This is a genomic window from Vibrio sp. RC2502 (genome assembly GCF_054850435.1).
Genome location: NZ_CM141453.1, coordinates 692059 through 807401, shown reverse-complemented (window position 1 = coordinate 807401; position 115343 = coordinate 692059). Strand labels below are relative to the sequence as shown.

The 115343-nt window shown below is 45.7% G+C and carries 103 protein-coding genes and 23 tRNA genes (2 of these 126 only partly in view); 75 read left to right on the top strand and 51 right to left on the bottom strand.

Annotated features, from left to right (window positions below; genetic code table 11):
* Window positions 1-576, bottom strand: partial view of a chemotaxis protein CheV gene (locus tag ACYJZR_RS03820; protein WP_005462297.1) — the 5' portion only. 351 nt of this gene lie to the left of the window's left edge; 576 of the gene's 927 nt are visible here — the first part of the coding sequence; its start codon is at window positions 574-576; its stop codon lies beyond the left edge, outside the window.
* Between the two features lie 76 nt (window positions 577-652).
* Here ACYJZR_RS03820 and flgA point away from each other — a divergent pair, with 76 nt between their 5' ends.
* The 3 genes from flgA to ACYJZR_RS03805 all read left to right on the top strand — a co-directional run bounded on the left by flgA (window position 653) and on the right by ACYJZR_RS03805 (window position 2296).
* Window positions 653-1399, top strand: a complete 747-nt coding sequence (gene flgA, locus ACYJZR_RS03815) for a flagellar basal body P-ring formation chaperone FlgA (RefSeq protein WP_005486752.1) — start codon at window positions 653-655, stop codon at window positions 1397-1399.
* Between the two features lie 127 nt (window positions 1400-1526).
* Window positions 1527-1844: a flagellar biosynthesis anti-sigma factor FlgM gene (gene flgM, locus ACYJZR_RS03810; protein WP_005453996.1), complete on the top strand. Its 318-nt coding sequence runs from the start codon at window positions 1527-1529 to the stop codon at window positions 1842-1844.
* Between the two features lie 26 nt (window positions 1845-1870).
* A complete protein-coding gene (locus ACYJZR_RS03805; RefSeq protein WP_406966312.1) occupies window positions 1871-2296 on the top strand; it encodes a flagella synthesis protein FlgN in 426 nt (141 codons plus the stop codon).
* 112 nt (window positions 2297-2408) lie between these two features.
* Here ACYJZR_RS03805 and flgP read toward each other — a convergent pair whose 3' ends face one another.
* Window positions 2409-2840 carry a flagellar assembly lipoprotein FlgP gene (gene flgP / locus ACYJZR_RS03800; protein WP_005453982.1) on the bottom strand — a complete coding sequence of 144 codons (432 nt, stop codon included), beginning with the start codon at window positions 2838-2840 and terminating at the stop codon, window positions 2409-2411.
* 9 nt (window positions 2841-2849) lie between these two features.
* Window positions 2850-3488, bottom strand: a complete 639-nt coding sequence (locus tag ACYJZR_RS03795) for a FlgO family outer membrane protein (protein WP_005382013.1) — start codon at window positions 3486-3488, stop codon at window positions 2850-2852.
* Window positions 3489-3658: 170 nt separating this feature from the next.
* Here ACYJZR_RS03795 and ACYJZR_RS03790 point away from each other — a divergent pair, with 170 nt between their 5' ends.
* The 3 genes from ACYJZR_RS03790 (at window position 3659) to ACYJZR_RS03780 (ending at window position 5824) form a co-directional block, all read left to right on the top strand.
* Window positions 3659-4792, top strand: a complete 1134-nt coding sequence (locus ACYJZR_RS03790) for a flagellar assembly protein FlgT (RefSeq protein ID WP_005496141.1) — start codon at window positions 3659-3661, stop codon at window positions 4790-4792.
* A 179-nt stretch (window positions 4793-4971) separates the two neighbouring features.
* Window positions 4972-5048 (top strand) — tRNA-Arg (locus ACYJZR_RS03785).
* Between the two features lie 269 nt (window positions 5049-5317).
* Window positions 5318-5824 (top strand): hypothetical protein, encoded by a 507-nt coding sequence (locus ACYJZR_RS03780; RefSeq protein ID WP_005482262.1) that lies wholly within the window; start codon window positions 5318-5320, stop codon window positions 5822-5824.
* A gap of 244 nt (window positions 5825-6068) precedes the next feature.
* Here ACYJZR_RS03780 and ACYJZR_RS03775 read toward each other — a convergent pair whose 3' ends face one another.
* From ACYJZR_RS03775 to chiP, 4 genes are all read right to left on the bottom strand, one after another.
* Window positions 6069-7028 carry an OmpA family protein gene (locus ACYJZR_RS03775; RefSeq protein ID WP_005453991.1) on the bottom strand — a complete coding sequence of 320 codons (960 nt, stop codon included), beginning with the start codon at window positions 7026-7028 and terminating at the stop codon, window positions 6069-6071.
* Window positions 7029-7664: 636 nt separating this feature from the next.
* Entirely contained in the window at window positions 7665-9089 is a 1425-nt protein-coding gene (gltX, locus tag ACYJZR_RS03770; RefSeq protein ID WP_005482241.1) for a glutamate--tRNA ligase, read from the bottom strand.
* Window positions 9090-9267: 178 nt separating this feature from the next.
* Window positions 9268-9864, bottom strand: a complete 597-nt coding sequence (locus tag ACYJZR_RS03765) for a YccT family protein (RefSeq protein ID WP_005453993.1) — start codon at window positions 9862-9864, stop codon at window positions 9268-9270.
* Window positions 9865-9986: 122 nt separating this feature from the next.
* Window positions 9987-11108, bottom strand: a complete 1122-nt coding sequence (gene chiP / locus ACYJZR_RS03760) for a chitoporin (protein WP_005454008.1) — start codon at window positions 11106-11108, stop codon at window positions 9987-9989.
* A gap of 475 nt (window positions 11109-11583) precedes the next feature.
* Between chiP and ACYJZR_RS03755 the strand changes: the two genes are divergently transcribed.
* On the top strand, window positions 11584-14319 hold the full coding sequence (locus ACYJZR_RS03755) for a heavy metal translocating P-type ATPase (RefSeq protein WP_406966311.1): 2736 nt from the start codon (window positions 11584-11586) through the stop codon (window positions 14317-14319).
* A 21-nt stretch (window positions 14320-14340) separates the two neighbouring features.
* Entirely contained in the window at window positions 14341-14790 is a 450-nt protein-coding gene (locus ACYJZR_RS03750) for a DUF411 domain-containing protein (protein WP_005454003.1), read from the top strand.
* A gap of 64 nt (window positions 14791-14854) precedes the next feature.
* Here ACYJZR_RS03750 and ACYJZR_RS03745 read toward each other — a convergent pair whose 3' ends face one another.
* Window positions 14855-15547, bottom strand: a complete 693-nt coding sequence (locus ACYJZR_RS03745; RefSeq protein WP_005453980.1) for an oligogalacturonate-specific porin KdgM family protein — start codon at window positions 15545-15547, stop codon at window positions 14855-14857.
* Between the two features lie 436 nt (window positions 15548-15983).
* On the bottom strand, window positions 15984-18635 hold the full coding sequence (locus ACYJZR_RS03740; RefSeq protein ID WP_406966310.1) for a beta-N-acetylhexosaminidase: 2652 nt from the start codon (window positions 18633-18635) through the stop codon (window positions 15984-15986).
* A 560-nt stretch (window positions 18636-19195) separates the two neighbouring features.
* On the opposite strand from ACYJZR_RS03740, the gene ACYJZR_RS03735 reads away from it, so the two are divergent.
* Window positions 19196-20068 (top strand): TraB/GumN family protein, encoded by an 873-nt coding sequence (locus tag ACYJZR_RS03735; RefSeq protein WP_015296362.1) that lies wholly within the window; start codon window positions 19196-19198, stop codon window positions 20066-20068.
* Window positions 20069-20358: 290 nt separating this feature from the next.
* Here the strand turns inward: ACYJZR_RS03735 and ACYJZR_RS03730 are convergent.
* Window positions 20359-20435: transfer RNA gene (locus tag ACYJZR_RS03730), tRNA-Pro, on the bottom strand.
* 259 nt (window positions 20436-20694) lie between these two features.
* Between ACYJZR_RS03730 and ACYJZR_RS03725 the strand changes: the two genes are divergently transcribed.
* The 3 genes from ACYJZR_RS03725 to rluF all read left to right on the top strand — a co-directional run bounded on the left by ACYJZR_RS03725 (window position 20695) and on the right by rluF (window position 22763).
* On the top strand, window positions 20695-20835 hold the full coding sequence (locus ACYJZR_RS03725) for a DUF3149 domain-containing protein (protein ID WP_005489851.1): 141 nt from the start codon (window positions 20695-20697) through the stop codon (window positions 20833-20835).
* A gap of 131 nt (window positions 20836-20966) precedes the next feature.
* Window positions 20967-21548: a DNA endonuclease SmrA gene (gene smrA / locus ACYJZR_RS03720; protein ID WP_005481355.1), complete on the top strand. Its 582-nt coding sequence runs from the start codon at window positions 20967-20969 to the stop codon at window positions 21546-21548.
* 99 nt (window positions 21549-21647) lie between these two features.
* On the top strand, window positions 21648-22763 hold the full coding sequence (gene rluF / locus ACYJZR_RS03715) for a 23S rRNA pseudouridine(2604) synthase RluF (RefSeq protein WP_021822595.1): 1116 nt from the start codon (window positions 21648-21650) through the stop codon (window positions 22761-22763).
* A 56-nt stretch (window positions 22764-22819) separates the two neighbouring features.
* Here rluF and ybaK read toward each other — a convergent pair whose 3' ends face one another.
* The 8 genes from ybaK to hemA form a co-directional block, all read right to left on the bottom strand.
* Window positions 22820-23293, bottom strand: coding sequence for a Cys-tRNA(Pro) deacylase (ybaK, locus tag ACYJZR_RS03710; protein ID WP_005481362.1), 474 nt, complete (start codon window positions 23291-23293; stop codon window positions 22820-22822).
* A 108-nt stretch (window positions 23294-23401) separates the two neighbouring features.
* Window positions 23402-25084 carry a bifunctional UDP-sugar hydrolase/5'-nucleotidase UshA gene (ushA, locus tag ACYJZR_RS03705; protein WP_005457348.1) on the bottom strand — a complete coding sequence of 561 codons (1683 nt, stop codon included), beginning with the start codon at window positions 25082-25084 and terminating at the stop codon, window positions 23402-23404.
* A gap of 223 nt (window positions 25085-25307) precedes the next feature.
* Entirely contained in the window at window positions 25308-26159 is an 852-nt protein-coding gene (gene kdsA / locus ACYJZR_RS03700) for a 3-deoxy-8-phosphooctulonate synthase (protein WP_005457350.1), read from the bottom strand.
* Window positions 26160-26213: 54 nt separating this feature from the next.
* Window positions 26214-27023, bottom strand: coding sequence for a SirB1 family protein (locus ACYJZR_RS03695; protein ID WP_005481357.1), 810 nt, complete (start codon window positions 27021-27023; stop codon window positions 26214-26216).
* 5 nt (window positions 27024-27028) lie between these two features.
* Window positions 27029-27412, bottom strand: a complete 384-nt coding sequence (locus ACYJZR_RS03690; RefSeq protein WP_025633376.1) for a SirB2 family protein — start codon at window positions 27410-27412, stop codon at window positions 27029-27031.
* 41 nt (window positions 27413-27453) lie between these two features.
* Window positions 27454-28311, bottom strand: coding sequence for a peptide chain release factor N(5)-glutamine methyltransferase (gene prmC / locus ACYJZR_RS03685; protein WP_020904133.1), 858 nt, complete (start codon window positions 28309-28311; stop codon window positions 27454-27456).
* Window positions 28312-28314: 3 nt separating this feature from the next.
* Window positions 28315-29403, bottom strand: a complete 1089-nt coding sequence (gene prfA, locus ACYJZR_RS03680) for a peptide chain release factor 1 (RefSeq protein WP_005456867.1) — start codon at window positions 29401-29403, stop codon at window positions 28315-28317.
* 29 nt (window positions 29404-29432) lie between these two features.
* Window positions 29433-30689 carry a glutamyl-tRNA reductase gene (gene hemA / locus ACYJZR_RS03675; RefSeq protein WP_005496164.1) on the bottom strand — a complete coding sequence of 419 codons (1257 nt, stop codon included), beginning with the start codon at window positions 30687-30689 and terminating at the stop codon, window positions 29433-29435.
* 134 nt (window positions 30690-30823) lie between these two features.
* Between hemA and lolB the strand changes: the two genes are divergently transcribed.
* The 27 genes from lolB to ACYJZR_RS03540 all read left to right on the top strand — a co-directional run bounded on the left by lolB (window position 30824) and on the right by ACYJZR_RS03540 (window position 37982).
* Window positions 30824-31462 carry a lipoprotein insertase outer membrane protein LolB gene (gene lolB / locus ACYJZR_RS03670; RefSeq protein WP_025547518.1) on the top strand — a complete coding sequence of 213 codons (639 nt, stop codon included), beginning with the start codon at window positions 30824-30826 and terminating at the stop codon, window positions 31460-31462.
* Entirely contained in the window at window positions 31459-32331 is an 873-nt protein-coding gene (ispE, locus tag ACYJZR_RS03665; RefSeq protein ID WP_023585833.1) for a 4-(cytidine 5'-diphospho)-2-C-methyl-D-erythritol kinase, read from the top strand. Before lolB ends, ispE begins: the two co-directional genes overlap by 4 nt.
* 28 nt (window positions 32332-32359) lie before the next feature.
* Window positions 32360-33304, top strand: a complete 945-nt coding sequence (locus ACYJZR_RS03660) for a ribose-phosphate pyrophosphokinase (RefSeq protein ID WP_005496171.1) — start codon at window positions 32360-32362, stop codon at window positions 33302-33304.
* A 151-nt stretch (window positions 33305-33455) separates the two neighbouring features.
* On the top strand, window positions 33456-34046 hold the full coding sequence (pth, locus tag ACYJZR_RS03655) for an aminoacyl-tRNA hydrolase (protein ID WP_005496173.1): 591 nt from the start codon (window positions 33456-33458) through the stop codon (window positions 34044-34046).
* A gap of 10 nt (window positions 34047-34056) precedes the next feature.
* On the top strand, window positions 34057-35148 hold the full coding sequence (gene ychF / locus ACYJZR_RS03650) for a redox-regulated ATPase YchF (protein WP_005496175.1): 1092 nt from the start codon (window positions 34057-34059) through the stop codon (window positions 35146-35148).
* A 4-nt stretch (window positions 35149-35152) separates the two neighbouring features.
* Window positions 35153-35413 (top strand): hypothetical protein, encoded by a 261-nt coding sequence (locus tag ACYJZR_RS03645; protein ID WP_011105709.1) that lies wholly within the window; start codon window positions 35153-35155, stop codon window positions 35411-35413.
* 18 nt (window positions 35414-35431) lie between these two features.
* Window positions 35432-35508 (top strand) — tRNA-Met (locus tag ACYJZR_RS03640).
* 40 nt (window positions 35509-35548) lie between these two features.
* A tRNA-Leu gene (locus tag ACYJZR_RS03635) sits at window positions 35549-35633 on the top strand.
* A 31-nt stretch (window positions 35634-35664) separates the two neighbouring features.
* Window positions 35665-35739, top strand: a tRNA-Gln gene (locus ACYJZR_RS03630).
* Between the two features lie 77 nt (window positions 35740-35816).
* Window positions 35817-35893 (top strand) — tRNA-Met (locus ACYJZR_RS03625).
* Window positions 35894-35969: 76 nt separating this feature from the next.
* Window positions 35970-36054, top strand: a tRNA-Leu gene (locus ACYJZR_RS03620).
* A gap of 30 nt (window positions 36055-36084) precedes the next feature.
* Window positions 36085-36169: transfer RNA gene (locus tag ACYJZR_RS03615), tRNA-Leu, on the top strand.
* Window positions 36170-36217: 48 nt separating this feature from the next.
* Window positions 36218-36292, top strand: a tRNA-Gln gene (locus tag ACYJZR_RS03610).
* Window positions 36293-36327: 35 nt separating this feature from the next.
* A tRNA-Leu gene (locus ACYJZR_RS03605) sits at window positions 36328-36412 on the top strand.
* Between the two features lie 29 nt (window positions 36413-36441).
* Window positions 36442-36516: transfer RNA gene (locus tag ACYJZR_RS03600), tRNA-Gln, on the top strand.
* Between the two features lie 52 nt (window positions 36517-36568).
* A tRNA-Leu gene (locus ACYJZR_RS03595) sits at window positions 36569-36653 on the top strand.
* A gap of 29 nt (window positions 36654-36682) precedes the next feature.
* A tRNA-Gln gene (locus ACYJZR_RS03590) sits at window positions 36683-36757 on the top strand.
* 52 nt (window positions 36758-36809) lie between these two features.
* Window positions 36810-36894, top strand: a tRNA-Leu gene (locus ACYJZR_RS03585).
* 24 nt (window positions 36895-36918) lie between these two features.
* Window positions 36919-36995, top strand: a tRNA-Met gene (locus tag ACYJZR_RS03580).
* A gap of 53 nt (window positions 36996-37048) precedes the next feature.
* A tRNA-Leu gene (locus ACYJZR_RS03575) sits at window positions 37049-37133 on the top strand.
* Between the two features lie 29 nt (window positions 37134-37162).
* Window positions 37163-37237, top strand: a tRNA-Gln gene (locus ACYJZR_RS03570).
* A gap of 52 nt (window positions 37238-37289) precedes the next feature.
* Window positions 37290-37374 (top strand) — tRNA-Leu (locus ACYJZR_RS03565).
* Between the two features lie 24 nt (window positions 37375-37398).
* Window positions 37399-37475 (top strand) — tRNA-Met (locus ACYJZR_RS03560).
* 47 nt (window positions 37476-37522) lie between these two features.
* Window positions 37523-37607 (top strand) — tRNA-Leu (locus ACYJZR_RS03555).
* A gap of 29 nt (window positions 37608-37636) precedes the next feature.
* Window positions 37637-37721 (top strand) — tRNA-Leu (locus ACYJZR_RS03550).
* Window positions 37722-37768: 47 nt separating this feature from the next.
* Window positions 37769-37843 (top strand) — tRNA-Gln (locus ACYJZR_RS03545).
* A gap of 54 nt (window positions 37844-37897) precedes the next feature.
* A tRNA-Leu gene (locus ACYJZR_RS03540) sits at window positions 37898-37982 on the top strand.
* Between the two features lie 139 nt (window positions 37983-38121).
* On the opposite strand, the gene ACYJZR_RS03535 is transcribed toward ACYJZR_RS03540, so the two are convergent.
* A complete protein-coding gene (locus ACYJZR_RS03535) occupies window positions 38122-39297 on the bottom strand; it encodes a 2-octaprenyl-3-methyl-6-methoxy-1,4-benzoquinol hydroxylase (RefSeq protein WP_140267831.1) in 1176 nt (391 codons plus the stop codon).
* Between the two features lie 258 nt (window positions 39298-39555).
* On the opposite strand from ACYJZR_RS03535, the gene miaB reads away from it, so the two are divergent.
* The 5 genes from miaB (at window position 39556) to lnt (ending at window position 45182) form a co-directional block, all read left to right on the top strand.
* A complete protein-coding gene (gene miaB / locus ACYJZR_RS03530; RefSeq protein WP_005496209.1) occupies window positions 39556-40980 on the top strand; it encodes a tRNA (N6-isopentenyl adenosine(37)-C2)-methylthiotransferase MiaB in 1425 nt (474 codons plus the stop codon).
* A gap of 73 nt (window positions 40981-41053) precedes the next feature.
* Window positions 41054-42151, top strand: coding sequence for a PhoH family protein (locus ACYJZR_RS03525; protein WP_005483495.1), 1098 nt, complete (start codon window positions 41054-41056; stop codon window positions 42149-42151).
* Between the two features lie 2 nt (window positions 42152-42153).
* The gene (gene ybeY / locus ACYJZR_RS03520) at window positions 42154-42618 is read left to right on the top strand and encodes an rRNA maturation RNase YbeY (protein WP_017448782.1); all 465 of its coding nucleotides are present in this window, start codon (window positions 42154-42156) and stop codon (window positions 42616-42618) included.
* 106 nt (window positions 42619-42724) lie between these two features.
* Complete coding sequence (corC, locus tag ACYJZR_RS03515; RefSeq protein WP_005483493.1) at window positions 42725-43624, top strand: CNNM family magnesium/cobalt transport protein CorC; 900 nt, start codon at window positions 42725-42727, stop codon at window positions 43622-43624.
* A gap of 40 nt (window positions 43625-43664) precedes the next feature.
* Entirely contained in the window at window positions 43665-45182 is a 1518-nt protein-coding gene (lnt, locus tag ACYJZR_RS03510; RefSeq protein WP_029841656.1) for an apolipoprotein N-acyltransferase, read from the top strand.
* A 95-nt stretch (window positions 45183-45277) separates the two neighbouring features.
* Here the strand turns inward: lnt and ACYJZR_RS03505 are convergent, their stop codons facing one another.
* Window positions 45278-45748, bottom strand: a complete 471-nt coding sequence (locus tag ACYJZR_RS03505) for a zinc ribbon-containing protein (protein ID WP_005454505.1) — start codon at window positions 45746-45748, stop codon at window positions 45278-45280.
* 155 nt (window positions 45749-45903) lie between these two features.
* Between ACYJZR_RS03505 and leuS the strand changes: the two genes are divergently transcribed.
* The 12 genes from leuS (at window position 45904) to lipA (ending at window position 58465) form a co-directional block, all read left to right on the top strand.
* Complete coding sequence (gene leuS, locus ACYJZR_RS03500; RefSeq protein WP_024703725.1) at window positions 45904-48477, top strand: leucine--tRNA ligase; 2574 nt, start codon at window positions 45904-45906, stop codon at window positions 48475-48477.
* A gap of 166 nt (window positions 48478-48643) precedes the next feature.
* Window positions 48644-49186, top strand: coding sequence for an LPS-assembly lipoprotein LptE (locus ACYJZR_RS03495; protein ID WP_005454508.1), 543 nt, complete (start codon window positions 48644-48646; stop codon window positions 49184-49186).
* A gap of 5 nt (window positions 49187-49191) precedes the next feature.
* Window positions 49192-50211: a DNA polymerase III subunit delta gene (gene holA, locus ACYJZR_RS03490; protein WP_005489928.1), complete on the top strand. Its 1020-nt coding sequence runs from the start codon at window positions 49192-49194 to the stop codon at window positions 50209-50211.
* Window positions 50212-50301: 90 nt separating this feature from the next.
* Window positions 50302-50619, top strand: a complete 318-nt coding sequence (gene rsfS / locus ACYJZR_RS03485; protein ID WP_005456130.1) for a ribosome silencing factor — start codon at window positions 50302-50304, stop codon at window positions 50617-50619.
* A gap of 4 nt (window positions 50620-50623) precedes the next feature.
* Complete coding sequence (gene rlmH, locus ACYJZR_RS03480) at window positions 50624-51094, top strand: 23S rRNA (pseudouridine(1915)-N(3))-methyltransferase RlmH (RefSeq protein ID WP_005456129.1); 471 nt, start codon at window positions 50624-50626, stop codon at window positions 51092-51094.
* Between the two features lie 29 nt (window positions 51095-51123).
* Window positions 51124-53049 carry a penicillin-binding protein 2 gene (mrdA, locus tag ACYJZR_RS03475; RefSeq protein WP_005493014.1) on the top strand — a complete coding sequence of 642 codons (1926 nt, stop codon included), beginning with the start codon at window positions 51124-51126 and terminating at the stop codon, window positions 53047-53049.
* Window positions 53049-54170 carry a rod shape-determining protein RodA gene (rodA, locus tag ACYJZR_RS03470; protein WP_140266289.1) on the top strand — a complete coding sequence of 374 codons (1122 nt, stop codon included), beginning with the start codon at window positions 53049-53051 and terminating at the stop codon, window positions 54168-54170. Before mrdA ends, rodA begins: the two co-directional genes overlap by 1 nt.
* A 2-nt stretch (window positions 54171-54172) precedes the next feature.
* Entirely contained in the window at window positions 54173-54976 is an 804-nt protein-coding gene (locus ACYJZR_RS03465; protein WP_005483406.1) for a septal ring lytic transglycosylase RlpA family protein, read from the top strand.
* A 92-nt stretch (window positions 54977-55068) separates the two neighbouring features.
* Entirely contained in the window at window positions 55069-56247 is a 1179-nt protein-coding gene (locus tag ACYJZR_RS03460; protein WP_005488796.1) for a serine hydrolase, read from the top strand.
* 138 nt (window positions 56248-56385) lie between these two features.
* Window positions 56386-56664, top strand: coding sequence for a DUF493 family protein YbeD (gene ybeD / locus ACYJZR_RS03455; RefSeq protein WP_005488798.1), 279 nt, complete (start codon window positions 56386-56388; stop codon window positions 56662-56664).
* A 176-nt stretch (window positions 56665-56840) separates the two neighbouring features.
* On the top strand, window positions 56841-57503 hold the full coding sequence (gene lipB, locus ACYJZR_RS03450; RefSeq protein ID WP_005488805.1) for a lipoyl(octanoyl) transferase LipB: 663 nt from the start codon (window positions 56841-56843) through the stop codon (window positions 57501-57503).
* Window positions 57500-58465: a lipoyl synthase gene (gene lipA, locus ACYJZR_RS03445; RefSeq protein WP_005488793.1), complete on the top strand. Its 966-nt coding sequence runs from the start codon at window positions 57500-57502 to the stop codon at window positions 58463-58465. The genes lipB and lipA overlap by 4 nt, the downstream gene beginning before the upstream one ends.
* Before the next feature lie 262 nt (window positions 58466-58727).
* Here the strand turns inward: lipA and glyA are convergent, their stop codons facing one another.
* Window positions 58728-59978 (bottom strand): serine hydroxymethyltransferase, encoded by a 1251-nt coding sequence (gene glyA, locus ACYJZR_RS03440; RefSeq protein ID WP_058966492.1) that lies wholly within the window; start codon window positions 59976-59978, stop codon window positions 58728-58730.
* Window positions 59979-60325: 347 nt separating this feature from the next.
* Here glyA and ACYJZR_RS03435 point away from each other — a divergent pair, with 347 nt between their 5' ends.
* From ACYJZR_RS03435 to ACYJZR_RS03425, 3 genes are all read left to right on the top strand, one after another.
* Entirely contained in the window at window positions 60326-60928 is a 603-nt protein-coding gene (locus ACYJZR_RS03435) for a YitT family protein (protein WP_005496223.1), read from the top strand.
* A 90-nt stretch (window positions 60929-61018) separates the two neighbouring features.
* Window positions 61019-62539 (top strand): winged helix-turn-helix domain-containing protein, encoded by a 1521-nt coding sequence (locus tag ACYJZR_RS03430; RefSeq protein ID WP_406966309.1) that lies wholly within the window; start codon window positions 61019-61021, stop codon window positions 62537-62539.
* A gap of 131 nt (window positions 62540-62670) precedes the next feature.
* Window positions 62671-63570 carry a hypothetical protein gene (locus ACYJZR_RS03425; protein WP_406966308.1) on the top strand — a complete coding sequence of 300 codons (900 nt, stop codon included), beginning with the start codon at window positions 62671-62673 and terminating at the stop codon, window positions 63568-63570.
* Window positions 63571-63674: 104 nt separating this feature from the next.
* Here the strand turns inward: ACYJZR_RS03425 and treC are convergent, their stop codons facing one another.
* From treC to gmhB, 4 genes are all read right to left on the bottom strand, one after another.
* The gene (gene treC, locus ACYJZR_RS03420) at window positions 63675-65360 is read right to left on the bottom strand and encodes an alpha,alpha-phosphotrehalase (RefSeq protein WP_406966307.1); all 1686 of its coding nucleotides are present in this window, start codon (window positions 65358-65360) and stop codon (window positions 63675-63677) included.
* A gap of 87 nt (window positions 65361-65447) precedes the next feature.
* Window positions 65448-66872, bottom strand: coding sequence for a PTS trehalose transporter subunit IIBC (treB, locus tag ACYJZR_RS03415; RefSeq protein ID WP_005486795.1), 1425 nt, complete (start codon window positions 66870-66872; stop codon window positions 65448-65450).
* A gap of 176 nt (window positions 66873-67048) precedes the next feature.
* Window positions 67049-67996, bottom strand: a complete 948-nt coding sequence (gene treR, locus ACYJZR_RS03410) for a trehalose operon repressor TreR (RefSeq protein WP_406966306.1) — start codon at window positions 67994-67996, stop codon at window positions 67049-67051.
* Between the two features lie 102 nt (window positions 67997-68098).
* Window positions 68099-68650, bottom strand: a complete 552-nt coding sequence (gene gmhB / locus ACYJZR_RS03405; protein ID WP_005459163.1) for a D-glycero-beta-D-manno-heptose 1,7-bisphosphate 7-phosphatase — start codon at window positions 68648-68650, stop codon at window positions 68099-68101.
* 341 nt (window positions 68651-68991) lie between these two features.
* Between gmhB and metN the strand changes: the two genes are divergently transcribed.
* From metN to ACYJZR_RS03390, 3 genes are read left to right on the top strand one after another with little or no spacing between them, the layout of a single operon-like run.
* Window positions 68992-70026, top strand: a complete 1035-nt coding sequence (gene metN / locus ACYJZR_RS03400) for a methionine ABC transporter ATP-binding protein MetN (RefSeq protein WP_005459161.1) — start codon at window positions 68992-68994, stop codon at window positions 70024-70026.
* Window positions 70016-70693 carry a methionine ABC transporter permease gene (locus tag ACYJZR_RS03395; protein ID WP_005459160.1) on the top strand — a complete coding sequence of 226 codons (678 nt, stop codon included), beginning with the start codon at window positions 70016-70018 and terminating at the stop codon, window positions 70691-70693. Before metN ends, ACYJZR_RS03395 begins: the two co-directional genes overlap by 11 nt.
* A 32-nt stretch (window positions 70694-70725) precedes the next feature.
* Window positions 70726-71535 carry a MetQ/NlpA family lipoprotein gene (locus ACYJZR_RS03390; protein WP_023623215.1) on the top strand — a complete coding sequence of 270 codons (810 nt, stop codon included), beginning with the start codon at window positions 70726-70728 and terminating at the stop codon, window positions 71533-71535.
* A gap of 103 nt (window positions 71536-71638) precedes the next feature.
* Here the strand turns inward: ACYJZR_RS03390 and ACYJZR_RS03385 are convergent, their stop codons facing one another.
* On the bottom strand, window positions 71639-72415 hold the full coding sequence (locus ACYJZR_RS03385; protein WP_005486775.1) for a Zn-ribbon-containing protein: 777 nt from the start codon (window positions 72413-72415) through the stop codon (window positions 71639-71641).
* Window positions 72416-72417: 2 nt separating this feature from the next.
* Window positions 72418-72963 carry a SecY-interacting protein gene (gene syd / locus ACYJZR_RS03380; protein ID WP_023623216.1) on the bottom strand — a complete coding sequence of 182 codons (546 nt, stop codon included), beginning with the start codon at window positions 72961-72963 and terminating at the stop codon, window positions 72418-72420.
* Between the two features lie 108 nt (window positions 72964-73071).
* Here syd and queF point away from each other — a divergent pair, with 108 nt between their 5' ends.
* The 6 genes from queF to ACYJZR_RS03350 all read left to right on the top strand — a co-directional run bounded on the left by queF (window position 73072) and on the right by ACYJZR_RS03350 (window position 81479).
* Entirely contained in the window at window positions 73072-73917 is an 846-nt protein-coding gene (gene queF / locus ACYJZR_RS03375) for an NADPH-dependent 7-cyano-7-deazaguanine reductase QueF (RefSeq protein ID WP_069501689.1), read from the top strand.
* A gap of 162 nt (window positions 73918-74079) precedes the next feature.
* Window positions 74080-76362: a tetratricopeptide repeat protein gene (locus tag ACYJZR_RS03370; protein ID WP_015296341.1), complete on the top strand. Its 2283-nt coding sequence runs from the start codon at window positions 74080-74082 to the stop codon at window positions 76360-76362.
* A 98-nt stretch (window positions 76363-76460) separates the two neighbouring features.
* Entirely contained in the window at window positions 76461-78026 is a 1566-nt protein-coding gene (locus ACYJZR_RS03365; RefSeq protein WP_017448796.1) for a GGDEF domain-containing protein, read from the top strand.
* A 289-nt stretch (window positions 78027-78315) separates the two neighbouring features.
* Complete coding sequence (ppnN, locus tag ACYJZR_RS03360) at window positions 78316-79677, top strand: nucleotide 5'-monophosphate nucleosidase PpnN (RefSeq protein ID WP_005496242.1); 1362 nt, start codon at window positions 78316-78318, stop codon at window positions 79675-79677.
* A 73-nt stretch (window positions 79678-79750) separates the two neighbouring features.
* Window positions 79751-80533, top strand: coding sequence for a flap endonuclease Xni (gene xni, locus ACYJZR_RS03355; RefSeq protein ID WP_193287573.1), 783 nt, complete (start codon window positions 79751-79753; stop codon window positions 80531-80533).
* Between the two features lie 193 nt (window positions 80534-80726).
* Complete coding sequence (locus tag ACYJZR_RS03350; protein ID WP_193287572.1) at window positions 80727-81479, top strand: DNA/RNA non-specific endonuclease; 753 nt, start codon at window positions 80727-80729, stop codon at window positions 81477-81479.
* 92 nt (window positions 81480-81571) lie between these two features.
* On the opposite strand, the gene rlmM is transcribed toward ACYJZR_RS03350, so the two are convergent.
* The 7 genes from rlmM to pomA form a co-directional block, all read right to left on the bottom strand.
* On the bottom strand, window positions 81572-82663 hold the full coding sequence (gene rlmM, locus ACYJZR_RS03345) for a 23S rRNA (cytidine(2498)-2'-O)-methyltransferase RlmM (RefSeq protein WP_193287571.1): 1092 nt from the start codon (window positions 82661-82663) through the stop codon (window positions 81572-81574).
* Window positions 82660-83058: a DUF423 domain-containing protein gene (locus tag ACYJZR_RS03340; protein WP_005496247.1), complete on the bottom strand. Its 399-nt coding sequence runs from the start codon at window positions 83056-83058 to the stop codon at window positions 82660-82662. The genes rlmM and ACYJZR_RS03340 overlap by 4 nt, the downstream gene beginning before the upstream one ends.
* Window positions 83048-83671, bottom strand: coding sequence for an alpha/beta fold hydrolase (locus tag ACYJZR_RS03335; protein WP_011105706.1), 624 nt, complete (start codon window positions 83669-83671; stop codon window positions 83048-83050). The genes ACYJZR_RS03340 and ACYJZR_RS03335 overlap by 11 nt, the downstream gene beginning before the upstream one ends.
* The gene (locus ACYJZR_RS03330) at window positions 83652-84572 is read right to left on the bottom strand and encodes a transcriptional regulator GcvA (protein WP_011105705.1); all 921 of its coding nucleotides are present in this window, start codon (window positions 84570-84572) and stop codon (window positions 83652-83654) included. The genes ACYJZR_RS03335 and ACYJZR_RS03330 overlap by 20 nt, the downstream gene beginning before the upstream one ends.
* A gap of 547 nt (window positions 84573-85119) precedes the next feature.
* Window positions 85120-86568: a tRNA uracil 4-sulfurtransferase ThiI gene (gene thiI / locus ACYJZR_RS03325; protein WP_017448801.1), complete on the bottom strand. Its 1449-nt coding sequence runs from the start codon at window positions 86566-86568 to the stop codon at window positions 85120-85122.
* A 294-nt stretch (window positions 86569-86862) separates the two neighbouring features.
* A complete protein-coding gene (locus ACYJZR_RS03320) occupies window positions 86863-87810 on the bottom strand; it encodes a flagellar motor protein MotB (RefSeq protein ID WP_005460634.1) in 948 nt (315 codons plus the stop codon).
* Window positions 87811-87825: 15 nt separating this feature from the next.
* Window positions 87826-88587, bottom strand: a complete 762-nt coding sequence (pomA, locus tag ACYJZR_RS03315; RefSeq protein ID WP_005482965.1) for a flagellar motor protein PomA — start codon at window positions 88585-88587, stop codon at window positions 87826-87828.
* Window positions 88588-88848: 261 nt separating this feature from the next.
* Between pomA and xseB the strand changes: the two genes are divergently transcribed.
* The 3 genes from xseB to dxs are packed head-to-tail and all read left to right on the top strand — an operon-like array spanning window position 88849 to window position 91883.
* Window positions 88849-89091 carry an exodeoxyribonuclease VII small subunit gene (xseB, locus tag ACYJZR_RS03310; RefSeq protein ID WP_005381566.1) on the top strand — a complete coding sequence of 81 codons (243 nt, stop codon included), beginning with the start codon at window positions 88849-88851 and terminating at the stop codon, window positions 89089-89091.
* Between the two features lie 21 nt (window positions 89092-89112).
* Window positions 89113-89997, top strand: coding sequence for a (2E,6E)-farnesyl diphosphate synthase (gene ispA, locus ACYJZR_RS03305; RefSeq protein ID WP_005488700.1), 885 nt, complete (start codon window positions 89113-89115; stop codon window positions 89995-89997).
* 20 nt (window positions 89998-90017) lie between these two features.
* Window positions 90018-91883 carry a 1-deoxy-D-xylulose-5-phosphate synthase gene (gene dxs / locus ACYJZR_RS03300; protein ID WP_015296331.1) on the top strand — a complete coding sequence of 622 codons (1866 nt, stop codon included), beginning with the start codon at window positions 90018-90020 and terminating at the stop codon, window positions 91881-91883.
* Window positions 91884-91959: 76 nt separating this feature from the next.
* Here dxs and pgpA read toward each other — a convergent pair whose 3' ends face one another.
* The 14 genes from pgpA to ACYJZR_RS03230 all read right to left on the bottom strand — a co-directional run bounded on the left by pgpA (window position 91960) and on the right by ACYJZR_RS03230 (window position 104710).
* Window positions 91960-92466, bottom strand: coding sequence for a phosphatidylglycerophosphatase A (pgpA, locus tag ACYJZR_RS03295; protein WP_005482983.1), 507 nt, complete (start codon window positions 92464-92466; stop codon window positions 91960-91962).
* A gap of 37 nt (window positions 92467-92503) precedes the next feature.
* Window positions 92504-93469 carry a thiamine-phosphate kinase gene (gene thiL, locus ACYJZR_RS03290; RefSeq protein WP_021822340.1) on the bottom strand — a complete coding sequence of 322 codons (966 nt, stop codon included), beginning with the start codon at window positions 93467-93469 and terminating at the stop codon, window positions 92504-92506.
* Between the two features lie 83 nt (window positions 93470-93552).
* Window positions 93553-94020 carry a transcription antitermination factor NusB gene (gene nusB / locus ACYJZR_RS03285; RefSeq protein ID WP_005456038.1) on the bottom strand — a complete coding sequence of 156 codons (468 nt, stop codon included), beginning with the start codon at window positions 94018-94020 and terminating at the stop codon, window positions 93553-93555.
* Window positions 94020-94490 (bottom strand): 6,7-dimethyl-8-ribityllumazine synthase, encoded by a 471-nt coding sequence (gene ribH, locus ACYJZR_RS03280; RefSeq protein WP_005440184.1) that lies wholly within the window; start codon window positions 94488-94490, stop codon window positions 94020-94022. The genes nusB and ribH overlap by 1 nt, the downstream gene beginning before the upstream one ends.
* Before the next feature lie 169 nt (window positions 94491-94659).
* Window positions 94660-95769 carry a bifunctional 3,4-dihydroxy-2-butanone-4-phosphate synthase/GTP cyclohydrolase II gene (ribBA, locus tag ACYJZR_RS03275; RefSeq protein ID WP_406966305.1) on the bottom strand — a complete coding sequence of 370 codons (1110 nt, stop codon included), beginning with the start codon at window positions 95767-95769 and terminating at the stop codon, window positions 94660-94662.
* Between the two features lie 169 nt (window positions 95770-95938).
* Window positions 95939-96592: a riboflavin synthase gene (locus ACYJZR_RS03270; RefSeq protein WP_005483039.1), complete on the bottom strand. Its 654-nt coding sequence runs from the start codon at window positions 96590-96592 to the stop codon at window positions 95939-95941.
* A 12-nt stretch (window positions 96593-96604) separates the two neighbouring features.
* Window positions 96605-97729 carry a bifunctional diaminohydroxyphosphoribosylaminopyrimidine deaminase/5-amino-6-(5-phosphoribosylamino)uracil reductase RibD gene (ribD, locus tag ACYJZR_RS03265; protein WP_025625922.1) on the bottom strand — a complete coding sequence of 375 codons (1125 nt, stop codon included), beginning with the start codon at window positions 97727-97729 and terminating at the stop codon, window positions 96605-96607.
* 7 nt (window positions 97730-97736) lie between these two features.
* Window positions 97737-98186: a transcriptional regulator NrdR gene (gene nrdR, locus ACYJZR_RS03260; RefSeq protein WP_005482986.1), complete on the bottom strand. Its 450-nt coding sequence runs from the start codon at window positions 98184-98186 to the stop codon at window positions 97737-97739.
* A gap of 127 nt (window positions 98187-98313) precedes the next feature.
* Complete coding sequence (locus ACYJZR_RS03255) at window positions 98314-99564, bottom strand: glutamate-5-semialdehyde dehydrogenase (RefSeq protein WP_017448803.1); 1251 nt, start codon at window positions 99562-99564, stop codon at window positions 98314-98316.
* A gap of 17 nt (window positions 99565-99581) precedes the next feature.
* The gene (proB, locus tag ACYJZR_RS03250) at window positions 99582-100721 is read right to left on the bottom strand and encodes a glutamate 5-kinase (RefSeq protein WP_005483011.1); all 1140 of its coding nucleotides are present in this window, start codon (window positions 100719-100721) and stop codon (window positions 99582-99584) included.
* 121 nt (window positions 100722-100842) lie between these two features.
* Complete coding sequence (crl, locus tag ACYJZR_RS03245) at window positions 100843-101232, bottom strand: sigma factor-binding protein Crl (RefSeq protein WP_005455997.1); 390 nt, start codon at window positions 101230-101232, stop codon at window positions 100843-100845.
* A 116-nt stretch (window positions 101233-101348) separates the two neighbouring features.
* Window positions 101349-102596 carry an esterase FrsA gene (frsA, locus tag ACYJZR_RS03240; RefSeq protein ID WP_005455935.1) on the bottom strand — a complete coding sequence of 416 codons (1248 nt, stop codon included), beginning with the start codon at window positions 102594-102596 and terminating at the stop codon, window positions 101349-101351.
* Window positions 102597-102687: 91 nt separating this feature from the next.
* Entirely contained in the window at window positions 102688-103152 is a 465-nt protein-coding gene (gene gpt / locus ACYJZR_RS03235; RefSeq protein ID WP_005381590.1) for a xanthine phosphoribosyltransferase, read from the bottom strand.
* Between the two features lie 268 nt (window positions 103153-103420).
* Window positions 103421-104710 (bottom strand): NCS2 family permease, encoded by a 1290-nt coding sequence (locus ACYJZR_RS03230; RefSeq protein WP_005456001.1) that lies wholly within the window; start codon window positions 104708-104710, stop codon window positions 103421-103423.
* Between the two features lie 1022 nt (window positions 104711-105732).
* Between ACYJZR_RS03230 and ACYJZR_RS03225 the strand changes: the two genes are divergently transcribed.
* A complete protein-coding gene (locus tag ACYJZR_RS03225) occupies window positions 105733-107205 on the top strand; it encodes an aminoacyl-histidine dipeptidase (protein ID WP_020904158.1) in 1473 nt (490 codons plus the stop codon).
* Between the two features lie 76 nt (window positions 107206-107281).
* On the opposite strand, the gene ACYJZR_RS03220 is transcribed toward ACYJZR_RS03225, so the two are convergent.
* Window positions 107282-107821, bottom strand: a complete 540-nt coding sequence (locus ACYJZR_RS03220; RefSeq protein ID WP_005496261.1) for a DUF3332 domain-containing protein — start codon at window positions 107819-107821, stop codon at window positions 107282-107284.
* 330 nt (window positions 107822-108151) lie between these two features.
* Here ACYJZR_RS03220 and ACYJZR_RS03215 point away from each other — a divergent pair, with 330 nt between their 5' ends.
* On the top strand, window positions 108152-109222 hold the full coding sequence (locus tag ACYJZR_RS03215) for a succinylglutamate desuccinylase/aspartoacylase family protein (protein WP_005455969.1): 1071 nt from the start codon (window positions 108152-108154) through the stop codon (window positions 109220-109222).
* A gap of 210 nt (window positions 109223-109432) precedes the next feature.
* Entirely contained in the window at window positions 109433-109876 is a 444-nt protein-coding gene (locus tag ACYJZR_RS03210; RefSeq protein ID WP_021823167.1) for a hypothetical protein, read from the top strand.
* 87 nt (window positions 109877-109963) lie between these two features.
* On the opposite strand, the gene ACYJZR_RS03205 is transcribed toward ACYJZR_RS03210, so the two are convergent.
* On the bottom strand, window positions 109964-110266 hold the full coding sequence (locus ACYJZR_RS03205) for a DUF3622 domain-containing protein (RefSeq protein WP_406966304.1): 303 nt from the start codon (window positions 110264-110266) through the stop codon (window positions 109964-109966).
* Window positions 110267-110535: 269 nt separating this feature from the next.
* Window positions 110536-114444, bottom strand: a complete 3909-nt coding sequence (gene purL / locus ACYJZR_RS03200) for a phosphoribosylformylglycinamidine synthase (RefSeq protein ID WP_406966303.1) — start codon at window positions 114442-114444, stop codon at window positions 110536-110538.
* A 299-nt stretch (window positions 114445-114743) separates the two neighbouring features.
* Here purL and mltF point away from each other — a divergent pair, with 299 nt between their 5' ends.
* Window positions 114744-115343: the start of a membrane-bound lytic murein transglycosylase MltF gene (mltF, locus tag ACYJZR_RS03195; RefSeq protein ID WP_406966302.1), read on the top strand. The gene runs 978 nt beyond the window's last position; only the first 600 of its 1578 coding nucleotides appear in the window; it begins with the start codon at window positions 114744-114746; the stop codon falls past the right edge of the window.

Here is a 115343-nt window from a genome sequence, read left to right as displayed (position 1 = left end):
AACCGTTGAGTCATCAGCAATCAGAATACGACGTACGATAGGCTTTTCTTGCTCCGCTTGTGCGATTTCTTCACCGATGGTTGAATCCATGGTTTCATCAACTGGCGCGATTTCAGCCAGGATTTTTTCCACGTCTAGGATTTCAACAAGTTCGTTATCGATGTTCGTCACAGCAGTTAGGTAGTGCGCTTTACCTGCGCCATCTGGCGGCGGCAAAATCGCTTCCCAGTGCATGTTGATAATACGCTCAACCGATGATACCAAAAATGCTTGGATCGTACGGTTAAATTCAGCGATAACAACAAAACATTTATCAATATCGGTGGTTGGGCGGCCACCAATTGCCAGGCTCAAATCAATTACTGACACGGTATGGCCACGGATATGAGCAATACCTTTTACCAGAGGGTGTAGATTTGGCATAGAAGTCAGCTTAGGGCACTGAAGTACTTCTTTTACTTTGAATACGTTGATGCCGTAACGCTGTCGCCCCATCAGTCGAAAGGTCAATAATTCCAATCGGTTCTGACCGACGAGTTGCGTACGCTGATTCACCGAGTCAAGAATCCCCGTCATATGCTCATCTCCATCTCAAACTTTTTGTTTTTAAATGATACTCTACCACTGGCAAGCATGATACCAGGGAGACAGTATGGCGTATTTCACTATAACTTCGACAACATTGACTATGACAATATGTAGAGCGCTATTTACAAAGTACGCTAAGTCTATCGGCATTTTGCTCAGTATGTTTAGTTTTTTTGTTCATTCGGCAACAGATAATCAGATAGAACAAATAAAATTGGCAGCAGAACAACATATTCTTGCCACGGTAGAGCAGCCAGCCGGAGGTGAATTGACTGTGAATGCGGCAGACATTGACTCTCGAATCAAGGCAACTGACTGCCCTGAACCCCTCGACACTTCGGCCTCTTCCACCAGCAGCACCCGCAGCAATATCAATGTGTTGGTAGAATGCCCTGCCGATGACTGGAAAGTGTATGTCCCTGTTCGTGTCTCCTCTTCAGTACCGATGATCGTCGCAACTCGACAACTTGGCCGAGGTGAGATCATCAGCGCATCCGATGTCACGACATCCATGATTGAGCTTCAACGCTTTCGCAAAGATGGCTTTTCCAGCTTCGAACAAGTGGTCGGTGCGAAGTTAAAACGTAGCGTTCGTCTTGGTGATGTGGTTGAGCGCAATGATGTTTGCGTGGTTTGCCGTAATGAAAAAGTGACAATAAAGGCCGTAAAATCAGGCATGACGATCACAACACAAGGCACAGCATTGCAAGATGGAGCCACGGGCGATCAAGTAAGAGTGAAAAATGACAAGTCACAACGTATAATAGAGGGCATAGTGACTGACATTGCGGAAATTACCGTCACCTTTTAACCTTTATTTAGGTAGCACAACCGCATTGTGAAAATTGATCAATAAAAATGCAAAAAATGATTAAAGTTATCGTTTAGTTGGTCGATAGTCTGGATACCAGTATTACGATACAAGGCAAAGGTTAAACATGGCAGGTATAGATAATATACGTTCAGGGCAAATGATGTCGACGACCAGTCGCGCGCCTGCACGTAACGATTCAAGTGCGACATCAAGCGCAACTGAATCGAAAAAAGCGCCAGCTCAACAAGACGCTGTATCGCTAAGCCAACAAAGTAAAGCCGTCAGCAAACTCCAAAAGGATATGGCAGCTTCTCCGGCTTACGACAGTGCGAAAGTAGCGGCAATCAAAGAAGCAATCGCAAACGGTTCATACCGCGTTGACCCAGAAAAACTGGCCGACAATATGATCAAGTTTGAAAACGAATTGCAAGGCAAAAGCTAACTGACTTAGGCCCAAGGTAAGTATTTATGGCAGCATTAGTCGATCTCGTAAACTTTCAACTAGAAAATGCTAAGGCACTTTCTACTGTTTTACGTCAGGAAACACAGGCGATTACTGCGCGTGTCTCTTCTGAAATCGAAAGCATCGCCAAACAAAAAATGACACTCATTGATCAGCTAAGAACCACTGATCAGCGAATTGCCTCTCACCCGCATGTCAATCAACTTACCGAAGATGAGCACCTAAGTCAGGTTGTAGCCCAAATCCAATCCATCGTGCTGGCCTGTCAACAGGTCAATCGCGTGAATGGAGAATCCCTCAGCCGTGCTCAATTGAGTTTTAACAAGCTCAATAACATGCTTCAACACACTCACGGCAAGATCGGTATGACCTACAATGCCGGCGGCAAAACCCACACCATTTCAACGCTAGGCACCAATATTAAAGCCTAACGCTCTAGCCTCCCCTCCTCATTAGGCAAAGCCATCAAATCAACCCATAAAAAAAGCGACCAATTGTTGCCAATCAGCCGCTCGAAAAGATTATCTGTTTAGTGAAGTGGTTTTAGAACAAAGTTTGCTGACGCTTCTCAGGCACTTGTTGAACTTCACCGTAATCGCGTAGCTTATCCATCTTACGGATATCCAAACGTAACTCTGTTACGTAACTGTCTTCAACTAAGTAACTGCGCACGACCTCTGCACCGCGAATCACGCCATCGACCGCGCCACTCGTGCTTTCAATGCCAAGACGCTGATCTTCAAGTTCGGCACGACCGCTTACTCGCATGCCGTAAACTTGCTCTGCTAACTCACGATACGCATCAATTTTTGATGCTCGCATCGCGCGCACACGTTTTTCTTCTACCGTGCGGCCAGTTTGTTCGCTTACGCTTGCATAACCTACCGCCACTAAAATTTCATCTTGGCGCATCTGTTGTAATGGCTGACATCCCACAAGCACCAAGGTGGCAATAATAAATAATAACTTCTTCATGGTTCTATCCTATGGGCGGAGAATCACAGTGTATGGCTGGCGAATCGTTGGGTCTGAACGAATCAACACGCCATCTTGGGTACGGATGCTATTTAGCGTATCCAAATCACGGCCGATTCGGTCTGCAGGCAAGAACCCTTGCGCTGTGGCAACCACAACACGGCTTTGCATACCAACAACGCGAGCATTAACCAATACGCCACCTTCTTGACGAAGCATGGTTCCCGTTAACACATACTGAATTTGCTGCTCTTGCGCCAAATCTTGCCAATCGCGGCTTAATGCAAAGTCGCCTTGCTGCGTCACTTGGATAGATCCTGTCGTTTTAAAATCGACGACTTTAAAACCGCGACGTTGGAACTGATGAATAAACCCTTCAGATACAGAGTTGCCCAGCCAGTTGGTCGCATCCATGTTTTGCAGGTCAACAAACGATGTGATAGCAATTGGTGTACGTGCAGAAACGGCAACGTTAGATACCATCAAATCTTCTGTCATGCTCTCAATAAAGAAGTCCATCGTATGACGCGGACTGTCCATCAACATGAACTGGCTGCCTGAATACGGTTCTTTACCATTATAAATCGGTGAGTACGCGCACGATGTCAAAAGCGTCATCATCGATGCGGCGACAAGCCACTTTTTCATGGTTTGATTCTCCAGATAATCTTGGGTGGCACTGTTCTTTCACAATTCCTTACTGAGTAAAGGTAATATTGGAACAGTCTTTGCTTTTCTTTGTTTGTCGAACTAAGAAAACGCCACCAAACTTCACTGAAATTGATATAGCAATATTTATACCCGAACGGTCATACCCAATGAAAAAAATATTATTTAGCCTACTTTCAATCACTTTCGTTATGCTTCTGCCATTTCGTGCAGTGGCGTCTTGGTACGAAGTGACAGGCGTTGCCACGATCGTTTCTTCTGAAGATGCGGCAAGGCTCCATGCGTTGGAAGACGCTCTATTCAAAGCCGTCAACTTTTCGGGCGCAGACATTGGCAGCATCAGTAATTTGATGCCGCTATTGGAAGAAAACCGCAAAGAATATCAGTTTACTAACCATGAGGTACGCTACATTCTCGTGGAATCTGAGCGCAAACGCGGTGGTAAAATGGAAATGAAGATCCGAGTGGACATTTATCCATCGGCAACGGGTTGCCACACGGATCAATACAAAAAGACTATTTTGGTCGGTAACATTGACGTTGCCTCCCCCCAACAAGCAGTCATGGGGCAAATCTACCAAGTGGGTGACGATTTCAGCAAAGTCGTTAATCGCCAATTGGATCAAACATCGCGCAGTTTCGTTTCTGTTGGCACGACGGACTACTCAATCAGCAGCAATTATCCAGCTCGCACTCAAATGATTGCGCAAGACAACGGCGCACAATACATTATTGGCGGCGTGATCACTGACTTAACGGCAACGATTGAATCTCAACTCTTAAAAGACGACATCATTAACCGTCAGTTTGCTTTAGAGATGAAAGTCTTCGATGGCAAGACAGGCCATGAAGTCTTCAACAAAGCGTACCGCGAAGTCGCGCGTTGGCCATTCGCCAAAACCAGCCAAGTTGATACTCGCAGCGCACGTTTCTGGGCATCGACCTATGGCGAAATGATGCTACGCGTCAGCCGCAACATCATGTTAGACCTCGAGTCCGAACTGTCTTGCAAGATTACCCTACCGGAAGTGGTGGCCGTTTTTGGCAACACCGTCACGATGGATCTGGGCCGCATGCACGGCGTAAAAGAAGGTGACAAGCTACAACTGTGGCACACGGCATCATTCATCGATCAAAAGGGTTTACCGCGTAATAAAGTGTCGCAAAGCGAGATCACTTTGACGGTCTCCCGCATCTATGAACAAGAAGCAGAATTGACGATTGATCAGCCGAATTTGGCGTCCAGCGTTCAAATTGGCGATGTAATGAACAAGATCTTATAAAAGGTCACATTAAGCCTTGAGATATGCTTACTTTTGAATATCATAGACAACGCATCTTATTTGATTATGCCTGTCTAAGTAACTAACAAGTTAGCACTAGGGTTAAAGAAATCAGCAGCATGGCTGTGAATTTGTTTAACCTGTAGCAATAACCCAATAGTTACTGTGATTGGTATTACGCCCTCATGGCACAGCTGGATAGCGCAGTCCCCTCCTAAGGGACAGGTCGTAGGTTCGAATCCTACTGGGGGCGCCATATCATAGCCTTAACTCACCGTTGAGCTAAGGCTTTTTTATACGCGTTTATCGGGCTCATTTCCCGCACACAACGTTCTCTTCCCGATAATCCAAACGCCCACCAGCAGCATATTGCCGCTTCTGGTCAAACCTCATGCGGGTTGAAAACGCTCGCCGTCGCCCTTAATTACTTCACAGTTACTATTTACAGTTTTGTATTTTATTACTTTAATTATTTATGAGTTTTGCTTACCCTCTCGACTATTAATAAAAATATTAGTTAGCACTATGTCTAAGAGCAATTTAATTACTAACACTGGACACCGCTTTATTTCGAAAGGCAAGACTGCCTTTAAGATCCACATTCATACTCCTGACGATACTGTTTTGCATCGCTCAGTGGGTTTTGTTCGTATTGGAGAGAAAAAGGGCTTGAAGAAAGCCATCAAACTAAGAAATGAGTTGGGTAGAGAAATGTGGGGCAAGTTTTGGCGACGTCTATTAAAAGACCCGTACTTAATGACGCGTCTGCCGCACAGCGTGGAGCCTAAAATCGTTCATAAGCCTAACCCTACCCTAGAGAACCCAGACAACCGAGACACTTGTTACATTGCGAAATGGCGCGAGTTTAACGATAAGGGCGAATACAAATACAAGACGGTAGTACGTTCGATTAACAAATACGGCAAACTTGCCGCTTACATGCAAACGAAAAAGGCACTACTAGAAGCCCACAAAGAGAACTTAGAAATCCTCACTTTTATGGGCCGACTCAACAGTATAGATCTGAAGTAATCCACTCTCGTACTTACACAACTTAAAAGCGCTTCAGACAAATTTCGCTTCACTGCTAAACATGATTTCGAGAGTTGAACCTCTATCGAACGCAAAAAGAGAACCCGTCATCAACCGGTTCTCTTTTTTTGTGTCCACCATTCACAAATTAAGCGATACAAAATGAACAGATAAAAAAAGCCCCGAAGAGCGAACTCTTCGGGGCATTCAGCTTTAGGCTGCTATTCTACGGTCGGATAGGAGCTTATTGCTGAACTTGGTATTCGAACTCAGGTACAACGATTTCTACGCGACGGTTTTGTTGACGACCTTCACGAGTATCGTTTGATGCGATTGGGTTGTTTTCACCTTCACCGCGAGCTTGGATGCGTGATGCATCGATGCCTTTTTCAACTAGCGCGTTTGCTACAGACTCAGCACGTTTCTCAGAAACTTTTTGGTTGTATGCTGCAGCGCCTGAAGTATCTGTATAACCAACTACTTCAACCTTCGCTTGTGGGTGCTCGTTTAGGAAAGCAACTAGGTTGTCTAGTTTAGAAGCGCTTTCTGGTTTAAGTGTTGTGCTGTTTAGGTCAAAGCTACCAGTGCCGATAGTTTGAGTTTCGAAAGTTTTAGTAACCACTACTGGCTCAACAACTTCTTCTACAACTACTTCTTCAACTACTGGCTCTTCTTCAACTACTACTGGCTCATCGTTGCCGCCGAATTTGAAAGAAACACCTAGAGTTGCAGAGTTACCAGCTGCTTTGCTTACGTTGTTGCTAATGTCAGTAATTGTTTGGTATTCCGCACGTGCTGTAACGTTTTGGCTTAGGTTGAATTCAACACCAGCTGCGCCTAGGTAAGAGTAATCATCTTTACCGTCGAACATTACGTAAGCACCACCAACTTTACCGTAAAGTGCGATGTCTTGAGTGATTGGTAGGCTGAATTTAGGAGCAAGAGTGATTGCTTCTACATGGCCACCGAAAGAAGTTTGATCGAAATCACCAACGTTGTCGAAACCAGCTTCTAGTGCAATGTAGTCATTGAATTCGTAACCAACGAAAGCACCAAGAGTTGAGCCATCTTTGTCACAAGATTGACCTGCTACACAAGCATCTTCCAACCAAGATTTACCCATTTTACCGCCCACGTATACTTCTGCTTGAGCTGCTGAAGCCATAAGTAAAGACGCTGAAATTACCGCTGCTAGTTTTTTCATTATTGATTCCTCTAAAGAAGTACTTTTTTTAATTCGATGACGAAATGCGCCGCCTAATAACACTGACGTTGTATTTCAATTCTTTTTATTCATTCCTTGAGTGGATACCGAAGCAACTTCCGCTTTATGCACATGCAAAAAATTTATGGAAAGTCACTTGGGTATATTTCCAGTGCAGTGATGCATATCGTTATCGAGTTCTCACTGACGGGTTGAACTATAACGCTAAGAAATCACGAGACAAATCCCAAAACTGTCAATTTCGTGTCATCAAAAAGTTCTACATTATGTGATCTTAAGCACTCCAAGACCCACCCCACCAACCACGCAAACGTTTGCGTCACTTTTTAAAACCAGACAGCTAAAGCAAGTTTATTTCTCAATATTGAGACAATAATTAGGGAACTTTAGGATTTATAAATATAAATCAGAGAGATATTTTGAATGCGAACGGTTAATTTTTATTCATATTAGGCATATATGGATTACAAAAACTTATCCATTTTTGAACAACTAAAAAGCAAAACGAGCAGTTTATATCCTTAGCAAGATTAAGCTTTATAGTGCTGTGAACCTTCAGATACAAAAAAGCCGCGACAAATATCGCGGCTTAGAATGACTATTTATTCAGTCTAATTATGCGTTTGCTTCACGTTCAGCAATGAACTCTAGCGCCATTTTGATGCGAGCAACACAACGTTCTTTGCCGATCAACGCCATTACAGCATCAACAGAAGGTGATTGACCGCCGCCTGTCACTGCAACACGAAGTGGCATACCGATTTTACCCATGCCAATTTCAAGCTCTGCACATACGTCAGCGATCATTTGGTGTAGGTTTTCTGTCGTCCACTCTGTGATCGCTTCCACTTTCGCAAGTGCTACTTCTAGAGGTTCTTTCGCTACGCCACGCAGGTGCTTCTTCGCTGCGCCCGCTTCAAACTCAGAGAAATCTTCGTAGAAGTAACGAATTTGCTCAGCAAGCTCAACAAGAGTATGACAACGCTCACCGACTAGCTTGATCACGTCAGTGATCGCAGGGCCGTTTGTTACGTCGAGTTTTTGCTGATCTAGATGCCATTGTAGATGCTCTGCAACATACGCAGGATCTGAGTTCTTGATGTAGTGGTTGTTCAACCATTGCAGTTTATCCGTGTTGAAAGCAGAGGCTGACTTAGATACTGCGTTTAGGCTGAACAAGTTGATCATCTCTTCTTGAGAGAAGATTTCTTGGTCGCCATGAGACCAACCTAGACGCACTAAGTAGTTGTTTAGTGCCGCAGGCAGGTAACCCATATCACGGTATTGCATTACTGATACTGCACCATGACGCTTAGACAGTTTCGCACCGTCATCACCCAAGATCATTGCACAGTGTGCGAATGTCGGTACTGGTGCACCCAATGCTTCGTAGATGTTGATTTGACGAGGCGTGTTGTTGATGTGGTCTTCGCCACGAACAACGTGAGTGATACCCATGTCCCAGTCATCCACTACTACACAGAAGTTGTAAGTAGGTGAACCGTCAGTACGACGAATGATTAGGTCATCCATTTGATCGTTGCGGATTTCGATACGGCCACGAATTTGGTCTTCGAATACTACGCTACCCTCTTTTGGGTTACGGAAACGAATAACACATGGGTCACCGTCTTTTGCCGCTTCGTTTGCCGCTTTGATTTTTGGATGGTTTGCATCGTAACGAGGCATTTCTTTGTTTGCTTCTTGCTCTGCACGGATTTCATCTAGCAGCTCTTTAGACGCGTAACACTTGTACGCTTTGTCTTCAGCAAGAAGCTTATCAACCATTTCGTTGTAACGATCAAAACGTTGAGTTTGGTAGTAAGGACCTTCATCCCACTCCAAGCCTAGCCATTCCATGCCTTCTAGAATCGCATCAACGGCTTCCTGAGAGTTACGTTCAAGGTCTGTATCTTCGATACGTAGAACGAATTCGCCACCTTGGTTTTTAGCGTATAGCCAAGAGTAAAGTGCAGTACGCGCACCACCAACGTGTAGATAGCCAGTTGGGCTAGGAGCAAAACGAGTTTTAACCGTCATTTGAGTTCCTTAGGGGTAATGAGCAACGAGAGGGCTCTCGTTGTGATGTCAAGGATAAAAGTGGCGACATTTTACCACCGTAAGTCAATTCTACAATCGGTTTGACACCAGAAATACAAACAGGGCAGCACCAATATAGGTACTGCCCTCTTATTTATTGTTTAAGCGCGAGACGAAATTACTTCAGGTTACGCATCGCCCATTGCATGAACTCTTGTTGCTCTTCACGGCTGAGTTCATTGAACGACTCTTTCAATGTTTTCGTCACCGCCGGAGATTGCGCGATGCTGCTCTTAGTCGCTTGTTTGTTCATTGCGTTGTTGTAGTCGGCCACTTCTCGCTCGTAATCACGAAAACCTTGCAAACCACCTTTACGGAGCTGAACCATAGAGAAATCCACTTCTTTTCCGTTTTTATCCTTTAGTACCACTTTTGGATCGAGTTCGAAGGCTTTCGCTTCTTCAATGGTGCGGAAGGTTTTGTAAGTCAGAGAAAGTTCAGCATCTTTTTCTGCATCAAACTCTAATAAAAGAGGCTGCGAATCAAACTTACGGCGCTTTCCATCTTCAAACACAATTTGACCAACAGTCACCGCTAACTGGTTTTCACCGTCTTTTAGCTCGATACTGTTGTTGTCAGAGATCCACTCAGGGTAAACGAACTCACCATTAATAACGCGAGGCACTAATTCCTTTTGCAGAGTCAACTGAGCAGCGAAGGCAGGCGCAGAAAGGATTGCGCAAATTCCAAGAAGTGTCGTTGTTTTTTTCATCATGGTTTCTCACTTTATACCAATTTAGATAAGCCACTGAAACTTACAGGCCAGTCATTTCAATGGCTTATATGAATAAGTATCAAGACAAAAAGGGCGTTTCCGCCCTTTAAGCTGCTTCTTTATTAGAAGTAGTATTCAACACCTACAGAGAACTCATCGTAGTCAGCTGACTTCCAACGCGCTTCTGCTGGTTTATCTAGTTGAGATGCACCGTCACCGAAGTCTAGAGTACGAGCACGTACGTAAAGCACTGCAGATGGGTCTACGAAGTACATAACTTGTGCAGATAGTACATCGTCTGCTGTATCGTTAATTGTCTTACCGTCACGTTCTAGGTCGAAGTTCGCTGCGTAACCTAGCTTGTACTGCCAGTCACCTGTTGTGTACATCAGACCTGCAGACATTGCATCTTGCTTCTCGTTCACGCCGTTGCTTGCGTCCGCTTCCATGTATTTGTATTGAGCGAAGAACGAAATACCGTTATCAAACCAACCTTGAACACCAACTAGGTACGTGTTGTTTTCCCAAGTTTGACCTTCAGATTCAATGTTACGGTTACCTTCGTAAGCAGCATCCAATTGTAGTGGACCTAACTTGTAGTGAGCCGCGATGCCGCCCCAGTAATCATCACCAGCACCTAGACCCGCTTTATCACCAGCACCCGCTGCGATATCTAGAGAGAACTTGTCTGCGTACATTGGAGAGTCCCAACGAATGGTGTTTGATTGACGGTCTTGGTACTTAGCACCACCGATTGCACCACCCCAGTCGTAAACATCGCCTAGACCTGGGTTAGATGCTGGCCAGTCAACCAACTCGTACATAGGTGTCAAAACACGACCTAGACGAACTTGACCCCAAGAAGCACTTTCAAAACCGACGAATGTGTCACGCTCACCAAGACCAGCACCCTCGCCACCAAAGCTAGGGTCTACGTAACCACCTTCGATTTGCCAAATAAAGGTAGGACCGAAGTTAGCAAATTGTTTTTTACCACGGAAACCGATACGAGATTCGTTGTTTAGCTGCATGCCACCTAGGTCGTCATCCGTTGCTTTGCTGCCAGAATCGTAATCGCGGTACGCGGCCTGCATCGCGATGATCCCGTAAACTTCATAAGAGAAAGAATCTTTTGTTAGGTACTCTTTCGCAGCATCACTGTTTGCGCCATCAGCAAGAGCTGCACCACTGAACATCATGCCTGTGATTGCCGTAGCAAGTAGGCTTTTCTTTAGGTAAGACATTTTTAACCCCTATATTTTTAGTTTTTTCCATTTTCAAATTCGCTAACTAGGACATTGCAGGAACTTGAAACAATGTTTGGACGGGGCAAATATGACAAACTTTTTTCGCAGTAAAAAACTTTCCCAGCAGCAATCTGAGCAAGTTCAAAATGAGAAGATCAAAAACAATATCAATCCTTATTTTTCAATCACTTATATGGATAAATAAAAACATAAAAACGTCAAAAGTGAGTTTTTACGCTGTTCTGACATAAGAAAAGCTTCAAATTCGTGAGCGACTTCATTCATGTTTTAGGAGTTTTAACGGAACTTTATATTCAGAGAGAAAAAACCTTGAGATCACTCGCAACACAACAGAGGAAGAAACGGAGCTTTACTGACAGTTTTGACGAAATTGTTTCGCCAATGAAATGCTTGACCTTCCCCTTGATGTAAGGTTTAAGCTCTTTACATCGCTATTATTGAGGACAAGTTTATGAACCAGTTCGTTGTACCGTTATCGGGGCTCAACTGCATGGGTTGTGCAAGGAAAGTAGAGAAAGCGTTACACGCTAATCACGATGTTGAAATCATCAATTTGTCTCCGACCTCTGTAGAATTAAAGACGGATGCGTCTTTATCTGACGTGGTCGCCTCAATTGAATTCCTTGGTTACCAAGCTGGCACCCATTATGAGCTCCAACTATCGGGGCTAAGCTGCGGTGGCTGCGTGAAAAAACTCTCTTCTTTATTAGAGTCCAATCAAGATGTTGTCTCTTTCGAAGCTTCGACAACGCACTTACGCATTCATACTCTTCTGACACAAGAGCAAGTCATCGATTTGGTGGCAAGCTTAGGCTATAGCGCAAGTGCCGAAGTGATCACAGAAGCAAATACAGAAACAAATGTATCAGCTCCACAAAAGGCAGACACGCTAACTCAAGTTGAGCAGCAACATCACGGTGAGCCTGAAGTTAAAATTGAAGAGCTACCACCAGCAGGCGCGACACAATTACAAATGCTGATTCAAGGGATGACGTGTGCCAGCTGTGTTGCCTCTGTTGAAAAAGCGCTGACTCAAGTCCAAGGCGTTGAAAAAGCGCAAGTCAACCTGGCTGAGCAAAGTGCGTTGGTCTTTGTCGATAACGATTCTGACGACTTGCACGCCGATATTTTAGAATCGGTTAAACAAGCCGGGTATCAGGGTGAAATTCTACAAGACGCCGCAACCCAGCAAGAAAAGCAAGCGCAGCAACAACGTCAGCAGCAAAAACGCTTCAAACTGGATGCTATTGCTGGCCTTGTCGTCGGTGCTCCTTTAATGATTTGGGGCGTTGCTGGCGGCAATATGATGATTCGCAACACCAACGACCAATTAGCTTGGGGCGCGATCGGTATCGTATGTTTGCTCCTTCTTGCCACGGCGGGTAAACACTTCTTCGGTAACGCTTGGTCAGCGGCCACTCACAAACGCGCCACAATGGATACCTTGGTTGCACTCGGTACGGGTGCAGCATGGTTTTACTCTATGTTGGTAGTGATTTTTCCTGACTGGTTCCCAATGGCTTCTCGTCATGTCTATTTTGAAGCCAGCGCGATGATCATTGGTTTGATTTCACTTGGTCACTATATAGAAGCTAAAGCTAAGGCGAACACAACGCGTTCCTTACAAGCGTTGATTAACTTGCAACCTCAGCAAGCTACGGTAATCACGGAACAAGGCGACCAACAAATAACGGTTGAGCAAATCACGTTGGGCATGAAACTGCGTATCAAACCCGGCGAGAAAGTGCCTGTTGATGGCGTTGTGATTCAAGGTGAATCGTACATTGATGAATCTATGCTCACTGGTGAACCTGTTCCTGTATTAAAAGCGCAAGAGGCTCAAGTCTCCGCAGGTACTTTGAACACAGATGGAGCCTTAATCATTGAGGCAACGGGCATTGGCGCAAATACCATGCTGGCTCGTATCATCCGCATGGTGCGCACAGCGCAAAGCAGTAAGCCTGCCATCGCGAAATTGGCAGACCAGATTTCATCGGTGTTTGTCCCTGTCGTTGTTGGTATAGCAATACTGGCCGCGATCGTTTGGTTTGCCGTTGGCCCAGAGCCAAAAGCGAGTTATATGCTTGTGGTCACCACAACGGTACTGATCATCGCCTGCCCTTGCGCTCTAGGCTTAGCAACCCCACTTTCTGTCACGGTGGGAGTGGGTAAAGCCGCAGAACTCGGCATTTTGATCAAAGACGCCGATGCCCTGCAATTGGCAAGCAAAGTCGACACGGTTGTATTCGACAAAACGGGCACACTTACCCAAGGAAAACCGAGCGTTCAGCAAGTGTTTACTCACGCCACCAGCCAAGAAGAACTATTGGCTTTAGCGTATGCGGCAGAGCGTCAGTCTGAGCACCCACTGGCAAAAGCGGTGTGTGATTATGCCAAACAACACAACGCAAAAGACGTCTCATTAGACAAGTTTGAGAACGTTCGCGGACGCGGCATTTTGGCGACGTATCAAGATAAACCGCTGCTTATTGGTTCGCTGCAGTTCATGCAAGCAGAAAACGTTGAGACCAGCGCACTAAAACCAGACATCGATGAATGCGCAAAAAATGCGTGGACTCCGGTAGCTGTGGCATTGAACGGCGAACTGATCGGTCTGATTGCCATTGCCGACCCAATCAAATCAGATGCGAAACAAGCGCTCTCTGCATTAAAATCGCAACGCATCAAAACGGTAATGCTGACGGGTGATAACCAACACGTTGCCAATGCTATCGGCCAAGAACTTGGCATTGATGAAGTGATCGCCCAAGTAATGCCAGATGAGAAAGCTCAGCACATTGAGCAACTTCAATCTCAAGGACATGTCGTAGCAATGGTGGGGGATGGCATTAACGACGCCCCTGCTCTCGCGTTAGCCAACCTTGGTATTGCCATGGGTAGCGGCAGTGATGTCGCCATTGAAAGTTCGCAAATGACTATCCTGAACACGTCACCAATGGCGGTAGTACATGCGATTGAACTGTCTCGCGCTACACTTAAAAATATGAAGCAAAACCTATTTGGTGCCTTTGTTTACAACTCGTTGGGTATTCCAGTTGCCGCTGGCGTGCTTTACCCAGCATTTGGATTTTTGCTCAGTCCTGTTGTCGCAGGAGCGGCAATGGCACTGTCTTCAATTACTGTCGTTAGTAATGCAAATCGACTACGACTGTTTTCAGTAAAATAACCACTTCTTTTTGAGGGTATTATGAAGTTGAAACTATTGACCTTTGCAATGCTTGCGACCGTGTCCGCCAACGTATTGGCGGCCGATGTCATTAACCACAAATCGCCATACTGTGGCTGTTGTGGAGAATGGACAAAACACATGGAAGAGAACGGCTTTACGGTCGAAGAAAAATTGCACGATGACATGAACGCCATCAAACGCGATCTAGGCATCAAGAACGAGCAGCTTTACTCTTGCCACACGGCAGAGATCAACGGCTATGTGTTCGAAGGTCACATTCCAGCCGAAGACATTAAAGCGTTCTTAGAAAATCCACCACGTAACGCGAAAGGTTTAACTGTACCAGGTATGCCAATGGGCTCTCCGGGTATGGAATATGGCGACAAAAAAGACAGCTACACGGTCTACGCCTTTAACGAAAAAGGCCAAGTTTTCGAATACCGCCGCCACGAAGGTAACGACAAGTAATAAGAAAGCCCAGCAAACCAATTGCTGGGCTTTTTCTTAATGGACAGTTAAGACAAATATAAAATTAGAAGCCGTAAGAAGCACCAAATACAAAAGCGTTATTCACTAGGCTGTCGCCACTCGCGTTTTCTGCGCCATGAGCTTGAGAGCGTAATTCAAAGTACGGCTGAACACCTTTACGCGTCCATGTCGCACGGAACTCGTGATCCATAGTTTCTGCTTCAATCATGTAAACGTTGTTGTAGCTTAGCGTCACATCTTCATTCATCACGTAACCGATGCGGTTATCCATGCGGTAATCTGTATCCGCATCTGCGTCTGTCGCGTCGATGTGAGCACGAGTACGGTTACTTAATGAGATGCCGTTATCGAAGTTGTAGCCGATCTTAACCAGTGGACGATATTGCACGTTCTCACCGGCAGAAAACAGGTGTTGGTAACCCGCCGCAACCCATAGATGATCGGTAATGTTGAATGACTGCTCACCACCCACGGTAATTGCAGGAGTCGTATTGCCTGCACCGCCATTTTCAGTTTCCAACTTACCCAGTTGAATACCATCAAACTCAGTGTAAACCGTAAAGCCACCAAATTGGTTATCAAAAGTATGACCAGCTTCAAGGGTAGACGTCACGTCAGAGCCATGAATTCGACCATCATCGTGGAATTGAACGTTACCCGTTACGTAAGAAGAACCAGCAAAAGCGCTAGAAGCGAAAGCGAGTGAAAGAGCACTCAGTGCAAAGATGTTTTTCATAATTACTGCCTTTAATTATTCACGTTATGCGATGGTTCCATGGGCTTCTTTTCCCGATCATCGCAAGCCTTGGAATGTGCCTCCGTGGCGGTGGCCATACTGAAATAATTAATTCGCAATGGAAAATAAATCCGTTTAAAAAGTGATCTCGTTCAAACCCGACTCTATAACCATAACAAAAACACTGTTAATTACAGACACTTGCGTTGATTTATAAAAATTCGTCAAAAAAATAAAATGTGATCATCAACAACTAACGATTTAATAAATGGCGAAATAACCAGACTCACTTCACATTTAATTTCTATCTTTAACACCAAAACTTATTTATCAATGCAAAATATTAAGACTTCGATCACACTTAATTTCCCTTAGAAATAAAGAAAGCCTCAACATACGTTGAGGCTTTGCCAAAAATTAACTTACAAGAATCGTATTATTTTACGCTAGTCACACGACTTGTTTTCTCACCTGTTGCCGATACAGATCGGATGAACACTTCACCTTTCACATTTGGACGAGCATTGTCTGCGTAATTCAGCCAGTTTTTGCCGTCTAGAGAGTATTGAAGCTTCACGCCAGGAAACTGAACGTTCATTGCTAGCTTGCCATCTTCTACTTTCGCACCTGGTACTGGTAGACGGTAGTCGATACCAGATTTCTCTAACTTAGCTAACTCACGTTGACCAAGTACGTTTGCAAAGCGGTTGTAGTCTTGGTTTAGCGCGGCTTTGTTTACTAGGTTCGAGTTTTGCGAGTATTCAACACCCACTTTGTAGTCGTTTTCCCACTCAGCACGGTGCCATGCACGCTCTGCTGCAGCAAGTACGCGTGGGAATACCATGTACTCGAACTGTTCATCGTTACGTACGGTTTCAGACCAAAGCTGTGCAGATAGACCGTAGAAAGGTTTCGCTGCGATTTCACCTTTACCAGTAAAGCCATTGCCATCGCGGTCAACTGAGGTTTCCGCGTTCTGAGGCATGTTCTCTGGTGCAAAACCGAACATCTTACGAGTATCTGTTGCACGCGTTGCCCAGTAGTAACCACGCTCTTTCGGGTCTACTTCGTATGGCATGTCCATGTACACATAATCTGGGTTAGAAACGATCACGTCATAACCTTTCTTAGACCACTCGTACACTGATGAAGTACCGCCCCAGTACAGAACATCCCAGAAGTTAACGCGTGTGTTTTCGGTTGCAAATGCCTTCTCACCTTCGCTGTACTTCAAGCCATCTTGCCATGCTTGGAAGCTTGGAATGCCCTTCTCTGCTACGATCTTCGACACTTGTTCTGCAAAGTGACTTGGAAGGTGACCAAAATCGCTTACTGTACCGTCTGCGATTAGCGTCTGACATTGTGGAGACTGCGCGAATGGCTTGTCTTGTTTCGACAGATCAATCGTGCCCTTCCAGCTAACTTTGTCTTGTGCGTTAACGTCTTGGAAACCCGCACCTAACTTAATGTTCTTCGCTTCATCACCACCAAAGTGCCATGTTGTTAGCGGCGCGCCTGCTTCCGTGTGCATTGCTGCCACTTCTGAAATCACTTTATCTACGAAGCGAGTGGAAGATTCCATACATGGGTTGATAAAGCTCTGCTTGTTGTAGAACTGAACCGTTGTTACGTTCGATGTATCTTGAGGATCCATCAGACGGTACTCGTTCGCTTCCGCTTCTTTACCTTCTTCGATTAGGCGGTTGTAACGTGCTTCCATTGAGATAACTGCTGCTCGAGCGTGTGCTGGCATATCAATTTCAGGAATTACTTCGATGTTACGTGCTTTCGCATACTTTAGGATTTCCACGTAATCTGCTTTGCTGAAGTAACCTGAACCGAAGTTGTCAGAAGTTGAGCCAGAACCTAGTTGTGGCAACAAGCAACTTTTCTCTTCAAGGTCAAAACAGCGGTTAGAACCTACTTCAGTCAGCTCTGGCAGACCCGGTATTTCAAGACGCCAACCCTCATCATCCGTTAGGTGAAGGTGCAGTTTATTCATCTTGTACGCCGCCATTTGGTCTAGCGTTGCAAGGATGGCATCTTTAGAGTGGAAGTTACGAGCCACATCCACCATCACGCCACGGTAGTCAAAACGAGGAGCGTCTTGGATGGACAGTTGTGGTAGAGAATCAGCATTTTGGCTATCTACCAGGCCAAAGATAGATTGTACCGCGTAGAAAGCACCCACTTTATCAAATGCTTTAATCGCGATACCGTCGCCGTTGATGCTCATTTCGTAAGCACCAGATTTTGCTAATTCACCGGTGAAGTCTGCAGGAACAACAGTGACGCTTACAGGAAGATCACCACGAACATCCACACCTACCACTTCTGCACGATCTTGAATCGCTGCGAACTGAGCCGCATCAAATACGTCTTTAGGCAGCGCAATACCTTCTGTAATATCGACTTTGCCTTTGCCCGCCTCAACGTGCATTGGCGTTGGTAACAACGTCGTGGAGACGTCTTGTTTCACTAAGTCGTCGTTCTTCTCGAAACGCGATACCGCACTGGCAAAGATGTTGTTGTCATCTGGTGTACGTTTTAGGTTATTACCCTCAAGACCAGTGACAAAAGAAGCCACATCTTCAGTATTGAGAGAAGCGATCATTTTAGGTTCAGCGTTTGGCGCTGCAACAAATGCACCCGGCATAAAGTCTGTTTCAAAAAGCTGCCAGTATTCACCGATCAGAGGAAGAATAACCTCTTCACCCGCTGCAAAACCATCAAACTTATCAGTTGGTTCAAGTTTGTGTAGATCACCCGTTACGCGAGAGATTTTAAACTGTTCATTGTCGACATCTAGGATCAAACGAATGCTGTGAAAGTAGATCGCCCAATCTTTTGAGTTAACTGCTTCGCCTTGGTTTACTAGCGTCATGTTGACCTTGTTACAAGATGCCCACTCAGCGCCCAAATCCTGACATGCCAGCCCCTCATTAGCACCATGGTTAGTGAGCACTTGATACTGGATATCAAGGTTATCAGCCAGTGAATTTACAACTTGTTGCTCAGAGCTTTGCAGAGCAGAACAACCTGCTAGTGTTGCGATAACAGAAGCAGCAATCAAACTAGGTTTCAACATCTTACTTTCCCCAAAAAGTCAGTGGTTCAAAACGACAATTACGCAATTTAAAAGCACCCAAATCTGTGGTGCTCAACAATGTCATTCAACATACAAGCAGTTATTTCTAAGCGTAAAATAAATAAAAGTAAGAAGTGATCCAGCTCAAACTCCACTCACCAAGAAAAAATATAAACACATTTATTTCATGCACTTACAACCAACGTCAAAATCGAACAACTTATTTTGACGAGTTTGTTGCGATCTAAATCACCGATTCCGATTGATTTGGTATGACTTTGTAGGATTCGGATCACATCTGATTATTTTGTGAACCATTAATAACAAACTCACCAATTTAGCTTTCGTGAAGTCAATCTCATTTTTAGCGTGTCAAAACTCGTCAATATTGTTTGAAATGACGTTTTTGTCGATTGGTTGGTCTATCCAATCGTTGCAAAAAATAGTTTTAAAGTGAGCTCTGGTGTCTAAGCTTTATTTGGGTATAAAGTAATATCCCCTGTGAGTTGTAGATGCTGAAATCAGAGTCTCACCATAAGATTCAGCCGAGGATAAAAACTATGTTTCGCCTAATGACACTGATGTCATCTCTTATTGTTATCTTTACCTCTTTTTCGTCCTACGCTGAGCCTCAACACTGGCGAGCTAAAAAAGGCGACACGGAATACATGATTATCGGCTCCGTACATGTCGGTGATAAAAGCATGTATCCACTTCCGAAAAACATCACTAAGTTTTTGGAACAAAGCTCAGGCTTAATTATTGAGGCCGATGTAAGAAGCTCTGAAGGTGTGGTGTACCCAGAGAGTTCGATTCTCTCTAAAGACGTACTCGACAAAACTCAACGCCAACTGTTAGTGAACATCGCCAAAGATCTAGGCATGGCGGAAGCGCAACTTCTCAATGCACCACCTTGGACCGCAGCTCTGACCATCCAACTCGCGCTAGTCAATAAGCTTGGCTACGTATCAGACGAAGGTGTAGACATGCACCTAATTGGTTTAGCAGAGAAAAAGCACCTCCCTGTCCTCTCGTTAGAATCGGTGCAGTTTCAAATCGATCTTATTGCTGGTCAGCCAAATGGTGGGCAAGAAATGCTGCTGTCCTCGATAGACGAATACGAAGGTGGTGACAAGCTTGTACAGTGTTTGATAGAAAGCTGGAAAAGTGGTGATGGAAGTATGCTGGAAGAGGCATCTTTAACAGACAAAGCGACGGCAGATTTTAACGAAGCATTCTTATATTCTCGCAACCGTGATTGGGCGAAAAAACTCGATACTGGCAGTGTGCTGCCTAAAAAGTCAGGTCGCTACACCGTTGTGGTTGGAAGTCTGCATCTGGTGGGGAAAGACAACCTTATCGATTTGCTCGCACAACGGGGATTTGAAATTACCTCGCTTGGTAAAACACGCAAAGCAAAGTGCAATATTTAAAACCCAGCCAAAACCATCATTACACATGCGAAAAAGGCTCTACATTTCTGTAGAGCCTTTTTCTTAACATGGTCGATGAAGAGCCATGTTCTAACTTCAGGCAAACCCTATTTAGCTCTATACCATTGACCTCTCAAATTGCTAGCGCTAGAACGACGAAAGCCTGCTCATTGAGCAGGCTTTCTAAAAATGGTCGGTGAAGAGAGATTCGACGCGGCTGGGCTCCCAGACCCCGACCCGATGTTCGAATGCAAAAAGCCGCAGCATTTCTGCTGCGGCTTCTTTGAAAGTGGTCGGTGAAGAGGGATTCGAACCCCCGACCCTCTGGTCCCAAACCAGATGCGCTACCAAGCTGCGCTATTCACCGAGATGTTTAACTGGGGTCTTGTCCCCGTCAACGATGCGTATATTACGGATTCTGATCGGAGACGCAAGTGCTTTTTGCAAAAAAACGTAATGTCTTAATTCGTTTGATGAATAACTGAACACTAGCACGTAAAATGTGATTGATAACCCACAATAAAACACAGTTTATTAACCTTAGCAACATAATTGATCCAGATCAGTGTGCAAAAAAACACCGCCATTTAGTTTTATGCCTGTCGGGAATATCTTGGAGGAAACATATGGACTTTTGGCTTGATCTCCTATTTGGTAATGCAGTGGGTCTATCGTCAATGATAGTAATCTTTGGGGCATTTGGTCTGATGCTGTTTTACGGCGGTTTCTTCATCTATAAGATCATGAACGACAAATCTCCTCACTAGATCTCGCTTAGCTCTAGAAACGCTTTGCACCGGAGCCGGTTACTTGCCTGCTCCGGTTTTTTATTTGATCTTCTGCCACATCTCGTTGATATAATCCTATCTACCTATCCTGTTCTTATGAGATTGCCACTATGTCTCACGATGACGATTTTGAACTGTTTCAACAGATGATGGGCGATGTTAAGCCAATCAACCAAGACACTGCTGAACACAAAAAAGTCCACCAAGTGACTGATGCACATATTGCCAAACGCGAAGCAGCGATTTGGCTCACCGAAGATGACCCAGAATACCTTTCTCTCGATCATGCAGAAATGCTCAAACCCGATGACTTCGTCGAGTTCAAACGAGATGGTGTTCAAGATGGTGTATTTCGCAAACTTCGCCTTGGGAAGTACCCTATCCAAGCCCGTTTAGACTTGCATCGTAAAACGCTGAAAGAAGCACGTGATGAAGTAGTGAAGTTCTTAAAGCAATGTATCTCAATGGATATTCGTACTGTTGTGATTGTGCACGGCCGCGGCGAACGTTCGAATCCACCAGCATTAATGAAAAGCTTCGTCAGCAGTTGGTTACAACAAATAAAAGAAGTGCAATGCGTGCACAGTGCACAACGCTTTCACGGTGGCAGTGGTGCTGTTTATGTATTGCTAAGAAAAAGCGCAGACAAGAAACTAGAAAACCGCGAACGTCATCAAAAACGGTTAGGCTAAGTTCCTCCTCGGTGCTAGAATGCCCGACCTTATTTCCCCTTCCCTCTCGCGGGAAGGGTCATCAAATTCACCGCCGTTGTGAAACGTTAGGAGACCGATATGTCACAAGACAACGCGAAACGCTTAAATAAATTCATCAGCGAAACGGGCTTTTGCTCGCGTCGCGCTGCCGATAAACTGATCGAAGAAGGTCGAGTGACCATTAACGGCAAACAGCCAGAAATGGGCACCAAAGTACTACCTGGTGACGACGTTTGTGTTGATGGCAAGCCTGTCGCTTCAAAAGAAAAACCGATTTATATCGCCCTCAACAAGCCAACAGGCATCACCTGTACGACTGAGCGTGATATCCCCGGCAATATCGTCGATTTCATCGGTCACAAAAAGCGTATTTTCCCAATTGGTCGACTCGATAAACCTTCGGATGGTTTGATCTTCTTGACTAACGATGGCGACATCGTAAATAAGATCCTGCGCGCTGGTAACAACCACGAAAAAGAATACGTGGTGCGTGTCGACAAGCCGATTACGGACGAATTCCTAAAACAGATGTCGAGTGGTGTTCGAATCCTCGATACCGTAACGCTCCCTTGTAAAGTTACGAAAGAAACCAAGTTCTCTTTCCGTATTGTTTTGACGCAAGGCCTAAACCGTCAGATACGCCGTATGTGTGAAGCACTCGGCTACGAAGTATTTAAACTTCGCCGCGTACGCATCATGAACATCTCTCTAGATGGCATTCCAAATGGTAAATGGCGTTACCTAACCGATGACGAAGTCGCAGAAATTTTAGCAATGTGCGATGGCTCAGTTGGTACCGAGGAAGCGTCAAAGACAGATTCTCGAGGTCGTAATATTCGTAAAGCGACTGATGCGAAACTGTTTGATAGCCGTGAAGAGAACCAAGGTTCGACTGCTCGTCGCAATCAAAAAACGCGCACCTTCCGTGGTAATAACGCTGACGAGTTCCGTCATGCACCTAACTCTAAAAAAGGCCAGCAAAAGCGCCGTCAACGTGATGATGAAAGCTCACGCCCTGCGAAAGAGCATTACAAAGCGAAACCTCAAGGTGAACGCGCGAAGCCACAAGGTGAGCATGGCAGACCGCAAAACAAGCCTCAAACACCGAGCAAACCGAAGCAGCATTACGTCAATCCGAATACGACAAGTAAACCGGCAAAACGCACTAGTGGCACATTAAGCCTCAAAAAATAACAATAAAGGACGCTTTCGCGTCCTTTTTCTTTGTTGGTCATTCAACCCAAACTGGCTTACAAGCATAATGGGGCAAACTGCCCTCTGGTCAAAGCAACAAGATCTTGCGGAGCAAGCTCAATTTCTAAGCCTCGTTTACCCGCGCTCACACAAATCGTCTCTTGTTCTTTTGCACTTTCATGTAGAAAGGTTGGCAACGCTTTCTTTTGTCCAAGTGGACTAATACCGCCAACTACATAACCCGTTGTCTTTTGAGCGATGTCTGGGTCTGCCATGTCGGCTTTTTTACCCTTTGCTGCTTTGGCTGCCAATTTTAGATTCAGTTTTTGATCCACAGGAATGATGGCTACTGCCAAGTTTTTGGGCTCGCCATTAAGGCAAAACAACAGGGTTTTGAATACTTTTTTAGGATCTTGCCCCAACACTTCAGCCGCTTCTAACCCATAGCTGTCTGCTCTCGGGTCATGTTCATACTGGTGAATGGTGTGAGGAACTTTTTTCTTTTTCGCAAGATTAATGGCCGGAGTCATCAAGATTCTCCTTATAAAAATAAAAAACGCAGCCCCCATCAATGGGAGCTGCGCTTTTAGTTAATGATATCAGCGAGTTTGAGTCAAACGCTTTTTCGCAATCAAACTCTATTGATTGACCACATTGTTTGTTTGGTACATCACCTCACCAGAAGGTGCGTATTCGTTAACGTCAATTGGGCTATGGCTTTCTAGATAGTCTTTCAAGACTTCTGCATCGGTAAAACCTGTGTTGACGTAGCCAGGGTGCGTATCAATTTTAGGGTAACCATCGCCACCAGAAGCGTTGTAACTTGGTACTGTGAAGCGGTAGCGACCATCTAAACGCAGTTGCTTGTTACCGATAAATACATTGGTGACTTTGTCATTTTCAATACGCATAGAGATACCCGCAAACTGCGCGTAAGCACCTGAATCAACAGGCTTGGTTGCAACAATGTTTAGGTAATCCAAGACTTCTTGACCAGACATATCGACGTAAGAAACCATGTTGCCAAATGGCTGCACGGTCAACACATCTTTGTATGTGATGTCACCGGCTTCAATAGAATCACGCACACCGCCTGAGTTCATCACTGCGAAATCTGCTTTTGCACGTTCCATATGAGCCGTTGCAATTAAACGACCTAGATTCGTCTGTTGGAATCGCACGACATCACGGTCACCTTCTAACTTACCGTTTGATTCCGCAATTTTCACATTCAGCTGGCTTTGGCCTTTTTCTTGGAAAGGACGAAGGAAGTCCAACATCGCTTTGTCTTGAGTAATTTCATCTTGAACAAACACACGTTGTGATTGACCATCCACGTTGATTTTTTTCTTCAAGTTTACCGGAATAAGATCGTAGCTCACCATTGATAGTTCGCCGTTACGGAATTCGTAATCGGCACGGCCAACATATTTACCCCACTCATGCGCCTGAACAATGTAAGTACCGTTTTGTTGGTCTGGCTGACACTCATCACCCGGTTTAAAGTTCTTTTTGATAACGTTAGGACCTTCCATACAAACGGGCTCTTGTGAGTGACCACCCACAATCATGTCCAAATCGCCTTCATTGAGGTAACGCGCCAAAGCTACATCACCCGGCGCATTGATGCCACGGTTGCCATTTTCGTAGTGACCCATGTGCGTAACAGCGAAAATCAGATCCGGATTTTCTGTTTTTTTCAGTTCTGCAATCAGCTCTTTCGCTTCCGCTTTCGGGTCGCGGAAGTCCACTTGACCGATAAACTCAGGATTTCCCAACTTCGCAGTATCTTCTGTTGTCAGACCAATAACCGCAATTTTAATACCTTGCTTATTGAACATCGCGTAAGGTTGGAATAAGCGCTTACCCGTTTTTTTGTCGTAGATGTTGGCTGACAGCATTGGGAAGTTAGCCCAATCTTGCTGTTTGAATAGCACATCTAGCGGATTATCAAATTCGTGATTACCTAACGCCATCGCGTCGTAGCCAATCTTACTCATGCCTTTGAAATCTGGTTCAGCGTCTTGTAAATCAGATTCAGGAACGCCGGTATTAATATCACCACCAGACAGCAACAGCACGCTGCCTCCTTCTGCTTGAATTTCATCACGCAGATCATCGATCAACGTCTTGCGCGCGGCCATGCCGTACTCACCGTGTTTATTCTGCCAAAAACGACCGTGGTGATCGTTGGTGTGTAAGACAGTCAATTTATAAGTGGTATCTGCATTCCATTCATGAGCAGGTTGCGAAGCACATCCAGCCAGCGAGGCCAAAATAGCGGCACTCAAAGCGGTTTTGATAATCAGACGCTGATTCATTTTTTTTCCTTTTTCTTATCGGGATTACTGATGCACATTTTCAAACATTAGAGCTATTTGAAAACCACGCGCACCCTAACACATTGATTTCATAATTATGATGCATTGTTTAGCAATAACAAATTCATCAGTAACAAGTTTGAGAATTTACGGTTTATCAGATAAAAAAATAGCCAACTCTAGGTTGGCTATTTTATTTTTCATCATGAACAGTAACGAATCGCTACTTGATATCGATGTTTTCAAAGCTCTTAATCAAGTCATCTAGTGACTTCATTTGCGCCAAGAATGGCTCTAGCTTGTCTAGAGGCAATGCAGATGGGCCATCACAACGTGCTTGATCTGGGTTCGGGTGCGCTTCGATAAATAGACCCGCAATGCCTGTCGCTAGACCCGCTTTTGCAAGCTCAACTGTCTGCTCACGACGGCCGCCAGATGCTGCGCCTGATGGGTCACGCATTTGTAGTGAGTGCGTTACGTCAAAGATGATTGGGCTACCTTTCGACGCGTTCTTCATTACACCAAAGCCAAGCATGTCTACAACTAGGTTATCGTAACCGTGGCAAGAGCCGCGCTCACATAGGATGATTTTGTCGTTACCGCATTCCGCGAATTTCTCAACGATGTTACCCACTTGACCAGGGCTCATAAATTGAGGTTTCTTCACGTTGATCACTGCGCCTGTTTTCGCCATTGCTTCAACTAGGTCAGTTTGACGAGCTAGAAATGCAGGAAGCTGAATAACGTCTACCACGTCAGCGACAGGTTGAGCTTGCGCTTCTGTATGAACGTCAGTGATGATCTTGACACCAAAAGTGTCTTTTAGCTCTTGGAAGATTTTCATACCTTCTTCAAGGCCTGGGCCACGGTATGAATGAACAGAACTGCGGTTTGCTTTGTCGAACGACGCCTTGAATACGTAAGGAATGCCCAGTTTGTCTGTTACTTTTACGTAATGCTCACAGATCTGCATAGCAAGATCACGAGACTCAAGAACGTTCATGCCTGCAAATAGGGTGAATGGCTTGTCGTTAGCAACCTGGATGTCGCCGATATTAACTATTTTCTGTTCCATTATGATTCTCTTTTTTCTGTCCACGGTATGCCACACTTGGGCACTCCGATAAAATTAGTGAAGTGTGACGTGTTTTTCACTCATCGCATTAACTTGTGATTTTAGTAGCTCAGACGCAGGATCGTCAGGACATTGGTCAATAAAGTACTGAAAGTCAGATACCGCGACCTGATGACACTCAAGCTGTTGGAAGATAAAACCGCGATCACGAATCTCGTATGGGTCATCTGGCACAAAGGTCAACGCCAGATTAGTACAGCGCAGCGCCAGTGTGTAACGCTCTTCTCTCAGCATCGCGCTTTTAATCAACGCCAACCAGCGACCAATCACAGTCGGATTATCCGCTTCGTCAAAATGTTCTGGTTTAAGTTGCGCTAACGGTCCTTCTTGACCGATTAACCAAGCTTGAAGGATTTTCTCACCAACATACTCCCCGTTGAACGGGTTAATGTAGTCTGGTGTTTTGTGCATCCAATCCACTTTAATTAGGAACTGAGTTGGGAATGTCACACCTTTCATAGGGAAGCCAAGGCGATTGCCTAAGTACAATAAAATTGCACCTAAGCTGACCGGTATACCTTTTTTACGCTCTAGCACTTTATCGATAAAGCTGTTGTCAGAGATAAAGTACTCTTGGTCGTCACCTTTGAAGCCCCACTCATGGAAAAACAGACGTAGGAAAGAGTCGAAACGCTGCTCTTCATCTGTTTCATGGATAAGCGTTGCTTCTGCTTCTTGGTACAGACGCTCTAGCTCTTGCTTAGCCCAATGGACGTTGGTTTCTGGATTAACGGATTTATTGAGCTCTAACGCTCCTTCCACCAGCGCCATGTTGTCAAAATCTTCGTCAAAAAACTCAAGCATGACGATTACCCAAATAAAGTTGGACTCTTAGACACGGCGATGTTAGCCGCCATGACCAACCAACCGAGTGCGCCAAAGAAACCGAAAATTTGCAGCAATTTATTTTTAGCTAATTTTAGAGCGAAGAAGCCCAGAGCAATGTACGCCAACACACACGTGATCTTGTTGGTTAGCCAAGGTGCTGAGTCTGTAAATGGAATGAAGCCAGTAACAAAGATCAAAGTAACGCCTGACAACAACAGCGCGGTATCAACAATGTGTGGAAAAACTTTCAGAAAACGATGGTTGCGCTTTGGAGAGTTCATCATCATTAACGCGAATCGAATCGACAACAATGTGGCACTCAGTGCGATGGTGACAAGGTGAATATGTTTTAGAGCTACGTACATTTTTCTTCTCTTTTAATAAATTACTGCTGACTTGCTCGTTCTTATGAAGGCTGGTAGCAACCGAGGGTCACTCGATCATTCCCACCATAATCTTTTTCGGTGACAACTTGCTGATAACCAAAGCCACTCATGATCTCACGAACCGCCTCGCCTTGGTCGTAACCGTGTTCGAAGGCAAGCCAACCGCCCTCTTCAAGATACTGACGAGCCAAATCGGAGATATGGCGAATATCCGCTAAGCCATTTTCATCAGCGACCAGCGCGGATTTTGGCTCAAAACGAACGTCACCTTGGGATAAATGCGGATCTTTCTCGTCAATATACGGCGGATTGGAAACAATTAAAGCAAACTTTGTTCCCTCTGCAATAGGCTCGAACCAGCTACCTTGGTCAAACGTCACATTTTTGATGTTTAGCTGCGCGGCATTGTACTCAGCAAGCTCTTTGGCCTCTTGTTTGAGGTCAACTCCCATTACCTGACGATTCGGTAGCTCAGACGCTAGTGCCAACGCAATTGCTCCTGTCCCCGTGCCTAGATCTAGAATCGAGCCAGTCTGCCCATAGGTTTTATCCAAAGCAACTTCCACCAAACGCTCGGTGTCTGGTCTTGGGATCAAGGTAGTAGGAGAAACTTTGAGAGGTAGAGACCAAAACTCGCGCTCACCAATAATGTAAGCAACGGGTTCGCCTGCTAAGCGCCTTGCGAGTAAAGCATCAAACTGCGCTTGTTGCTCTGGTTCTAATGCTTTTTCTGGCCACGTTAGCAAATAGGTTCGCGGTTTGCCAAGAACATGGCAAAGAAGGACAGCTGCATCGAGAGAAGGCGACTCTTTGCCGCCTTCTGTCAGTTTTGCCGTCGCACTTTTCAGTGCTTGCTCAATGGATTGAACTTGGCTCATCGATTAAGCGTTCTCAGCTAGCGCCGCTAGTTGGTCTGCTTGGTGTTCTTGAACCACTGGGTCAATCAAGCTTTGTAGGTCGCCTTCCATCACTTCGTTCAAACGGTAGATGGTTAGGTTGATTCGGTGGTCAGAAACACGGCCTTGCGGGTAGTTGTAAGTACGGATACGGTCACTGCGGTCACCAGAACCTAGTAGGTTACGACGCGTGTCAGACACTTCTGCCGCACGACGCTCTTGTTCCGCTTGAACGATACGAGCAGCCAGTACTGCCATCGCTTTCGCTTTGTTCTTATGCTGTGAACGCTCGTCTTGACACTCTACCACTGTACCCGTTGGTAAGTGGGTAATACGGATTGCAGAATCCGTGGTGTTAACGTGCTGACCACCCGCGCCAGATGCACGGAACGTATCGATTTTTAGGTCTGCCGCTTTGATTTCTGGCAGATCCGCCTCTGGGATTTCCGCCATAACCGCTACTGTACACGCAGAAGTATGCACACGACCTTGAGATTCTGTCGCTGGTACACGTTGTACACGGTGACCGCCAGATTCAAACTTCAGCACACCGTATGCACCGTCGCCGCTCACTTTCGCAATCATCTCTTTGTAACCACCGTGCTCCGCTTCGTTTGAAGACATCACTTCAATGCGCCAGCCACGCTTTTCTGCGTATTTGCTGTACATACGGAATAGGTCGCCAGCGAAGATACCAGCTTCATCACCGCCTGCACCAGCGCGGATTTCAAGGAAACAGTTACGATCATCGTTTGGATCTTTTGGAAGAAGAAGAATTTGCAACTCATCAGCAAGACGTTCAATCGCTTCTTTCGCGTCTTTGATCTCTTCTTGAGCCATTTCACGCATTTCTTCGTCGTCTTCTTTTGCCATCTCTTCAGCGGCAGCAAGATCGTCTTGAGCTTGTTGGTAAGCTTGGAAGCACTTAGTTACTTCTTCTAGCTGAGAGTACTCTTTTGATAGAGCACGGAATTTGTCCTGATCTCCAATTACATCAGGATCACCAAGAAGATGTTGAACTTCTTCGTAACGTTCTACTAGCGTTTCTAGCTTAGTCAGAATAGAGGCTTTCATAGTGTCGTTTTCTTAATAAAAAGCGTGAGTTACAGATCATCTAAGCCAAGCGTTTGGCGGATAATCGTTAATTTTGCTGGTTCGCCTTGTTCCGCCGCACTTTGTAGTGCGCGTGTTGGGGCGTGAATCAGTTTGTTGGTGAGTTTATTACTAAGTTCGCGCAGTACTTTCTCCGGATCTGCGCCAGCTGCCAATGATTGCAGGCTTTTACTCAGTAACTCTTCACGTATTTCGTTCGCCGACTTGCGATAATCGCGAATACTATCAACCGCTTGCAGTGAGCGTAGCCACGTCATAAACGACGCACTTTCTTCACTAACAATGGCTTCGGCCTGAATCGCTTCAACTTTACGTTGCTCAATATTGCTATCGATGATCGACTGCAAGTCGTCCACCGAATACAGATAAGCATCGTTCAATTCGCCAACTTGCGCTTCCACATCACGTGGTACAGCAATATCGACTAACAGAATAGGTTGATGACGACGTTGTTTCAGCGCCGTTTCGACCATGCCTTTACCAATAATAGGTAACGGACTCGCTGTTGAGCTAATCACGATGTCCGCTCTTGCGAGGTGGTCTGGGATTTCGTTCAGGCTGATTACTTCTGCACCAAACTGCTCAGCTAACCCTTGAGCACGCTCTTTGGTGCGGTTTGCGACTATCATTTTTGTGCAGCCGTTCGACGCTAAGTGCTTCGCGACCAGTTCGATGGTTTCACCTGCCCCGACAAGTAAGACTGTCGAGTCAGATAACGATTCGAAAATGTGTTTTGCTAATGTACATGCGGCGTAAGCCACCGACACAGCATTGCCACCGATATCAGTTTCCGTACGAACTCGTTTTGCAACAGAAAACGTTTTTTGGAACAGCTTATCAATCGACGAGTCTACAGCTTGATGATCACGTGAATCAGAAAATGCCTGTTTCACTTGACCTAAGATCTGCGGCTCACCAAGTACCAGTGAATCAAGGCCACACGAGACGCGCATCAAGTGTTTAATTGCCGCTTGTTCTTCGTGTACATACAAACTTGGCATCAAGTCTTCACGGCTCACTTGGTGAAATTGAGCGAGCCAATCGATCAGCTTGTTTCGCGCTCCTTGCTTAACGTCGCAGTACAACTCAGTACGGTTACAGGTTGAAACAATCACACTGCCGTTAACCGCTTCGTGCTCTCTGAGTTGCTCAAGTGCAGGGCCGAGCTTATCAGGCCCGAACGCCACTTTCTCTCGCAAGTCAACAGACGCTGTATTGTGATTAATTCCAATAGCAAGCAAGGACATCTAACGTGGTATCTCTGAGATCGGTTATAAAATAGGTTCAGAATTTTACTGTAAGCACGCATTTATTGAAAGGGTAAGCCGGATTTGTTTTCCTAAGTCCGTCTTTTCAATGCTATAGTTGTGAGCGATTCCCGATGAAACTGATTAATAAGCCATCAAACATGACCTTACGTTCCTTTCTCATCTTTCTCTTGTCGAGCCTTATTCTCGCTGGGTGTAGTTCCGTTCCTGAAAGCGTCACCAGCGTCGAATGGCAAGCTCATGAACAACGTCTTGAAACCATCCATGATTTTCAAGCGACCGGGAAATTAGGCTACATCGGCCCCGACCAAAGACAAAGTCTGAACTTTTTTTGGAAGCACTCCACCGCTTTAAGCCAACTTCGATTAACCACTGTCTTGGGACAAACCGCATTAAAACTGACGATTACCCCACAAGGGGCAACGGTTGAAACGTATGATGACCAAGTCCTTTCAGCACGCAACGCTAATCAACTGATTTATCGCCTCACAGGCTTGATGATGCCAGTTGACCACATGCCCGACTGGTTACTCGGTTTACCTACTGATGCAGATAGATTCCAGCTTTCTCCAGCCAACACACTGCAAACCTTAGACAAACAGATAGGTCTCAACGACTGGAAAATCGCTTACGAACGTTATGGCGACGTAGAATGGCACGAACAGACGCTTCCATTACCGAATAAACTAAAGCTGACGACATCAGACGTAAAAATCAATCTAGTGATCACAAAATGGAATATCACCCAATGATCGAAACTTCAACCCGCTGGCCGTCTCCGGCGAAATTGAATCTCTTTCTATACATCAATGGCCGCACAGAAAACGGCTATCACGAGTTACAAACCTTATTCCAATTCGTCGATCATGGAGATGAGCTCACCATTCAAGCAAACCATTCTGGTGATGTTACGATTTCTCCAGAGATAGAAGGTGTGCCTCTTCAAGACAATTTAATTTGGAAAGCTGCAACTGCGCTGCAAAATTACGCTCACTGCTCTTTTGGTGCACATATCGAACTGCACAAAGTTTTACCAATGGGTGGTGGAATTGGCGGCGGCTCTTCAAATGCCGCTACGACACTTGTGGCACTCAACTACTTGTGGCAGCTCAATTTAACTGATGATGAATTAGCCGAAATTGGCCTAAAACTGGGCGCTGACGTGCCTGTTTTTGTGCGCGGTTTTTCCGCTTTTGCTGAAGGTGTGGGTGAGAAGCTTTCTCCAGCCACCCCGGAAGAAAAGTGGTATCTCGTCGTGAGACCAAATGTTTCTATTGCGACAGCGGATATATTCCGTCATCCAGATCTGACACGAAACACACCAAAACGAGATCTAGAAACACTTTTGAACGCGCCGAGCGTAAACGATTGCGAAAAAATTGTACGAATGCTCTACCCAGAGGTTGATAAGCAACTTTCATGGCTGCTACAATACGCGCCGTCAAGATTGACGGGGACAGGATCTTGCGTTTTTGCTGAATTTTCGAGCAAATCGGAAGCAGAAACTATCCTTGCACAACTCTCTGATAAAGTCTCGGCATTTGTCGCTCAAGGGCGCAATATTTCGCCACTAAAAGAGACTTTGGCTGAATACCAATCAGCCTCACACCGACCTATTTAAAACTGGACGCAAACCCGAGGTTTCCACCGTGCCTGATATGAAGCTATTTGCTGGTAACGCAACACCTGAACTAGCCCAACGTATTGCTGATCGTCTTTACATCTCTCTTGGTGATGCATCTGTTTCTCGCTTTTCTGATGGCGAAGTTGCAGTTCAAATCAATGAGAATGTTCGTGGTAGCGATGTTTTCATCATTCAATCCACTTGTGCACCGACTAACGACAACCTAATGGAATTGGTTGTTATGATTGATGCAATGCGCCGTGCTTCAGCAGGCCGTATCACTGCAGTTATCCCTTACTTTGGTTACGCCCGTCAAGATCGTCGTGTACGTTCTGCTCGTGTGCCAATTACTGCAAAAGTTGTTGCTGATTTCCTATCTAACGTTGGTGTTGACCGCGTTCTTACTATCGACCTACACGCAGAGCAAATCCAAGGCTTCTTCGATGTTCCTGTAGATAACATCTTCGGTACTCCTGTACTACTTGAAGACATGCAATCTCGCGGTCTAGATAACCCAGTAGTGGTTTCTCCTGACCTAGGTGGTGTGGTTCGAGCTCGTGCAACGGCGAAAGCGCTAGGCGACATCGATATTGCTATCGTTGATAAGCGTCGTCCACGTGCAAACGTTTCTGAAGTGATGAACCTAATCGGTGATGTTGAAGGTCGCGACTGTGTGATCGTTGATGACATGATCGATACAGGTGGCACTCTATGTAAAGCAGCTGAAGCGCTAAAAGAGCGCGGTGCTAAGCGTGTATTCGCTTACGCAACTCACGCTGTATTCTCTGGTAACGCTGCAGACAACATTAAGAACTCTGTTCTTGACCAAGTTATCGTAACTGACTCTATCTCTCTTTCTAAAGAGATGGCGGCGACAGGCAAAGTAACCACATTAAGCCTATCTCGTATGCTAGCTGAAGCAATCCGCCGCATCAGCAACGAAGAGTCAATCTCTGCAATGTTCAACTAATCCGAACATTTCAGTTAGACTGATTTCAAAAGCACCCCTCTATGGGGTGTTTTTTTATTTGTATCGATAGGCAGAAAATCCCTTGGTCGCCCACTGTGAGAATTCTGTGCTATTATACTGCGCTTTTTGAGATTCCAGAGAGATCCTAACCTTGACTCAACCAATCAAACTTCTTGTTGGTCTTGCTAATCCGGGACCAGAATATGCCAAAACTCGCCATAATGCGGGCGCTTGGGTTGTAGAAGAATTAGCACGCGTCCATAACGTTACCCTGAAGAACGAACCAAAGTTCTTTGGCCTAACCGGACGCATCATGGTCAACGGCCAGGATCTCCGTTTGCTTATCCCTACCACTTTCATGAACCTCTCTGGAAAAGCGATCGCTGCTTTGGCGAAGTTTTACCAAATTAAGCCAGAAGAGATCATGGTTGCTCACGACGAGCTAGACTTACCGCCAGGTGTCGCTAAGTTTAAAAAAGGTGGTGGCCACGGGGGCCACAACGGACTACGTGACACAATAAGCAAACTGGGCAATAACAAAGATTTTTATCGTCTTCGAATCGGCATTGGCCATCCGGGACACAAAGATAAAGTGGCAGGTTTTGTATTAGGTAAAGCTCCAGCGAAAGAGCAAGAGCTACTAGATGCCGCAGCAGATGAAGCTGTTCGTTGTCTAGACATCCTGATTAAGGATGGCCTATCCAAAGCACAAAACCGCCTCCACACGTTCAAAGCTGAATAAGGTTACTATCATGGGTTTTAAATGTGGCATCGTTGGTCTACCTAACGTTGGTAAATCAACTCTGTTTAACGCACTAACTAAAGCGGGTATTGAAGCAGCAAACTTCCCGTTCTGTACCATCGAACCAAACACTGGTGTGGTTCCTGTGCCAGATCTACGTCTAGACGCACTAGCAAAGATCGTTAACCCACAGAAAGTTCTACCTACTACAATGGAATTCGTAGACATCGCTGGTTTGGTTGCGGGCGCATCTCGTGGTGAAGGCCTAGGTAACAAATTCCTAGCGAACATCCGTGAAACAGACGCTATCGGTCACGTTGTACGCTGTTTCGAAAACGAAAACATCGTTCACGTTGCAGGTAAAGTATCTCCAATCGAAGATATTGAAGTAATCAACCTTGAACTAGCTATGGCTGACCTTGATTCTTGTGAGCGCGCGATTCAGCGTAACGCGAAGAAAGCAAAAGGCGGCGACAAAGACGCGAAGTTCGAGCTGACAGTTCTAGAAAAGCTGCTTCCTGTACTAACAGAAGGTGGTTCAGCGCGTACCGTTGAGCTTTCTAAAGAAGAATTAGCAGCAGTAGGTTACCTAAACTTCCTAACGCTAAAACCAACCATGTACATTGCAAACGTAAATGAAGATGGTTTTGAAGACAACCCGTACCTAGACGCAGTACGTGAGTTCGCAGCAAAAGAAAACAACGTGGTTGTTCCTGTATGTGCAGCGATCGAATCAGAAATGGCTGAACTAGAAGACGACGAACGCGAAGAGTTTCTAGCGGATCTAGGCATCGAAGAACCTGGTCTAAACCGCGTAATTCGTGCTGGTTACGAACTGCTAAGTCTACAGACGTACTTCACAGCTGGCGTAAAAGAAGTTCGTGCATGGACAATTCCTGTTGGCGCAACAGCACCAAAGGCAGCAGCGAAGATCCACACTGACTTTGAAAAAGGCTTCATCCGTGCAGAAGTCGTTGGTTACGAAGACTTCATCCAATACAACGGTGAAAACGGAGCAAAAGACGCAGGTAAATGGCGTCTAGAAGGTAAAGACTACATCGTAAAAGATGGTGACGTTGTACACTTCCGCTTCAACGTATAATTAAGTGAATGAAATTCAAACACTTCATTTACATAAAAAGCCAGCAGTAATGCTGGCTTTTTTTATGTCTGCAATAAACGCCACAAAGTTAAGTTCCTTGCTTCAAGCTAATTTATTTCCAGTTTTAGATCATAAACACGCCTCTTTGTTTAAAAAGAAAGCGAACGATGTTTTTTGGGGGATTTATTTAAAAAAACTGTTGACGGATCTCACTCAACTTCGCATAATGCGCGCCGTTCCCAACGACAAGGCAACAAAGCGTTGAGAGCAAAAATATGGTTTTGGCTACGTAGCTCAGCTGGTTAGAGCACATCACTCATAATGATGGGGTCACAGGTTCGAATCCCGTCGTAGCCACCATTCCTAAACGTTCTTTAATTAAGAGCACTTAGGAATAGATGCGGAAGTGGCGGAATTGGTAGACGCACCAGATTTAGGTTCTGGCGCCGCAAGGTGTGAGAGTTCAAGTCTCTCCTTCCGCACCATATTTTAAGTAGTTGAAAAACTACTGCCTGCAGGTCTATCGCCAAGCGGTAAGGCAGCGGCTTTTGATGCCGCCATTCCCTGGTTCGAATCCAGGTAGACCTGCCATTATTCAAAGTGAGATTCCTTGATAAAAGGGTTGTCACTGAGAGCGCGAAGGTTTATATTGTCTCGCTCCAAAAGATGGCTACGTAGCTCAGCTGGTTAGAGCACATCACTCATAATGATGGGGTCACAGGTTCGAATCCCGTCGTAGCCACCATTCTTTCTTAATGAAAGAAGCAAAAATATAACTGTTAGTTTTTACCAATTAACTGATGGTTTATAGAGTTCAAGACGCGGAAGTGGCGGAATTGGTAGACGCACCAGATTTAGGTTCTGGCGCCGCAAGGTGTGAGAGTTCAAGTCTCTCCTTCCGCACCATCTTGATTCAACTCTATATAAAGAATATATGCGGAAATGGCGAAATTGGTAGACGCACCAGATTTAGGTTCTGGCGCCGCAAGGTGTGAGAGTTCAAGTCTCTCTTTCCGCACCATTCTTTCTCTAGAAATAGAGATGATATAGTCTCATGACTATTGTCTGCAGGTCTATCGCCAAGCGGTAAGGCAGCGGCTTTTGATGCCGCCATTCCCTGGTTCGAATCCAGGTAGACCTGCCATTATTTAACGTTATTGAGTTTTACTCAGTAACTATGCGGAAGTGGCGGAATTGGTAGACGCACCAGATTTAGGTTCTGGCGCCGTAAGGTGTGAGAGTTCAAGTCTCTCCTTCCGCACCATATTTCAAGTAGTGAAAACTACTGCCTGTAGGGCTATCGCCAAGCGGTAAGGCAGCGGCTTTTGATGCCGCCATTCCCTGGTTCGAATCCAGGTAGCCCTGCCATATACAATGTTATTGAGGATCACCAATTTCCTTGATAACTATAAATCAAGATGCGGAAGTGGCGGAATTGGTAGACGCACCAGATTTAGGTTCTGGCGCCGCAAGGTGTGAGAGTTCAAGTCTCTCCTTCCGCACCATATTTTAAGTAGTGAAAACTACTGCCTGTAGGGCTATCGCCAAGCGGTAAGGCAGCGGCTTTTGATGCCGCCATTCCCTGGTTCGAATCCAGGTAGCCCTGCCATATACAATGTTGTTGAGGATCACCAATTTCCTTGATAACTACAAATCAAGATGCGGAAGTGGCGGAATTGGTAGACGCACCAGATTTAGGTTCTGGCGCCGCAAGGTGTGAGAGTTCAAGTCTCTCCTTCCGCACCATTCTTGATTTAAACAATTTGAGATGGCTACGTAGCTCAGCTGGTTAGAGCACATCACTCATAATGATGGGGTCACAGGTTCGAATCCCGTCGTAGCCACCATTTATAACGTTATTTAGGTTTTACCAATTACCTTTATAACTACAGAATAAGTTGCGGAAGTGGCGGAATTGGTAGACGCACCAGATTTAGGTTCTGGCGCCGCAAGGTGTGAGAGTTCAAGTCTCTCCTTCCGCACCATATTTTAAGTAGTGAAAACTACTGCCTGTAGGGCTATCGCCAAGCGGTAAGGCAGCGGCTTTTGATGCCGCCATTCCCTGGTTCGAATCCAGGTAGCCCTGCCATATACAATGTTGTTGAGGATCACCAATTTCCTTGATAACTACAAATCAAGATGCGGAAGTGGCGGAATTGGTAGACGCACCAGATTTAGGTTCTGGCGCCGCAAGGTGTGAGAGTTCAAGTCTCTCCTTCCGCACCATTCTTGATTTAAATAATTTGAGATGGCTACGTAGCTCAGCTGGTTAGAGCACATCACTCATAATGATGGGGTCACAGGTTCGAATCCCGTCGTAGCCACCATTGATTAGATTGTTAGCCTAAGCTATCAGTCATGTAGAATTTAAGATGCGGAAGTGGCGGAATTGGTAGACGCACCAGATTTAGGTTCTGGCGCCGTAAGGTGTGAGAGTTCAAGTCTCTCCTTCCGCACCATCTTAATAATCATCTACAATATCAAATATGCGGAAATGGCGGAATTGGTAGACGCACCAGATTTAGGTTCTGGCGCCGCAAGGTGTGAGAGTTCAAGTCTCTCTTTCCGCACCATACTTTCCTTGTTTTGGAAAGCGCTTAGTTGAAAGGCTAAGACCTGTAGGGCTATCGCCAAGCGGTAAGGCAGCGGCTTTTGATGCCGCCATTCCCTGGTTCGAATCCAGGTAGCCCTGCCATTACAAAACGTTGTTGAGGTTTTACCAATTACCTTGATGACTACAAGATAAGTTGCGGAAGTGGCGGAATTGGTAGACGCACCAGATTTAGGTTCTGGCGCCGCAAGGTGTGAGAGTTCAAGTCTCTCCTTCCGCACCATCATTGAAAACCCAGCATTAATTTGCTGGGTTTTTTCTTTTTTCCGATTCTGGACTCGGTAGATCTTTGATTTACCGAATTAAAAAAGCGAGCTCATGGCTCGCTTTTTTTCTATCTGGTTTGCTACGTAATAATTAGGCTACATACCTAACGCGTACTTCAATACTTGTGCTTTGATCGGCCCTGAATTTTCAGCCAGCTTTAATGCTGCATTGCGTGCAAACTTCAAAGGCCCCAAATCATTGCTAAAGCCTTTATAGAAAAAATCCATACCGGTCTGCATTAGAAGATTATCCGGGCGACGAGTACGCTCATATTTTGCTAATAGAGCATCCGTTAACTCATCTTGCCCTTGTGTCACTGATAGCAATACCTCAACGTCTTTAAAGCCTAAATTCACGCCCTGCCCCGCTAATGGATTGATTGTATGCGCTGAATCACCAACTAGCACACAACCTCTATGCGAATAGGACTGCGCGTGTCGACGCGTCAAAGGGAAAGAACCAAACTGCAGAACTTCGATATCTCCAAGCTCTTTAGGAAAGTGACGCACGATCTCTTCTCTTAATTGAGGTTTGGTCATCGCGCAAAGCTGTTTGATTCGTTTTGGGGAATCATACCAAACTAAAGATCCTTGCCCGACTTCTTGTCCATCTTCTGTCAATGAACACAAAGGTAGGAAAGAGCGAGGCCCACTAGGGGTGAACTGTTGCCAAGTAATGTCTTGTTGTGGCAACTCAGTCTTAACATTGATGAGCATACAATGTTGACGGTAATCCCAAGCAGTCACGCCAATACCCGCTAGCTGACGTACTTTAGAATTGGCACCATCAGCGCCAATGATCCAGTTCGCATCAAACTGTTCGCCGCTTTCTAGCGTGATACGGTTTCCATCATTGAAGTCGATGTCTTTTAATCGCTCAGGACACTTCACCGTTAAGTTGTCGAATTGCGCGAAAGCTTGCCAAAGGCCAAGTTGGATTAGGCGGTTTTCAACGATGTAGCCAAGTTGATCCAATGAAAGCTCATCAGAATGAAAACGAGTACGACACTCAGGATGCTCCCAAGTTTCCAGACGACGATAGGGACAGACACGCATTGCTTCGATCGCCGACCAAGCATCTAATGATTCAAGTAATTTCACCGATTGATGTGAAATAGCAGAAACTCGCACGTCCAGAGTTTGAGCAGCATCAAATGCTTTAGGCTCCGCTCCTTCAACTACCACTACGCTTCTACCTTGCTTGGCAAATCCAACTGCGACAGCTGCCCCGACCATGCCGCCACCGATTACGGCGATGTCATACTTGTTCATTTTTTGCTCTTCATCATGCTGATTATTTGGCGTTTTTCAATTGTACGTTCCGAGGCTATTTTTACAAAATTGTTTAACAAAAAACCTTGCTGTATATAGGGCAAAAAACTAGATTTCATCAGGGTTTGCAGAGAATTCGTCAGATCACTAGTCAGGTGCTTTTTAAAGCAGTACAATACGCCGCTTACCGCCGTGATGGCGGCTATAATTTGAGCAATAGCTCTCCAATTTAAGTACAACTGAACGAGCGAAAGTGAGATGAGTAAGAAACTGCTAATTAAAACCTGGGGCTGCCAGATGAACGAATACGATTCATCAAAAATGGCCGACCTGCTTAATGCTGCAAACGGCTATGAGCTGACGGAAGAGCCAGAGGAAGCAGACGTACTTCTACTTAACACCTGTTCGATCCGTGAAAAAGCGCAAGAAAAAGTTTTCCACCAGCTAGGCCGTTGGAAAACACTAAAAGATAAAAAACCTGGCGTAGTTATCGGTGTAGGTGGTTGTGTAGCAACACAAGAAGGTGACCACATCCGTGAGCGTGCACCATACGTTGACGTAATCTTTGGCCCTCAAACTCTGCACCGCCTACCTGAGATGATCAAACAATCTCAAACTGACGATGCACCGGTAATGGACATTTCGTTCCCAGAGATTGAAAAGTTCGACCGCCTACCTGAGCCACGTGCAGAAGGTGCGACGGCGTTTGTTTCTATCATGGAAGGCTGTTCAAAATACTGTACTTACTGCGTTGTACCATACACTCGTGGTGAAGAAGTTAGTCGTCCAATGGATGACGTGTTATTCGAGATTGCACAGCTAGCGGAACAAGGTGTACGTGAAGTTAACCTACTAGGTCAAAACGTAAACGCATACCGTGGCCCTATGCACGACGGCGAGATCTGCTCTTTTGCTGAACTGCTTCGTCTCGTTGCATCTATTGATGGTATCGACCGTATTCGTTTCACGACTAGCCACCCGCTAGAGTTTACAGACGACATCATTGCTGTTTATGAAGATACACCAGAGCTAGTAAGCTTCCTGCACTTGCCAGTACAAAGTGGTAGTGACCGTATTCTAACGATGATGAAGCGTCCTCACACAGCTATCGAGTACAAGTCAATCATCCGTAAACTACGTAAAGCGCGTCCTGATATCCAAATCAGTTCTGACTTTATTGTTGGTTTCCCTGGTGAAACAGACAAAGACTTCCAAGACACAATGAAGCTAATCAAAGACGTAGACTTTGACATGAGCTTCAGCTTTATCTTCTCACCTCGTCCAGGTACACCAGCGGCAGATTACCCTTGTGATATACCAGAACAAGTGAAGAAAGAGCGTCTATACGAGCTGCAACAAACCATCAATGCACAAGCAATGCGTTACTCACGCCTAATGCTTGGTACTGAGCAGCGTGTACTGGTTGAAGGCCCTTCTAAGAAAAACCTAATGGAACTGCGCGCTCGTACAGAAAACAACCGTGTAGTAAACTTTGAAGGTAGCGCAGACCTAATTGGTCAGTTCGTTGACGTGAAGATTACGGACGTATTTGCAAACTCGCTACGTGGTGAGCTAGTACGTACAGAAAAAGACATGGACCTTCGTAGTGTGATTTCTCCAACACAAATGATGGCGAAAACACGTCGCGAAGATGAGCTAGGTGTAGCTACTTTTACGCCATAAGCTCGTATAAATCGCCATGGAGAGCCTGGTCGTCATCAGGCTCTCATTGAGTGGCATAAAATGAGAGGCAACATTGAGCAATAAAATCGTAACTCTAGAAATTAACCTAGAACCTTCAGATAACCGCCGACTTGCTAGCCTGTGCGGTCCATTCGACGACAACATCAAGCATTTAGAACGCCGTCTAGGCGTTGAAATCAACCATCGTAGTGACCATTTTACCATTGTTGGTAAGCCTCACACCTCAGCGGCTGCGCTGGACATTCTAAAAACGCTTTATGTAGATACTGCGCCTGTGCGTGGCGAGATCCCAGATATCGAACCAGAACAAATTCATCTGGCGATCAAAGAATCTGGCGTATTAGAACAAAATACCGAATCAAGTATTGCGCACGGTAAAGAAGTGTTCGTAAAAACCAAAAAAGGCGTCATTAAACCGCGCACACCAAACCAAGCTCAATACTTGGTCAATATGGTTACGCACGACATCTCTTTTGGTATTGGTCCTGCAGGTACAGGTAAGACTTACCTTGCCGTTGCAGCAGCAGTTGATGCACTAGAACGCCAAGAAATTCGTCGCATTCTTTTGACACGTCCGGCGGTAGAAGCGGGTGAGAAACTGGGTTTCTTACCTGGTGACTTAAGCCAAAAGGTTGACCCATACCTTCGTCCACTGTACGACGCATTATTCGAGATGCTAGGCTTCGAGCGAGTTGAAAAGCTGATTGAACGCAACGTTATAGAGGTTGCTCCTCTGGCATACATGCGCGGTCGTACGCTGAACGATGCTTTCATCATTCTAGATGAAAGCCAGAACACCACCGTTGAACAGATGAAAATGTTCCTGACTCGTATTGGTTTCAATTCTCGTGCGGTTATTACTGGTGACGTCACTCAGATCGACTTACCTCGTGGTGCGAAGTCAGGTCTTCGTCATGCGATTGAAGTGCTCAGTGAAGTCGACGACATCAGCTTTAACTTCTTCCAAGCAGATGACGTTGTTCGCCACCCTGTGGTTGCTCGCATCGTCAACGCCTACGAGAAGTGGGAAGCACAAGATCAAAAAGAACGTAAAGAGTTCGAGAAACGTCGCCGTGAAGAGCGTGATGCTAAACTGTTAGAAGCAGCGAAAGCAGAGCTTAGCGCTCAAGTCGCTGCAACTAAGGAATAAAAATGGCAATTGAACTTGATCTGCAACTGGCAGTCGAAAATGAAGAAGGCTTACCTTCGCAGCAAGACTTCCAACTTTGGTTAGACAAGACCATCCCTCTTTTCCAACCTCAAGCAGAAGTGACAATTCGAATTGTCGATGAGAAAGAAAGCCACGATCTTAACCATGAGTATCGTGGTAAAGATAAGCCGACGAATGTGCTTTCTTTCCCATTTGAAGCGCCTCCTGGCATGGAGATTGACCTTTTGGGCGATCTTATTATTTGCCGCCAAGTTGTTGAAAAAGAGGCAATTGAACAGAATAAGCCTCTGTTAGCACATTGGGCGCATATGGTTGTACATGGCAGCTTGCATCTGCTAGGTTATGATCATATCGAGGATGACGAAGCTGAAGAGATGGAGTCACTCGAAACCGAAATCATGCAAGGTATGGGTTATGAAGACCCTTATATTGCTGAAAAAGAGTAACCCTTTGGGTACTCGACAGGGAAAGGCGAACCAATAAAACAGTTCTCGCGTTCGCCTCTCTACGTGAGCTATCACACGTCTGATAGCGTTACTTAATTGAGAAACAATGAACGAAGATAATTCTCCCTCTTCTAACGAAGGTAAGAAAGAAAAGGCAGAAGGTCCGAGTAGAAAGTCCTTCTTTGAACGCCTAGGTCAACTATTTCAAGGTGAACCAAAAGACCGCCAAGAGCTTGTGGATGTAATCCGCGACTCAGAAGTAAATGACCTGATTGACCACGACACTCGCGATATGCTCGAAGGTGTTATGGAAATCTCCGAAATGCGTGTGCGTGACATCATGATCCCGCGTTCGCAAATGGTCACCGTTGAGCGCACTGACGATTTAGATACTCTAATCGCACTTATTACCGATGCTCAGCACTCTCGCTACCCAGTAATCAGCGAAGATAAAGACCATGTGGAAGGTATTCTTCTTGCGAAGGACTTACTTAAATACTTAGGCTCAGGCAGTAACCCATTTGATATTGAAGAAGTAATTCGACCTGCAGTTGTGGTACCGGAAAGCAAACGTGTTGACCGCCTGCTAAAAGAGTTCCGTGAAGAACGCTATCATATGGCGATTGTTGTCGATGAATTCGGTGGTGTTTCTGGTCTTGTGACCATTGAAGATATCCTGGAAGAAATCGTCGGGGATATCGAAGATGAATTCGATGAAAGCGAAGAAACAGACATTCGTAAGCTAAGCAAGCATACGTTTGCTGTCAGAGCGCTGACAACCATCGAAGAGTTTAATGAGACATTCGGTACCAACTTCAGCGATGAAGAAGTAGATACGGTAGGTGGCATGGTCATGACTGCCTTTGGTCACTTACCTTCTCGCGGCGAATTGGTCGAAATTGAAGGCTACAACTTCAAAGTCACCGCTGCCGATAACCGTCGTGTCATTCAACTCCAAGTGACCATTCCAGACGAAGAAACGCTGGTTGAAGCCACTCAAGAGTAACGCGATACCCTACTACCGGGAATATCAGAAAAAAACAATAATGATGAATTTACTCTTTCATCGCCTCAAGCGGCCCTTAGTGGCCGCTTTTGTTGGCGCCTCCACTACCCTAGCATTTGCTCCTTACCAGTTGTGGCCAATTGCCATTCTTAGCCCTGCAATATTGCTAATTCTTCTTGCAAACCAAACGCCTAAGCGCGCGCTTTGGATAGGTTATGCTTGGGGGCTAGGCCAATTTGCAACAGGTGTTAGCTGGGTTTATGTCAGCATTTCTGGCTTCGGCGGGATGCCGCTGATTGCGAACCTCTTCTTGATGGGTATGCTCATTGCTTACCTTGCAGTTTATTCCGGATTGTTCGCTTGGCTAAACAATAAGTTTTTCCCTCAATTTAGCCTCAGTAAAGCGCTTCTTGCAGCTCCGGCATTATGGCTAATTACCGATTGGTTGCGCGGTTGGGTGATGACCGGCTTCCCTTGGTTGTGGTTGGGCTATAGTCAAATTGATGCGCCACTAGCAAGCTTTGCACCGATCGGTGGTGTAGAACTGCTTACGCTGTTTGTTCTTATTAGTGCAGGAGCGTTAGCATATGCGTGGATTCACAAACAGTGGTTGATGATTATCATCCCTGTTGTTTTGATGAGCGCAGGTTTTGGGATTCGCCAATATGATTGGGTAACACCTCGCCCAGAAGACACCACCAAAGTGGCCTTGATTCAAGGTAACGTCGACCAGAACCTCAAATGGCTGCCAAGCCAACGCTGGCCAACCATCATGAAGTACGCCGACCTGACGCGTGAAAACTGGGACGCCGACATCATTGTCTGGCCAGAAGCAGCAATCCCAGCATTTGAAGTTGAAGTACCTTCCTTCTTGAGCAACATCGACAGTGCCGCGAAGATGAACAACAGCGCCATCATCACAGGCATTGTTAATCAATCGGAAGACAAGCAGTTCTATAACAGCATTCTGTCGCTAGGCGTCACACCATACGGTGATTACAGCTTTGATATGAGCGAACGCTACCACAAGCATCACCTATTACCGTTTGGTGAGTTTGTTCCGTTTGAAGATATCTTGCGCCCGCTGGCTCCATTCTTCAATTTACCAATGTCGTCGTTTAGCCGTGGGGCGTTCGTGCAACCTAATATCGTTGCGAACGGCATGCACATGGCACCAGCGCTCTGTTACGAGATCATTTTTAATGAACAAGTGCGTCAAAACGTTACTGACGAAACCGACTTCATTCTAACGCTTTCGAACGATGCATGGTTTGGACATTCGATTGGACCACTTCAACATATGGAAATCGCTCGCATGCGTGCTCTGGAACTGGGCAAACCGCTGATCCGTTCAACAAACAACGGCTTAACAGCAGTAACCGATTATAAAGGCAAGATTGTAAAGCAAGTTCCTCAATTTGAAACAGCTGTACTACGTGCGGAGCTCACCCCAACAGATGGAACAACACCATACCGAACGTTTGGCACTTGGCCATTGTATTTTTGGGTTGCGCTGAGTTTAATGCTGGCTTGGTGGTTACCGAGAAAGAAAGACTAAAAACGTCATTTTTTAACATAAGACGAATAACGAAAAAGAGGCCACACGGCCTCTTTTTTTCTTATCAAGCAAATACAAAAAGATTGTATAGGTGGCTATGGTTTCAAGGACTGACGACTAAAGCCTTTGTGGCCACATTTGATACATGGAATGATGATAGTTGGATGGTTGTAGGTAGTTTTATGTCCGCACTCATCACAGACAAGTGTGCCTAAGCCGATAACCTCGCCAGCTTCATACAAGCCTTGATGCTCCAAGTCATCAAAAAGCTCTACCCATTCAACTTTGGTACGGTCCGTAATCTCTAGTAAGCCTTGCCAAATGGAATCCGCTACCGTTAAGTAAAAAGGACCGCTTTTGCTGTCTTCATAGCTCTCAGAAAACTCTTTTAAGTCGGCTTTCACATACGCGGCAATTAAGGCCAACTCATCTTTGGTCAAGTCATTGGCGGCTTCCACCACTTTGCCCGACGTTTCTAAAGCTTTGTTAACTTCTTCCGGACTTTGCTTCAAGGTTTCAATCACATCCTCGAGCATTTCCTCATAACCTGTTTTACGTTTAGGCATAACTGACCTCCATTCTTTCTCCTACCTAGGCGCATTCAGTACGCATGGGTACAGATTGGCTATTGTTGTGATCCCTAGCTTTAGGTATTCTATGACGATCTATTTAAGTCTGTTCTAACCGAACTCACAAATTCCAAGATAACCGGATATCATCGATGCAAGAACAATACAATCCACAAGACATTGAACAGAAAGTTCAAAAGCACTGGGATGACAACAAGACCTTTGTTGTAAGTGAAGACCCAAATAAAGAAAAATTCTACTGTCTATCTATGTTCCCATACCCAAGTGGTCGACTGCACATGGGTCACGTGCGCAACTACACCATCGGTGACGTAGTATCTCGCTTCCAACGCCTACAAGGCAAAAATGTAATGCAACCAATTGGTTGGGATGCGTTCGGTCTACCAGCAGAAAACGCAGCGGTGAAAAACAACACAGCACCTGCGCCATGGACTTACGAAAACATCGAATACATGAAAAACCAGCTTAAATTGCTAGGTTTTGGCTACGACTGGAATCGTGAATTCGCAACTTGTACGCCTGAGTACTACCGTTGGGAACAAGAGTTCTTCACTAAGCTTTACGAAAAAGGCCTAGTTTACAAGAAGACGTCTTCTGTTAACTGGTGTCCAAATGACCAAACCGTTCTTGCAAACGAACAGGTTGAAGACGGCTGCTGCTGGCGTTGTGACACTCCAGTAGAGCAAAAAGAGATCCCTCAGTGGTTCATCAAGATCACAGAATACGCGCAAGAGCTACTTGACGATCTAGACAAACTTGAAGGTTGGCCAGAAATGGTTAAGACCATGCAACGCAACTGGATTGGTCGCTCTGAAGGTGTGGAACTGAAGTTTGAAGTGAAAGGTCAACAAGACCTAGAAGTTTACACAACGCGTCCAGACACATTAATGGGTGTGACTTACGTAGGTATCGCAGCGGGTCATCCTCTAGCAACGCTAGCTGCAGAGAACAACCCAGAGCTTGCTGCATTCATCGAAGAATGTAAGAACACCAAAGTTGCTGAAGCTGAACTGGCGACAATGGAGAAGAAAGGTATGGCAACTGGCCTTACTGCTATTCATCCATTGAACGGTCGTGAAGTACCAGTTTACGTCGCAAACTTCGTATTGATGGACTACGGTACAGGCGCTGTAATGGCAGTACCTGCACACGACCAACGCGACTTCGAATTCGCAACTAAGTACGGTCTAGACATCATCCCAGTGATCAAACCAGCAGATGGTAGCGAGCTAGACATCTCTGAAGCGGCATACACAGAGAAAGGTGTATTGTTCGATTCAGGTGAGTTCGACGGCCTAGAATTCCAAGCGGCATTCGATGCAATCGCAGCGAAGCTAGAAGCGGAAGGTAAAGGCACTAAGACCGTTAACTTCCGTCTACGTGACTGGGGTGTATCTCGTCAACGTTACTGGGGTGCACCAATCCCAATGGTAACCACTGAAGACGGTGAAGTTCATCCAGTACCTGCTGACCAACTACCAGTGATTCTTCCAGAAGACGTGGTAATGGACGGCGTAACCAGCCCAATCAAAGCAGACAAAGAATGGGCGAAGACCACATTCAACGGCGAACCGGCTCTACGTGAGACAGATACGTTCGATACGTTCATGGAATCTTCTTGGTACTACGCACGTTACTGTTCACCACAAGCTGACGATATCCTAGATCCAGAAAAAGCAAACTACTGGCTACCAGTAGACCAGTACATCGGCGGTATCGAGCACGCTTGTATGCACCTATTGTACTCACGCTTCTTCCACAAATTGCTACGTGATGCAGGCTACGTAACGTCTGACGAGCCGTTCAAACAACTACTATGTCAAGGCATGGTACTGGCTGACGCGTTCTACTTCGAGAACGAGAAAGGCGGTAAAGAGTGGGTTGCACCAACAGATGTTGCTGTAGAGCGTGACGGTAAAGGCCGCATCATTTCTGCTAAAGACAACGAAGGCCGTGATGTAACACACTCAGGCATGATCAAAATGTCTAAGTCTAAAAACAACGGTATCGACCCTCAAGAGATGGTAGACAAGTACGGTGCTGATACAGTGCGTCTATTTATGATGTTCGCATCTCCAGCAGACATGACGCTTGAGTGGCAAGAGTCTGGCGTAGAAGGTGCAAACCGCTTCCTAAAACGTGTTTGGAAACTAGTGAAAGAACACGCAGAGAAAGGCGCAGCAGAAGCAGTGGATACAGCAGCACTTTCTGGTGAGCAAAAAGCACTTCGTCGTGACGTTCACAAAACTATCGCGAAAGTGACTGACGATATCGCTCGTCGTCAAACGTTCAACACAGCAATCGCAGCAATCATGGAACTGATGAACAAGCTAGCGAAAGCACCTCAAGAATCTGCGCAAGATCGTGCAATTCTTGATGAAGCGCTAAAAGCAGTTGTAACGATGCTTTACCCAATCACTCCGCACATTTCATACGAGTTATGGACTGCGCTTGGTGAGTCAAACATCGACAACGCAGCATGGCCAACGTTTGATGAGAAAGCGCTAGTTGAAGACGAAAAAACTATCGTTGTTCAAGTTAACGGTAAGCTACGTGCGAAGTTAACAGTAGCGGCAGACGCAACGAAAGAACAAGTTGAAGAGCTTGGTCTAAACGACGAAAACGTTACTAAGTTCACAGATGGCCTAACAATCCGTAAAGTAATTTACGTCCCAGGTAAACTGCTGAACATCGTTGCAAACTAAGCGGTCACTGTAAGCAAATTACAGCTTGCAATAACGCAGAGCGAACTAATTCGCACGCTAAGAGTCTTTAAACAGGGTAGTTCACTACCCTGTTTATTTACCTCAAACCATTCACAGCGAGTGGTTTAAGGTAAATAACCCCTTCAATTTAGGATGAATACAATCAATGCGCTTTTTCTCTTTGATTAAACTACCAGTGGTATTGGTACTAGCGGGGCTTCTTTCTGCCTGTGGTTTCCACCTTCGTGGCGAGTATTCCGTTCCGGAAGAGCTGCACACCATGTCATTCTCTAGCTACGATGAATACAGCAAACTCACACGCTATGTACGCTCTCAGCTGCAACTCAACAAAGTTGACCTAGTTCAGCCGTCATCTTCAGTACCAAATCTGCATTTAATCAAAGCCACCATGGATGAGAGAACACTCTCGCTTTACCAAAACAGTCGTGCGGCAGAAAAAGAATTGACTTACGTGGTGCAATATCGCGTCACAATTCCAGGATTTGGCTCAAAAAATTTCACCACAACCGTGAACCGCAACTACCTAGACAACCCGTTAACGGCATTGGCAAAATCGGTTGAACGTGACGTAATCGAAGACGAGATGCGTCAACAAGCAGCGAAACAGATGATGCGTCAACTTGGCCGAATCCGTGCTGAGTACGAAGCGGGGCAAATTGCAGCGCCAACTGAGAAAACAAACTCTTAATCAACATGCGAATTTATGCTGACAAGCTAGCTGACCATCTAGCCAAACACTTAAAGCAGGTTTATCTGATCTTCGGAAACGAACCGCTACTGATCCAAGAAAGCCGCCAAGCGATTCAAAAAACCGCTCTACAACATGGTTTTGAAGAAAGACACCGTTTTGCTGTCGATGCAAGTTTAGATTGGAACCAAGTGTATGACTGCTTTCAAGCTCTGAGCTTATTTTCTAGTCGACAACTCATTGAGCTTGAGATCCCAGAAAGCGGTGTCACCACAGCCATCAGCAAAGAGCTACAGACTCTGTGTGACATGCTGCATGATGACATCATGCTAGTGATCATCGGAACGAAGCTGACTAAAGCGCAAGAAAATGCCAAATGGTTTAAAGCACTGAATGCCAAAGGCGACTGGGTCAGCTGCTTAACGCCGGATCTTCAGCGTTTGCCTATGTTTGTGCAAACGCGCTGCCGCGCATTGGGTTTAAAGCCCGATCAGCAATCCTTACAGATGTTGGCACAGTGGCATGAAGGCAACTTATTTGCACTTTCTCAGAGTCTAGAGAAACTGGCTTTGCTCTATCCTGATGGCGAACTGACAGTTGTACGCTTAGAGGAAGCCTTAAGTCGACACAACCACTTTACGACGTTTAACTGGATTGATGCGTTACTTGCAGGTAAAGCTAATCGTGCTCAACGCATCCTGCGTCAATTAGAAGCCGAAGGCATTGAAACGGTCATTCTCATCCGAAGTGTGCAGAAAGAGTTCAACCAACTATTAAGCATGCATCAAGATCTGACTCAAATGCCGATTAGCCAAGTCTTTGAGAAGTATCGCGTTTGGCAAAATAAACGTCCGCTTTATAACGCCGCGTTAATGCGCTTATCAGCAAGCCGTATTTGCGCTCTAATCTCCTTGCTTGCACAAGCTGAGATTAAAGCCAAAACCCAGTATGACGAGTCCGTCTGGCCAACTATTCATCAATTGAGCTTAGAAACCTGCTCTCCTGATATTAAGCTGGCAATTTAAAAATCAAAGCGTGCTATAGTGCGCGACCTATTTTGCCCAACTACACGCAAAATAGATGAGATGTAAAAGAGATAACCCGAGGAAAACCGAGTGCTTCGCGAAGAACTGAAAGACTTTTTAGCAGACAAAGCCGACGATATGAAAGCGGAAGATATTGTCATCCTAAACGTGGAAGACAAATCCAGCGTAACAGACTACATGATCATTTGTACGGGTACGTCTAAACGCCACGTTTCATCCATCGCCGATCACGTTGCATCTGAAGTAAAAAAAGCAGGCCTTGAACCTTTAGGTATGGAAGGAGAAAACGAAGGTGAATGGGTTGTCCTAGATATGGGCGACGCGATGCTGCATGTCATGCAGGAAGAACACCGCTCTCTGTACCAACTAGAAAAACTCTGGGGTTAATCTTTTGAAAATTCAACTAATTGCCGTTGGCACAAAAATGCCAAAGTGGGTTGAAGAAGGCTTCCAAGAATACCGTCGCCGTTTCCCTCATGATATGCCACTAGAGTTGGTTGAAATCTCAGCAGGAAAACGCGGCAAAAACGCTGATATTGCTCGAATTCTACAAAAAGAAGGCGAAGCGATGTTAGCAGCAGTGCCAAAAGGCAATCGTATCGTGACCCTAGATATTCCCGGTAAAAAGTGGGACACCCCACAGCTGGCAGAGCAGCTAGAAGCTTGGAAACTCGATGGTCGTGACGTTTCTATTCTGATCGGTGGTCCTGAAGGTTTAGCACCTGCATGTAAAGCCGCAGCCGACCAAAGTTGGTCACTGTCAGCGCTAACGTTACCGCACCCACTTGTGCGTATCGTCATGGCAGAGAGTTTATACCGAGCGTGGAGCATTACCGCTAACCACCCTTACCATCGCGAATAATCGTTGTTTAACTTTAGAGCCAAGCGTTAATGATTCGTAGACGCCGCAGTCAAATCCGAGATTATCAAGCCGAAGCGCGCCTATTCGCTAGCCGCGCTATCGTTGCTTTTTTCGGCATCGTTGTTTTGATGGGCTTGCTGGTCGCCAATATGTACAACATTCAGGTGAACCAGTTTCAAGATTATCAAACCCGTTCAAATGACAACCGCATCAAAGTGGTTCCTATTGCGCCAAACCGCGGTCTTATCTACGACCGAAATGGTGTCCTGTTAGCCGAAAACCGTCCTGTCTTTAACTTGGAGCTGACTCCAGAAAAAATCAAAGACATCGACGCTACTATCCAAGAATTGCAAACCATTCTGGAAATCACACCAGAACAGATCGAACGCTTCCATCGTGAGCGTAAGCGTACTCGTCGATTCAAATCTGTCCCATTGCTAACTCAGCTGAACGAAAAGCAGGTCGCGGTTTTTTCCGTCAACCAATACCGTTTTCCTGGTGTTGAAATCAGTGCCACACTCAAACGTTACTATCCTTACGGGGAAGTGTTAACGCACGTAATCGGCTATGTTTCTCGTATCAATGACCGCGACATGCAGCGTTTGATTCGAGAAGAAAAAGACGCCAACTACCAAGCGACTCGTGACATCGGTAAGTTGGGCATCGAAAAATACTACGAAGATCTGCTGCACGGCACTGCTGGCTACCAAGAAGTGGAAGTCAACAGCCGAGGACGCGTGATTCGCACGTTAAAGTACGTACCGCCAGTTCCGGGCAAAGACATTGTCTTAAACCTCGATATCAACTTGCAGCTTTACGTTCATCAGCTTTTGGATGGTCGACGTGGCAGCGCTATCGTGCTTGATCCTCGTGACAATGGGGTGCTAGCTATGGTGTCTAGCCCAAGTTACGACCCGAACGCTTTTGTCCACGGCATTTCTGGTAAAGCCTATCGCGATTTGTTGAACGATAAAAACCGCCCGTTGGTAAACCGCACGACGCTAGGTATTTATCCGCCAGCTTCAACAATCAAGCCATTTATGGCTGTCGCAGCGTTGCAAGAAGGCGTAATCACGCCAAATACTACTCGCAACGACCCAGGTTATTGGCGCATTCCTAACTCAGACACTCGTCCATTCCGTGACTGGTTGCGTTGGGGACATGGCCGCGTGGATGTCATTAAATCCATTGAAGAGTCTGTTGATACGTTTTACTACCAAATTGCTTATGACTTGGGGATCGACCGAATTTCAAACTGGATGATGATGTTTGGTTTTGGTGACTACACAGGCATCGATATCTACGAAGAAAGTAAGGCAAATATGCCAACTCGTGATTGGAAAATGTCTCGTCACAAAACGCCTTGGTACAAAGGTGACACTATTCCTGTTGGTATCGGCCAAGGCTATTGGACGGCGACACCTATGCAAATTGCGAAAGCAACATCGGTGTTAGTGAATAATGGGGCGGTTTCCGCTCCTCACCTCCTAAAGTCCACCATCGATAATGGTGATAACTTTGAGGAACAAGAAACCTCTGAATACGTAACCTACCCACCGATTCAAAATGTGCCAGAAAAATACTGGGATATTGCGAAAGAAGGTATGCGCCGTGTAAACCATGGTACTCGTGGTACGGCTCGTCGTTCTTTCTACAATATGAGCTACCAGACAGCCGGTAAATCAGGTACAGCACAGGTCTTTGGCTTGGGTGAGAACGAAGAGTACAACGCAGATGAAATCGCGGAACACTTGCGTGACCACGCCCTGTTTACGGGCTTTGCTCCGTTTGACGATCCAAAAGTTATCGTTACTCTCGTGCTAGAAAACGCAGGCGGTGGCTCAAGTAACGGTGGTCCAATGGCGAGAAAAATCTTTGACCGAGTGGTACTTGGCCCAGAAGAAATCAAACCAGAAGATGACAAAACCAACGCGCAAAAAGAGGTTACACGCTAATGAAGATGGATCCCTCTACAGGTAAAAACCGCGCCTTGTTTGAGCGCTTCCATATCGACTTGCCCCTCCTACTCGGCATCTTTGCTTTAATGGGTTTTGGTCTTGTGATCATGTACAGTGCCAGCGGACAAAGTTTGGAGATGATGGATCGCCAAGCAATGCGCATGGTATTGTCTCTTGTCGTGATGGTGGTTCTGGCTCAACTTTCTCCACGAACGTATGAAAGCCTGGCGCCACTAATGTTTGTTGCCGGTGTAGTTTTACTATTTGGCGTACTGTTCTTTGGTGAGGCCTCGAAAGGCGCGCAACGCTGGCTCAACCTAGGCTTTGTTCGATTCCAACCGTCCGAATTACTCAAACTTGCGGTACCGTTGATGGTTGCGCGCTATATCGGTCGCCAACCATTACCACCAACATTCCGAACGCTGATTGTTGCGCTAATCCTGGTGTGCTTACCAACGATTCTTATCGCGAAACAACCAGATTTGGGAACGTCGATTCTGATTGCGGCTTCAGGTATTTTCGTTATTTTCCTAGCAGGCATCAGTTGGAAGATCATCGCAGCGGCTGCCATTGCCTTAGGTGGTTTCATACCAATTTTGTGGTTCTTCTTGATGCGCGAATACCAAAAGGTTCGCGTTCGTACTCTGTTCAATCCAGAATCTGACCCACTTGGCGCGGGTTACCACATTATCCAAAGTAAAATTGCGATTGGTTCTGGCGGTATTTCCGGTAAAGGTTGGTTGCACGGTACGCAGTCACAACTGGAATTTCTTCCTGAACGACACACTGACTTTATCTTTGCAGTAATTGCTGAGGAATGGGGTATGATTGGCTTCCTTTGCCTATTAGCCATCTATCTCTTCATTATTGGTCGAGGTTTGTACCTTGCTAGCCAAGCACAAACCGCGTTTGGACGAATGATGGCAGGCAGTATTGTACTTAGCTTCTTCGTGTATATTTTTGTAAATATCGGCATGGTGAGTGGCATCCTACCTGTTGTAGGTGTACCGTTACCACTGATCAGCTATGGCGGTACCTCGATGGTGACCCTAATGGCTGGTTTTGGCATTTTGATGTCGATTCATACGCACCGAAAAGCATTCTCTAAGGCGACCTAGACATGCAAAAACGCGCTTTATATTCCTTAGTTTTTTCTGCACTGATTTTGGCTGGTTGTTCATCCACCAGCCAAAAGACACAAGAAGGCCGTTACGAACTTGAATCCGATGTAGCACCTGATACACCGCTTTCAGTCGAACACATCGAGGATGCGCATCCCAAATACGAACCTTACAGCCTAGGCGGTAATACCGATTACCACTTGCGCGGTAATGATTACAAGATCGTTCGCGACGCAAAAGGGTTTACTGAAAAAGGTCGTGCATCTTGGTACGGTAAAAAGTTCCAGGGGCATTTGACGTCTAACGGTGAAATCTACGACATGTACTCCATGACGGCTGCGCATAAAACGCTACCGTTACCAAGCTATGTGAAAGTGACCAACACCGACAATGGCAAAACCACAGTCGTTCGAGTAAATGATCGAGGTCCGTTTCACGATGGCCGTATCATCGACTTGAGCTACGCCGCTGCGCATAAGTTGGATGTCATAAAAACAGGAACGGCGAATGTTGAAATCGAAGTTATCAGCGTAGAGAAACCTACCGATCAAAAGTCGCTAGAATCTCACCCAAAGTACGTCATTCAAGTCGCATCTTCAAAAAATGAAGATCGCGCACGAACTTTAGGCGCAGAGCTTGGTCAAAAGCTGGATACCGAAACTTTCTTGGAAAACGCGAAAGAGTCTTATCGCTTGTTATTGGGTCCATTTACTGACTATTCCCTGACGCAAGCCACACTGGATAAAGTAAAGTTGCTCGGCTATTCGTCCGCATTTATTAAAAAACACAACACTGCGAAATGACCTTGAGTCATGAATTTCTAAACGAAGCCCCTCTTACATAAGTGGGGATTCTGGTAAGATGTGTGCAGTTAAACCCAAAAATTTGAATTACCATGAATAAAAATAAGTTTGTGAAATCTATTCTCGTTTCTTCGGTTGCCCTTTCTGCAACCTTCGCTCAATCTGCTTTTGCATCACCAGTCGTTGTTCCAGATGCGCCTCAAATTGCGGCAAAAGGCTACGTACTGATGGATTACCATTCAGGTAAAGTGCTAGCAGAAAAAGAAATGAACACAAAATTGTCTCCTGCTAGTCTAACTAAAATGATGACCAGCTACGTAATCGGCCAAGAGCTAGCGCGTGGTAATATCTCAGAAGATGATGACGTAACCATCAGTAAGAATGCATGGGCGAAAAACTTCCCAGATTCTTCAAAAATGTTCATTGAAGTAGGTACTACGGTAAAAGTACGTGATCTTAACCGTGGCATCATCATTCAATCAGGTAACGATGCGTGTGTGGCAATGGCTGAACACATCGCAGGTTCTGAAGATGCATTTGTTGACCTAATGAACGCGTGGGCAAATACCCTAGGCATGAAGAACTCTCATTTTGCCAACGTTCACGGCCTAGATAACTCTGAACTGTACTCAACACCTTACGACATGGCGCTACTTGGTAAAGCTCTGATTCGTGACGTGCCAGACGAGTACCGTGTTTACTCTGAAAAGAAATTCACTTACAACGGCATCACCCAATACAACCGTAACGGTCTACTTTGGGATAAGAGCATGAACGTTGATGGCATCAAAACTGGCCACACAAGCAACGCAGGTTACAGCCTAGTAAGCTCAGCAACAGAAGGCCAAATGCGTTTGGTTGCTGTAGTGATGGGCACTAAAGATGCAAATGCTCGTAAATCAGAAAGCAAAAAACTACTGAGCTACGGCTTCCGCTTCTTCGAAACAGTAGCGCCTCACAAAGCGGGTGAAACCTTCGTAGAAGAAAAAGTGTGGATGGGTAACAAAGACACCGTTGCTCTGGGTCTTGATCAAGACACTTACGTAACACTGCCACGCGGTGAAGCGAAAAACCTAAAAGCAAGCTTCGTACTTGAAAAAGAGCTAGAAGCCCCAATTAATAAAGGTGATGTAGTCGGTAAGCTATACTATCAAATCGATGGTGAAGATATTGCTGAATACCCGCTAATGGCGCTAGAAACCGTAGAGCAAGGCAGCTTGTTCAGCCGTTTGTGGGATTACATCGTATTGTTATTCAAGAGCTTCTTCTAAACGAGTCGCAGAATAGCAAACTTATTCGCAAAGCCGCCAATTATGGCGGCTTTTTAAGTCTGTGATCCTCACCTTGAGTTCACCCTAATTTGACTGTACTATTTCGCACCGCAACGAATACCAACTGGAGTTATCGATATGCTAACCATCAACTCTGATGCAAAATTGAAAGACCTGCTTGAGTTCCCTTGTTCTTTTACTTACAAGGTAATGGGTCATGCAAAGCCTGAGCTTCCAGAACTCGTTCTTGAAGTAATCCAGCGCCATGCTCCAGGTGACTACAGCCCAAAAGTCAAACCAAGCGCTAAAGGCAACTACCACTCAGTGTCTATCAACATCACTGCAACGTCTATCGAGCAGGTTGAAACCCTATACAAAGAATTGGGCGAAATCGACATCGTTCGTATGGTTCTATAATTTTTTGATAGATTAAATTTTTTTTGAAAGCAGCTTCGGCTGCTTTCTTTTTATTTATCAACCAGATAACTCGATATCCTTGTGCTTTCAGTTAAAAATCTGTTACTCAGCGGTAGAGCATCTGGGTCATCCGGTTTATAATCCAAAAACTTTATATATTAGCGACAGGAATTCCCATGCAACACCAACTTGTTGTAAAACGACTTGGCCGCCAAGACTATGAGCCTGTATGGAAGGCGATGCATGAGTTCACCGACCAACGCACAGAAGAAACCCCTGATGAAGTCTGGTTGGTAGAACATAACCCAGTATTTACCCAAGGGCAGGCAGGCAAAGCCGAGCACTTAATTAACACTGGTGATATTCCTGTCGTACAAAGTGACCGTGGTGGTCAGGTAACCTATCATGGTCCTGGTCAACTCGTGGCTTACTTCTTGATCAACCTACGTCGCAAAAAATTAGGCGTACGAGATCTCGTTACAACCATCGAGAACCTCGTGATCAACACATTAAAAGCATACAATATCGACTCTGCCGCAAGACCAGACGCCCCTGGCGTTTACGTCGATGGCAAGAAAATATGCTCTCTCGGTCTACGTATTCGTAAAGGTTGCTCATTCCATGGGTTAGCCCTGAATGTAAATATGGACTTAACGCCGTTCCTACGCATCAACCCTTGTGGTTATGCCGGCATGGAAATGGTTCAAGTGAGCCAATTTAACGGCCCGAGTGACGTAGAAACCGTAGAAAAACAATTAATAGAAGAACTCGTTACTTTGCTCGATTACGAGCGAGTAGAATTCAGCACAGAAGCACCTTCTCAAGGTAATAAAGCATGAGCAAACCAATCCAGATGGAAAAAGGCGTTAAATATCGTGACGCCGATAAAATGGCATTGATTCCCGTAAAGAACATGCCTACAGAGCAGAAAGAAGTGCTACGTAAGCCTGATTGGATGAAGATCAAGCTACCAGCCGACAGCCAACGAATTCAAGACATCAAAGCTGCGATGCGTAAGAACAAGCTTCACTCCGTATGTGAAGAAGCGTCTTGCCCTAACCTAGCGGAATGTTTTAACCACGGTACAGCAACCTTCATGATCCTAGGTGCAATCTGTACTCGTCGTTGTCCTTTCTGTGACGTTGCTCATGGCCGTCCATTACCACCAGAAGCAGAAGAGCCACAAAAACTGGCAAGAACTATCGCCGACATGAAACTGAAGTACGTTGTTATTACTTCAGTAGACCGTGACGACCTACGTGATGGTGGTGCACAGCACTTTGCCGATTGTAACCGTGAGATCCGCGAGTTAAACCCAGACATCAAGATCGAAACACTGGTTCCTGACTTCCGTGGTCGTATGGACGTAGCGCTTGACCTGATGAAAGACAACCCGCCAGATGTCTTCAACCACAACCTAGAAACTGCGCCGCGTCTTTACCGTAAAGCTCGCCCAGGTGCGAACTACAAGTGGTCACTTGAGCTTCTTAAGAAGTTCAAAGAACAGCATCCAGATGTACCGACCAAATCAGGTCTGATGATGGGCCTTGGTGAAACCAAAGAAGAAATCATCGAAGTGCTTAAAGATCTGCGTGCACACGGTGTAACGATGCTGACTCTAGGTCAGTACCTAGCGCCAAGCCGTCACCACTTGCCTGTAGAACGTTACGTTCCACCATCAGAGTTTGACGAGCTAAAAGAAGTCGCACTAGAGCTAGGCTTCACGCACGCAGCATGTGGTCCATTTGTTCGCTCTTCATACCATGCCGATATGCAGGCACAAGGTCTTGAGATCAAATAAGCATCTTGAACTCGAAAACTGAAAAGGTTGGCTTAGGTGCCAACCTTTTTTGTATCTGCCAAACAAGAGATGCCCTGCACCGCTCTCTTTTATTCGATGGCACGATTAAGCCGTCACAGACGCCAGACAAACAAAAAGGCCCTCATCTGAGGACCTTTAGTATTTTCAAACTGATTCGTTTCTAGTTCAGGGAAAAGTCGCGCAGTTTACAACTGTAAATGAGCATCTTTGACGCAAAAATAGAGTGAATCAGGCAGAACAATTAGGCGTAAACCGGTAGACGCTTACAGATTTCTAATACTTTCTGTTTAGTCGCTTCGATAACTTCTTCGTTGCCGATGTTATCTAGGACGTCACACATCCAGCTTGCTAGATCTTTTGCGTCTTCTTCAGTAAAACCACGACGAGTGATCGCTGGTGTACCTACACGGATACCAGATGTTACGAATGGGCTGCGTGGGTCATTTGGTACTGAGTTCTTGTTTACTGTGATGTTTGCTGCACCTAGTGCCGCGTCTGCATCTTTACCAGTGATGTCTTTGTCGATTAGATCAACAAGGAACAAGTGGTTTTCTGTGCCGTTAGATACGATTTTGTAGCCACGCTCTTGGAACTGACCAACCATTGCTTTTGCGTTTTTCACCACGCGAGCTTGGTAAGCTTTGAACTCTGGCTCCATCGCTTCTTTGAACGCTACTGCTTTACCAGCGATAACGTGCATTAGAGGGCCACCTTGACCACCAGGGAACACAGCTGAGTTCAGCTTCTTGTACATATCTTCGCCAGCATTAGACAAGATAAGACCACCGCGAGGGCCTGCTAGTGTTTTGTGCGTCGTTGTTGTTACTACGTGAGCGTGTGGAACAGGTGTTGGGTATTCGCCTGCTGCGATAAGACCGGCTACGTGTGCCATATCAACGAAAAGGTAAGCATCTACTTTGTCCGCGATTTCACGCATGCGCTTCCAATCAACGATTTGCGAGTAAGCAGAGAAACCACCGATGATCATCTTAGGCTTGTGCTCAAGCGCTAGCTGTTCCATCTCGTCGTAATTGATTTGACCAGCTTCATCGATACCGTAAGGGATAACGTTGTAATGCTTACCAGAGAAGTTTACTGGAGAACCGTGAGTCAGGTGACCACCGTGCGCTAGGCTCATACCTAGTACTGTATCGCCTGGGTTAAGAAGCGCCATGTAAACTGCGCTGTTTGCTTGAGAACCTGAGTGAGGTTGTACGTTAGCGTACTCACAACCGAATAGTTTGCATGCACGATCGATAGCAAGCTGTTCTGCTTTATCTACGTACTCACAACCGCCGTAGTAACGCTTGCCTGGGTAGCCTTCAGCGTATTTGTTCGTTAGCTGAGAACCTTGCGCTTCCATTACACGTGGGCTTGTGTAGTTTTCAGAAGCGATAAGTTCAATGTGTTCTTCCTGGCGAAGGGTTTCTTCCTGGATAGCTGCGAACAGTTCCGCATCGTAATCTGCGATGTTCATATCACGCTTAAGCATCTGTATCTCCTGACTCAGATTAGTACTGAAAGTTGCAAAAAAACTGGTTAACGACCTAACGCAAACGTTTTCGTCGCATCAATGGCGCGCATTCTACATAATTTGATCTAGGTCATAAAGAGAAATTTACAATTTTTCTCATGCAGTTTTTTCATGATGACAAGCAATAGTTATCATGGTGATGTTGCAATTGTTCAACCACGATTTATTGCCTGTCAATTTTGTGCTTTACACCCTGTAAAACAGCAATTACATAGGTTTACCGCAAATTTTACCCTCTAGCTACCGAAAAGATCATCTTTTTACTACTATGCACGCCTTATTTCTCACCGATGACTGCAATTTTGATGGAAAAACACTCAAGAAAAGAAGACTGGATAGCAATTCTCACTGGTACCTTTTTGGTAGCTCAGGGCGTTTTCTTTCTCCAATCCGCGAACCTTCTAACAGGAGGCACGACTGGATTGGCATTGCTAATAAGCCAATTTACACCTTTTACCTTTGGTGTGCTGTACTTTTTGGCAAACTGTCCTTTTTACTTACTCGCATGGAAACGCTTCGGCCGTCATTTCGCAATCAATAGCGCTATTTCTGGCGCGTTGGTTTCTATCTTTGCCGATCACCTTTATTTGCTGATCTCACTCGAATCCGTTAACGAAATTTATTGCGCGGTAGCAGGTGGCCTATTAATGGGATTAGGTATGCTGATTTTGTTCCGACATCGCTCCAGCCTAGGTGGCTTTAACGTGTTGTGTTTGTTTATTCAGGACAAGTTTGGCATTTCTGTTGGCAAAAGCCAGATGGCAATCGATGCATGTATCCTGTTTGCTTCGTTCTTCTTTGTCACTCCAGAGGTGATTGGCCTTTCGATTTTGGGTGCCTTTGCACTGAATGTCGTATTGGCGATGAATCACAAACCACACCGATATTCCGTTACCTACGGTTCATAAACTTTTGATGATAATTGACGCGCGATTTATAAGATTTCGCGCTTCAATAACTATATAATATTTCGCGATTTCCAAATAACTCGGTACGGTATGCGCGACTTTCTACAACAAGCCAAACAAACTCACAGCTGTATTGCGATTGGCGAGTTGGTCTACAATCCGAAAACACAGACTCTTCATCAAGACACTATCGCGATTGATCTCGAACCTCGTACCATTGAGTTATTAGAACTTCTGCTAACAAGCGTGGGGCATCCGATCTCTGCCGACACCATTATCGAAACCATTTGGCAGAGCAAATTCATCTCCAAGAATGTGCTCACTAACCGCATTAGCACCTTACGTGCGCTGCTACAGCAACACCTACCTGAGTACGATGCGGCTAAGCTCTTGGTCACTTATCCTCGCAAGGGCTATTTTCTTAACCCTGCCAATATCCGTTTAATACCACCAGCGAAAAACCATCGACGCGTTATCCCAACTCAGGTTGCGAGTAATAAGAACTTCAAGCTAATTTTTGCTTATGGCTTGTGTGCCATACTTGCGGTTTGTAGCGTGACGCTCGCAAGCTTGCTATGGCAACGCCAAGAGATTTCAACACAACAAACACGTCATCAGTTACTTATCCCCAAAGTCGAGTTGCTGCTCAACCGTGTCGATGCAATCGGCTCTCAGGCGCGAAAATATCGCACACTAGTCAAAGCCGTCTTACTTCAACAACAAGTCGAATATCCATATACCGACATCGCTAACCAAGACGCTCCAAGTTACTTTCTGGATCCCATTGGTCATACACCGTATTTCCCTGGTGCACGAAATATGCAGACCAGTGATTACGAACTCAACATAGAGTTAAAAGACGGCGCAGAACAAGGCAGCTTGAAAGCGCAGATGAACCTTATTTATCCTGCGACAGGGAAGCTGGCATTTCGCAACGAATACACACTGCGCTTATCCGACCTACAATCGGACATCTTCCAAATTCACTCGGATGTCGCACAATACTTCAACTTGCCTGCACCTTCGGCAAGCACATGGCAACTGTCAGACGTTCACCAAAAAATGCTGTTTGAGAATGTCTTTTCTAACCAACCTCTCCAACAAGCTGATGAGTTTGCAGCTATCACAACCGCAAGGCATCTCGCGTTATACGAGCAAGAGCCTCAAAAGCTGGAAGCGTATTTGACGCAAGTGCAGTCGTCGTTCGATGTTTTGCCAGATGAGCTAAGCCTCTGGTTGGGCGTATTGCATTTCAAACTAGGTAACCTAGACCGAGCAAAAGTTCTGTTGACTACTCCAGATGGCGACTCACGCATTCAAAACGCGCTGATTTATACGTTTGTGTCTCACATCGCTTATAAGCAAAACAAACTTGAACAGTTCCGTCTCAACTACATGGAATCACTGGTGGCACTGCTGCGCGTTTTACCCTCCGAGACATTGTTTGAACGTCTTTCTCAATCAGAATCGAAAGAAACTTGCCTTCAACCATGGAAAACGTTGCATGTCAGTTTGACCGATCAAGAAATTATCAGCCGATGGAAAGCGCTCATCAATGAGTATTGCACCAACGTAGCTAACGAAATAAGCCCTAATAAAACAAAGACCTAAATATAAAATTAAGCTTTCGTTAAGCGCTATTAGCTTTTGTTTTTTGCCCTTTTTATCTCACTGAACTTAGCATGCTCGCATTCAAGCAACGGCCCAACATGAAGCGGCCTTATCAATCAGGAATGTAAACCATGCTAAACAAAATGACGCTTATCGCAGCAGCAACTCTGGCTCTTTACGGCTGTGGCGGAGGTTCGTCTTCTGGCAGTGCTAATCCAAACAAAGTGCCTCAAGAAAGTTTCGACATCGCGATTCAAAACTCCATTTTCGCTCCCGAGACAAACACACAACTTAGCTATTCGTTTAGCTTGGATGGCCAATCTGAAGGTGACATGAAGCTGAGCTTTCAAGCGATGGATAGCGAGCAAATATTGGCAGCATTGGCACAAATCCCAAACAGCGAGGCAATCATCCAGTTGGTTAATGACTTGGTGAACTACGGCGCTCAACAGTTCTATTACTCTGACGAACAGTTCAATAACGAAGAAGAGAGCAATACACTTTATTTTGCAGGCTCTGATGGCGCACTTCATGAAGTCACCGACGTTTATTCTATTGGCAATCAGTTTATTGCCATGCTAATGCACAGTAGCCCGATTTTCCGCCTGAACGGTAACGACGTAAAAGAGAAAAGCCCGAACATTGATATCGGTGAAGAAACCATGTCTCTGCAAACCACTCTTACAGGCAACGCAGTACACCACCTGTTAGACAGTTTTGAAGAACATGAGTGGGTACAAAACCTGCCAATGACAGCATCTTGCCAAGTGGTTTGGCAACAGCAAATCCGAGAGACTGGCGTACGTAAAACGTTCTCGATTTCGGGCAAGACAATTGAAGCGGCGTACCTGACGGAAGAGAATACTTACAACCTAAACTGCGATGATATGGACTCAATGGAGTTCGCCACTTCGGCAGAACGTTGGTTTAACCCGAGCTTAGGTCTGATTGAGCAAGTCGAACTACTAAAAGTACAACAAGTACAAATCAACGAAGAGAAAGTGCAGCTAACAGCGATTGAAACAAAATAAGCTCGCATCTTTTAGAAATACGGCATCTCAACAAAAGAAGGCTTTGGGGAGCACACCAAAGCCTTCATCTCGAACATCAATCCTAGGGGTGATGACACCCGAGTTTATTCTTCTATCAATAAAATACGAGTTTCGTAAGGTCGTAACACTTGATGGTTTGACGCGACTGCGCTCGCTGAGTTTTGATAGTTGGATAGCAAGTTTTTCGCTTTACTCAGTTCAAAACGTTCTGGCAGAACGCATTCCACCTCTTCAGCGTAGTAGTTATTGATACACAGCAGCGTTTGTTTGTCGTTCTGGCGAGCGTAAGCAAAAATGCGTTGATGCTCTGGCAGTAAATCTTCATAACGGCCATCGGTGATCACCGGAACCTGTTTACGTAGCTCAATCAAACGTTTGTAGAAGTAGAACACCGAGTTCAAATCAGCAACCGCCGCTTCTGCGTTGATTTCAGAGTAATTCTGCGCCACCTCAAGCCACGGTGTGCCTTCGGTAAAACCAGCGTGCTTTTGGCTATTCCACTGCATTGGCGTACGTGAGTTATCACGCGACTTCTGCGCCAAAATCGCCATCATATCTTCGTGAGATACGCCATCGCGGTTGACCATGATGTCGTACATGTTGGTGCTTTCTACGTCGCGGTACTGGCTGATCTCAGTGTAACCTGGGTTGATCATACCAATCTCTTCTCCTTGATAAACATACGGCGTGCCTTGCATCATATGTACAGACGCCGCCAGCATTTTCGCCGACTCGACGCGGTATTGTTTATCATCACCTAAGCGGCTGACCACACGAGGTTGATCGTGGTTACACCAGAACAGTGCGCCCCACCCTTTGCCATTCAAGCCCGTTTGCCAATGGTTGAAGATCTGCTTTAACTGAATGAAATCAAACGGCGCTTTGGTCCATTTTTCACCATTCGGATAATCGACTTTCAGGTGGTGAAAATTGAACACCATCGACAGCTCTTTGCCATCTAATGAAGAGTATTGCTGGCAGTGCTCTAGCGTGGTCGAAGACATTTCCCCCACCGTCACGCTACCGTACTTTTGAAACACGGCTTCGCTGATTTCTTGCAGATATTCGTGCACGCGAGGACCATCCGTATAGAAACGACGGCCATCGCCAATATCATCACTTGGGAAGTCTTGCTGTTTAGAAATCAGGTTGATGACGTCGAGACGGAAACCGTCCACGCCTTTGTCTGCCCAGAAACTGATGACTTCTTTGACTTCTTCACGCACCGCTGGATTTTCCCAGTTCAAATCCGCCTGCTCTTTAGCAAAAAGGTGCAAGTAGTACTGCCCTGTCGCGTCATCCAATTCCCAAGCATTGCCTCCAAACTTCGATTGCCAGTTGTTAGGTTCTGCGCCCTCAACCGGATCTTTCCAGATGTAGTAGTCACGGTATGGGCTGTTTTTGTCCCCTAACGCGGATTGGAACCAATGATGCTCAGTCGACGTGTGGTTCACTACAATGTCCATGATGATACGAATACCCAACTGATGCGCTTCTGCCAGCAAGGTATCGAAATCTTCCATAGTGCCGAACTGTGGATTGATCGCGTAATAATCGGAAATGTCATAACCGTTATCAACCATAGGAGACTGATACACTGGCGTTAGCCAAATCGCATTCACACCAAGGTGTTTTAGATAATCCAGTTTAGAAATGATCCCTTTAATGTCGCCCGTGCCTTTACTGCCACTGTCACAAAAGCTTTTTGGGTAAATTTGGTAGATGGTTGCGGTTTTCCACCAGCTCTCATCATGCTTGGTCATAGCCATTTCTAACACTCACTTACCAGTAATCGGAAACTTAAAATTTGAAAAGAAAAACAGGAGGAGGCAGCCAAGTCACTACCTCAAATTGAATTACGCGTTTGCCGCTTCAAGCTCACCTTTCGCTTGTGCACGCTTATAAAGAATTAATGTTAATGCGGCAGGTACCACCATCGCGACTAGCATCGCCAGAGCAAAGATGCCCCAGAACTGCGGCTGGATAGATAAGATACCCGGCAAGCCGCCTACGCCGATACCATTCGCCATTACGCCCGCACTACCACAGATAGCAGCAGCACATGCACTACCGATCATCGCGCTCAACATTGGGAACTTGTATTTCAAGTTGATGCCGTACATCGCCGGCTCTGTTACGCCAAGGTAGGCAGAAATCGCCGCAGGCACTGAGATTTCACGCTCATCCTGCTTTTTACTGATGATAATGATGCCAACCACTGCCGATGCTTGAGCAATGTTCGATAGTGCAATCAAAGGCCAAATCGGCGTGCCACCCAATTCTTGCATCAACTGCAAGTCAACGGCGTTGGTTGTGTGGTGGATACCTGTGATCACAAGTGGCGCGTATAAGAAGCCGAAGATGGTTGAGCCAATCATCGCGAAGTCACCCGTCATGGCCGCTTTTGCTGCGAATGCCACGCCATCACCCAACATGCGACCAAATGGACCAATGATCGAGTGCGCTAAAATCACCGAGGCAATGAGAGAAACAAACGGCACGACCACGAGGTATAGATAAGATGGGATGATGCGTTTTAAGTGCGTTTCGATAAACGCCAGTGCCATACCCGCTAACATCGCTGGAATCACCTGCGCCTGATAGCCCACTTTCTCAATAACAAACAATCCGAAATCCCAGACTTCTGGTGCTTGTTTACCGATCAAGTACGCGTTCATTAACTGCGGCGAAACCAACGTCACACCCAACGTGATGCCCAGAATCGGTGTCCCGCCTAGCTTTTTCACGGTCGACCAACACACACCAACGGGTAAGAAGAAGAAAATCGCTTCACCAATTAACCATAGGAATGAGTGAACAGTCGCCCAAAACTGACTAATTTCCGTTAGGGTTTGACCATCAAACATCTTAATGTCGCCAATCACATTACGGAAACCAAGAATCAAACCACCAGTAATGATCGCAGGCAACAGTGGTACAAAGATTTCTGCAAGGTGGGAAATACCGCGCTCAACAATATTCATGTTTTGACGAGCAGCGTTCTTGGATTCGTCTTTGCTCGCTTCACTTTTACCGCTTAGCTCGATCAGAACTTTGTAAACCTCATCAACTTCAGTGCCGATGACGACTTGGAATTGACCTGCGTTGGTAAAACAGCCTTTCACCATACGCAAGGCTTCTAACTGTTTCGTGTCCGCTTTGTCGGTATCATTTAGAACAAAACGCAAGCGAGTTAAACAGTGGCTTACACTGGCAATATTGTCCGGCCCCCCGACCAGCTCAATAAGACGCTCCACGTCTTTACGCGCAATCTTACTCATAACTTTGTCCACCCTGTATTGGATACATTCGATTCATCATTTTATTTTTATAAATGGGAACATTCCCACTTCTTGATTTTAATATTGCCACCCAAAGGCAAAAAACAAAATGGGAACAGTCCCATTAATTGAGAATGATCACAGTATAATTTTAGAGCAGATAGTTTTAGAACGGGTTAACGGCAAACAGGATGTTGAGTGAAGTGAACGACTTCTTCATCGCCATTTAATTGATTAATCAGCATGTTAGCGGACTTTTCACCCGCAAGGGTATAACCCGGGTCAACACTAAATACTTTAGGGAAAAGGAAAGACAGCAGCTCGTTACCACCCACGCCTGTCACGACCACGTCTTCACGGCCTAACTCTTGAAGACGCTTAATTACGCCCAATGCAATGGTATCGCTGGCACACACAATGGCTTGCGTGTCTGATTTTAGAACGTGATCCACCAATTGATAAGCACTTTCATGGCTAAGCTTACCGGTTTGGAAACAAGGTGTGAGTTGTTTACGTTGACACCAAGCTTTATAAGCATTTAAACGCGCCAAGCCTGTGGTTTTGTCTTCAGGATCAACACCAATATAAGCAATGCGAGAGAGAGATTGCTGCTCAAGATGAGACAAAGCCATGTCTATCACGCCTTGGTTATCATAATTGATGGAAGAGACGTTATTGGTATCCATCGCAATCACCACAATGCGATTGCCCCACTCAGCTAAGGCTTGCTCATCGCACCCAGTAAAGCCAAACACAATCACCCCATCCACATTGCGACGCTTAAGCACGTTTAGATGCTCGTTGGTTTTGTTGCGATCAAATTGGCTCTCCATGATCACCGCGTCATAGCCAGCGGAATACAATGCATTGAGCATTGTACCAACTGCGCGATTTTCGGATGGTGAGTCCAGACGGGAGATGATAACACCGATGACTTTTTGGCTACCGCCTCGCATTGATTGCGCAGATTTGGACGGTACATAGCCAGATTCACGAATGATTTGCTCTACTTTCTCTCGCGTTTGAGGTTTTACTTTTGGATCATTGGTAAGCACGCGGCTTACTGTTGATTTGCCAACGCCTGCCAATTTCGCGATATCAAGAATGGTGAGTTTTTTGCTCATAAGTGATCAAACTAGAATGGATGAATGCTTAGGTGACTGAACTTTAACAGCAATAAAAGAAAAGGGAAGCAAACGCTTCCCTTAAACATGCAAATTGTGGTGTTATTTTTGTAAATACGCTGGCACATCTGCGATGCTATCGAGCACTACTGTAGCTAATGCTTCACCTTGCTCAGTGATTGGCTTACCTGTGCGAACCAGAATCTTAGTGCCAACACCTGCGGCTTCTGCTGCCATCATGTCTTCGGCTTTATCACCAATCATCACAGATTTTTCCATGTCGATTTTCAAGAAGTCGCGAGCAGAGATAAACATACCAGGTTTAGGTTTGCGGCAATCACAATCTTGCTTGTAGTCACCGATGCCATGCTCAGGATGATGTGGACAATAGTAAAAACCATCAAACTCAACGCCATTATCAACGAAGTTCCAGTCCATCCATTGTGTCAGAGACAAGAAACGGTCTTCACTGAATTTACCGCGCGCGATGCCCGATTGATTCGTTACAAGCACCAACAGGTAACCTTTATCTTTCAGAGCTTTTGTCGCTTCAAACACACCGTCAATGTACTCAAAATCATGTTCGTCATGAACGTAGCCGTGGTCAACGTTGATCACGCCGTCACGATCGATAAAAACAGCAGGTTTTGCCAAAACGTATTTCTCTATTAACTCGGTTTAATCAGATTATTACATACCTTATAAACTTCAACACTATCTAATTCGTTCTAGGCCTCGACAAAACGGTTGATTTGTTGGGCAAGAATCGGTAAATCTGAGGGGGCCCCTCCGCTCATCTTCTGTTGTTATCTACGCCTCTTTCTTTCCAAAACAGAACATCCATACATTTAGACGTCTAGACGTAAAAATATCTATTGACTTCATTCTGGTTAACCCATAGCATCAACTGAGAATTGAGATAAAGCTCAAAATTAAGTTCTGTCAAAGGCCGTTTTTGACAGCGAAGTTCCCCTTATCTCTGGGCAGGTTGAAACATGATAGAAATAAAAAACGTCAATAAAGTGTTCTACCAAGGCAGTAAGGAAATCCTTGCCCTGAAAGACATTAACCTACACATCGCCAAGGGCACCATCTTCGGTGTTATCGGTTCATCAGGCGCTGGTAAAAGTACGCTGATCCGCTGTGTAAACATGCTAGAAGCACCAAGCTCTGGCTCCATCATCGTTGATGGCGTTGATTTAACAACACTCAGCAAAAAGCAGTTGGTCGAAACGCGCCGCAACATTGGCATGATCTTCCAGCACTTTAATCTGCTTTCGTCTCGTACTGTGTTTGATAACGTGGCTCTACCACTGGAACTGGCTGGCAAAGACAAATCGCAAATCACAACAAAAGTGACTGAGTTGCTAAAGCTCGTTGGCTTAGCGGACAAGCACGAAAGCTATCCGTCCAACCTAAGTGGCGGTCAAAAACAACGTGTGGCTATTGCTCGTGCATTGGCATCCGACCCAAGCGTACTGTTGTGTGACGAAGCCACCAGCGCACTGGATCCTGCAACAACTCAATCCATCCTTGAGCTATTAAAAGAAATCAACCGCAAACTCAACATCACGATTCTACTGATCACCCACGAAATGGAAGTGGTAAAAAGCATCTGTCACGAAGTGGCGATCATCGGTGGTGGTGAATTGGTTGAGAAAGGCACGGTTGGCGATATTTTTGCGCACCCTAAAACGGAACTGGCTCACGAGTTCATTCGTTCCACATTGGATCTTTCCATTCCAGAAGATTACCAAGCGCGTTTACAACCAAATCGCGTTGAAGGCAGCTACCCTCTTGTCCGTATGGAATTTACTGGCGCAACCGTAGATGCACCGTTGATGTCGCAGATTTCGCGTAAGTACAACATCGACGTCAGCATTCTGAGTTCCGATCTTGATTACGCCGGCGGCGTGAAGTTCGGCATGATGGTCGCAGAGCTGTTTGGTAATGAACAAGACGACAGTGCAGCAATTGAATACCTGCGCGAGCACAACGTAAAAGTGGAGGTACTTGGTTATGTCCTTTAACACGATTTTTGAATGGCTAAGTTTAAACAGCAAACTACTTTTAGGTGCTACGTGGGAAACCATCTATATGGTCGCGGTTGCTGGCGTAGTGGGTTTTGCGGTCGGCATTCCATTGGGGGTGATTCTGCATATTACTAAGAAAGGCGGCTTGCTAGAAAACACCAAACTGAACGGAATTCTTGGTGCAGTGGTTAACGTTGGGCGCTCAGTTCCTTTCCTTGTTTTGATGGTTGCGATCATTCCAGTAACTAAGATGTTAGTGGGCACTTTCATTGGTACAACTGCGGCAATCGTTCCGCTGACTATTGGTGCGATTCCGTTTGTCGCTCGTCTCATTGAAGGGGCATTGCTGGAAGTACCAACTGGCTTGGTTGAGGCTGCGCAATCCATGGGCGCAACACCAACGCAAATCATCACAAAAGTTCTCCTACCAGAAGCAATGCCGACTATTGTTAACTCAGTGACGATTACTCTAGTGACATTAGTGAGCTACTCTGCGATGGCAGGAACGGTTGGCGGCGGCGGCCTCGGTGACGTAGCCATCCGATACGGCTTCCACCGTTACGACATTACTATCATGGCAGTAACCGTTGTGATGTTGATTGTTCTAGTACAAATTATTCAGTCTATCGGTGACGCAGTGGTGCGCCGTGTAGACCACCGATAAGCATTGAAAATACATATTATAAGGAGATAAACATGAAATTTAGCCTTAAAGGTCTTTTGACTTTAGCAACTGCTGCTTCTGCTCTTGTTCTAGCGGGTTGTGGCGATAAAGAAGTGGACGTTAACAAGGTAAAAGTTGGCGTAATTGCAGGTGCTGAAGCGCAAGTTGCTGAAGTAGCGGCAAAAGTAGCGAAAGAAAAGTACAACCTAGACGTTGAACTGGTTACGTTCACGGACTACGTAACACCAAACGCTGCGCTAGATGACGGCTCTGTAGACGCGAACGCTTTCCAACACAAACCTTACCTAGATCAACAAGTTAAAGATCGCGGCTACAAACTAGCTATCGCAGGTAACTCGTTTGTTTACCCAATCGCAGGGTACTCAAAGCAAGTAAAATCTGTGGATGAAATTCAAGATGGCGCACGCATCGCGGTTCCAAACGATCCAACCAACCTAGGTCGCTCACTACTGCTTCTTGAGCAACAAGGTTTGATCACTCTACGTGATGGCGTTGGTCTACTCGCTACAGTACGTGACATCGTAGGCAACCCTAAGAACATTGAAATCATTGAGCTAGAAGCACCGCAACTTCCTCGCTCTCTGGATGACGTAACGCTGTCTATCATTAACACCACTTACGCAAGCTCTATCGACCTGTCTCCAGAGCGTGATGGTGTGTTTGTTGAAGATAAAGAATCTCCATACGTAAACCTAATCGTAGCGCGTGAAGAGAACGTTAATGCTCAAAACGTACAAAACTTCGTAAAAGCTTACCAAACTGAAGAAGTTTATGAAGCAGCGAAAAAACTATTCAAAGGCGGCGTAGTGAAAGGTTGGTAATCCCGCTTTTCTAAAACCGAACTATTCGAAAACAAAAGGGCTGATGTGAAAACATCAGCCCTTTTTAGTCTTTCTCAATCTATCAGTTAGACCAAGTAAGAACCTATTTAATATGATCCCAAGAGATGTTCGAAACAATTCGGCACTCGTCGCACTTAAAATAGAAGATGTCATGCAATGGCTCATCAAGCAGCCACTCTCCACCACACTTCGGACACTTACGTGCTTTCTCGCTCTCCAACGACTGACCGCCCACACGATACTGATAATAGTAAGTTGGAATCTTGGTGATGTATTCGATACGACCACGCAAATCCCAACCGCGGCGGAACAACACACTGTCTACGTCGCAAATCTCGTGCAGCGCCGCATGCTCTGCGCGGCACCCGCCCGCCATTTGGATTTCATCGCACGCTTGCCATTCCGTCTGCCATTTGATGACCGCTTTATGATCGCCATTGAGTGTCGGATCATTACGATACAGTGGAATTGGCAACAAAGTTTCACCACTGCGCAGTGGCGAGCATGTGTGCACATACGTCGTGTAGAGCACTTGCCAACTTGGCGCTTCGTCTTCGGCCGCTTGTTCTGAATTTAAATCACGACCAAGCATACGCATTTTCGGCGCAAGCAAAGACGCATCCGACAAACGATTCATGCACACTTTAACGAAATCTGAATGATAACGCGGATGCAAACTGTCTTGTTCCGGGCAAACCACGCGCACAAAAAATTCGCCATCGCCCATCACTATCGGGAATTCACGACCTAGCACTTGGCCGTTGTAACGTAACGCATCCATCAAACCGTTAATGGCTTTATCTACCGCACTGACGGTGGTGTTATCAAAACACTCAAATTGCAACTCAACAACGTACATGCTTACACCGCAGCCTCAATTTTGGCCAAAAACTCCACAACATTCTCTGCGAGCACTTCGCGCTTATCTGTTCCTAAACGCTCTAAAATCACATTGCCCGTTAAGTTACAAATTGAAATCACGTCCAATTCTGCATCCGTCGCTGCGATAAACACCGTCGGTTTTAGCTTTAGACGACGCTGTGTCACCAAGTGACCCAAAATGTTCTCTTGTAAGCGAACAAAATCGTCATCACTCCAAACTTGAAGCAATGTCAGAGGATTCGTCTGCCACGTTGCGTCCATATCTGCACTGTATTGAGATCCATAAAACGCTTTAATGTCTTCATGCAGCGTCAACTCAATCGCATTTTCAACGTTAGTGAAATCCGCCATCTCTTCTCGCGGGAATGCTTTCCACAATACCACGCCGTCACACTTCTCTTCGACACATGGAGAAACAAGATCAGCAAGCTCCTCATTGCGAGGCAATTCATTATGCTTATTTTGCCAAGCTTGTTGGTAGCGCAGGCTGAAGTCTTGTAGCGCCTGAGTAACGGTTTGGGTCATGAAGGTCTCCTCATTCCTTATTTGTCAGATAGCAGAATTTGCCGGATAGCAATTAATCAGCGGATTCAGTAAAATTCTCGCCATTCTAATCGAAAACGACCACAAAGTATGAGCAAATATTCTGACGCTAAAGAGCTTGCTGGCCTGACGCTGGGCAAAAAGACTGAGTACGCTAACCAGTACGATGCAAGCCTACTGCAACCTGTACCTCGCAGCCTAAACCGTGATGACCTTGAACTAGGCGACACCTTACCTTTCTTGGGACATGACATTTGGACTCTGTACGAACTGTCTTGGCTAAACAGCAAAGGCTTGCCTCAAGTGGCCGTTGGCGAAGTGTACATTCCTGCAACCAGTGCAAACTTAATTGAGTCGAAGTCATTTAAGCTCTACCTAAACAGCTACAACCAAACCTGTTTCGCGAGTTGGGAAGAAGTAGCGGAGCGTTTAACGCAAGACCTATCCGCGTGTGCGGGCGAAAAGGTATTGGTCGAAGTGAACCCTGTAGGTCACTACACCAACCAACCTATCGTGACAATGGAAGGCGAATGCATTGACGACCAAGACATTGAAATCAACAGCTACGATTTTGATGCTGATTTGCTAGCAGGTGCTGCTGGCGAAGAGCAAGTAGAAGAAGTGCTGCATAGCCACCTATTGAAATCGAACTGTTTGATCACCAACCAGCCAGACTGGGGCAGCGTTGAAATTCGCTACCAAGGTGCCAAGATCGATCGTGAGAAGTTGCTGCGCTATTTGGTGTCTTTCCGTGAACACAACGAGTTCCATGAGCAATGTGTAGAGCGTATTTTCACTGACCTGATGAAATACTGCCAACCAAACAAATTGACGGTGTTTGCGCGTTACACTCGTCGTGGCGGCTTGGATATCAACCCTTACCGTTCGACAGAACAAGATAAGCCAGCTCATAATCATCGCATGGCTCGTCAATAATAGCGTGATAGGCAGAAATAAGTTCGGCAATCAAAAGGATTGCCGGGCGTTTTTATTGCCCAAGCATGTTACTATACCAAATGACTTCAACCGGCTATAAAAAGCAAGTTGAAGTCATTTGGGTTTATCCGCTATCTAAAACAGTTCGAGGGAACGAAAAGAATGTTTTGGGACAGTTCGCGTCTAATTAAATTAATAGGCTTTTTTTGTCTACTCTTGGCACAGCCACTTCACGCGACCATTTTATCTTCGGCTTTGCTTAACGAAGCACAACAACTGGCTGAGATAGAACCAGCTCAAGCAAAGCAAGCAGCCAAAAACTACTTATCGCAACGCGAACTGACCGAACGTAAAGAAAGCGGTAGCCCTTCAGCGATGTCTCGAGAAGAGACCGACCGCAGCATTCGTACCCCAGCCAGCACCATCGAAGCACACAAGATCATTGCGCAAGCCGACTATACGATGGGCAATGTCCGCTCAGCGATCGATAACCTCAATGAAGCAGAAAAGCTCGCGAAAGAATACCAACTGCCTTACATGACTTTGGATGTGCAACTCATGCGCAACCAAATGATTTGGATGTACGACCACAACTATTCAGCAGCCGAAGATACCCTCAATCAAATTGAAAAACAGCTAGACGAAGCCGACTCTGTACTTCAACGTACAGACAGCGTCCGTTATCGTCTAGTGATGCAACGAGCCCTGCTAGCGGCTCATCGTGGCGATAACGTTGGCGCAGAGCGTTTGTATGCTCAAGCGAAAAGCATGCTTGAGGACAGTCGTTCCGATTTGGCCTTAATTGATTACTACACTTCTGTTGGTGAGTTTTACCTTAACAGTAAAAAATACAACCTTGCGCTTTCAGAACTGCTTTACGGTTATTGGCAGTCCATCGAAAGTGACAGCGGTACTCGCCTTGCTAAAGTAAACCGCTTGCTGGCGAGACTTTTCCAAGAACGTCGTGTTTACGACAAAGCCATTGAATATCTGTCTCAGGCTGCAGATTTCTACGACTCTTACCCAAGCTCCCCTATTTTGGCCGATGTGCTTGAACAAATGGGCGACATCTATTTTTATCAAGGCAAGTTCAATCTTGCTTTGGTGCACTACTTCAACGTACTGGATCACGAAAGCACCAGTCGTAATATCAATCGCACCATTAAGATTCGGTTGAGCTTGGCTGCAACTTACCTGCAACTCTACAACTACGCACTTGCAGAGCAATATCTGGAACGTGCGACAGAGTTACTGGAATACGCGGATATCCCTCAGCTTGAAGCGAAAGCCGCCCTACTTCAGTCTGGTCTCGCTTATCATCAGAACGACAGCAAAAAAGTAATTGAAAACGCGAAGAAAGCCTTAGAGCTTGTCGAAAAAGCGCCGGAAAACAAAAACTTCATCAAGCAGCAATCTTACCGTTTGTTGGGCTTGGGTTACGAACAGGCGGGCGAATATCAACTGTCACTGCAAGCGTACAAAAAATACACCAGCTTAGTGCGTTTGGAGCAAAAACAACTCAACCAAATTAGTGAAGATGCGTTCCGTCAGCAAAAAGAGTTTGCGGAACAGACCATTCACTATGTCGGTCAATCAGAGCGTCTAGAGCAGGTGGAAATGGAACATCGTAAGTTCCAGAAAATTTCCTTTGCCCTATTCATCACCGTTCTGGTTATGTTTTTGTTCATTATGCGCCGCGGCGTGATCATGCAGCGCCAAGCGGGTGAAATCGAGAAACTTCGCAACGACCTCTTTACCCATTCCCGCTCTCGCTTACGTAATCTGCGCATGCTGAACGTGAAGTTGTCTCGCTCACTGAAAAAATCGCGTGACACTTTTGAACAGTGGCAAATGGGTGAACTTATCCATGAACCGCTCAACGACCGACTACGCTTTGTGATGATCGACCTACCGTTCTTACGCAGCATGTACGTTCAAAATGGTTACAAAGCGGGCTTAGAATTAGAACGCGCATTCGGTGAATACCTAGCAGAGCGCATCGAAAAACCGGCACGTTTGTACCACTTCTCGGATGCAAACTTACTCTACATCGAACCTAACGCAGACCGCGACGCCTCTGCCGAAGTCATGTTTGAAAAATTCCAAGCGTGGGTAGACGAATTTGCGACTCAGCATAACGTCAATCGCATCATTCGTATGGGCATCAGCGACTACCCGTTCTTGCCTCGTGCTTACACCGCTATCAATGATGAAGAGCTGCTCGATTTACTGCTACTTGCGACGCACATTGCACGCGAAGTTAGCCTCAAAGATAAACAAAGTCATTGGGTATTTTTGAAAGCCATAGACAACGCGCCAGCAGCGAGCTTTGCAACCGGTAACATAAGAACCGCTTGCCAACACGCCATCAACCAAGGCCTGATCAAGATCCACTCCTCTTACAAGAATGAGGACGACATCAAGAAAATATTAAAAAATGGATAATTAACCATCGGTTAAGCGTAATAACTAATGACGCTATAAAGTTTTTTGTTATTATCAGTTAATTGTCAGTAGTACATGGACTTAACCGTAGTCGTTTCATGGGAATCTTGGAATCCGATATTCAGTCGCAGCTTCATCAGCTGAGTTGTCAACTTGACCAACTCAGGCTGACACATCGTGATACTTCGCTCAAATTTAAGCGAGAACAACAAGTTCTCAAGCGCGTTGTGGCATCTTTGTCGTCTGCTTGCCAAGGCTCAAACACCCAAGTTGCTAACTATCTGTTTGAAATTCAGCAAGAGCTGCAACATCAAAAAGACATCAGCACTCTGATCCCGCGCTTGGCGGTACTTGAAAGAATGCTCAAACAGCAGTCGAAAACGATGGATAAACAGAACGGCTACCTCGATGAACAAATCAAACACAGCGGTGAAACACTCCAACGTGTTACGGGTTTGCCAGCGCAGTTAAAACGCGAACTGCGCAACTTAATGAGCTTCTCCGAAGTACACGCAGGGAAGAAAGTCGATCAAGCTACCCGTCTACTGAGCATCTACGAACGCGCGATTAAAATCATCACTTCGAACTCACGTTTACAACTCAGCGAATTCGAAAACAACCCAGACAAATCTCAACTAGAATGCCTCGCTGTCGATCTGCAACATACGATCACAGAACTTGATTTTGAAGGCGAATGTGGCGAGAGACTGCTTGATATTCGTGCAAAACTGTTGCTTGGCGTGAATGCAGAATCCTTAATCGAGCTGACGTTAAGCACTCTAAAGTTAGTCGTCGAAGCGACTAAGTTTGAGCGCAAAGCATCAAGCCAATTTCTCGATCAGTTAAACTCTGCTCTGGCGAGTAACCTCAAAACCGTCCATCAAAACGTCGATCAACACCATACTTATTTTGAGCATCGCCAAGAGCTGAATGCGGAAATGAATGGTTTGGTTGAACTCAGCCAACAATCTCTCGACCAAGCTCAGGATTTAGCAGAACTCAAACAAGAAGTCGCTCCATTGCTAGCCAAAATGGCCTCGTTAACCGAGCGCCTCAAGATGACGGAAGAGAGAGAACAGGCCCTGCAAGAGCGTTTAAGCTACAGCAAAAATCAGCTTGAAGCGGTGTTTGAAACCACACAAGATTACCGCCGCCGCTTAGACGACCAGACACAGCGAATGTTGCTTGATCCACTCACGAAGGTTTACAACCGAACAGCATTTAACGATCGTCTTGAGCTCGAATACCGTCGTTGGATTCGCTCTCAACAAAATCTACGAGTGGTACTGTTTGATGTCGATAACTTCAAAGCCGTAAACGACAGTTATGGTTATACCGCTGGTGATAAAGCGCTGAAGATCATCGCTCGAGCCATCAATAAGCGCGTGTCTGATACCGAAACCGTCGCTCGCTTTGGCGGTGAAGAGTTTATTCTGCTGATTCCAGAACAAAGTGAAGAATACACGTTAGAGCTGATGAAGAATATTCAGCGCGATATCTGTCAGCTGCCGTTTAAGTTCCGCGAGCAAAACATCATCATTACTCTGACAGCCGTCTCTACTTCATTTAAGGAATCAGACGCACCAGAATATGTGCTCGATCGCCTTGGGCAAATGCTCACTGACGCTAAAAAACGGGGCACAAACCAGCTAAACTGGAACTAAAAACCGTTCAAAAAACAAGCAAACAAACACTTTTACCCCCTCTCAAACGCTCATAACCTCCCATTTTCAACGAGTTATCACATTTATCCCCTTTCAGTCTGCTAAGCTGTTAAAACCCAAGTCACTTCAAGATGATGTATTCATTCATGACGAATATGGCATCTTGAGGTTGCTTGGGACTCGATAACCATAAAACCAAACCCTCCAGCCATCTGAGTAAAACGACACGTACAACTAAGTAAGATGCGTTGGAACTATCCCTCAAAATAATGCAACACAAGGAGGCGTTATGATTACCCATATAAGCCCCGCAGGTAGCATGGACTTGCTATCCCAACTGGAAGTTGAACGCTTAAAGAAAACCGCTTCGAGTGATCTTTACCAGCTTTATCGTAACTGTACGTTAGCGGTATTGAACTCTGGTAGCCACACAGATAACTCCAAAGAGCTTCTCGATAAACACCAATCGTTTGATGTGAATGTAGTGCGCCGCGAGCGTGGCATTAAGCTAGAGCTGACCGACCCACCAGAGCATGCGTTTGTCGATGGAGAGATCATTAAAGGCATTCAAGAACACTTATTCTCTGTACTGCGTGACATCGTTTACGTGAACATGCACTTGGCTGACAGTCAGCGCCTCAATCTCACTAACCCAACGCATATTACCAACCTTGTGTTTGGTATTTTGCGTAACGCAGGCGCGCTCACTCCCGGTATTGAACCAAATCTCGTCGTCTGTTGGGGCGGCCATTCAATCAATGGCGTTGAATACCAATACACGCGCGAAGTGGGTAACGAGCTTGGCTTACGTGAACTTAATATCTGTACGGGTTGTGGACCAGGTGCGATGGAAGGCCCGATGAAAGGAGCGGCAATCGGTCACGCTAAACAGCGTTACACTGAGCAACGCTACCTTGGCTTGACGGAGCCTTCAATCATTGCCGCTGAGCCGCCAAACCCAATCGTTAACGAGCTGATCATCATGCCGGACATCGAAAAACGTTTAGAAGCGTTTGTTCGTATGGCACATGGTATTGTGATCTTCCCGGGTGGTCCGGGTACTGCTGAAGAGTTGCTATACATCCTTGGTATCATGATGCATCCAGACAATGCTGATCAGCCGATGCCGATTGTGTTAACCGGACCAAAAGAGAGCGAAGAATACTTCCGTTCTATCGACGCGTTTATTCGCGATACCTTAGGTGAAGAAGGTCAAAAACACTACCAAATCGTCATTGATGATCCTGCCGAAGTTGCACGTATCATGAAGCGCTCGATGGAAGATGTACGCCTTCACCGTAAAGAAAAAGGCGATGCTTACAGCTTCAACTGGTCATTGAAAATCGAACCGGATTTCCAACTGCCATTTGACCCAACGCATACATCAATGGAAGGGTTGAATTTGAACTTGGATCAAGAACCTCAGGTTCTGGCGGCTAACTTACGCAAAGCCTTCTCTGGTATTGTGGCAGGTAACGTCAAAGCCGAGGGCATTCGCGAAATCGAATGCAAAGGTCCATTTTCCATTCATGGCGATCCTGTACTGATGAAGAAGCTCGACAAGCTACTGCAAGACTTCGTTGAACAACATCGAATGAAATTGCCAGGCGGTTCTGATTACGAACCATGCTATCGAATTGCCCATCCATAAATTGGTGGTCGATAGTCTAGCTTGCATTCGTTACACTAGGGGCATTACGCCCCTTTTTTATTGCTAAGTCATTATGTCTATTCATCTTGTTATTATTGATGCCCTCAACTTGATTCGCCGTGTGCACTCTGCACAGCCGGATCCAACTGACATCGCAAGAACCATCACGACGACTCAGCGAACCCTTACGCGTATTCTTTCCGAAGCGAAACCAACACATATCATCGCGGTGTTTGATCACCATGAACAAGATAGAGGTTGGCGCGCTGAAATCCTTCCTGACTACAAGCAAAATCGCAAACCGATGCCAGAGCCGCTGATGCAAGGTTTGGATGCCATCCAACAAGCATGGTGGGAGCAAGGTATTGATTCACTGCTATCAGAAGGCGATGAGGCAGACGATTTAGTTGCGACATTGGCGACCAAAGTGGCAAGACACGGCGAGAAAGTAACGATCGTTTCAACCGACAAAGGCTACTGCCAGTTACTTTCACCGACACTGCAAATTCGCGATTATTTTCAACACCGTTGGTTGGATGAACCGTTTATTGAGAAAGAGTTTGGCGTAAAGCCAAGCCAACTCGCTGATTATTGGGGGTTAACTGGCATTAGTTCGAGCCAAGTGCCGGGCGTTCCGGGCATTGGACCGAAAGCTGCCAAAGAGATCCTAACTCAATTTGAAGATATTGAAGCGGCCTACGCCAGCGATGAACTTGCACCAAAATATCGCAAGAAGCTGGATGAACACATTGAGTCTGCACGTCTATGTAAACGAGTAGCGGCGTTGAAATGCGATATCGAGCTCGGCTTTAACCTGCAAGACATTCGCTTTACCGGATCAAATAAAGCCGAGTAAGCACATCTCTTTTACGCTGTGAGTTTTGGGTTAGACAACACGTTTATAAAATCTGTTGTGTAACCCTTTACATTCACGGCAATGATATTTACCTCATCATTAACCTACAAGATACTGATTAATTTATAAGCTAATTCACAGTCTTAGTGAGTAATTTCATTATTTTTAAATCTCTTAATAACGGAGAAAAATAATGAAAAACATCATCTTAGTATCTTTAGTCACACTCCTATCCTTCCCTACTCTTGCTGAAACTTGCGGTCAACACCTTGATAAAGGCATACCTTCAAGCAACAGCGATCAGTTCCTTTGCAGAGATGGCTATGCGGTTGGGTACAACTACAACACCAAAAATGCAGACTGGGTTGCTTACCACATTACCGCGGAAAGCGTGAACATCACCAACAAACGCAGTAACGCCTTCCAAGAAGACACTGAAATGCCGGATTACGCACGCTCTACCCTAGCGGACTACAAAGGCTCAGGATACGACAGAGGGCACCTTGCGCCGTCAGCGACAATGGATTTCACCCAAGAGTCAATGAAGCAAAGCTTTTTGATGAGCAACATGTCACCTCAACTGCCGGGGTTTAACCGAGTTGGTTGGCGCGTTCTAGAAGAACATGTTCGTGATCTCGCCAATGAGTACAATGAGCTTTATGTGGTGACCGGACCGATTTACCAAGGTAACGAAGGAACAATCGGTAATGGCGTGGTGATCCCGAGCGCATTTTACAAAGTCATTCTTGATCCAAGCTTTGATGAAGCCATTGCGTTCATTGTCCCGCATCGCGATGTTTCAAGCTCTGAGTTAGCCAACTTTATTACCACCATTGACGAAGTTGAACGTCAAACTGGATTAGACTTTTTTTCTCAAACGCCAGATAGCATCGAAGACAACATGGAATCAGTAAAATGGGAAGAGATGTGGCCAACCAACCAGTAATTGAGTGACTGTCGCGATTCCTAAACCGCAAAAAAAAAAGCGCCTGAAGTAGGCGCTTTTTTAATAATGTTCAACCACATAGAAACGATAACTTAGTGCGGAGAGATATTAGATATACATTGAATGTGAATCGTGATCTCTTCACGGTCATGATACAGATGCTTCGCTTGCAGCTTGAATTTCACCTTGTTCTCAATCAAGAACATTTTTAGATTTTCAAGATCTTGCAGTACTTCATCGTAACGACCTTTCATTGGCAATTTCAGGTTAAAGATGGCTTCTTTCGCCCAACCTTTAAGCAGCCATTGGCCCATAAGATGTGCCACGCGAGCTGGTTTCTCAACCATATCACACACAATCCAAGTCACGTTCTTGCGGTCTGGTTCAAACTTAAAGCCATCCACCATGTGGTGCTTAATTTGACCGGTTTCCATCAAGCTGTCTGCCATCATGCCATTATCAACACAATGAACGAACATAGAACGTTTCACTAATTGGTACGTCCAACCACCTGGACATGCACCTAAGTCAACGCCCCACATGCCTGGCGCCAAACGCTCATCCCACTCATCTCGCGGAATAAATACGTGGAAAGCTTCTTCCAGTTTTAGCGTTGAACGGCTTGGTGCGTCTGCTGGGAATTTCAAGCGAGGGATACCCATAAAGAACTGCGAGTTGTTGCCTGGTAGTGAGTAACCCACATAACAATGACCCGGTGCGACAAAACAGATGTGCAGCACTGGCTTCTTCGCGTTGTCTTTATTCCACATCAAACCTTTACCACGCAACGCTTGGCGCATTGGTACGGTGAACTTGCGGCAGAACTTCAACAGCTCTTTTGCTTCGTTCGTATCTGGCGTTTCGATACGTAGATCGCCACAACGTGGGAACGATTCAAACTCTGACAGCTCGGCAAGAATTGGGCTGATGCGGTCTTCACTTGGCAGCGCTTCAAACTCAGCCGCTACAGCAAACATCTGACGCGCAAAAATCAATGAGCTAAAGTCTAAGCCTTTAACTAGCTTCTCTGCGTCTCCATCTTGGTAACACTCGAAGACAACATAACCTGAGTTTTTCTTCACACGAGGGAAGCCATACACTTCCAACTGTGTCGCTTTGTCCTGAATTTCACCAGCACACTCTTTCTCAAAGCCAGCACGGCAATAGAGCATTAGTTGTTTCACTTGGAGACCTCTTTGATATTAAACGCAGCAAAAAAGAACAGACACCAGCCGATCATGAACATGAATCCTCCCATTGGGGTGATGGGTCCAAACCATTTAATGCCCGTCAGCGCCAGCGCGTAAAGACTGCCGCTAAAACAAAAGATGCCGATGATAAAGCAAATCGCCGCGATGAAAAAATATTTTTGTGCTTTTTGTCCCAAATTGAGCAGAAGCAAAATGGCACAAAATGCAACCGCTAAGGTGTGGATGAACTGATACAACACACCCGTCTCAAACACGCCAAGCAAATAAGGCGCAAGCTTGGCTTTTAGGCCGTGCGCTGCGAAAGCGCCTAGTGCAACAGAAACTAGTCCCGAAAGTCCCGTAAAAGAGAGTAACCACTTACTTTTCACTGTACACCTCATTGATGAATGCTGACAGTTGCTCTACTGCAAGTGCAATATTGCCCGCCTCGGTATGTCCCGAGCTCTTGCGCGGCTTAAAGCTATGGTCGCCATCAGGTAAGAAGCTCACTTTTACTTGCTGAGAAAACACAAACTCATCAAACTCTTCACGCTTACCAAAAGTATCTCGCTCACCTTGAAGAATCAGAGTGGGCTTGTCGATGCTTGCAAGATGATCACCTTTGAATTTTTCTGGCTTACCCGGAGGGTGAAATGGAAAGCCTAAACAGGCAATGCCCGCCACCAGCTCGTGCTCTGCGAGTAAACTCGCCATTCTCCCTCCCATCGACTTGCCACCAATGACCACGGGAGAAGAAGCAAAGTGAGCGATCACTTCGCTGTATGCTTCGAGCAACTTTGGTGCGCGATCGGGCGGACGCTTTTTGCCATCTTCCGAACGTTTCACCATGTAAGGGAAATTAAAACGCACCACACGAATGCCTTGCTCAACTAATCCTTTGGCGACAGCAGTCATGAAGTCATGCTCCATCCCCGCCCCTGCGCCGTGAGCAAAAACAAACAGCGGCCCGTTTTCAGGCCCCTCAACTATCCACTGGCTCATCCAATACTTCCTCTTGTTCTTTTCTCGCCGTTGCCAGCATCCAATCTCTAAATGTCGCGATGCGTCCCATGTCTGCCTGCTGCTCATGGCACACCACATAGAAGGCATTTTTGGAGATAAGCACCTCATCAAACGGCGCAATCAGTCGTCCCGCTTCCATTTCTGGTTTCGCTAACACGTTGTTGCCCAATGCTACGCCTTGTCCGTGTGCAGCAGCCTGCAGCACCATAGTCGAGTGACTGAAAATCGGACCATGATTCACGTTAATGCCTTCGATGTTGTAATGACGAGCGAACTGCTTCCAATCTTTACGCGAAGTATCATGTAACAAAGTGTGTAATTTGAGGTCACTTAGAGATTCTAATGGTTTGTTACCTAAAAGTAACGAAGGTGAACAAAGTGGGATCAGAAACTCTTGGTACAGTTTATCCGCTCGTAAACCCGGCCAGTTCCCACGGCCGTAGTAGATCGCTACATCTACATCATCAGTCAGTGAACCTTCATCCATATCCACGGCTTTGATGCGCACATCGATGTCTGGCTCTTGAGCATTAAAGTCCGCCAAACGAGGCACCAACCACTGAATGGCAAAACTCGGTGGCAAGCTGATGGTCAACGCGCCTTTTTCACTACGTTCCAATACCTTATCGGTCGCTTCAGCAATCGAGGTAAAGATGTCTTTGATGTCGAGAAAGTAACTTTGCCCTTCTTCTGTTAACAGCAAAGAACGGTTACGGCGACGGAAAAGTTTTAGAGATAGAAACTCTTCTAGGGCTTTAATTTGATGACTCACTGCGGCTTGAGTCACAAATAACTCTTCTGCCGCACGCGTAAAACTGAGATGACGAGCGGCTGCTTCAAATACTCGAAGCGAATTTAAAGGAGGCAATCTGCGAGACATATGGGACCTCAAATAGGATTAGTTTTTTTAATCTGAAACATTATAAAATGTCCGTTGTCGAACAGCCAGATAAATTCTATATTTCACCCCGCAACACGAGCCTGAACGGCTTGATTTCCTTGGAAATCAATTGGCTTCGTTGTTGCGATGTTGTGTTTGCAAACTCGTATTTCGAGTTAGGTAGATTTCTACCATGATGTTTTGTCCACACTCCCTGTGACAAAACAGATACTTCCTGTATTTATTTTTGACCTGTCTGTCAAATTTGTTACACCGCCTTTTTAGGCGGTGTTTTTTTATCTAAAGAAAATCCCACCTTTCAAATCTGGCATCAACATCACTTTTTATCTGTATTTCGGATTAATTATCGTTATATCAACACAACCAATATAGCTTTGCGATAAACCTCAACATTATGCTGAATTCCGCTTCTTTATTGCGCGATCAAAAACAAAAAAGCGCAAATTACATCAGCAATTTGCGCTTTGGGTCTGCTTCAGATCACCGCCATTGGCGGCCATCGGAAGTGTGTTTATTTACTGAGTGACTATGGACGGTAAACTTTTACGTTGTTAAAGCCCTGCTCTTGCAAGTAAAGCGCTTGCAGACGGCTCATGACGCCACGGTCACAGTACAGTAGGTAAGTTTTCGACTGGTCTAGGTCACCGAACTGCGTACCCAGCTTGTAGAATGGAATGTGTTTCACATCCACACCAGCGATTTCTAGTGGGTTATCGTCTTCCTCATCAGGGCTACGAATATCCAATACTACTGCGTGTTCTTCTACCGCTTGTACTTGCTCAACTTCTGGTGCCGCTTGCTCAGATTCTTTTGCGATATCACGAATGTCCATTTGACGCGCTTCGTAAACCACTTTCTCTAGAATGCTGAAGTCAAACTTCGCTTCTTCTGCTTCTAGCTTCTCTTTCACCGCTTTTACTGTTGGCTTCTTAGAGATCACGCCACAGTACTCAGGCATGGTTTTCGCGAAGTCTTCTGTACCTATTTCACGAGCTAAGTTGATGATGTCTTCTTTATCCCAGTTGATAAGAGGACGCAGAATCAGCGTATCCGTAACATTATCGATGTGACGAAGGTTCGTTAGCGTTTGGCTAGATACCTGGCCAAGAGCTTCACCCGTTACCAACGCTTCAATCTTAAACTTCTCAGCAATCATGCCAGCAGCGCGCATGAACATACGCTTCAAGATGACGCCCATTTGACCGTCATCTACTTTCTCAAGAATTTCAGCAACCACAGGTTCGAAATCAACAGAGATGAAACGCACCTTCGCTGATGAGCCGTATTTGTTCCATAGGTAGTGAGAAACCTGCTTAACGCCGATTTCATGAGCTGGGCCACCTAGGTTAAAGAAACAGTAGTGAACTTTAGAGCCACGTTTGATGTGTAGGTAGCTTGATACACCAGAGTCGAAACCACCTGAGATCAGGCTTAGTACGTCTTCTTGAGTACCTAGAGGGAAGCCTCCTAGACCTTTGTAACGTGCCAACACTTGGTTAAGTTTGTCACCCGATACTTCAACTTTTACCGTCACATCAGGGTTGTGCAATTTAACGCGTGCGCTTTCTACTGCTTGGTTTAGACCACCACCAACGTAACGTTCAAGCTCGATAGACGTGAAGTCATGCTTACCACGGCGTTTTGCACGAACCACAAACGTTTTATTTTCAATAAGCGGACGGCTAAGTTCCAGCACCTGCTCGTAGATGTCGTGCAGGTCTTTAAACTCAGATTGCTTCACTTCTAGAACGTGATGAATGCCTGGCGTGTGAGTCAGGATTTCTAAAACTTCAGCGTGGTATTCGTTGCTCTCAGAGGTCACTTCAATGTGATCACGACGGTTAAATACTGCGACAGATTCCGTGCGGCTCTTGACGATATTACGAATGTTGCACTCTAAAATCTTTGTGAAGCGCTTACGCACAGATTCACTTTTTACAAAAATTTCTGGATGGGGCTTTACAATAAATTTCATAGTCTAATTCGCAGGTTAGTTTCGCAATCAACAATGAGTGAACTCTCATAACTATAGAATCAAATCGAAATCCGCGTGAAAGGCACGCCGTTTTCAACGATGTAATGAGCTCACTTTTAGGGCGCAAGATTATATACCCAAACAACCTTAAGATGCTAGGTGCAGCGAGAATGCCTTGGATTGCAGGCAAGGCTACGATTTTAAGAACAAGCGACTCTCGACTAAAAGTCTTTAATAAAAAAGCGAGCACTCTGCTCGCTTTTTATCTTCTGAACTATTTATAGACGCGCTTTGTTATTGAATAACGGGCACTTCTTCACTGTATAAAGGTTCACCTTGCATGATACTGATTTCAACACGACGGTTAAGTGCGCGGTTTTCATCAGAATCATTTGGCACCAAAGGCTCGGTGTCCGCCATACCTCGCACACGAAGACGCTGATGCGAGAAACCTCTGACCTTTTCCATCTCTTGAGCGACCGACACCGCACGCTGCGATGACAAGTCCCAATTCGAGCGATACAGCTCAGAATCCAAACGCTGATTGTCCGTGTGACCAGAGATTCGGACAATACCTGGCACATCTTTCACTAGCTCAGCAATCTGTCGCACTAATGGTCTGAACTTCGGTTGCAGGAATGCAGAACCTTCTGGGAATGCGCCTTTCTCTCGCATTCGTATAACGATTTGCTGACCGAGGTTCTCCACTTCAATCGCGCCTTGTTCGATTTCACGTTCGAGCGCCTTCTTGATGCTCTCCATCAAGGTTTCCATCTCTTGTGACATCTCTTCAGACTGCTGCTGTTGCATGTCTGACTCTGCGGACTGATTGCTTTGTGTCGAGGTTTCCGGTGATTGACCGCCCGTCAGCTTGCCTTCATCACGCTTAGTACCACCAGCTCGGTCAGACTCACCTTCGTGGAATTCTAACGTCTGCTGAGTGATGTCCATGGTTTGTTGCATGATGACATCAATCGGTGTCGGCTCAGGACGGCCTGGTCTAAATTCTTGTGCGATGATGCTGGTGCCTTTAGGAATGTCTTTCACTTCCAGTTGGTTTTGCACACCAAATGCAAACTTCATCGAACCAGCAATCTGTTTGAACTTCAAAACATCCATTTCAGAGAATGAAAGCAGCAGTACGAAGAAGCACATCAACAGCGACATCAAGTCCGCGAATGTCCCCATCCACAACGGGAGACCGGGTGGCGGACAATCGCATTTGTTATCTTCATCATCCATCACAAATCTCCGCGATTACTCATCAATCTCAAGAGCACGTTTACCCTCGTTGAGGTAGTTCTTCAGGTAGCTGTCGATAACTCGTGGGTTTTGACCATCTTGAATGGCAAGTACGCCGTCCATGATCAAACGGCGGTTAAGCGTTTCTTGATCTCGGCGTAAAGAAAGCTTATCGGCAATTGGGAAGAACAGCATGTTTGACAACACCGCACCGTAAAGTGTGGTTAAAAGGGCTACCGCCATTGCAGGACCGATCGCTTTTGGGTCATCCATGTTCGAAAGCATCGCAACCAGACCAACCAGCGTACCGATCATCCCCATCGCTGGAGCAACGTCACCAAACGCTCGGAAAACACCCGTGCCTTGCGTGTGTCGCTCATCCGTCAAGGCAATGTCTTTTTGCAACGCAGCGCGAACCACGTCCGCATCGTGACCATCCACCAAAAGGTCAATGCCTTTCTGCATAAAGCTGTTGTTGATTTCCATCTCTTCCAGAGCGAGGAAACCGCCTTTACGCGCTGCATCGGCCATTTCAACAATCTTTGCGATGAGGTCTTCTGGCTCATCGGCTTTAAACATGAATGCCTTGCCTGCAATTTTCGCCGCACCAAAGAACTGGCCGAGCGTGAACTTCATCAATACTACAAATGCAGAGCCACCTACTACGATAAGGATCGATGTAACGTCGACGAACATGCCGATACTGCCACCTAGCACCATTGCCATGATGACGAAGGCAAAACCACCGATCAAACCTATTAGGGTTGCTAAATCCACAAAGCACTCCTCACGCTATTTAAATACTGCCGTTAGGCGGATTATTACTTGTATCGACAACTAGAACAGATTTTTTAGGAAAATCTTAGCTAATAGATCACAAATTAACGCCAACAACCTTAACTAAAATATGGGGTTTGTCTAATCAGACTCGTTTAGAGCCAATTTTGTGACAATTATGTAAGGTTAAATTTGACCAAGTAACTAGGCTAAGGTAACTTTCGTGCATCCTATTCAAGGCTTGATTAAGGCAGAAAAAAGATGGCGGTCAAGAAACCAGAAAACATGACCTTCGAAGCAACCATTGAAGAGCTTGATAGCTTGGTTGATCAATTAGAAAACGGCGATCTTGCCCTAGATGATGCCTTACGTAAATTTGAACGAGGCATTGCCTTAGCTCGTGCTGGCCAAACCAAACTGAGCGACGCAGAACAGCGCGTAAGCATTCTTCTTAGCGAAGATGACGAAGCCCCTCTTAGCGACTTCAAACCAGATTCAGAATAACCATCAGTAGTGAGCAATGTGATGCAACAGACATTGACGTCTTTCCAAGAAAGAAACAATCAGCAATTGAATTTGTGGCTAGAACAGCTTCCATATCAAGAGCAGCCATTGATTCAAGCAATGAAATACGGCCTTTTGTTAGGCGGCAAACGCGTTCGCCCATTTCTTGTTTACATCACAGGTCAAATGCTCGGCTGTAAACCTGAAGATCTAGACACTCCAGCTTCAGCCATCGAGTGTATTCATGCCTACTCGCTCATCCATGACGATCTTCCTGCTATGGATGATGATGATCTGCGCCGCGGTCAGCCAACCTGCCATATCAAATTTGATGAAGCGACCGCCATTTTAACCGGTGATGCCCTACAAACTCTTGCTTTTACCATCATTGCTGACGGTCCGTTGAGCCCAAGCGCAGAAAACCAACGTGTCAACATGATCAAAGCGTTAGCTCACTCCTCTGGTGCGAACGGCATGTGTGTCGGCCAAGCATTGGATTTGGGTGCGGAGAATCGCCAAGTTTCTCTTGCAGAAATGGAAGAGATACACCGTAAAAAAACCGGAGCTCTGATTGATTGTGCGGTAAAATTAGGTGCTCTGGCCGCTGGTGAAAAAGGTATCGAGGTTTTACCTCATTTAGAACGCTATTCAAAAGCAATTGGTTTGGCGTTTCAGGTTCAAGACGATATTCTTGATATCATTAGTGACACAGAAACATTGGGTAAACCTCAAGGTTCAGACCAAGAACTGAACAAAAGCACTTACCCATCCCTGCTGGGTTTAGAGGGAGCCATTGAGAAAGCTCACACTCTATTACAGGAAGCACTTCAAGCATTGGAAGCTATCCCATACAATACTCAGTTACTCGAAGAGTTCGCCCGATACGTCATCGAGCGCAAAAACTAACACTATAAGCGCGCATTTATATGACTCTTGATATTTCAAAGTACCCAACACTGGCGTTAGCAAATACACCGGAAGAGTTGCGTCTTCTTCCAAAAGAAACATTACCAACTCTGTGTGATGAGCTGCGAACGTATCTGCTAAATTCAGTGAGCCAATCTAGCGGACACTTAGCGTCTGGCTTAGGCACCGTAGAGCTAACTGTGGCTCTGCATTATGTTTACAACACACCCGTAGATAAACTTATCTGGGATGTTGGTCATCAGGCTTACCCACATAAAATTTTGACGGGTCGTCGCGATCAAATGCCAACGATTCGTCAGAAAGACGGCTTACACCCTTTCCCTTGGCGCGAAGAGAGCGAGTACGACACGCTATCAGTTGGTCACTCTTCTACTTCCATCAGTGCAGGGCTTGGCCTAGCCATCAGCGCTCAAAAAGAAGGGAAAGGTCGCAAAGTCATCAGTGTGATTGGTGATGGTGCGATTACTGCCGGCATGGCATTCGAAGCCATGAACCACGCAGGCGATGTTCACCCTGACATGTTGGTGATTCTGAACGACAATGAAATGTCGATCTCAGAAAACGTTGGCGCTCTGAACAACCACCTAGCGAAAGTGCTTTCCGGTAGTCTTTACACCTCTATCCGTGAAGGTGGAAAAAAAGTGCTATCAGGTGTGCCACCAATCAAAGAACTGGTTCGTCGCACTGAAGAACATCTAAAAGGCATGGTTGTCCCTGGCACTCTGTTTGAAGAGTTTGGCTTTAACTACATTGGTCCAATTGATGGGCACGATGTGAATGAGCTCGTTAAAACACTGAAGAACATGCGTGAGCTTAAAGGCCCTCAGTTCCTGCACATCATGACCAAGAAAGGCAAAGGTTATGAGCCAGCAGAGAAAGATCCTATTGGCTACCACGGCGTCCCTAAGTTCGATCCAAGCCATAACTGCTTACCAAAAAGCAGTGGCGGCAAACCAACTTTCTCAAAGATTTTTGGTGACTTCTTATGTGACATGGCAGCGCAAGATCCTAAGCTAATGGCAATTACGCCAGCAATGCGTGAAGGTTCTGGCATGGTACGTTTCTCGAAAGAGTACCCAGACCAATACTTTGATGTGGCAATTGCAGAGCAACACGCTGTGACACTTGCAACGGGTATGGCAATTGCTGGCGATCATCCGATCGTTGCTATCTACTCGACCTTCTTGCAACGTGGTTACGATCAACTTATCCATGACATCGCTATCATGGACTTACCAGTAATGTTCGCTATCGACCGCGCAGGTTTGGTCGGTGCAGATGGTCAAACACACCAAGGTGCATTTGATCTTAGCTTTATGCGCTGCATTCCTAACATGGTGATCATGGCTCCAAGCGACGAAAACGAATGTCGCCAAATGCTGTACACAGGTCATAAGCACACTGGACCAAGTGCCGTACGTTATCCTCGTGGTAGTGGTATGGGTACAGAGATCGAAAAAGAGTTTACCGCTCTTGAGATTGGTAAAGGTCGAGTGGTACGCAAAGGTGAAAAGGTGGCAATCCTGAGCTTCGGTACTTTCTTACCGAATGCACTAGAAGCAGCTGAAAACCTCAATGCAACGGTTGCTGATATGCGTTTCGTCAAACCTCTTGATGAAGCATTGATTCGCCAACTCGCTGATGAACATGACGTTCTTGTCACGCTAGAAGAGAACGCAATCGCAGGTGGTGCTGGTGCAGGTGTTATTGAATTTATGATGAAAGAGAAAATCATCAAACCAGTACTCAATCTTGGTTTACCTGATAAATTCATCCATCAAGGTACTCAAGAAGAGCTTCACGAAGAACTTGGTTTAGACGCAAAAGGGATTGAAAAATCCATTGCTGAATACCTTGCGAAGTAAGCAATTCAATAGCAAAAAGGGATGCCATTGGCATCCCTTTTTAATTCTTGTTGTTCTTCGAGTGATAGGTGATGTACTAACTCATCCAACCCGCATACTTTGCAACGAGAAACAAAGCAATACCCGCCATAATCCCCGCCACAATATCATCGAGCATAATGCCAAGCCCGCCATGGATGCGTTTGTCTAACCAACCTATTGGCCACGGTTTGACCATATCGAAAAAGCGGAAAAGAATGAAACCCGTCAACAACCATTTCCATTCCGTGATAGGAATATTCAGGGCTGGTACAATACTCATGGTGATCCAAAAGCCCGCAAACTCATCCCAAACAATTGAACCGTGATCATGCACCTTCATATCATCTGACGTGACTTGGCAGATTTTGATGCCAATCACGCACGAAAGTAATACCACAACGACATAAGCCGGAAATGGCAGCTGCGCCAACAACAGAAAAAACGGAACCGCAGCAAGCGTCCCCATTGTTCCAGGAACTACTGGCGACAAACCACTGCCAAACCCCGTCGCCAACAAATGCCACGGGTTCTTTAATGAGATCAGAGAAAGAGGGTTGGTCATATCCTTAAACCTATACTGCTAGTTTAACTCGATGAGCTTATTTAAAGTGGTCGAAACCACTTAAATCCCAGTCGAGAGGTTGGTTGTTATCGTGAAGCTCAAACGTTCCATTTGGTCTAATTTGGCCAATGCACGTCACTTTGCACCCGCTATAAGACAAAGCACTCTGCAAAGAACCTCGATTTTGTTCTGATACAGTGAAACACAACTCGTATTCTTCACCGCTAGATAAAGCATACTGCTGTGCGCTGACCTTATCATCTAAAAATTGTACCAGCTCTGAAGAGATTGGTAATTGAGACACATCGATACTCACACCAACTTGTGAGCGTTTTAAAATATGTTTGATATCCGAAATCAGGCCGTCTGAAATATCAATCGCCGAAGATGCTAATCCTACCAAAGCTTGCCCCGCTAACACTCTCGGAGTACTTAGGTAGTGGGCTTTTTCTAGTTCATCAGCACCAATGCGACTGCGAAGTGTTTCATCTAAGATGACATCCAGCCCTGCTTTTGCGTCACCCAAATTCCCCGTGACATACACCCAGTCCCCGACTTTCGCGCCAGAGCGAGTCAGCGCTTTGCCCTCAGGCACAAAACCTTGCACTGTCAGTGTTAAGCTTAATGGGCCTTTCGTTGTATCACCGCCGATTAACTGAATACCGAAGTAATCCGCCAGTTCGAAAAACGCATCACAGAAGGGTGCGAGCCATTCTTCATCCACTTCAGGCATGGTCAATGCAAAGCTTACCCAAGCAGGTGTTGCGCCCATCGCAGCTAAGTCGCTGATGTTGGATGCAAGCGCCTTGTGAGCAACCCAAGCAGGGTTCGCGTGAGGAAGGAAATGGGTTCCAGCAACCAAGGTATCGGTGCTGATAGCAATCTGTACATTTGCTGGCGCCTTAACGAGAGCGCAATCGTCCCCTGCGGCGAGGTGTACGTCTTTGCGCTGGTTTTGTCGGCCAACAAAATACTTATCAATCAGGTTAAATTCACCAGACATAATTCATTTATCTTTTCATGCCAATGGCATTGATATCATACAAAAAAGGTCAGCATGTGCTGACCTTTTTATTGAAGAAATCGTTATTTCTTACGTACGTGTGGTGCGGCTTTATCTAGCACACCGTTCACGAATTTGTGGCTGTCTTCTGCAGCGAATACTTTAGCAAGTTCAATCGCTTCGTTGATTACCACTTTGTAAGGAACATCTTCGCGACGAGTCATCTCGTACATAGCAAGGCGAAGAAGAGCAAGTTCCATCATATCTAGATCCTGCATAGGACGAGATACGTAAGGACGAATTTTGCTATCTAGCTCAGCGTGGCTAAGTACAACACCGCTTAATAGTTCACGGAAGTAAGCAACGTCTGTTTCTGGAGCAGCAAGTGCTGGCTCAGATGCACGAAGTTCTTCTTCATCGTATTTGTCGCCAGACAAAAACTGTTCTTCAATCGTGGCAACATTCTCTTTAGTAATTTGCCATGAGTAGATCGCCTGTAGAGCGAATTGACGTGCGTTACGACGTGCGGCTGGTTTCACACTGGCCCCCATTAGGAATCAATTTCAGATAGTACATTAATCATTTCAAGTGCGCTTAGTGCAGCCTCTGCACCTTTATTACCAGCCTTGGTTCCTGCGCGTTCAATCGCTTGATCGATAGTATCAACAGTCAGCACACCGAATGCGACTGGAAGACTGTATTCCAGAGACACTTGTGCTAGGCCCTTGTTACATTCACTACAAACATAATCAAAGTGTGGTGTACCGCCACGGATTACTGTACCTAGAGATACGATCGCATCGTATTTACCAGTTTTAGCAACACGTTGAGCTACTAGAGGTAGTTCTACGGCACCTGGACAACGTACAACAGTGATGTTGTCTTCGCTTACTTGTCCGTGACGCTTTAGTGTATCGATCGCACCAGAAAGTAAGCTTTCGTTAATAAAACTGTTGAAGCGAGAAATAACGATAGCAATTTTTGCATTTGGCGCTGGGAAGCCACCCTCGATCACTTTCATAAGCTTTCCTTTAACTCTATTTATAAGTGAAATTTGTTCATCAAGTGAGAATCGCCGGATTCTAGCACAAATTTGTGAGCAATATCTAATGGAAATTGGCCGCGTGTCACGAGTTCCTCGTCCACACCAAAATAGGTGTGCATGGGACTAGGAACTTATCGTTCACTTCTTATTCGCAAACGTATTCAACCACATTCAGGCCGAAACCGCCCAATGCATGGTATTTTTTGTTGGTCGAAGACAGAAGACGCATATCGTGAACACCAAGGTCTGCAAGAATTTGCGACCCCACTCCCACGCGGCGAGACGTGCCCTGCTTTTTCGCTAAAGTAGGTGCTTCGCCTTTATCTTGCGCTTCGAACATCTTCACGCGGTGGATGAGCAACTCGGTTGATTCTTCATTGCCAAGAACAACCAGAACACCACCTTCTTCACCGATACGCTTCATCGCTCTATCCAGTGTCCAGCTACGCTCTGCATTGCGGTCACTGCGTAATACATCGGTGAATACGTCTTGTAGATGCACACGAACCAGTGGCGCTTCGCCGGCCAAATCACCTTTGCACATCGCGTAATGCACTTGATTATCGATGGTGTCTTTGTAAGTCACCAAAGTGAACTCACCGTGTTCAGTTGGCAGTTTGCATTCTGCTACACGCTCAATGGTCGTTTCTGTGTTGTTGCGGTATTCGATAAGGTCCGCAATAGTGCCTAACTTCAAGCCGTGTTTTTCAGCAAATATTTCAAGATCAGGGCGGCGAGCCATGGTGCCGTCGTCGTTTAGAATCTCAACAATCACAGAAGCAGGCTCAAGCCCCGCAAGGCGAGCTAAATCACACCCCGCTTCGGTGTGACCAGCGCGAGTCAATACACCACCATCTTGCGCAGCAAGAGGGAAAATATGACCCGGTTGAACCAAGTCCGCCGCTTTTGCGATTGGCGCAACCGCAGCTTGAACGGTGCGTGCGCGGTCAGCCGCTGAAATACCCGTGGTGACGCCTTCAGCAGCTTCAATAGAAACAGTAAAGTTAGTGGTGTACTGCGCGTTGTTGTCTTGCACCATTGGCGGCAAGCCGAGATTTTCACAACGCGCTTTAGTCATGGTCAGACAGATCAAGCCACGACCGTAAGTCGCCATAAAGTTGATCGCTTCCGGCGTAATATGCTCGGCAGCCATGATCAAGTCACCTTCATTCTCACGGTCTTCATCATCCATTAGGATGACCATTTTGCCTGCGCGAATATCATCAATAATTTCTTGTGGTGTACTGATTGGCATATTCTGTTTCCCGTTATTCTAAAATTTACTTTCCGACAGCAATGCGTGAAATCTTATTGCAATGGTAATGACATCAACAGTTTGAGCCTTGCACAATGCAAGTCAATTGCCCTAACGATGTTCTGTGAATCCGGTCTGTTATGGCAATTATCGCAACGTGGCTGAGCGCTTACGCAAAGCCATTTTGTTGTAAGAAGTCCATGGTGATGCGAGATTCAGGCTGCTCTTCTTGCTGACCTTGCAGCAAGCGTTCCATATAACGCGCCAACACATCCACTTCTAAATTCACTTTGCGGCCCACTTGGAACTGGTCGATGGTGGTTTCTTCACTGGTGTGAGGCACAATCGTCAGTTTGAATGCGTTTTTACGCAAATCATTCACCGTTAAGCTGATACCATCAACGGTGATAGAGCCTTTTTCTGCCACGTACTTGCTGATCTCAGCAGGCATCGCGACCCAAAACTCTATCGCACGACCAACTTGATTGCGCTCCACAATTTCACCCACGCCGTCCACGTGTCCAGATACAATGTGTCCGCCAAAACGTGTCGTCGGCAGCATGGCTTTTTCTAAGTTAACCTTTTCGCCGACTTGGTAGTTTGCAAAACCGGTTTTTTTCAAGGTCTCGAGAGACAAATCCGCGCTGTAGTAATTGCTTCCAAAGTCAATCACCGTTAAGCACACACCATTAGTTGCGATGCTGTCGCCTAACTTTACGTCAGACATGTCTAACTTACCTACTTCTACCGTAACGGTAATGTCTTCGCCTTTTGGCGTAATCGCAGTTAATTTACCAACTGCTTCTACAATTCCTGTAAACATAGTGCTTCTTTTCTAAATTTCTTTACGTACAAGGGTGGCGGTAATACGGATATCTCTGCCCACCATTCGCACATCAGTAATATTTAAATCGATGACCTGCGCCATCTCCGTCAATCCCAGCGCGCCAATTAAACCACGTCCATCGCTTCCCATTAGTTTCGGAGCGAGATAGACAATCAACTCATCTACAAGGTTAGCTTTGATTAGAGAACTCGCGAGCGTCGCGCCAGCTTCCACCCATAAATGGTTGATATTATGCTGAGTCGCGACCGCTTTTAGGGTCGCAGCTAAATCAATTTTTCCGCTTTGGTCTAGTTGTGGACAAACATCGCCTTCGCTGCTGACAATAATTCGCTCACCTTCGGTACTGAACAGTTTAAGGTCATCACTCAGTTTCTGTTGACGGTCGAGTATTACCCTTGCAGGTTGGCGAACTTCCGTCAGCTCATAGTGCGCTTGAACACTCTGTGGCAAATCATCCCAACGAACATTGAGAGAAGCGTTATCATCCATCACTGTTTTGCTTGTAGACAGAATGCCACCGCTTTGCGCTCGATAACGCTGCACGTCTTGGCGAGCCTGTGGGGAGGTGATCCATTGGCTCTTGCCATTACTTAGCGCACTCTGTCCATCTAAGCTTGCTGCCATTTTTAATTGGATAAATGGCATGCCTGTTTGCATGAATTTAATGAAGCCACGATTGAGCTCAATCGCATCGTTTTCTAACAATCCAACCTGAACCTCAACCCCGGCTTCACGTAGCATTTGGATGCCACGTCCAGCCACTTTTGGATTCGGATCTTCCATCGCACACACTACTCGCGCCACTTTGGCTTTTATCAACCCTTCAGCGCAAGGTGGCGTGCGTCCATAGTGGGAGCACGGTTCAAGGGTAACGTATGCCGTTGCACCTTCAGCTTTATCACCAGCCATGCGCATCGCGTGCACTTCAGCATGGGGCTCTCCAGCGCGATGATGATAACCTTCACCAATGATCACGCCATCACGAACAATTACGCAACCGACGTTCGGGTTTGGAGCCGTCGTATAAATGCCGCGTCGAGCTAACTTGAGCGCACGCGACATCATTGAAAAATCTTGAGGAGAAAATGGAGACGCAGAAGTGTGTTGAGGCATGATTTAATCAGTCTTCAAGGCGGGCAATTTCTTCGCCGAATTCACGAATATCTTCAAAGCTACGATAAACCGATGCAAAACGGATGTAAGCCACTTTGTCGAGCTCTTTAAGCTGATCCATAACCAAGTTACCAATCATTTGGCTCGGTACTTCACGCTCGCCAGTTGCGCGGAGCTGCGACTTAATCATACTGATTGCAAGCTCGATAGAGTCGGCACTTACCGGACGTTTCTCTAATGCGCGCTGAATGCCACCGACCATTTTATCTTCATCGAATGGTTCACGATTGCCATTCGACTTAATGACTTTAGGCATGACCAATTCTGCCGTTTCAAACGTAGTAAAACGTTCACTACAGGCTAAACACTGGCGGCGGCGACGGACTTGATGACCATCCGCAACCAATCGGGAATCAATTACTTTTGTATCGTTCTCTGAACAAAAAGGACAATGCATATCACCTCCAAATAACGTGCCATTGGGGCCGTCCCAAAAGCCAGACTAGTGTAGCGGAATTGATATGTGAGAGAAAACAAAAAGGGGCACTAGTGCCCCTTTTTCAATCAATATCGAGTCGAATCTGTTAACTGCGTGCTAAGTAGTTCGCTTTGCCGACCCATTTGTAGCTTGTTAATTCTTCCAAACCCATAGGGCCACGTGCATGTAGCTTTTGAGTTGAGACGGCCACTTCAGCCCCCAAGCCAAACTGAGCACCGTCAGTAAAGCGCGTTGCCGCATTCACATAAACTGCAGCCGAGCCCACCGAATTGATGAACAACTCTGAGTTAATCAAGCTGTTGGTCATGATTGCATCTGAGTGACTCGCATTGTGAACTCGCATATGATCAATCGCATCTTTCACGTCAGCGACAACTTTTACACCTAACGTGTAGCTTAGCCATTCGGTATCAAAATCACCTTCTGCGGCATCGCGAATTTGCGTAGCTTGAGCCATTAGCGCTTTCGCTTTTGGTTCTGCTACAAACGTCACTTTGTCACTCATTCGCTCGACAATCATTGGCAAGAATTTCGCCGCCACTTTCTCGTGAACAAGCAGTGTGTCTAGCGAGTTACATGCCGAAGGACGTTGAACTTTCGAGTTTTCAACCACGTTTAGAGATTTCTCTAGATCTGCGGATTCATCAACAAAAATGTGACTGATACCAAAACCGCCGATGATCACTGGAATTGTGCTGTTCTCTTTACACATTTTGTGCAGACCAGCTCCACCACGTGGGATGATCATATCAACGTAGTCATCCAGTTTAAGCAGTTGAGAAACCAGCTCGCGATCTGGCTTTTCAATGTACTGTACTGAAGCGGCTGGCAAGTTTGCTTTTGCAAGGGCTGATTGGATAACTTTCACAAGTTCCATGTTAGAGAAAAACGTCTCTTTACCACCGCGTAGGATGCTGGCGTTACCCGTTTTCAGGCACAGTGCGGCAATGTCGATGGTCACATTTGGACGCGCTTCATAAATCACCCCCACAACACCAAGTGGTACACGGCGGCGAGAGAGAGACATGCCGTTTTCTAGCACTTTACTGTCGATTTCGCTGCCCACAGGATCGTTTAGGCTGATCACATTGCGAACATCATTTGCAATGCCCGTTAAACGTTCTTCATTCAACAGTAGACGGTCTAGCAGCGCATCGGTCAGACCAGCTTCGCGACCAAGTTCGATGTCTTTTGCGTTTGCTGCCAAAATCGCAGCTGAGTTTGCTTCTAGCTCATCTGCGATGATCGCTAGAGCTTGGTTCTTTTGAGCCGTTGACGCTGTCGCCAATTCAAAAGCTGCATCTTTAGCAGCTTTACCCATATTCGTTAAATCCACGTTGCTTCCCTCAATTTCTATTCTTGAATGACGACAAGATCATCGCGATGAATCACTTCTGAGCCGTAGTCATGACCCAAAATAGAGATGATGTCTTTACTGTGTTTGCCAGTAATTTTTGCCAAGTCTTCACTTGAGTAGGCACTAATACCACGCGCAACCAGTTTGCCATGAGAATTTGTTACGCGAGCAACTTCACCACGGGCAAAATCACCGCTCACCTTGATGACCCCTTTTGCTAGCAAGCTGCTGCCTTTACCTACAACCGCATTTACCGCACCATCATCGATGATAATGTCACCCGATGCTGCAGGACCTGCGAGGATCCAACGCTTACGGTTTTCCAATGCTTCTGAACAAGGTAGGAAACGCGTACCTTGAGGCTCCGTGCTCAACGAGTCAAAAATTACGTTTGGCGCGCTACCTGCTGCGATAATAACTTCAATACCCGCGCGACGTGCGATGTCGGCTGCTTGAAGTTTCGTCGCCATACCACCCGTACCGAGTGTTGTACCGCTGCCGCCAGCAATTTTACGCAACGTGTCATCAATGGTTTTAACTTCTTTGATCAGCTCTGCATTCGGATCTTTTCGTGGGTCAGCAGTAAACAGACCTTTTTGGTCTGTCAGTAGCAATAACTTATCTGCACCACACAAAATACCCACTAAAGCCGATAGGTTGTCATTGTCGCCGACTTTAATTTCACTGGTGGCTACTGCATCATTTTCGTTCACGATTGGAATAATATCGTTCGCCACAAGCGCATTGATGGTGTCACGCGCATTAAGAAAACGCTCACGATCATCCAAGTCAGCACGAGTCAGTAGCATTTGACCAATCTTGATACCGTAAATACCAAACAAAGACTCCCATGTTTGAATCAAACGACTCTGACCCACAGCAGCAAGCAACTGTTTGCTCGCCATCTCGTTGGGCAGTGCGGGGTATCCAAGATGCTCACGGCCTGCTGCAATTGCACCAGACGAAACCATTACCACTGAATGGCCTTGTTTCTTAAGCTCAGCACACTGACGCGCTAGCTCAACCATGTGAGCGCGATCTAGTGCCAATGTGCCGCCTGTCAGCACACTTGTACCCAGTTTCACAACGACGGTTTGTGGTTGCGAAACAACTGCGTTTTGTTGATTCGTTGTCATGATGTCTTCTGAAGTGAAAAACAAATAAAGAGAGGATGTTTTAACAATCAAATAGGGATTTAACAAGAGAAAAGGTGCGAAAATGCACCTTTTTGTTCAGTCGAAAAAGAAAACCGCCAAATCAGGCGAAATCAAATGACTCGGTATGATATTCCACTTCGAGTTTGAAGTGTTCAGCCAAGGTATCAATGAGCTTCTGATGAAAGGTACTTTGTGTAAAGTACACTTCCTCTACCACTTTTTGCGGCAGAGCTTCAGACACCCATTTCCCTTCTTTGTTGTATTTCCCAATATGGTACTTAGCGGTAAAGCCCCCTTCGATGGATTCTAAATCCATCCACCAGCCCCAGAACTCGCGTTTCTCAGGTGACTTTTTGTCATCTACACAAACAGATAGACAATCAAAATAGTAGCGCCCTTCTTGTGATTGCGGTTCACGCAGGTAAGGCCCAATGGCCTTCAGCTTTGACATCAAGCGAAAGTGTGTTGGACCCTGAGTCGTCTCTGACATATGAATCTCCGTTTCCATATAGTTAAAGTAAACACCCAATAATGATTATTATTTTTTATTATCATGAGCTTATTTTTTGCTCAGGTATATCACTCTTAACTAAATTAGGAGATTTGTCATCTTAATAATTCATCTTCCAACCACTTTATCGCCAAATCGAGGGATTGCTCATATCCTTTTGTAATTGTCTTGGAACTGATCTTCTTCGCCTGCCCATAGTGGCTAAATAGCGCGACTAACTGGTTGTCACTGTAAGGAGAAACGGGGTCACCTTCTAAGCTCAGCGCTAAAATTGGCACCTTAGTTTTACGACTGCTCAAGAAGCCTTGGACTTTCAATGACCAAGCCATCATCTGCCCAGCCATGCTGTTGATATCAACTGCGCTTTTACCCAAACGAGAAGCCAGCATATCCAGATACATCTTCGGCATTTTTTGCAGCTTTTTCGGTGAGGTAAACAGATCATGCACCGGTGCGCCTAGTGCCACACACGCTTTGATCTTTTCTTGCTCAAGAAAAGACAGACGAACCATGGCATTGCCACCAAAACGGAAACCGACCAAACCAACTTTGTGATGATCAACGTAAGGAATGGAATAAAGCTCATTCAACACGGCTTGATGAAGACAGCTTGAATCTTCCGTCAAAGGCCAATGAGAACTGTGTCCAACTGATGGCATATCGACGGTTAACATTGCAATATCTTTAGGAGCAAAGTGATTGCGGAACAAACGCCACATGTCGGTTTGTAAACTGTCGAGTCCTGCACTCACCATCACAACTGGCAGCTGCTTATCGGTTCTTGGCAAATGTAAGTTAGCGATAATTTTGCGTTTTTGGTAAGGCACCTCAATTTGCTTGATGGTGTATTGAGTTTTCTCAGCCCCTTCAGAATAGGCTTTGTTTGCTAACACCTGAGCCTGAAGCGCCAAGTTGTCGTTTTTTAAATGAGGATAGCCCGCAATGCTGAAACACAACGATGCGGTAAACAGCTCGTCGGCAGCATCCTCACCTTTAAGATCATTGGCACGTCGTTGGTGTTCCATACCTAACTTGATCCACTCAAACGTCCAGTTACCACTGTGATACCCCATCACAGTATCTAACCAATCATCGTGAGTACGAGAATGCGTTGACGAAGCAATGCGCGACAACACGCCTTCCATTTCAATTGGAGATAAGCCTTGCCACGCCCACTGCAAGCGACGCAAATGACGATACCAAGCACGATCTTCTTGCTGTTCTCGATCATCAAGAATCTTTTTGCTGGTTGGCATGTATTGAGTGAGCGCGGAGGTTTCTTTCGCTTGCTTATGTTTTACGAACAAAGTCTCGGAAAGATTTTTACTGACGTCTTCAGACATAGGAAGAACCTTTGGCTATTAGCATTAGATGTAATGATAATAAAAAAAATGCCCCTATAAAGGGGCATTTCTCAATATTCTTCGCTAGCGATTACTTTTGCTTGCGGTTTACTGGCTCTGCGTACTGGATAGACATATCCCAAGGTTGCTCGATCCAAGTGTCTTGCGCGATGTCTACTACGTAGTCATCTAACAATTCTTTACCCGACGGTTTTGCACATACTGCAATCATTTTTGCTTTCGGGTACATTTCACGCAGTTTACGCGCTGTATCACCGCTATCTACTAGGTCTTCAACGATTAGGTAGCCTTCACCATCGCCTTCAGGTGCTTTAAGCACTGTCATATCACGTTGATGATCATGGTCGTAACTTGAGATACAAATTGTATCAACGTAGCGAATACCCAGTTCACGAGCCAAGATAGCACCCGGTACTAGACCGCCACGGCTTACCGCCCAAATACCTTTCCATTGCTCAGCTGGCATCTGTTTCTCAGCCAGTTCACGGCAGTAAGTCTGCATCGCATCCCAAGTGATAATGAATTTTTTACTCATTGTAATAACCTAATAATTTGAAAATATGCATCCTCAAAATCTAGCGAAACGGCTTTAAAGCGGAATATTCACTATGCTCTCCAGAGGTCAGGAGACGAGGATTTCAAGCTGCGCAAACGATTATTCTACCGAAACACACCGTTAATACCAACGGTGATATCAAAATTCTCCGTCTATTACGCAGAAAAATCGAATTCAGTGAACAACGCTAAAAGCAAAAAGCCAGCACGAACAGCTTTTGCTGCTCGCGCTGGCTTTTTAAAAGTAATTACCCGGCTAGGTATTTAACGATGAAGATGGCAGACATAACCCAAACACTCATCGATACATCGCGGCCTTTGCCACTAAACAATTTGATTGCAGCATACGCAATAAAGCCTAGGGTGATACCTTCTGCAATAGAGAAAGTAAGCGGCATCACAAGACAAGTTACAACGACTGGAGATGCTTCAGTTAGGTCACGCCAATCAATGCTCACCAAGCCAGAAAGCATCAAAATTGCTACATAGAACAATGCACCTGACGTTGCATACGCAGGGATCATACCCGCTAGTGGCGAGAACAATAGTGCAAGCAGGAAGAGTACACCAACAACCACTGCGGTTAGGCCAGTACGACCACCAGCAGCTACGCCCGAAACACTTTCAATGTATGAAGTCGTGTTTGACGTACCTAGCAACGCACCAACAGAAGTCGCTGTTGAGTCAGCAAGTAGTGCTTTGTTTAGACGAGGAATGTTGCCATTCTCATCCGTTAGACCGGCTTTTTGAGAAACACCAACGAGCGTGCCAGCCGTATCAAATAAGTCGACGAACAAAAAAGCGAACACAACAGAGATCATGCCGACTTCAAATAGACCCGAGAAATCCAATTGTAAGAATGTTGGTGCGATACTTGGTGGTGTTGACATGACACCGTTCCATTGCACATCACCAAATAGAAGACCAAGCGCCGTCACACCCAAAATCGCGATCATCACCGCACCTTTCACACCACGGTGAACAAGCGCGATAGTAAGGAAGAAACCAATCGCCGCCAACACTGATGGCAATGACGTGATATCGCCCATTGAAACCAATGTCGCTGGGTTATCAACCACAATACCTGCGTTTTTAAGGGCGATAAACGCCAAGAAAAGGCCAATACCTGCAGAAATGCCGGTGCGAAGCGAATGCGGGATCGAGTTAATGATCCATTCACGAATCTTAAAAATGCTCAGCAGAATAAATAAAACACCAGAAACAAACACTGCAGCCAGCGCGACTTGCCATGTGTAACCCATGCCTAACACAACGGAATATGTGAAGAATGCGTTTAGACCCATGCCCGGAGCCTGAGCAATTGGGTAGTTTGCGACTAAGCCCATAATGAAACAGCCAATCGCAGCGGCAAGACACGTTGCAACAAAGATCGCACCACGATCCATACCGGTATCAGACAAAATAGCTGGGTTTACAAAAATAATGTAAGCCATGGTAAGGAAGGTCGTAATACCTGCAATGATCTCAGTGCGCACATTTGTGCCGTTTTCACTAAGTTTAAAGAGCCTTTCGAGCATGATCGAATCCTGTAAAGGTAAAAAGTAAACGGTTGCGTAATCGATTGGCGGGAATTATAAAGTTATCAAATAGCAAATTCTAGATAGAATCATCACTCTAAAGCGATTTTTTTCGCAGGATATGAAACCCATCCGTTAGTATTTAAAATCAAGAATGAATATAGCGCTTATTAAACAATAACTAACCGCTCATGTTCACTTTGCCTTCAATGCGTGCAAATTGAGCAATGTTCTAAACTTTCAAACAGAAATGGACGTTAAAGGGCAATATTCACTCACAATTTACTGCGTAAGTGGGATTCCTTTTAGCAGCAATAAGAGAATGGAGGCTTAGTGGTGGAAATTTGGTCGGAAGTAGAAAAAAGAGATAAAAAAACGCCACTCAATTTGAGTGGCGGTGAATCATGTCAGCACTATCACTGAAAAAAAATTCCAATTTATAGGGGTGAACAAACTGTTCGAGTCACATGCGTTGACTTCACTTAGTAGCCAAAGCTTGTTGGGTATACAAAGTTACCGGTATATACAGATTTGCTATTCCAGAACATTGCACTTGGTAAACCTTTCATAAATATCACCTTCTAAATCAATTAAAACAGTCGTTGATTTCTCGGTTCCTTGGAGGCGATAAACGGACTCATCCTTTGAGCATTTCATTCTTCATCTCAGAAGCTGGTTACAAATATACCACCAAGAAATTTAATTACAAGCATTTTAGTGATAAAAGTCACAAAAAATCCATAAATTGACGTCAATCAAATTTTAACTGTAATTAAATTACATTTTTGTGAATTAAAAATTATTCTACTTTCAGTTCATATAAACATAAGCGCATTTACGAGCTATACCATGTTCATAAAGTGTGACAGTGAGGAAGGAAATCCTTTGGTTCTCGACTACTAGTAGCCTTCGTCTGGTGGTATCCTTGAGCTAATTCATGCCAAATATCATTAGCATTTCCTGCTAATCACACATTATTTATACGGTATATATTTGGCAAAGCACATCAAAAGGAGTCTTCCGTGTCTGAATTCCATTCTGAAATCAGTACCTTGTCACCTGCTCCACTTTGGCAGTTTTTCGATAAGATTTGTTCCATCCCTCATCCATCTAAGCATGAAGAAGCATTAGCACAGTACATTATCAACTGGGCAACAGAGCAAGGCTTCGATGTTCGCCGAGACCCAACGGGCAACGTATTCATCAAAAAGCCAGCAACGCCTGGGATGGAAAACAAAAAGGGCGTGGTTCTTCAAGCACACATTGACATGGTGCCACAGAAGAATGAAGACACTGACCACGACTTCACAAAAGATCCAATTCAACCGTACATCGATGGTGAGTGGGTAACAGCGAAAGGCACGACGCTTGGTGCAGACAACGGTATTGGTATGGCTTCTTGTCTTGCTGTATTAGCATCTAAAGATATCAAGCATGGGCCAATTGAAGTTCTACTAACAATTGATGAAGAAGCTGGCATGACAGGTGCATTCGGGCTTGAAGCAGGTTGGTTGGAAGGTGATATTCTTCTAAACACAGACTCCGAGCAAGAAGGCGAAGTGTACATGGGCTGCGCTGGTGGTATCGATGGTGCGATGACTTTTGACATCAAACGCGACGCGATCCCTACTGGCTTTGTGACTCGTCAGCTAACCTTGAAGGGTTTAAAAGGCGGTCACTCTGGTTGTGATATCCACACTGGTCGTGGTAATGCCAACAAACTGCTTGGCCGATTCCTAGCGGGCCATGCACAAGAGTTGGATCTTCGCTTGGTTGAATTCCGTGGTGGTAGTTTGCGTAATGCTATTCCTCGCGAAGCTTTCGTAACAGTTGCTGTTCCTGCTGAAAACCAAGAGAAACTTGCAGAGCTTTTCAACTACTACACTGAGCTATTAAAAGCTGAGCTTGGCAAAGTAGAAACGGGCATTGTGACGTTCAATGAAGAGAGCGTAACCGAATCACAAGCTTTCACTGCGGCGGATCAACAACGCTTTATTGCTGCTCTCAACGCATGTCCTAATGGCGTTATGCGCATGAGCGACGAAATTGAAGGTGTGGTTGAAACGTCACTGAACGTTGGCGTTATCACAACAGAAGAGGACAAAGTAACCGTACTTTGCCTAATTCGCTCTTTGATTGACTCTGGCCGCAGCCAAGTAGAGAGCATGTTACGCTCTGTTGCTGAACTCGCAGGGGCACAAGTTGAGTTCTCAGGCGCTTACCCTGGTTGGAAACCAGACGCTGATTCAGAAATTATGGCGATTTTCCGTGATATGTACGAAGGCATTTACGGTCACAAACCAAACATAATGGTTATTCACGCAGGTCTTGAGTGTGGCCTATTTAAAGAGCCGTACCCGAACATGGACATGGTTTCTTTCGGCCCAACGATCAAGTTCCCTCACTCTCCTGATGAAAAAGTGAAGATTGATACCGTTCAACTGTTCTGGGATCAAATGGTAGCGCTTCTAGAAGCAATTCCTGAGAAAGCGTAATCCAAAACGCGACAAAAAACAAAAAGGGTGCCGAAGCACCCTTTTTTATTGCTATTTATCACGAGAGTATCGCGAATTATGCACGAGTTTGCGCGTACGCTACTAGCTCATCCATAGAAGTCTTCGCTACCACTTCACCATTGATGTAGTAAGTAACAAACTCACCATCACGTACACCCATTAACGTCGCTTTTTCGCCGTTGTTGTATGTGATGTTCATCTGAACCGTATTTTCATCGATTTGGTGCATTTGGCCTTGCTCGATAACGCGGTTGTTTGTAAGTGGGCCAATCGGCGCTGTTGTAAGCGACTTATCTAGCTGGTGGTTTACATCAATGTAAGTGTCCATCTTAGTATCGAAGATGTGTGGTTTGCCGTTTAGCGGGTTTTTACCAGTCCAGAACTCTAGAGAGTTAAATACGATGTAGTCAGCTGCGATTGCCACACCGTAAACTGGTGCCATAAGCATGTTTAGACCACCACGAGCGTAACGGTTATCTACCGCTTTCAAGTTGAAGCCCATAACATAGCCAGTTACCGCGTTGCTGCCAACACAACCTGAAAGTGAAACTGCCACAGCAGTCAATGCGCCAATTTTAGCAATTGCCTTTTTCATCAAAACCTCTAGTTAGAAAGTATTAGGTCGAAAATTCGGCGCGGATATTAGCTTATAAAAACTAGGGATAAAAGACAGAATTTTCCGAAGAAAGCACCTTTATTATTTTTAATACGTGGACATTTATCTAAACAATAAATAACCAATTAAAGATAAGGGTGACGAGATGTTCAGCAAATAATAAACGTCACATTTACAACAAACTTTCCACAAAAGGTTATTATTCGCCCTCCTTGATTAAAATAATTTGTCGTATCCTTAATTAGAGTGATTAGTGTGATTTTGACGCGATTGTTACATTGTTGCTAACTTATTTGACAGAGATGGTTTATGGCCAGAAGTAAAACAAGCAAAGTATTTGAGCTGCTCGGGCATAAAATACAACCAGGACAGCGTTTAGAAGTAGAATTCGAAGCTGCTCAGCTATACACGCACTCTCCACTTTCTATCCCTGTGGAAATCATTCACGGGAAACAAGAAGGTCCAGTGCTGATGGTGAACGCCGCAATCCATGGTGATGAGCTTAATGGCGTAGAGATCGTTCGTCAGATGATCAACCAGTTAAACCCATTAAAGCTAAAAGGTACGGTTATTGCGGTGCCAATCGTAAACGTATTTGGCTTTATCCATAAGTCTCGTTACTTACCCGATCGCCGCGATCTAAACCGTTGTTTCCCTGGCAGCGAAAAAGGCGCACTCGCTTCACGTATGGCGTATGGATTCTTCAATAATATAGCGAAACGTTGTGATTACATTTTAGATTTACACACAGGTGCGATTCATCGTACTAACCTACCCCAAATACGCGCTAACCTGAGCAATCCGGAAACACTACGCATTGCTAAAGCATTTGCCACGCCAGTGATCGTTGACTCTGCATTGCGTGATGGCTCGCTACGTAGCGAAGCCGAGAAGTGTGATATCCCAGTATTGACTTACGAAGCTGGTGAAGCACTTCGCTTTGATCCGCTATCTATCAGTGCTGGTGTTTTAGGCGTTCAACGCGTTATGCAAGCGATCGGTATGTTAAGAGCCAGCCGTAAAAAACTGCCTGAACCTGTTATCGCGAAATCGACCAGCTGGGTTAGAGCGCCAGGCAACGGTATTTTGCGCACGGTGGTGAACCTAGGCGATAAAGTAGAAAAAGGGGAAACCTTAGCTTACATCAGCTCCCCCCTCGGTCACGATGAAATAGAGCTAAAAGCACCTAAAAGTGGCTTAGTGATCGGTCAGCAAACGCTGCCATTAGTGAACGAAGGCGATGCCATTTTCCACCTCGCATACTTCAGCCAAAGCGACGATGAAGTAGAACAAGCGGTAGAAAGCTACATTGAAGGATTAACTGAGTTTGACGTCGAACAGGTAACGACGGGACAAATCCCACTCGACACTCAGTCATAATTGCATGCTCTATGATCTCAAAGCCCAGTACCTGTTGCCGGGCTTTTTTTGTTATGTTTACTCACCAATATTATTTATTACAAACACTTAAACATGAAAACTTAACGTTTATACTTCGTGTTTAGCTTATTTCAATTCATCTTGTTCACCGCACAATTGCACAGCGTTTTATTTATTCGTATTATGTTTTCTTTTTGCTTGCACACATCTATGAATAAAACACAACTCATTAGCTGTTTGTTGGGACTTGGACTTTCTGCAAATCTCCTCGCTCAAGAATCTGAAAACATCGCTCAATACTTACAAGAGCAAAGTCAACAACATTCACTAGAAGATCATTATGCTTCATCTGTTCCAGATGAACTCAACTTGGACGCGCAACGCTCAGAACTCAAATGGCGAGAGGAAGGCAAGCCAGATCATTGTTACCACACAAAAAATAACGCCGAGGTCACAACAGACTTTGACTACGGTGAGGCCAACGATCTTTCGGATGGCTTACATCATATTGATTTACCGCCTGTGCATACACGTAATAACAAATCATCTCATCGTGTTTACGCAAACAATCCTCACTTACTGCCTGGCAACCAACAGTTTGCCGCACCTTCCGAAGGCTCTTTTGGCTTCTCGGTTTCTTCTGACTGCTTATGAAAATGAGCCAACAAAAAAGCCCTGAAGAAAACTTCAGGGCTTTTTAGCATTACCGACAGATCGAAACATCAATCGGAATATATGCCATTATTCTTCGTCAGCTTCAGCTTCGCGTGCTTTACGAGCTTCTTCTTTGCGAACTTTTTCCGCAAGTTGCTCTGCTTCACGTTCTTGACGCTGTACAGCTTTACGCTCATTACGAACAACTTGGTTTTCGATGAAGCCCGCAAGTTCTTGTTCAGCCCAAGCTTGTGCTTTTTCTTCGCTGTCAAACCCAGTTTCACGTTTTGAAACCATTGTTTTGCGAGACGTTACTTGACGAGTGATTTCTGCGCTCCAACCGTTACGTTTTTCAGTTACGCGGATAGCAAATTTTGGATTTTTAGACATCTATTTCAGTTCCTAAGGGATTAATCAGGGATTCGGTCAACTTGATAACTCCATCTAAGCTGAGCTGTTTAACACCATCCCTTGGTAAGCGCGGTATTAGAGCATAAATCATTATGATTGGCTGCAAAAATTTTATTTTCCACACTTAAACCACATTGGTTGTAGGCTATAAGTGTACAAGCCCGTTTTCGACTTCGCACTTCCACAATCCCAAAAAAGAAAAGCGCAGATCTTTCGATCTGCGCTTTGCGTTTGTAAAGTATTAATACTTAACCGATGTTCTTGCGCACGTTTTGGAACATACGCATCCAAGCGCCATTTTCACCCCAACCTTCCGGAGCCCAAGAGTTTGCAACTGTGCGGAATACACGCTCTGGGTGAGGCATCATAATGGTTACACGGCCATCTGCTGTTGTCAGACCGGTAATCGCATTCGGCGAACCATTCGGGTTGTTCGGGTATTGTTGCGTTGGGTTACCGTTATTATCAACGTAACGTAGCGCTACAGTACCTGACGCTTCAATTGCGTTTAGGTGCTCACCGTCACGTACTTCGACACGACCTTCACCGTGAGAAACCGCGATAGGCATACGTGAGCCAGCCATGCCGTCGAAGAACACAGAATCAGACTTCTGTACTTCAACCAGGCTAAAGCGTGCTTCAAAACGCTCAGATTCGTTGCGAACAAAACGTGGCCACAAGTCTGCACCCGGGATAAGCTCTTTCAGGTTAGAAAGCATCTGACAACCGTTACAAACACCTAGAGAGAATGTCTCTTCACGGTTGAAGAACGCTTGGAACTGCTCACGAGCTTGTGCGTTAAACAGGATAGACTTCGCCCAACCTTCACCCGCACCTAGCACGTCACCGTAAGAGAAACCACCACAAGCTACCAGACCTTGGTATTCATCAAGTACCGCTTGGCCTGTCAGAATGTCGCTCATGTGGATGTCGGTTGCTTCAAAGCCAGCACGGTCAAAGGCTGCTGCCATTTCAACGTGAGAGTTAACACCTTGTTCACGAAGAATCGCCATCTTAGGTTTCGCGCCTTTCGCAATGTAAGGGGCTGCGATATCTTCATTCACATCAAAGCTTAGAGATACGTTCAGACCTGGGTCTGAGTTGTCTTTCTTCGCTTCAAATTCTTGGTCTGCACATGCAGGGTTATCACGTAGCGCCTGCATTTTATGCGTAGTTTCTGCCCAGATAACACGTAGTTCGGTACGTGAACGCTTAAGCACAACATCATCACCAGAAGTGATAACAAAGTCGTCTGATGCTTCAACAGAACCAATTACATGTGAACATGACTCTAAGCCGTTTGCCGCTAGCGTAGATAGGACTGAGTCCAGGTCGTCGTTTTTAACCTGAACAACCGCACCTAATTCTTCGTTAAATAGAACAGCTAGCGCATCTTCACCCAGCTCTGCGATGTTCGCCTTTACGCCACAGTGACCAGCAAATGCCATCTCAGCCAATGTTACAAATAGACCGCCGTCACCTTTATCGTGATAAGCAAGCAGCTTGTCGTTACGTACGAGATTTTGCATTGCATCGAAGAAGCCTTTTAGCTGCTCTGCATTGTCTACGTCTGCCGGCTTATCACCCAGCTGCTTGTAAACCTGTGCCAGTGCTGTTGCACCCAAACGGTTTTTGCCGTTACCTAGGTCTACAAGAACAAGTGAAGTGTCACCTAGTCCTTCCAAGGTATCAGATGTGCGTAGCTGAGGCGTTACTGTCTTACGTACGTCTTCAACACGACCAAACGCAGTGATAACTAGCGATAGTGGCGAAGTCACTTCTTTGCTTTCGCCATTCTCTTCCCACTTAGTCTTCATTGACATTGAGTCTTTACCAACCGGGATAGTCAGACCTAGCGCCGGACATAGCTCTTCACCAACCGCTTTCACTGCTTCGTAAAGACCCGCATCTTCACCTGGGTGACCCGCTGGAGACATCCAGTTCGCTGACAGCTTAATGCGTTTGATATCGCCGATATCTGTCGCTGCGATGTTAGTCAGAGATTCACCAACCGCCAGACGAGCAGACGCGCCGAAGTCTAATAGAGCAACCGGAGTACGCTCACCCATCGACATCGCTTCACCGTGGTATGTGTCGTAACTTGCCGCCGTAACTGCACAGTTCGCCACAGGCACCTGCCAAGGACCAACCATTTGGTCACGAGCAACTAAACCAGTAACTGAGCGGTCACCGATCGTGATCAGGAATGTTTTCTCAGCAACCGTAGGAAGACGAAGTACGCGATCTACCGCTTCGTTGATTTCGATACCGTCGCGTACGATCGCTGGGCTATCTACTTTCAAAGTCGTTGCTTCACGGTGCATCTTCGGTGTTTTACCAAGCAAGATATCCATTGGCATATCAATTGGCGTGTTATCGAAGTGAGAATCTTCTAGCGTCAGATGACGCTCTTCTGTTGCCACACCAACCACTGCGTAAGGTGCACGCTCGCGCTTACAAATCGCATCGAACGCCTCCATGTTTTCTGGCGCTACCGCAAGAACATAACGCTCCTGAGATTCGTTACACCAGATTTCTAGCGGGCTCATGCTCAATTCATCATTTGGTACATCACGTAGCTGGAACTTACCGCCACGCTCGCCGTCGTCACAAAGCTCAGGAAGTGCGTTAGAGATACCGCCCGCACCCACATCGTGGATAAATGCGATTGGGTTTTCTTCACCTAGCTGCCAACAACGGTCGATCACTTCCTGACAACGGCGCTCCATTTCTGGGTTTTCACGCTGTACTGAAGCAAAGTCCAGATCTTCAGCTGACTGACCTGACGCCATTGAAGACGCCGCACCGCCACCAAGACCGATGTTCATTGCAGGACCACCAAGTACGATTAGGCTCGCACCAACAGGGATCTCTTTCTTCTGAACGTGTTCGTCACGGATGTTACCCATACCACCAGCAATCATGATTGGCTTGTGGTAACCACGAATTTCTTCCCCCGCGTGAGAAGTCACTTTCTCTTCGTAGGTACGGAAGTAACCTAATAGGTTTGGACGACCAAATTCGTTGTTGAATGCTGCGCCACCCAGAGGGCCTTCAAGCATGATATCTAACGCGTTTACGATACGACCCGGCTTACCGAAGTCCGTTTCCCATGGCTGTTCAAAACCAGGAATACGCAAGTTAGAGGTTGTGAAACCAACCAGACCCGCTTTTGGCTTACCACCGATACCCGTCGCACCTTCGTCACGGATTTCACCACCAGAACCGGTTGATGCACCCGGCCATGGAGAGATAGCCGTTGGGTGGTTGTGCGTCTCTACCTTCATTAAGATGTGTGCATCTTCATGGTGGTAAGTGTATTGACGAGTTTTAGGATCTGGGAAGAAACGACCCACTTTAGAACCAGTCATTACCGCTGCATTATCTTTGTAAGCAGACAGAACATGGTCTGGTGTCGTTTCAAATGTGTTTTTGATCATCTTAAACAGAGACTTCTCTTGGTCTACGCCATCGATAGTCCAGTCTGCATTAAAGATCTTATGACGACAGTGCTCTGAGTTCGCCTGAGCAAACATCATCAGCTCGATGTCGTTAGGGTTACGACCTAACTTAGTGAAATTCTCCACCAAGTAATCAATTTCATCTTCTGCGAGTGCCAAACCAAGGGAAACGTTTGCTTCTTCAAGCGCAAGACGACCACCCGCTAAGATATCAACATGCGCCACAGGCTTTGGCTCTGCGACTGTAAACAGCGCTGACGCGGCTTCAAGTTCTGTGAACACCGTTTCCATCATGCGGTCGTGAATTAACGCTTTGACAGCGTCAACTTGAGCTTCTGATAGAACAACTGAAGATTCTACGTAGTAAGCCGTACCGCGCTCCAGACGCTTAACAGTGTCCAGACCACAGTTAATAGCGATATCGGTAGATTTAGAAGACCAAGGCGAGATAGTGCCTGGACGAGGCGTAACAAGAAGTAGAAGACCTTCTGGCTCATGCTCTTCAATTGTTGGGCCGTAAGTTAGTAACTTTTCAAGTTTTTCTAACTCTTGGTCATCAAGGTCAGACTTTAGATCTGCAAAATGCATAAACTCGGCATAGATGCCAGTTACAGGCAGATCTTGTTCACGACAAAGTTCCAGTAGTTTATTAACACGAAACTCAGAAAGAGCTGGGGAGCCACGCAAAATTCTCATGTGCTTAGGTCTCTTATGCAATTGATTAAGGTGATATTGGAATAAATTCAGATACTTAACTTGAGCTCTATCGAACCTATGCCGATTCCACCTCGTCATTGCGAGCGCATTATATAGCAATTGTTTTTGTGATGTAACATCAAAAGCAACCGTTTGCGTCATTTTTTTTGTCAAATTTGAGTTGTAGCCGAAATGTCGATAAAACACACAATGTCGCACTCTATCTGTCCGATTCGCTTTGCCCCATCTCCACGCTTTGATATAAAGACCACTAGAAATTTTCTGAGATGTACCGATCAATGCAAATACGCCACTTCAACCGACTCAAGCGCAGCGTCCTACTTTTTGCTTCTGTGCTACTACTTTCTGCCTGCCAAATTGAGTCGCAGCCGAAAAGTGAATTCGAGAAAATCCAAGAGCGCGGAGTGCTACGCGTTGGCACGCTCAACAACCAACTCTCGTACTACATTGGTCCTGATGGCCCTGCGGGTTTGGATTATGAGCTGGCGCGTAAATTTGCAGAAGAGTTGGGCGTAAAGCTAGAAATCAAACCCGCTTTCAGACAAGCCGACCTTTTCCCTGCCTTAAAGAAGGGCGACATCGATATTATTGCTACGGGGCTTAATCAAACATCACAAGCCGTCAAGCGTTTTAGACCTGGCCCTGCTTATTATTATGTAAGCCAGCAAGTGGTCTACAAAAAGGGCCAGCTTCGTCCTCGTGATATTGAGCAGCTTATCGAGTATCAAGCATCCAAAGACAGTCAATCAGAAGAAGACGTGAATGCTGGCGCGCAAACATTGAAAATTGTCGAACAGTCTCAATATGTTCCGACACTGACGGCATTGAAAAAGCAGTATCCTGAATTGCAGTTTGAAATCGTGGGCGATGCTGACACT

What these genes read in the sequence shown, in the direction of transcription:
- ACYJZR_RS03765 (WP_005453993.1), bottom strand. Translation starts at nt 9,864, where the DNA reads ATGATGAAAAAAACAACGACACTTCTTGGAATTTGCGCAATCCTTTCT.
- ACYJZR_RS03735 (WP_015296362.1), top strand. Translation starts at nt 19,196, where the DNA reads ATGTTTCGCCTAATGACACTGATGTCATCTCTTATTGTTATCTTTACC.
- ybeD (WP_005488798.1), top strand. Translation starts at nt 56,386, where the DNA reads ATGCTAACCATCAACTCTGATGCAAAATTGAAAGACCTGCTTGAGTTC.
- ACYJZR_RS03205 (WP_406966304.1), bottom strand. Translation starts at nt 110,266, where the DNA reads ATGTCTAAAAATCCAAAATTTGCTATCCGCGTAACTGAAAAACGTAAC.
- chiP (WP_005454008.1), bottom strand. Translation starts at nt 11,108, where the DNA reads ATGTCTTACCTAAAGAAAAGCCTACTTGCTACGGCAATCACAGGCATG.
- hemA (WP_005496164.1), bottom strand. Translation starts at nt 30,689, where the DNA reads ATGTCCTTGCTTGCTATTGGAATTAATCACAATACAGCGTCTGTTGAC.
- ACYJZR_RS03395 (WP_005459160.1), top strand. Translation starts at nt 70,016, where the DNA reads ATGTCCTTTAACACGATTTTTGAATGGCTAAGTTTAAACAGCAAACTA.
- nrdR (WP_005482986.1), bottom strand. Translation starts at nt 98,186, where the DNA reads ATGCATTGTCCTTTTTGTTCAGAGAACGATACAAAAGTAATTGATTCC.
- gltX (WP_005482241.1), bottom strand. Translation starts at nt 9,089, where the DNA reads ATGACGGTTAAAACTCGTTTTGCTCCTAGCCCAACTGGCTATCTACAC.
- ppnN (WP_005496242.1), top strand. Translation starts at nt 78,316, where the DNA reads ATGATTACCCATATAAGCCCCGCAGGTAGCATGGACTTGCTATCCCAA.
- ispE (WP_023585833.1), top strand. Translation starts at nt 31,459, where the DNA reads ATGATCGAAACTTCAACCCGCTGGCCGTCTCCGGCGAAATTGAATCTC.
- ACYJZR_RS03465 (WP_005483406.1), top strand. Translation starts at nt 54,173, where the DNA reads ATGCAAAAACGCGCTTTATATTCCTTAGTTTTTTCTGCACTGATTTTG.
- ACYJZR_RS03370 (WP_015296341.1), top strand. Translation starts at nt 74,080, where the DNA reads ATGTTTTGGGACAGTTCGCGTCTAATTAAATTAATAGGCTTTTTTTGT.
- miaB (WP_005496209.1), top strand. Translation starts at nt 39,556, where the DNA reads ATGAGTAAGAAACTGCTAATTAAAACCTGGGGCTGCCAGATGAACGAA.
- proB (WP_005483011.1), bottom strand. Translation starts at nt 100,721, where the DNA reads ATGACAACGAATCAACAAAACGCAGTTGTTTCGCAACCACAAACCGTC.
- prmC (WP_020904133.1), bottom strand. Translation starts at nt 28,311, where the DNA reads ATGAGCCAAGTTCAATCCATTGAGCAAGCACTGAAAAGTGCGACGGCA.
- gpt (WP_005381590.1), bottom strand. Translation starts at nt 103,152, where the DNA reads ATGAGTAAAAAATTCATTATCACTTGGGATGCGATGCAGACTTACTGC.
- ribBA (WP_406966305.1), bottom strand. Translation starts at nt 95,769, where the DNA reads ATGCCAATCAGTACACCACAAGAAATTATTGATGATATTCGCGCAGGC.
- rluF (WP_021822595.1), top strand. Translation starts at nt 21,648, where the DNA reads ATGTCACAAGACAACGCGAAACGCTTAAATAAATTCATCAGCGAAACG.
- ychF (WP_005496175.1), top strand. Translation starts at nt 34,057, where the DNA reads ATGGGTTTTAAATGTGGCATCGTTGGTCTACCTAACGTTGGTAAATCA.
- ACYJZR_RS03435 (WP_005496223.1), top strand. Translation starts at nt 60,326, where the DNA reads ATGGAAAAACACTCAAGAAAAGAAGACTGGATAGCAATTCTCACTGGT.
- ybaK (WP_005481362.1), bottom strand. Translation starts at nt 23,293, where the DNA reads ATGACTCCGGCCATTAATCTTGCGAAAAAGAAAAAAGTTCCTCACACC.
- ACYJZR_RS03220 (WP_005496261.1), bottom strand. Translation starts at nt 107,821, where the DNA reads ATGAAAAAGGCAATTGCTAAAATTGGCGCATTGACTGCTGTGGCAGTT.
- frsA (WP_005455935.1), bottom strand. Translation starts at nt 102,596, where the DNA reads ATGTCTGAAGACGTCAGTAAAAATCTTTCCGAGACTTTGTTCGTAAAA.
- xseB (WP_005381566.1), top strand. Translation starts at nt 88,849, where the DNA reads ATGGCGGTCAAGAAACCAGAAAACATGACCTTCGAAGCAACCATTGAA.
- queF (WP_069501689.1), top strand. Translation starts at nt 73,072, where the DNA reads ATGAGCAAATATTCTGACGCTAAAGAGCTTGCTGGCCTGACGCTGGGC.
- corC (WP_005483493.1), top strand. Translation starts at nt 42,725, where the DNA reads ATGAACGAAGATAATTCTCCCTCTTCTAACGAAGGTAAGAAAGAAAAG.
- ybeY (WP_017448782.1), top strand. Translation starts at nt 42,154, where the DNA reads ATGGCAATTGAACTTGATCTGCAACTGGCAGTCGAAAATGAAGAAGGC.
- crl (WP_005455997.1), bottom strand. Translation starts at nt 101,232, where the DNA reads ATGTCAGAGACGACTCAGGGTCCAACACACTTTCGCTTGATGTCAAAG.
- xni (WP_193287573.1), top strand. Translation starts at nt 79,751, where the DNA reads ATGTCTATTCATCTTGTTATTATTGATGCCCTCAACTTGATTCGCCGT.
- treR (WP_406966306.1), bottom strand. Translation starts at nt 67,996, where the DNA reads ATGAGCAAAAAACTCACCATTCTTGATATCGCGAAATTGGCAGGCGTT.
- treB (WP_005486795.1), bottom strand. Translation starts at nt 66,872, where the DNA reads ATGAGTAAGATTGCGCGTAAAGACGTGGAGCGTCTTATTGAGCTGGTC.
- prfA (WP_005456867.1), bottom strand. Translation starts at nt 29,403, where the DNA reads ATGAAAGCCTCTATTCTGACTAAGCTAGAAACGCTAGTAGAACGTTAC.
- ACYJZR_RS03725 (WP_005489851.1), top strand. Translation starts at nt 20,695, where the DNA reads ATGGACTTTTGGCTTGATCTCCTATTTGGTAATGCAGTGGGTCTATCG.
- purL (WP_406966303.1), bottom strand. Translation starts at nt 114,444, where the DNA reads ATGAGAATTTTGCGTGGCTCCCCAGCTCTTTCTGAGTTTCGTGTTAAT.
- ACYJZR_RS03740 (WP_406966310.1), bottom strand. Translation starts at nt 18,635, where the DNA reads ATGTTGAAACCTAGTTTGATTGCTGCTTCTGTTATCGCAACACTAGCA.
- dxs (WP_015296331.1), top strand. Translation starts at nt 90,018, where the DNA reads ATGACTCTTGATATTTCAAAGTACCCAACACTGGCGTTAGCAAATACA.
- ACYJZR_RS03330 (WP_011105705.1), bottom strand. Translation starts at nt 84,572, where the DNA reads ATGTCTCGCAGATTGCCTCCTTTAAATTCGCTTCGAGTATTTGAAGCA.
- ACYJZR_RS03210 (WP_021823167.1), top strand. Translation starts at nt 109,433, where the DNA reads ATGAATAAAACACAACTCATTAGCTGTTTGTTGGGACTTGGACTTTCT.
- ACYJZR_RS03495 (WP_005454508.1), top strand. Translation starts at nt 48,644, where the DNA reads ATGCGCTTTTTCTCTTTGATTAAACTACCAGTGGTATTGGTACTAGCG.
- ACYJZR_RS03795 (WP_005382013.1), bottom strand. Translation starts at nt 3,488, where the DNA reads ATGAAAAAGTGGCTTGTCGCCGCATCGATGATGACGCTTTTGACATCG.
- thiL (WP_021822340.1), bottom strand. Translation starts at nt 93,469, where the DNA reads ATGTCTGGTGAATTTAACCTGATTGATAAGTATTTTGTTGGCCGACAA.
- ACYJZR_RS03780 (WP_005482262.1), top strand. Translation starts at nt 5,318, where the DNA reads ATGTCTAAGAGCAATTTAATTACTAACACTGGACACCGCTTTATTTCG.
- ispA (WP_005488700.1), top strand. Translation starts at nt 89,113, where the DNA reads ATGCAACAGACATTGACGTCTTTCCAAGAAAGAAACAATCAGCAATTG.
- smrA (WP_005481355.1), top strand. Translation starts at nt 20,967, where the DNA reads ATGTCTCACGATGACGATTTTGAACTGTTTCAACAGATGATGGGCGAT.
- ACYJZR_RS03695 (WP_005481357.1), bottom strand. Translation starts at nt 27,023, where the DNA reads ATGCTTGAGTTTTTTGACGAAGATTTTGACAACATGGCGCTGGTGGAA.
- lolB (WP_025547518.1), top strand. Translation starts at nt 30,824, where the DNA reads ATGAAACTGATTAATAAGCCATCAAACATGACCTTACGTTCCTTTCTC.
- treC (WP_406966307.1), bottom strand. Translation starts at nt 65,360, where the DNA reads ATGGCTATGACCAAGCATGATGAGAGCTGGTGGAAAACCGCAACCATC.
- metN (WP_005459161.1), top strand. Translation starts at nt 68,992, where the DNA reads ATGATAGAAATAAAAAACGTCAATAAAGTGTTCTACCAAGGCAGTAAG.
- flgA (WP_005486752.1), top strand. Translation starts at nt 653, where the DNA reads ATGGCGTATTTCACTATAACTTCGACAACATTGACTATGACAATATGT.
- glyA (WP_058966492.1), bottom strand. Translation starts at nt 59,978, where the DNA reads ATGCTTAAGCGTGATATGAACATCGCAGATTACGATGCGGAACTGTTC.
- ACYJZR_RS03425 (WP_406966308.1), top strand. Translation starts at nt 62,671, where the DNA reads ATGCTAAACAAAATGACGCTTATCGCAGCAGCAACTCTGGCTCTTTAC.
- ribH (WP_005440184.1), bottom strand. Translation starts at nt 94,490, where the DNA reads ATGAAAGTGATCGAGGGTGGCTTCCCAGCGCCAAATGCAAAAATTGCT.
- holA (WP_005489928.1), top strand. Translation starts at nt 49,192, where the DNA reads ATGCGAATTTATGCTGACAAGCTAGCTGACCATCTAGCCAAACACTTA.
- ACYJZR_RS03335 (WP_011105706.1), bottom strand. Translation starts at nt 83,671, where the DNA reads ATGAGCCAGTGGATAGTTGAGGGGCCTGAAAACGGGCCGCTGTTTGTT.
- syd (WP_023623216.1), bottom strand. Translation starts at nt 72,963, where the DNA reads ATGACCCAAACCGTTACTCAGGCGCTACAAGACTTCAGCCTGCGCTAC.
- ribD (WP_025625922.1), bottom strand. Translation starts at nt 97,729, where the DNA reads ATGCCTCAACACACTTCTGCGTCTCCATTTTCTCCTCAAGATTTTTCA.
- ACYJZR_RS03390 (WP_023623215.1), top strand. Translation starts at nt 70,726, where the DNA reads ATGAAATTTAGCCTTAAAGGTCTTTTGACTTTAGCAACTGCTGCTTCT.
- ACYJZR_RS03745 (WP_005453980.1), bottom strand. Translation starts at nt 15,547, where the DNA reads ATGAAAAACATCTTTGCACTGAGTGCTCTTTCACTCGCTTTCGCTTCT.
- ACYJZR_RS03750 (WP_005454003.1), top strand. Translation starts at nt 14,341, where the DNA reads ATGAAGTTGAAACTATTGACCTTTGCAATGCTTGCGACCGTGTCCGCC.
- ACYJZR_RS03215 (WP_005455969.1), top strand. Translation starts at nt 108,152, where the DNA reads ATGGCCAGAAGTAAAACAAGCAAAGTATTTGAGCTGCTCGGGCATAAA.
- ACYJZR_RS03755 (WP_406966311.1), top strand. Translation starts at nt 11,584, where the DNA reads ATGAACCAGTTCGTTGTACCGTTATCGGGGCTCAACTGCATGGGTTGT.
- ACYJZR_RS03790 (WP_005496141.1), top strand. Translation starts at nt 3,659, where the DNA reads ATGAAAAAAATATTATTTAGCCTACTTTCAATCACTTTCGTTATGCTT.
- ACYJZR_RS03775 (WP_005453991.1), bottom strand. Translation starts at nt 7,028, where the DNA reads ATGAAAAAACTAGCAGCGGTAATTTCAGCGTCTTTACTTATGGCTTCA.
- ACYJZR_RS03460 (WP_005488796.1), top strand. Translation starts at nt 55,069, where the DNA reads ATGAATAAAAATAAGTTTGTGAAATCTATTCTCGTTTCTTCGGTTGCC.
- lnt (WP_029841656.1), top strand. Translation starts at nt 43,665, where the DNA reads ATGATGAATTTACTCTTTCATCGCCTCAAGCGGCCCTTAGTGGCCGCT.
- ACYJZR_RS03350 (WP_193287572.1), top strand. Translation starts at nt 80,727, where the DNA reads ATGAAAAACATCATCTTAGTATCTTTAGTCACACTCCTATCCTTCCCT.
- flgP (WP_005453982.1), bottom strand. Translation starts at nt 2,840, where the DNA reads ATGAAGAAGTTATTATTTATTATTGCCACCTTGGTGCTTGTGGGATGT.
- ACYJZR_RS03505 (WP_005454505.1), bottom strand. Translation starts at nt 45,748, where the DNA reads ATGCCTAAACGTAAAACAGGTTATGAGGAAATGCTCGAGGATGTGATT.
- ACYJZR_RS03805 (WP_406966312.1), top strand. Translation starts at nt 1,871, where the DNA reads ATGGCAGCATTAGTCGATCTCGTAAACTTTCAACTAGAAAATGCTAAG.
- ACYJZR_RS03535 (WP_140267831.1), bottom strand. Translation starts at nt 39,297, where the DNA reads ATGAACAAGTATGACATCGCCGTAATCGGTGGCGGCATGGTCGGGGCA.
- rodA (WP_140266289.1), top strand. Translation starts at nt 53,049, where the DNA reads ATGAAGATGGATCCCTCTACAGGTAAAAACCGCGCCTTGTTTGAGCGC.
- kdsA (WP_005457350.1), bottom strand. Translation starts at nt 26,159, where the DNA reads ATGGAACAGAAAATAGTTAATATCGGCGACATCCAGGTTGCTAACGAC.
- ACYJZR_RS03320 (WP_005460634.1), bottom strand. Translation starts at nt 87,810, where the DNA reads ATGGATGATGAAGATAACAAATGCGATTGTCCGCCACCCGGTCTCCCG.
- pgpA (WP_005482983.1), bottom strand. Translation starts at nt 92,466, where the DNA reads ATGACCAACCCTCTTTCTCTGATCTCATTAAAGAACCCGTGGCATTTG.
- ACYJZR_RS03430 (WP_406966309.1), top strand. Translation starts at nt 61,019, where the DNA reads ATGCGCGACTTTCTACAACAAGCCAAACAAACTCACAGCTGTATTGCG.
- lipB (WP_005488805.1), top strand. Translation starts at nt 56,841, where the DNA reads ATGCAACACCAACTTGTTGTAAAACGACTTGGCCGCCAAGACTATGAG.
- ACYJZR_RS03365 (WP_017448796.1), top strand. Translation starts at nt 76,461, where the DNA reads ATGGGAATCTTGGAATCCGATATTCAGTCGCAGCTTCATCAGCTGAGT.
- lipA (WP_005488793.1), top strand. Translation starts at nt 57,500, where the DNA reads ATGAGCAAACCAATCCAGATGGAAAAAGGCGTTAAATATCGTGACGCC.
- ACYJZR_RS03690 (WP_025633376.1), bottom strand. Translation starts at nt 27,412, where the DNA reads ATGTACGTAGCTCTAAAACATATTCACCTTGTCACCATCGCACTGAGT.
- ACYJZR_RS03385 (WP_005486775.1), bottom strand. Translation starts at nt 72,415, where the DNA reads ATGTACGTTGTTGAGTTGCAATTTGAGTGTTTTGATAACACCACCGTC.
- ushA (WP_005457348.1), bottom strand. Translation starts at nt 25,084, where the DNA reads ATGAATCAGCGTCTGATTATCAAAACCGCTTTGAGTGCCGCTATTTTG.
- ACYJZR_RS03230 (WP_005456001.1), bottom strand. Translation starts at nt 104,710, where the DNA reads ATGCTCGAAAGGCTCTTTAAACTTAGTGAAAACGGCACAAATGTGCGC.
- flgM (WP_005453996.1), top strand. Translation starts at nt 1,527, where the DNA reads ATGGCAGGTATAGATAATATACGTTCAGGGCAAATGATGTCGACGACC.
- leuS (WP_024703725.1), top strand. Translation starts at nt 45,904, where the DNA reads ATGCAAGAACAATACAATCCACAAGACATTGAACAGAAAGTTCAAAAG.
- mrdA (WP_005493014.1), top strand. Translation starts at nt 51,124, where the DNA reads ATGATTCGTAGACGCCGCAGTCAAATCCGAGATTATCAAGCCGAAGCG.
- thiI (WP_017448801.1), bottom strand. Translation starts at nt 86,568, where the DNA reads ATGAAATTTATTGTAAAGCCCCATCCAGAAATTTTTGTAAAAAGTGAA.
- ACYJZR_RS03270 (WP_005483039.1), bottom strand. Translation starts at nt 96,592, where the DNA reads ATGTTTACAGGAATTGTAGAAGCAGTTGGTAAATTAACTGCGATTACG.
- nusB (WP_005456038.1), bottom strand. Translation starts at nt 94,020, where the DNA reads ATGGGGGCCAGTGTGAAACCAGCCGCACGTCGTAACGCACGTCAATTC.